This is a genomic window from Leifsonia tongyongensis, from assembly GCF_010686705.1.
Classification (GTDB): Bacteria; Actinomycetota; Actinomycetes; order Actinomycetales; family Microbacteriaceae; genus Diaminobutyricibacter; species Diaminobutyricibacter tongyongensis.
The window spans coordinates 1,419,019-1,534,361 of record NZ_JAAGWY010000001.1; the positions used below are offsets into that span (position 1 = coordinate 1,419,019).

The window sequence follows — 115,343 nt, forward strand, 5'->3', positions numbered from 1 at the left end:
TCGCAGAGGAGCGGCACTTCACCCGTGCCGCCGAACTTCTCCAGATCTCGCAGTCGGGACTGTCCGCATCCATTCGCTCGCTCGAACAGGAGCTGGGCACCTCCCTGTTCATCCGTAGCACTCGCCGCGTGGAGCTGACGACCGCCGGGCAGGCGCTCCTCGGCGACTCTGTTCGCACGCTCGCAAGTGCGGCGGCGGCCCGCAACGCCGTGGCCGCCGTGCGCGGACTGGTGCGCGGTCGGCTCACGATCGGCGCCGAGCCGTGCCTGGGCGCTGTCGACATCCCCGCTGAGCTGGCGTCGTTCCGCACAGCCAACCCGGGCGTCGAGGTGAGGCTGCGCTATTCGGGATCGGTGGACCTCGTCGAGAGCGTCGCCGGAGGCCGCGTGGATGTCGCCCTCGTCGTCGACACCGGCCACACGCCGCCGGGGGTCCAGCTGCGGCCCCTCAGCACCCAGGCGATGCTGGTGCTGTGCCATCCGGATCACCGCTTCGCCTCGCTGGAGGCTGTCGAACTCGACGAGCTCCGCGGTGAGTCGCTGATCGGGTTCCAGTACGGGTGGGGTGCACAGGTGCTCGCCCGCCGTGCCTTCGCCGCAGCGGGGTTCGACTACCGCGCCGCGCTGGAAGTCAACGACGTGCATCCGCTGCTCGACCTGGTCGGGTACAACCTGGGCGTCGCGATCGTTCCGGCCAGCTTTGCGAAGAAGCGGCCGGAGACGCTGAAGGCCATCCCGCTACGCGGGGACGTGCCCGCCTGGACCGTCGCGGTCGCGGTCGCGGACGAGCCCAGCCCGGCTGCGATCGCGTTCCTCCAGCAGCTCGACCCCGCCTGAGGCGCGTGGGCCGGCGGCGTGCCGCGCCAGCGTGCCCGCCGCCTCCGCGCCAGCGTGCCCGCCGCCCCCGCGCCAGCGTGCCCGCCGCCCGGCGCCCCCGCGCCAGCGTGCCCGCCGCCCGGCGCCAGCGTGCCCGCCGCCCCCGCGCCAGCGTGCCGCCGCCCCCGCGCCAGCGTGCCCGCCAGTTCGGTGATTCCCCTCCCGCTCGAGGTGGCGGGATCTACCCGAAGTGGCGGGCACGCGAACCGCGAGCCTGCAGCCGTCGACGCGTCAGGCGTCGAGCGCCGCGAACTCCTCCGGTGTGAGCTCGATGTCGACTGCCGTCACCGAGTCACGGATGCTCTCCGGACGCGACGCACCCGGGATCGGGATCACCCGCGGCGACTTCGCCAGGTGCCAGGCGAGCGCGATGACCTGCGGGCTGACGCCACGTGCATCCGCCACCTGCTGGAACGGTGCGAACCGGTCGCCCAGCTGGCCGGCCGAGCTAATGCCACCGAGCGGACTCCACGGCAGGAAGGCGATGCCGAGCTGGTCGCACAGTTCGAGTTCGGGCTCGCTGGAGCGGAACGCCGGCGAGAACTGGTTCTGCACAGACGCGAGCCGGCCGCCGAGGATCTCCTGGGCCTGCAGGATCTGCTCCGGGTTGGCGTTCGAGATCCCGGCCATGCGGATCACACCCTCGTCGAGCAGGTCGCGGATGGCACCGACCGAGTCGCCGTAGGGAACCGACTGGTCCGGGCGGTGGAACTGGTACAGTCCGATCGCGTCGCCGCCGAGACGTGCGAGGGACGCCTTCGCGGCCTCCTTCAGGTATTCGGGGCGCCCATCCACGTACCAGCTGCCGTCGCCGGGGCGAAGGTGGCCGCCCTTCGTGGCGACGAGCACCGCCGAGGTGTCGCCTCCCCAGCTCGCGATCGCACGGGCGATCAGGGATTCGTTGTGGCCGACCTCGTCGGCGTGGAGGTGGTAGGCGTCTGCCGTGTCGAAGAAGGTCACTCCGGAATCAAGAGCGGCGTGGATGGTCGCGATCGAGCGGGCCTCGTCGGGTCGCCCTTCGATCGACATCGGCATGCCGCCGAGTCCGATCGCGCTCACCTCGACGCTGCCGATCGTGCGGGTCTTCAACTGTGTTCCTGTGTTCGTCATGTCTCCACTCTCCGCTGACGCTGGTCAGATGTCCAACAGGAGATTTCCATCGGATTGTGCGCTCGCGCTTCTGAAACGCAGTGGGAGCCAACTACTCGACTCGACGGCCACGACTACTGAACTCGACGGCAACGACTACGCAATCGTGACGTGACAGCTGCGGCCGCGTCCCTTCGGAGCATCGACCTGGAATAGTCGCGACCATGTCATTTGCGCTGAGGAATCGTCTGCTCGTCGTAAGTGGGACGGTCGCATTTTTCTTGATGCTGCTGATCGTCCCGCCATTCTCTGTCGCGGCAATGATCCTGGGCGCAGCGGTGATGGTGTTCTCGGTTGGTCGGGATGACGTCGAAGGCAGTCCCGGCCAGCGGACGAACAGGATGTCGATGGCGTTGGGAGGGATCGCGTTCACCGGCGGCCAGGTCGCTGTGGCCATCAGCGTCTACGTGCCCACGTGATCGGGTCGACGCGGCCAGCCCCCACGACGAGGTCGGCACGCACGCGTGTCGGCTCGATGAGGAGCGCGTTCGCGCCGTCGACGTCGCGTGCCCAGGCGCGAGCGGCCGCGGGAGTGCGTCCGTGCCGCTCATGGCGCTCGACGAGCCTGCGCATCCGTTCGGGTTCGGATGCCGCGCAGAACCATGCCTCCGCGAGCAGTGGGCGGATGCGCGACCAGGGTTCCTCGTCGACGAGGAGGTAGTTGCCCTCGACGACCACGATGCGGGTGCCGGGCGCGATCGTCAGCGCCCCGGCGATGGGCTCGTCGACGGCACGGTCGAAGCTCGGCGCGTACACGGGATGGTCGCGCTCGGTGCGGATGCGTTCGAGCAGCGACACGAATCCCCACGCGTCGAAGGTGTCGATCGCACCCTTGCGCTCGTGTCTGCCCAGCCGGTCGAGCGTGGCGTTCGAGAGGTGGAAGCCATCCATCGGGAGGTATGCGGCTTCGATGCCACGCTCGCCGAGAGCACCGACGACGTCTTCGGCCAAAGTGGTCTTGCCTGAGCCCGGGCTCCCTGCGACACCGACGATCACCCGCTCATCCGGCCGAACCAGCGCGGCGGCTCGAGTCGTCAGCGACTCGAGCAGACCGGCGTCATACCGTCCGGCGGGCTCCCACGGACTCATGTCGTCAGGGAATCCCTGTCCGAGCTCAGACAGTCAGCGCGGTTTCGAGCGCAGCCTCGAGCTCGGCGTCGGTCGGCTCGACCAGGTGGCGTCCATCGGGAAAGACGATCACCGGGATGTTCGTGCGGCCGCTGATCGCATAGGCGCGGTCGGCTCCGCCGGGCACGGACTCCAGGTCGATGTAGTCGTACTCGGTGCCGAGTCGCTCGAAGACGGCCTTCGAGCGGCGGCAGTCGCGGCACCAGTCGCCGCCGAACATGGTCACGCGGTCGAAGGTTTCGGGGGAGGAAGTCATCCCCCAAGCCTAAGCAATACTCGCTGGGCATCCTCTGCACGCGCCCTGCCTGTCTGGTCGCGCGCGTGCGGCCACAGTCACTGATCTGGCCGAGAGTAACCGGCGGAACGATCACTCTCGGCTAGAACAGTGACACTCGGCGGAACTACAGCGTCAGCGTGTGCGAGCCCGCGGGGAGCGCCTCCTCGGTACCGTCGGCGTGCACGAACACGACCGGCACGGGCGACGACAGCGCGACCGCATCGCCATCCACGCTGACGTGCACGAAGCCGTGCGGCGTCGGCACCGCCCCCTCGGCGCGCCCGAGTGTTCCGAGCGCAGGCGCGACACGCACGGATGCGAAACCCGGCTCGGCCGGCGCGACACCCAGCACGTAGGCGACGAGGTCGCGCGTCGGCGCGCTGCTCCACCCGTGCACCGGGGTGCCCCATCCCCAGCACTCACCGAAGGTGTCGTACCCGTCGACGAGGAACTGCGACCAGCGCCGCATCAGGGTCACGAGGTCGCCGGCGCGGCCCCCGAGTGCCACTGCGTCGTGCACGACGTACGAGTAGAACGGTTCGGCGATGACGACTTCGCGGTCGGCATCCCAGTCGATGCGCTGCACCCCGCGCATCTGGTCGGCGATCTTCTGCTGGTCGTACGCTCCGTCGTCGCCGCCGATCCAGGAGCGGACGACGAGCGTCGACGGATCGGTTATCGCGTCGAGGATGCGGTCCCACCTCGACCGCGGCGCAAGCCCTGAGACGATCGCTGTCGCTCCAGCTGCCTGTGATGCCGGCGCCTGCGTCTCCCCTTCCGCGATGTGGTCGATGTAGGTGCCGCGCCGCTCATCCCAGAAGTCCTCGTAGCCGAGCGCGGCGGCAGCCGCGAGTCCGGCGGCCCACTGCGCTGCGCCCGGGTTGCCGGCGAACAGGCTGAGTTCCGCGAACTCGTTGAGCCCGCGCACCCACAGCGCTGTCAGCAGCGAGCTGCGCCCGGTGACGAACACGCTCGACCAGTCGACGAGGTTCCATTCGGGAACGTCGGCGAGGGTGCCGCGGTCGTCGACGTACGGCAGGTACCAGCGCAGGATCCCCTCGACCGTGGGCAGCAGCGCGCGGATCTCGTCGAGGTCCCCCAGGTAGCGGTACAGGTTGTGCACGCCGTGCACCCAGTGCAGCGACCAGTCCGGGATCGTGTACCCGCCCGACGACTCGATCTCGCCGACGACACTCATCGGCAGGATCCCGTCGTAGCGCGGCGAATTGCCGAGAGCGGTGTAGGCGCGGGCGAGCCGCCAGTCGGCGTTGGTCGTGAGATGCACGAGCTGGTGGACGACCCCGTCGCCGACCCAGGCGCGTTGTTCGCGGGTCGGGCAGTCGGTGAACGCATCCTGCGCATTGCACTGAACGGTGCGGATGCCCGCGCGGTAGAGTGCGTCGATCTCCGGGTCGTCCGACCGGAAGAACGCCTCACCGGTGTGCGGGTAGAGCCGCTCCTGCACCTCGAAGCTGTCGATCACCGTCGCTGCATCCCCGCCGCTGATGAGGAGGTGAACGAATCGCATCCCGTTGACTTCGACCGCGTCGAAGCGGTCGTCATGACCCCGGGCGATGTACCGGGCGCCGGTCCTCGGGATCGAGAAGCTCTCGGACTCGTCGGCCGAGTGCGGGCGCTCGCGGTACAGGATGTCGACGGTCGTGCCTTCGGCGGCCTGGAGGGCGAGGTGGACGGTTCCGACGACGACACGGCCGAAGTCGAGGCTGACGATGGTCGCCTCTCCGTATCCGGACGGCACGGCGACCGGGAATACTGCGACCGGATCGGAGGACACCGCATGCTCGTGGAGGGCTGCGCTCACCCGCGTAACCGGATGTTCCCCCGGCGCGCCGGCGAACGTCACCTTTCCGCTCACCCGCACTTCCGCCGGCGTGACTCGCTGGCCGCCGACCGGGGCCGTGCCACGCGGCAGAAGCGCGCCGTACGGGTCGGTGGGCGGCTGGGTGCGGCCGAAACCGCCGATGTGGAACGCGGGTCGGCGGTGGGCTGTGTCCCACGCACTGTCGTCGAAACCGGGGGATTCCCATCCGACCGGAAGCTCGCGGGCGTCGACGAGTTCGACGGGGACGCCTTCGAGGCCCTCGAGCGATGGGGACGTCCAGGCTGTCGAGCTGTGCGCCTTCCAGCTGTCGTCGGAGACCAGCCAGTCGTCGCCGATCCGGGCCTCGAACGCGAGTACAGCATCCAGCCCGAGCCCCCCATTGGCGACGGCGGGCTGCCAGAAGGCCGTCGGGTGCCCGTAATAGGTGACGAGTACCGCGATCGTGTTGGTTCCCTCGTGCAGCACCGCGGCAAGGTCGTATTCGTCATACCGCTTCTTGCGCGGCTGCGACCGCGCGGGGCCACGGCCGACCTCGACACCGTTGACGATGAGCACGTACCGCGAATCGGCGGTGAGGCGTGCGGGTACCGTCGCGGGCACGGCTTCGAGCGTAACCGTCGTGCGGAACATGGTCCGATGGAACGGAGCCGGGGTTTCGATCGCGCCGAGCGAGGTGGGCGAGCCGCCGGATGCAGGCTCGGAGCCGATCCAGTGCGCATGCCAGCCGATCCCGCTGAACGCGGTTGGGGGGGATGCGACGACGACGGTGCTGCTGGAGGTCATGGGTTTCTCCTTGGTGCTTATTCTCGGGTCACGAGTATTCGGGGGTCTTGGTGCCGTATCGCCAGGCGAGCTCGTTGTCGAGCACGAAGGTCGAGAGGGTGGCGTCGGGTGGGAGCACGTCGCCGGTGAAGGCTTCGAGGCTGTCGAGCAGGGCGTCCGCGGCCTCGACGGTGGGATGCGCGACGACGGTGGTCAGGAGGGCGTCGAAGCCGTCGGGCTTCGTCTCGAGCGCTGCCACCTGCTTCGCGAGGTATTTCGGCCCCGAGAAGAACGCGTGGTTGAGGGCGAGCAGGGCGCGACCGGCCGAGGTGGCGAAATGCACGGATGCGTGGCGCACCAGCATCAGGTCGCCGCTGCTCAGCGCACCCTTCAGGAAGTAATCCCCGTGCAGCCGGGCCTGCGCGACGAAGGATGCGACGCGCCCGGTCCAGGCGTTGTCGTCGACTTCTCCGACGCGGCGGATGCGCGCACCGAGGTCGTCGACCCGGCTGAATGCGATGCGGGAGATCGCGAACGAATCGCGCACGGGATCGTCGCCGCGCTCTGCGGCATCGTCGAGGTAGGAGAGCGTGGCGAGCTTGATGTCGTAGTAGCCGCCGTCGTAGCCGATGCCGTCGTGCTCCACGTACATGAGGCGCTGCTGTTCGAACGCGGCGTCCCAACGGGCTTCGGTCACGACGAGGTAGAGGTCCACATCAGAATCAGGCCTCTCGGTGCCCCGAGCGACCGAGCCGGTCACGACCACGGCGAGCACCTCGGGGTCGGCGGAGACCCGTGCGACGAAGCGCTCGATCGCGGCGTCGTGGTGCTTCACAAGGCCGGCTCCACTGTTGCTTTCACTGTTGCTTTCACGGTGGGCTCGGTGGTGGGCTCCGCTGTGGGCTCGTCGTCCGCGATTTCGCTCAACAGCGTGGACGCATCGAACTGCGACGAACTGCTCGCCCGGACGACCAGTTCGGGCTGGTACACGATCTGCTCGGTTGCGCGATCGGGGTCGTCTGCTTCTGCGAGGAGCAGGTTCACGGCGGACTCGCCGATGAGGCGGCTCGGCTGCCGCACAGAGGTGAGCGGAACGACGGATGCGCCGGCGAACTGGATGTCGTCGTAGCCGACGAGCGCGATCTCGTCGGGGATGGCGATGCCGCCCTGCATGAAGAGGCCCTGGAGCAGGCCGATGGCGAGGAGGTCGTTCGCGGCGAAGATCGCGTCCGGGCGAGCGGAACGCGGACGCCGGGCGATCGCGAGACCCGCGGCGAGACCATCCTGCACGGTCAGTGCGTCGAGGGTGATGACCTCGAGGGTCACCTCAGGATGCGGGGCGACGACCTGGCGGGCGCCGCGGAGTCGATCGCTCACCTGGCGGATCTGTTGCGGACCGCCGACGAAGGCGATCCGTCGTCGTCCGGATTCGATCAGGTGGGTCGCCGCCAGCGAGCCGCCCGCGACGTCGTCGACGGAGACGGAGCTGAAGGACAGGTCGGTGCTCACGCGGTCGACCAGGACGGCCGAGATGCCGCGGTCGCGCATCCGCCGAAGACGTGCCTCGATGCTCCCGACCGGGGTGATCAGGACGCCTCGAACACGGAGTTCCTCGAAGAGGTTGAGGTAGCCGTTCTCGCGTTCCTTCTTGCGGTCGCTGGTGCCGGCGATCACAGAGAAGCCCGCCTTCGCGGCGGCGTCCTCTGCGGCGGCGGTGACCTCGGTGAAGAACGGGTTGCTGCCACTGAGCGCGATCAGACCGACCGCGTGGCTCTGGCCGACGCGGAGCTGGCGGGCGGCCTCGTTGCGCACGTAGGAGAGCTTCTCCATGGCGGCCATGACCCGTTCGACGGTTTCGGGCGCGACGATCTCCGGCCGGTTGAGCACGTTCGATACGGTGCCGATCGAGACGTGCGCCAGGGCGGCGACATCTTTGACGCTAGACGAGACCATGGTGTCCTCTCCGCCTCACATACTAGACACGAACGCGATTGAATCGATATACCTTCACTGAAAGTATGTTGTGGCCGGCTGCAATTCACGCCGGTTCCGGTTGTAACGTCAACTGGCCCTTCCGTGGGGGTCCATGCGCCTCCCAGTTGGGTCAATGGCCGTGCGCAGGGCAGTCACATCCCCTGCATAGTTCCTTGAAATCTCGGGACATTGCGGCGATCGCGAGCTCAGCATCCGCGGAATCCGACACGCCCAACATGCCGATATTCCGGCCGATGCTGAATCGTTACAATCGGTCCTTGACGGTTCGCCTTTCTGCGCCTAGGTTCGAGTGAAGCGTTTCAATGCCGACCCGGATTCCCCCCGGAAGCAGCGGCGCCAATACAAGGAGGTATTCATGTTCTCTCGGAAGACGACGGTTCGCGCCGCCGCCATTCTCGGTGGGGCGGCCTTGATGGGCCTTACCCTCGTGGGGTGCTCGACCAGCGGCAGCTCTGGTGGCGCATCCACGATCCGGCTCATGGCGGGCGGTAACGACCCGGTGGCCACGAAGCTGGCCAACAGCTTCGCGACTGAATTCCACAAGGCGAACCCGTCGATCACCGTGAAGGTCGACACTCGCCCTGGTGGCACCGACGGCGACAACCTGATCAAGACCAAGCTGTCCACCGGAACGATGGACGACGTGTTCCTGTACAACTCGGGATCGCTGCTCCAGGCGCTCCATCCGGACAGCCAGCTCCAGCCCCTTACTGACGAGGCCTGGGTGAAGGACATCACACCAGACTTCAAGGCCGCGGTCAGCACCTCGAAGGGCACCTACGGCGCTCCGTGGGGTACGACGTTCGACGGCGGCGTCATGTACAACAAGAAGGTCTACGAGAAGCTCGGACTGAGCGTTCCCAAGACCTGGGACGAATTCATCAGCAACAGCGAGAAGATCAAGGCCGCGGGCATCACGCCGGTTCTCGTCTCCTACGGTGACACCTGGACGAGCCAGCTGTTCGTGCTCGCCGACTTCGCCAACGTCAGCGCACAGGACTCGAACTGGGCCGACCAGTACACCGCCAACAAGCGCAAGTACGTGAACCCGCCGGCGCTGGCAGGCTTCACGCACACGCAGGAGATCTTCGACAAGAAGCTGATGAACAAGGACTACGCGTCCTTGACCAACGTCAACGCCCTGAAGGAGCTCGCCACCGGCGCGGCCGCTCAGTACCCGATGATCACGGTGGTCATCGGCAACGTGGTGCAGTCGAACCCGGCGAACGTCAACGACATCGGCTACTTCGCGATGCCGACCGAGAGCGGTGACCCGCACGCCACAGTGTGGGAGGCCAATGGTGCGTACATCCCGAAGTCGACCACCGGTGACAAGCTGACCGCGGCGAAGAAGCTGATCGCCTTCATCAACTCGCCCGCCGGCTGCGACGCGCAGAACCAGGCAGGCACAGCTGCGGGTCCCTTCGCGATCAGTACCTGCAAGGTCCCGAGCGATGCTCCGGCTCTCGTGGCAGATGAGCTGAAGTATCAGAACGACAAGAAGACGGGCCTCGCGCTCGAATTCATCTCGCCGATCAAGGGCCCGAACCTCGAGAAGATCCTGATCCAGGTCGGCTCCGGTATCACCCAGGCCAAGCCCGGCGCGGCGTTGTATGACAACGACGTGAAGGCCCAGGCCCAGCAGCTCGGACTCAAGGGCTGGTAAGTCATACCCCGACGTAGCGCCTCCAGGCGTAGCGTCACCAGTGCGGGGCCGACGGCCTCCGGTCGCCGGCCCCGCATCACGTAACACAGCACCGAACTCGACGAGGAGTAAACCAATGTCGACTGCTACACCCGCGACCGCGATACAAGCGGACGACATCGTCACCGAAGGTCGTTTGCCGGCGAAGAAGGCGCGACCAGGGATCAGGTCGTACTACCCGACGTGGTTCTTCGTACCGGCCCTCGTTCTCTACGTGATCTTCTTCGCGGTGCCGACCTTCTCGTCCTTCTACTTCTCCCTGACTCGCTGGTCCCTCTTCGACTCGACGTTCATTGGGTTCGACAACTATGTCCAGTTCTTCAGCGACCCGCAGCTCTACACGAGCTTCATCCACACGCTGATCTACGCGGTGATCACGTCGGGTGCGAAGGTCATCCTCGGATTCGCCTTGGCCCTCCTGCTCACGGCTCCGATCCTCGGCCGTGGCTATCTCCGGGCGGTCGTGTTCTTCCCGGTGCTCCTCTCGACCATCGGCGTCGGGATCATGTGGAAGGCGCTTCTCGATCCGTTCCACGGCATGGTCAACGCGGTGCTCGGCTTCTTCGGGCTCCCGCAGCCCGGCTGGCTGACGGACCCCAACCTGGCCCTCTACAGCATCGCCGGCATCGACATCTGGAAGGGCGTCGGCATCGCGACGCTGATCTTCATGGCCGGTATCGTCGCCATCCCGCACGAGTACTTCGAAGCGGCCAGGATCGATGGAGCGGGCAGCTGGAAGATCCTGCGCCAGATCACGATCCCCCTCACCCGGGGTGCGACCGCGACGGTCATCATCCTCTCCCTGATCGGCGGCCTCCGGTCGTTCGACATCATCTGGGTCACCACCGGTGGCGGCCCGGGCTTCACCAGCGACGTGCTCGCCTCCGTGATCTACAAGCAGTACCAGGCCGGCTTCTTCGGTCTCTCCACTGCCGGAAACGTCGTGCTCTTCCTCCTGGTCACGGCGATCATGGTTCCGCTCTCGTACATCCTCAACAGAAAGCAGGTGGAACTGTGACCCGCGAACGCCGCCGCGCCTGGATCGTCGGCAGCATTGCGATCCTCGTCTCCGCAGTTGTCTTCCTCATCCCGTTCGCGTTCGTCCTCCTCCAGGCGGCGAAGTCGCCGTCGGAGGCATCGGATCTCGCGTTCTCCTGGCCGAAGCATTTTCAGTTCTTCCAGAACTTCATCGACACGCTCACTTCGAACGACGGAGTCGTCTGGCGAGCCATCATCAACAGCACCCTGCTCACGATCGGCTCAGTCCTCCTGATGGTCATCATCGGGGCGATGGCCGGTTACGTGCTCGCCCGCAAGCGCAGCAAGTGGGGCCCGGTTGTCAACTTCTTCGTGCTCGCCGGCCTGATCGTGCCGCCGGCCGTGGTTCCGACCATCTGGGTGCTCCAGGGCCTCAAGCTCTTCGGGACCATGCCCGGCATGATCCTCATCGAGACGACGTTCGGACTCTCGTTCACGATCCTGCTGTTCCGGGCCTTCGTCGGGAACATCCCGCGTGAGCTGGACGAGGCGGCGGTGCTCGACGGTGCCGGCCCGATCCGCCTGTTCGCCCGGGTCGTGCTGCCCCTGCTGCGCCCGGTGATCGTGACGGTGATCGTCGTGCAGGCCGTCTTCGTGTTCAACGACTTCGCCGGCCCGCTCTACTTCCTTCCCAACTCCGACCAGGTCACGGTGCAGCTCGCGCTGTTCACGTTCCAGGGTCAGAACCTGAGCTTTGTGAACCTGCTGTTCATGGCCATCTTCATCATCACCATCCCGCCGCTCATCGCCTACATCTTCTTCAACCGGCAGATCGTGGGCGGGATCACCAGCGGTGCGGTCAAGGGCTGACCCGCGCATCCGGAACTCTCGAAGCCCCCAACCTCCGACATACGAAACGGGTGGCCGCGCTCGCCGCGGCCGCTGACCGAGTACGACCGAAACACACTGGAGACACACGAATGAACTGGCAAGCCCGCATGATCGCCGCCGACGACGACTTCAACGGGGCACCGCTGCTGCGCAGCGAGTTCGCCCTCGAGGAGGGCCACGGCGCTGTCACGAGCGCGACCCTGAACCTCAGCGCCCAGGGCGTCGTGGAGGCCTGGCTGAACGGCAGCCGGGTCTCCGACGACCTGCTCACGCCCGGTTGGAGCAGCTACGAATGGCGCCTCCGGTACGCGACCTACGACGTCACCAAACTTCTCGACGCGACCAGCGTCCTCGGGCTCGCGCTCGGCAACGGCTGGTTCCGCGGCCGCCTCGGCTGGACGGGTCGCGGCTCGTTCTACGGCGACGAGCTCGGCGCCTTCGCGCAGCTCGAGGTCACGTTCGAAGACGGGTCGACCCAGGTCGTCGTGACCGACGAGAGCTGGGCAGCCGGACCGAGCCCGGTGCTCGCGAACGACCTGTACGACGGCGAGACGATCGACGCCCGCCGGCGTGACGACTCGTGGCTGCGTCCCGGGTTCGCATCCGACGCCTGGACCGGCGTGCATGCGCTCGACTTCGACACAGCGAAGCTGGCCCCCTATGTCGGCCCGCGCGTCTCCCGGTGGGCGGCGCTCCCGGTCCGCGAGATCACGACCTCGCCGTCGGGCAAGACGCTGATCGACTTCGGCCAGAATCTGGTCGGCTGGATTCGCGTCTCGGTGAAGGGGCCGGAGGGCAGCGAGGTCTCGATCAAGCACGCCGAGGTCCTCGAGCATGGCGAGCTGGGTACGCGCCCGCTGCGCTCCGCGCTGGCGACCGACCGCTACATCCTGAGCGGCGGTGACGATGTGTTCGAACCGACGTTCACGTTCCACGGGTTCCGCTATGCGGAGATCACCGGATGGCCGGGCGAGCTGAAGCCGGAAGACCTCACGGCGGTCGCGATCGGTTCGGAGCTCGAGCGAATCGGCACGTTCCGCACCTCCGACCCGCTGCTGAACCAGTTCCACGAGAACGTGGTGTGGGGAATGCGAGGCAACTTCGTCGACGTCCCGACCGACTGCCCCCAGCGTGACGAACGCCTCGGCTGGACCGGCGACATCGCGGCTTTCGCACCGACCGCCGCATTCCTCTACAACGTCGACTCGTTCCTGAGCGACTGGCTGCGCGACCTCGACCTGGAGCAGCAGCACCACGACGGGATCGTCGGGTTCGTGATCCCTGACGTGCTCAAGTACGTCGACCGCGATCGTCCGACCGAGTTCGGGCCGGCGGATTCGACCGCGATCTGGAGCGACGCGGCCGTCTGGGTGCCGTGGACTCTCTACCACGCCTACGGAGACACGGGTGTGCTGAACCAGCAGTTCGGCTCGATGGCCAGCCACGTTCGCCGGGTGAAGTCACTGCTCTCGCCCTCCGGAGTCTGGGACGGCAACTTCCAGTTCGGCGACTGGCTCGACCCGGATGCGCCGCCGGAGCATCCGGCCGAAGCGAAGGCCGACAAGGGTGTCGTGGCCACGGCGTGCGCCTACCACTCCGCGCGCATCGTCGCCGAGACCGCGGCACTGCTCGGCCGCAGCGCCGAGCAGGCAGAGTTCGAGCGGATCGCCGCCGACCTGTACGAGGCCTTCAACCGCGAGTACGTGACCGACGGCGTCGTGAAGAGCGACTGCACGACGGTTTACGCCCTCGCGATCGTGTTCGGCCTGCTCAGCGAGGCGGATGAGGTCATCGCCGGCAACCGCCTGGCCGAGCTCTCCGCGGCTGCCGGCTACCGCATCTCGACCGGATTCGCAGGCACTCCGTTCATCACGGATGCTCTGACGACGACCGGCCACCTGGACGACGCCTACAAGCTGCTCCTCGAGAAGGAGTGCCCGTCCTGGCTGTACCCGGTGACGATGGGTGCGACCACGGTGTGGGAGCGCTGGGACTCGATGCTCCCCGACGGCACGATCAACCCCGGCGAGATGACCTCGTTCAACCACTACGCCCTGGGCGCGGTGGCCGACTGGATGCACCGGGTGGTGGGCGGCATCGCGCCGCTCGCCCCTGGCTATTCCGAGGTGCTGATCGCTCCCCAGCCGGGCGGCGGCCTGACGGAGGCGGAGACGACACTCGAGATCCCGCAGGGTCGCATCGCCGTCTCGTGGAGCGTATCCGGCGACCGGTTCACGGTCGAAGCGGATGTTCCCGCCGGCGTCACCGGCGTGCTTCGCCTTCCGGGGCAGGACGACCGGGCCATCGGGGCCGGCCACGTGTCGGCCACGGCCTCCCTCCCGGCCCCGGTCGGAGCCACCCGCTAGCCATCGAGCCCGGTGCCCGATTCGCACGCAACAAGAAATGAATGATGACATGACTGACCTGACCGATATCTCATCCGCCCTCGCTGCGCAGGCGATCGAGCTCCCGTCGTGGGCGTTCGGCAACTCGGGTACCCGGTTCAAGGTCTTCGGGTCGCCGGGTACGCCGCGCGACCCGTTCGAGAAGATCTCGGATGCGGCCCAGGTGAACACCTACACCGGGCTCGCGCCGTCGGTCGCTCTGCACATCCCCTGGGACCTCGTCGATTCGTTCGCCGATCTCCGCAAGCATGCGGAGGACAACGGGGTGACGCTGGGCACGATCAACTCGAACACGTTCCAGGACGACGACTACAAGCTGGGTTCGGTCACGCACAGTGACCCGAAGATCCGGCAGAAGGCGATCGACCATCATTTCGCGTGCATCGACGTGATGAACGAGACCGGGTCGCGCGACCTGAAGATCTGGCTCGCTGACGGAACGAACTATCCGGGCCAGGACGACATCCGTGCCCGGCAGGATCGCCTCGCCGATTCGCTTGCGAAGATCTACGCGCGGATCGGCGCGGACCAGCGGCTCGTCCTGGAGTACAAGTTCTTCGAGCCGGCGTTCTATCACACGGATGTTCCGGACTGGGGGACCAGCTACGCGCACACGGTGGCGCTCGGCGACCGGGCGTTCGTCTGCCTCGACACCGGCCACCACGCGCCGGGGACGAACATCGAGTTCATCGTCGCGCAGCTGCTGCGGCTCGGGAAGCTCGGCTCGTTCGACTTCAACTCGCGGTTCTACGCCGACGACGACCTGATCGTGGGGGCGGCCGACCCGTTCCAGCTGTTCCGCATCATCTTCGAGGTCATCCGCGGTGGTGGGCTGAACAACCCGGAGGTCGCCTTCATGCTCGACCAGTGCCACAACATCGAGAAGAAGATCCCCGGCCAGATCCGCAGCGTGCTGAACGTGCAGGAGATGACGGCGCGGGCTCTGCTCGTCGACCGGAACGCCCTCGCCGCCGCCCAGGAGGCCGGTGACGTGCTCGGCGCCAACGGCATCCTGATGGACGCGTTCTACACGGATGTCCGCCCGGCGCTCGCCGAATGGCGGGAGTCGCGCGGCCTCGACGGCGACCCCATGACCGCGTATGCGCTCAGCGGCTACCAGGAGAAGATCGAAGCGGACCGCGTGGGCGGTACCCAGGCAGGGTGGGGTGCATGATGAGCACTCCATCTGAACTGATCGCCCGGTCGAACCGGCTCGGAGCCGACCCGCGCAACACCAACTACGCCGGCGGCAACACGTCCGCGAAGGGCACGGAGACCGACCCTGTCACGGGGGAGCCGGTCGAGCTGCTCTGGGTGAAGGGCTCCGGGGGAGACCTCGGAACCCTGACCGAGGCGGGGCTGGCCGTGCTGCGGCTCGACCGACTGCGTGCACTGGTCGATGTGTATCCGGGCGTCGACCGCGAAGACGAGATGGTGGCGGCGTTCGATTACACGCTGCATGGCAAGGGTGGTGCGGCGCCGTCGATCGACACGGCCATGCACGGACTGGTGGATGCGGCGCACGTCGACCACCTGCATCCGGATTCCGGCATCGCGATCGCGACCGCCGTCGACGGTGAAGCGCTGACCCCGGAGATCTTCGGCGACAAGGTGGTGTGGGTGCCGTGGCGTCGCCCCGGGTTCCAGCTCGGCCTCGACATCGCGGCGATCAAGCGGGACAACCCGGCGGCGATCGGTGCGATCCTCGGCGGCCACGGCATCACCGCGTGGGGAGACACGTCGGACGAGGCAGAAGCGAACTCGCTGTGGATCATCCGCACGGCCGAGGAATACATCGCCGAGCACGGGCGTACCCACCCGTTCGGTGAGGACCTCGCCGGCTACGGTCCGCTGCCCAGCGAGGAGCGCTACGCGAAGGCGGCAGCGCTCGCCCCGCACCTGCGGGCGATCGCGTCGACCGACCGCGCGCAGGTCGGCCATTTCACGGATGCCGAGGTCGTCACCGATTTCCTGGCCAGCTCCGAGCATCCGCGGCTCGCCGCCCTCGGCACGAGCTGCCCCGACCACTTCCTTCGCACCAAGGTGAAGCCGCTCGTCCTCGACCTGCCCGCGACGGCGACGGTCGAGGACTCCGTCGCGCGGCTCGAAGAGCTGCACGAAGCGTACCGGGCCGACTACACCTCCTATTACGAGCGCGGCGCGGCTGCCGCACGAGCGCGTGGCGAGGAGCCGCCGGCGATGCGCGGAGCGGACCCGGCGATCATCCTCATCCCCGGCGTCGGCATGTTCTCCTACGGGGCGAACAAGCAGACCGCCCGGGTGGCGGGCGAGTTCTACATCAACGCGATCAACGTGATGCGCGGTGCCGAGTCGATCTCGCACTATGCGCCGATCGACGAGGCGGAGAAGTTCCGCATCGAGTACTGGGCGCTCGAAGAGGCCAAGCTGCAGCGGATGCCCAAGCCGAAGGCGCTGCAGGGGCGGGTCGCGCTGGTGACCGGGGCGGCATCCGGAATCGGCAAGGCGATCGCGACGCGACTCGCCGCCGAGGGAGCGTGCGTCGTCATCGCCGACCTCGACCTGGATAAGGCGCAGGCGACCGCATCCGAACTCGGGTCGACGGATGTCGCGATCGGCGTGGAGGCGAACGTCACCGACGAGTCGGCGGTCCAGCAGGCGGTGGATGCGGCACTGCTCGCCTTCGGAGGCCTCGACCTGGTCGTGAACAACGCCGGGCTGTCGCTGTCGAAGTCGCTGCTGGAGACGACCGTCGCGGACTGGGACCTGCAGCACAACGTGATGGCCAAGGGCTCGTTCCTCGTGTCACGGGCTGCGGCGAAGGTGCTGATCGACCAGAAGCTCGGCGGCGACATCGTCTACATCTCGTCGAAGAACTCCGTCTTCGCGGGGCCGAACAACATCGCATACTCGGCGACCAAAGCCGACCAGGCGCACCAGGTGCGGTTGCTCGCGGCCGAACTCGGCGAGTACGGTGTGCGCGTGAACGGCATCAACCCCGACGGCGTCGTCCGCGGCTCCGGGATCTTCGCCGGCGGCTGGGGCGCCAAGCGCGCGGCCGTCTACGGGGTGCCCGAAGAGGAGCTCGGCAAGTACTACGCGCAGCGCACGCTGCTCAAGCGCGAGGTGCTGCCCGAGCATGTCGCCAACGCAGTGTTCGTGCTCTGCTCGTCCGACCTCGACCACACCACCGGCCTGCACATCCCCGTCGATGCGGGCGTAGCCGCCGCCTTCCTGCGATGAGTCGCCCCGCCGGCTGCCCCGCCACCCAGCCCCGCGCCGAGCGCTCTTCCGCCGAGTGTCACCGCGACGGCCGAGTGTCACTGCTGTGCCGGGGCATCTCGGCCGGAACGGTGACTCTCGGCGAGATGGGTCGCGCATGAGCGCCGGCGGCGCGGGCGCGGGGCAGGGCGCGGGCGCGGTCGCGGCGGTCGACCTGGGGGCGACCAGTGGGCGCGTGATGATCGGGCGGGTCGGGCCGAACACGCTCGAACTCGAGGAGGCGGCGCGCTTTCCGAACATCCCGGTGCGCTTGTGGGAGGGCGACCGCGCCGCCCTGCACTGGAACGTCGTCGAGCTGTACCGCAATGTCACCGAAGGACTCGGTGCCGCACTTCGTGCCGAGCCGGGCCTCGTCAGCGTCGGCGTCGATGCGTGGGCCGTCGACTACGGATTGCTGCGAAACGGCGTGCTCGGCACGATCCCGTACCACTACCGCGACGAGCGCGCGCTCGCGGGCACGGACCTCGTCCACGCGCGCGTCGGTGCGGCCGACCTCTATCGCCAGAACGGTCTGCAGTACCTGCCGTTCAACTCCCTCTACCAGCTCGCCGTCGACCGTTCCGCCGGGCGGCTCGACGACGCGGATGCCCTCCTGCTCATCCCCGACCTGTTCACCTACTGGCTGAGCGGCGAGCAGGTCGCCGAGCGCACCAACGCGTCGACCACCGGCCTCCTGACACCCGACGGCGGCTGGAACACCGGCCTGATCGACGCCCTCGAACTGCCGCGAAGCCTGTTCCGGCCCGTCGTCGAGCCGGGGACGATCGTCGGCCCGCTCGCGCCGAGCCTCCGGGCGGAGCTTCAGGTCAGTGGCTACGGGCCGCGCGTCACGACCGTCGGATCGCACGACACCGCATCCGCCGTCGTCGCCGTGCCCATGCACGCGGAGACGGCCGCCTACATCTCGTGCGGGACCTGGGGACTCGTCGGTGTCGAGCTCGAAAGCCCTGTGCTCACCGACGACGCGCGGGCGGCGAACTTCACCAACGAGGGCGGTGTGGATGGGCGGGTACGCTTCCTCCACAACGTCATGGGACTGTGGCTGCTGAGCGAATCGATCCGCACCTGGCAGTCCCAGGGCCTCGATGTCGAACTGGTCGACCTGCTCGATCGCGCCGAGGCACACGCCGACCGCGTGCCTGTCTTCGACGCGAACGATCCCCGGTTCCTCGCGCCGGGCGACGTGCCCGCCCGCATCGCCGACTGGTGCGCCGAGCGCGGTCTCGCCGCCCCGAGCAACCCGGTGGAGTATGTGCGAAGCATCGTCGAAAGCCTCGCGGATGCGTTCGCCTCCGCCGTCCGGACGGCCGCCGACCTTTCCGGGCGCAGCATCGACACCGTGCACATCGTCGGCGGCGGCGCGCGCAACCGGCTGCTCTGCCAGCTCACCGCCGACCGCAGCGGACTGCCCGTGCTGGCCGGCCCGGTCGAAGCCACCGCCATCGGCAACGTCCTCGTCCAGGCGCGGGCACAAGGCCTCGTCGACGGCGACCTGGAATCGTTGCGCGGCCTCGTCATCCGCGCCCACCACCCGCTGCGCTACGCGCCGCGCCCCGTCCGCACCCACTGACCCGCGTCAGCCCGTCCGCACGTGCCCCCGCCCCGCCGAGAATCACCCGGCGCGCCCAGATGACTCGGCACACCAGTGATTTTCGGCGAGAACGGCGACTCTCGGCGGGAAGCGGCGGGAAGGGGGCGGGAAGCCGCGGGAAGCGGCGGGCAAGGGCGCTCAGTCGAGGTGGAAGTACTCGGTGAGCTGCACCATCGTGCGGTCGGGCTCGACGTCGTCGGCGAAGAACTCGGCCATACCGGCCTGCCAGCGAGCGTTGACGGGTCGCGCCGCCATGGCGGCGACCGCGCGCTCGAAGTCGTCCGTTTCGAGGTAGCCGACGACCAGCGCATTCGGCCTGTCGACGAAGAGCGAATAGTTCGACCATCCGGTCTCGCGCAGCGCCTCGAGCATCTCGGGCCACACGGTCTCGTGCGCGGCGAGGTAGTCGCCGACGCGGCCGGGCTTGAGGCGCATGGTGAAGCACACGCGCCGGGATGCGCTTCCAGGCCTGCTCGTCACAGGGGTCTCCAGACTCCAGAGGGCGTTCAAATGAAACGTTCAAATATCAGGATCGGGAGCACTCTAAACCGACGCACGCACTCGGGTCAAGCTGGGAAATTGGCTCCGATCCGGTCGTCGTCGGTCAGCGGATGCGCGGAGCCAGCCGCCCGCTCGCCGGTACCCGATAACAAATTGAACGATTCATCAGGCAGACGTGCAAGAATCGCCGTACATCCACCTTCGATCTCGAGGAGAGCGACATGCCGTCGGTCAGCGTCCGAGACGTCGCCGCCCTTGCAGGAGTCTCCGTCGGGACCGTGTCGAACGTCCTGAATCGCCCTGACAAGGTGGCGGACGACACCGTCAGCCGCGTGCAGCTCGCGATCCAGAAGCTCGGTTTCGTGCGCAATGACGCCGCCCGTCAGCTCCGGGCCGGCCACAGCCGGGCGATCGGGCTGGTCATCCTCGACGTGGGCAACCCGTTCTTCACCGATCTGGCGCGTGGCGCGGAAGACCAGGCGTCCGCGGCCGGATATTCGATCATCCTCGGCAACAGCGACGAGAAAGCCGAACGCGAATCCGCCTACCTCGACCTCTTCGAAGAGCAGCGTGTTCGCGGGGTCCTGATCTCACCGTTCGGCGATATCGAGCCTCGACTCCGCCGGCTGAGGGACCGCGGTATCCGCGCCGTGCTCGTCGACCGGACCAGCGCCGACACCTCCTTCAGCTCCGTCTCCGTCGACGACGTCGCCGGCGGCGCGCTCGCCGTCGAGCACCTGATCGAGACGGGCCGGCGGCGCATCGCGTTCGTCGGGGGGCCGTTCGAGATCCGGCAGGTCGCCGACCGGCTCGAAGGGGCGCGGGCTGCCGTCGCGCGCCACGAAGGCGTCTCCCTCGAAGTGATCCCGGTGTCGGCGCTGAGTGTCGTCGAAGGCCGCCTTGCCGGGGAGTCGATCGTCGCACGTGCGCACGACGAGCGTCCCGACGCGCTGTTCGCGGCCAACGACCTCATCGCGACCGGGCTCCTCCAGGCGCTGTTCATGCGCGGGACCGTCCGCGTCCCTGACGAGGTCGCGCTCATCGGCTACGACGACATCGACTTCGCGAGTGCCGCCGTTGTGCCGTTCTCGTCCATTCGGCAGCCCAGCGCGCTCATCGGCGCGACCGCGGTGCAGTTGCTGCTCGACGAAGCCGGCGACGCCGAGCTCAAGCCGCGGCAGGTGGTGTACCAGCCCGAGCTGGTCGTGCGGGCGAGCACGCGAGCGTAAGCGCGTGCCGCTCCGCGCCCCGCGCGGCTCCGCTCCGCCGCCGCGCCGCGCGGCTCCGCTCCGCGCCCCGCGCGGCTCCGCTCCGCCGCCGCCGCTCCGCGCGCCGCGCAGCGCCGCGCCGCCGAGAGTGCCCGTTCCGGCCGAGAACGTCTGCTCTGCCGGGCACACTCGCCCGCAACGGGGACTCTCGGCGGCAGGGCACGTGGCCGCACGGCACTCGGCAGCGCAACACGCGGCGCCCGGGGCGCGCCCCGGGCAGCCGGCTCAGGCGCGTTGCGCCGCCGCCTCGCCTGCGCCGAGCGCCTCTTCCACGTCCTCGCGATCGCCGAGGACGAACTGCAGGCGCCACGAGCGGAACTCCACCCGCAGGTTGCGGTATTTGATCAGGTAGAACACGCCGACCAGTGCGGCCGCGAATCCGGATGCTGCAGCGACGCCGAGCGCCCAGCGCGGGCCGAACGCATCCGCCACCCACCCGACGACGGGTGCTCCGATCGGGGTTCCGCCCATGAAGATCGCCATGTAGATCGCCATCACCCGGCCGCGCAGTTTCGGTTCTGTCGTCATCTGCACGACGCCGTTCGCCGTCGTCATCAGGGTCTGCGATGCGATTCCCACTGCGACGAGCGCGACGGCGAAAAGCCAGTAGTTCGGCATCAGGGCGGCGATGGCGCAACCCGCGCCGAAGAACGCGGCCCCCGCGAAGAGCAGGGCGACGCGCGGCCGTTCCCGCCGCGCCGAGAGGAGAGCGCCGACGACCGACCCGATCGCCATGATCGACGACAGCAGCCCGAATTCGCCGGCCCCCTTGTGGAACACGCTCACTGACATCGTCGAGATGAAGATCGGGAAGTTGAGGCCGAACGTCCCGATCAGGAAGACCATGATGAGGATCACCTTGATATCGGGCCGCTTCCACACGTAGCGGAAGCCTTCGGCCAGCCCGCCCCTTGTCCGTCTCGCGCGTGGCGCCGGGTGCAGTTCGCGGATGCGCAGGAACTTCAGCGAGAGCAGCACCGCCCCGAACGTGGCTGCGTTGATGAGGAACACCCAGCCGGCGCCGACCGCGGCGACCATGAGCCCTGCGACCGCCGGCCCGATCATGCGGGCGACGTTGAACGAGGCCGAGTTGAGTGCGACGGCGTTCGACAGGTTGGGGCCTTCGACGAGTTCGGACACGAAGGTCTGGCGCGCGGGAGCGTCGAACGCGGCGACGCAGCCGAGCAGCAACGCGAAGACGTACACCTGCCAGAGCTGCACCTGGCCTGTGACGGTCAGGATGCCGAGCCCGAGCCCGAGCGCCCCCATGATCCCCTGCGTCGCCATCAGCAGCTTGCGGCGGTCGAGGTGATCCGCGGCGAACCCGGTGACGGGGAGCAGAAGCAGTTGCGGGCCGAACTGGAGTGCCATCACGAAGCCGACGGCGGTGGCGTTGTTGTGGGTGAGCTGGGTGAGGACGATCCAGTCCTGCGCGGTGCGCTGCATCCAGGTGCCGACGTTCGACACGAGCGCCCCTCCGGCCCAGATGCGATAGTTGATGCCGTTCAGCGAACGGAACATGGCACTCACGAGTCGGCGAGCTCCCGCATGATCGCGGCGGCGTCGGCCAGGGTGCGGCGCTGTTCCGGCGTGAGTGTGCGCAGCCGCTGGTAGAGCCAGGCGTCGCGTCGCCGCCGGGTCTCTGCGACCAGTTCGCGCCCCTTCTCTGTGGGCGTCACGACGACTTTGCGCCCGTCGGCGGGGTCGGCGACGCGGACGATGAATCCGGAGTCGGCCAGGCAGTTGACGGTGCGGTTCATGGATGGCGGCGTCACACGTTCGCGTTCGCTGAGTTCCCCGAGCGTGTGGGCGCCTTCACGCACCAGGAGGGCGAGTGCCGAGATCTGGGCGTCGCTCACCTCGTCGTCTGCTTTCTCTGCTCGCAGCCGGCGTCCGAGCCGGGCGACTCCGATGCGCAGGGCGGTGCTGAGGTCGTGGGTCGATACGCGCTTCGGCCGATCGGTAGCGATGGTGCTGACGGGGGTGCTGCTCATATTCGTTAGCCTAACAAATTAGTCTTGCTAAATAAACCGGTCGGGATGTCGCTCGCCGCGAACAGGCGCGATACGACAGAATGAGCGCGTGCCCACCTTCACCGACGAACACGGCATTGCCATCACGTATGACGTCTGGCCCGTGTCGAACCCCCGCGCCGTCGTCCAGATCGCCCACGGAGTGGGTGAACACGCCCAGCGTTACGCGCACGTGGCCGCACACCTCAACGGCGACGGGTTCGCCGTCTACACCGACGACCACCGCGGGCATGGCCGCACCGGCATGCAGCAGTGGGGTGGCGACAGCAGTCGTCTCGGGCGCCTCGGCCCGGGCGGTCTGCGCGCGGCCACCGCTGCCGTGCACCAGTTCAGCGGGATCATCCGCGCCGCGAACCCGGGGCTTCCGCTCGTCATCCTCGGGCACAGCTGGGGCTCGTTCATGGTGCAGCTGATCCTCAACAGGTTCGCCGCCGAATATGACCTCGCGGTGCTCTCGGGCAGCGCATACCGCATCCCCGGTTACCTCAACAGCGGCGACCTCAACAAGCGCTACGCGAACACCGGCACGACGGGGATGGAGTGGCTCAGCCGCGACCCCGCCGTCGCCCAGGCGTTCCTCGACGACCCGCTCACCACATCCGTCCCGCTCGCGAAGCTGTTCGGCCCAGCCGACACGCTGCGCCTCATCGGCCGGCCGGCACGCCACCTGGCCCGCGACTTGCCGCTGCTCCTCCAGGTGGGCGGCGGCGACCCTGTCGGCGGCGAGCGGAGCGTGCGGAGACTGGAGCGAGCGTACCGCGAGCGTTCCGGGCTGACGGATGTGACGACGATCGTCTATCCGGATGCGCGCCACGAGATCTACAACGAGACCAACCAGGCCGAGGTGATGGCCGACCTGACCGCTTGGCTGGATGCTCGCATCGCGCGACGCTGACCGCATCCGCTGTAGCTGCTGACGCCGCTGCGCGCCGTTCGTAATACAGGAGATCGTGTGACAGGTGTGGCTAGCGGGCCGGCACACGAAGAAGAAGCCCTGATGGGATGCGCGGCCCAGCCCCGAAGGCCCCGAAAACTCCTGAATTGCGAACCGCGAAGGTCCCAGCAGAGGGCGCCCGCAGTCGGCGCGTCGGCCGGGCATAGGCTTGAGCCATGCACGGTGAATACAAGGTCCCTGGCGGCAAGCTCGTCGTAGTCGACCTCGAGGTCGTCGGCGGCGCGATCGCCGAATTCCACCTCTCCGGGGACTTCTTCCTCGAACCCGACTCCGCTCTCGAAGCGATCGACCGGGCCGTGAACGGCCTCTCGGCTGAAGCGGATGCAGCCACGATCGCCGCCGCGGTCAAGAGCGCGCTGCCGCAGGACGCCATCCTGCTCGGGTTCTCGCCGGAGGCCGTGGCTGTCGCGATCCGCCGGTCGCTCGCCAAGGCGACCAGCTGGCGCGACTACGACTGGCAGCTCGTGCACTCGAAGGCGGTGCCGCCGGTGATGCAGATGGCACTGGATGAGGTGCTCGCGACCGCGGTCGGCGAAGGCCACCGCCAGCCCACCCTGCGCATCTGGGAATGGGATGAGCCCGCCGTCGTGATCGGCAGCTTCCAGTCGGTGAAGAACGAGGTCGATCCCGTCAACGCCGAGAAGTACGGCTTCGACGTCGTGCGCCGCATCTCGGGCGGCGGCGCCATGTTCATGGAGGCCGGGTCGGTCGTCACCTACTCGATCTATGCTCCCGCCGACCTGGTGCAGGGGATGAGCTTCGCCGACAGCTATGCGTTCCTCGACGAGTGGGCGATCGTCGCGCTCAAGTCTCTCGGCATCGACGCGTTCTACCAGCCGCTCAACGACATCACGAGCCCTCACGGGAAGATCGGCGGCGCCGCGCAGAAGCGTCTCGGGTCGGGCGCCGTGCTGCACCACGTCACGATGAGCTACGACATGGACGGCCAGAAGATGACCGAGGTGCTGCGCATCGGCCGCGAGAAGATCAGCGACAAGGGCATCGCCAGCGCGGCTAAGCGCGTCGATCCGCTCCGCAGCCAGACGGGGCTGAGCCGCGCCGAGATCATCGACCAGCTGAAGGCGACCTTCACCAACCTGTACGGGGCGACGCCGGGCGACATCACGCCGGAGGAGTACGCGGCCGCCGAGAAGCTCGTCGCCGAGAAGTTCGGCACCGACGCGTGGCTGTACCGGGTTCCGTAGCGGGTTCCCGGGCTGTGGGATTCAACCGGCCCGCGCATCCCGCATCCGCGCATCCTGCGCATCCCGCGAGTTCGGCGCATCCCGCCACATCGTCGTCACCGTGGCGTCGTCGATGACGGCCTGGAAGCGGCCGATGGGGCGGAATCCCGCGCGTTCGTAGCGGTGGTCGTTGGCCGGGTTCGTCGATTCGAGGTAGGCGGGGAGCCCGTCGGCGTCGAAGGCGGCCAGGTTGTCGGCTAGCAGCTGCTGCCCGATCCCTAAGCCGCGATGGTCCGGATGCGTCGCCAGCAGGCTCAGGTACATGTGCGGCGGGCCGTCGGGGTGGCTGGTCTCGAAGCGCTCCCACAGCACGTCGTAGGCGCGGGCGTGCTCGGGCGAGAGGTTCGCGGCGATGAGCTCGTCGACCTCCTGCTGCTGTTCGGCGGTGAGGTCGCCCGCACCCGGCGGGAGCCAGACCGCGACCGTCGATGCGTCGTCGGCCATGAACACGGTCGAATAGCGGACCGCTCCTTCGACGTAGAGCTGCCAGAACCGTCGGCAATGAGCGGTGCCGCCGTCGGCCCCCACGAGCGCCACGCCCCAGATCGGATCGTCGCGAAAGGCGAGCGTGATCGTCTCTGTGACAGCGTCGACGTCGACTGCGGTTGCAACCCGGAAGTCCATGCCGAAACTGTACGCGCCGCCGACCGTCGACCGGCGTTCCGTGACAGCACGGAGGTGACATTCATTCAGGTCACGTACCCTTGTGCCTGTGAACTGGTGGATCTTCGGCTCAATCGCGGCAGCGCTCGTGCTCGGCTTCATCGCGGTGCAGCTCGGCTGGGTCGACCTCTCGAACAAGTCGAAGAAGGCCGGCGGCTCGAGCTCGAGCATCGTCGGAATCGGTGACGAAGTCTTCGCGCCGACACGTCACGAGGCCCAGGTCGAACTGGATCGGCAGACGATGCTGCCGGCCCCGGCTCCCGTCGCCGGCGACGGCGACAAAGGGATCTTCGACGGCAAGATCCGCATCGACCTGCGCTGATCGTCGAAAACTGCGGGTGCCCATCCGGTCGACCCGCACTTTCTGCGTAATCGGCCCATCATCCCAGCGACTGAGCGGGTCAGCGACTCAGCAGGTCGCGGTACTCCGGATGCTCACGAAGCCAGTGACGCACGTACGGGCATGACGCGACCAGGCGGCGATCGCTGTGTTCGCGCACGTCGTCGAGCGCGTACTGCACGAGGATGCTCGCCAGGCCGCCTTCCCGGTGTTCCGGGTCGATCTCCGTGTGGTAGAAATCGATCTCGTCGCCCTGAATGTGGTATTCCGTGAACCCGGCCTGCTCGTCGTCCTTGAAGATGACGTAACGGTTGAGTTCCGGTTCATTCCTGACCGTGATGCCCATGGCACGAGCGTAGCGGGAGCGCTGCGAGAATGGGTCCATGCCCGCCGCCTGGACACCCGAGTCGTCGAGCAGAGTCGTACACGCCGACAACCTCGAGGTGCTGCGCGCCCTGGATGACGCATCCTTCACGCTCATCTACCTCGACCCTCCGTTCAACACCGGCCGCAAGCAGGCGAGGCAGACGACGACGTCGGTGCGCAGCGACGGCGGCGCCGGCTCCGTGACGGGCTTCAAGGGGCAGAGCTACGAGCGGATCAAAGGCGACCTGCTGCGCTACGACGATCGTTTCGACGACTACTGGGAGTTCCTCGAACCGCGGCTGATCGAAGCCTGGCGGCTGCTGGCCGACGACGGGACCCTCTACCTGCACCTCGACTACCGGGAGGCGCACTACGCGAAAGTGCTGCTCGACGCATTGTTCGGTCGGGAGTCGTTCCTCAACGAGATCATCTGGGCCTACGACTACGGTGCGAAGTCGAAGAACCGCTGGCCGACCAAACACGACACGATCCTCGTCTATGTGAAGGACCCGGCGCGCTACTACTTCGACTCGACCGCGGTCGACCGCGAACCGTACATGGCCCCCGGTCTCGTGACGGCGGCGAAGGCGGAGCTCGGCAAACTGCCGACGGATGTATGGTGGCACACGATCGTCTCGCCCACCGGCCGGGAGAAGACCGGCTACCCCACCCAGAAGCCGGAAGGCGTGCTGCGCCGGATCGTGCAGGCGTCCAGCCGCGAAGGCGACTGGGTGCTCGACTTCTTCGCCGGCAGCGGCACCACCGGGGCGGTGGCCGCCTCCCTCGGGCGCCGCTTCGTGCTCGTGGACCGGAACTCCGAGGCGATCGAGGTCATGCGCGAGCGTTTCGCCGCTGTTCCCGGTGTCGAGTTCGTGTGAGCCGGTGGGCAGCCCTCACCTGAGGTGGGCGTTCACCTGAGGTAGGTGGCGAAGAACGCCTCGATCCGCGACCACGCGTCGGCCGCCGCCTCCGGGTCCGGACCGATTCCGAGGATCGCGTGCATGATCGGCAGGAGGGCACGTGGACCTTCGTCCTCCTCATTCAGGAACGAATGCCCCGCCTGGGGATACTCCTTCACGTCGTGCGGGATCCGGTTGCGGGTGAGCAGGGCGTCGAGTTTCGCCGCAGCGCCCTTCAGTGATGAGTCTCGGCCACCGTAGCTCGCGACAATCGGGCAGGCGTCGGCGAGGACCGCATCCGCATCTTTCGGGAACCGCCCGTAATTGACCGACGAGACGTCGTAGCGGGTGCCGCTCGCCAGCGCGAGCGCGAAGCCACCGCCCATGCAGAACCCGATCACGCCGACCTTGTCCGTGGTGTCAGGGCGTGCCAGGAGCATCCGGCGCGCCGCCTCGATGTCCTGGAAGGCGCGGCCGCGTCCGGCCGACAGCGCACGGAAGGTCGCAATCAGGCAGGTGCGTGCGCTGCCCTCGGAGAAGAGGTCCGGCATGATCGCGAGGTAACCGGCCTGCGCCATCCGCTGCACCTGGCGCCGCATGTTCTCGTTGATGTCGTACGCCTCGTGAACGAGGACCACTCCCGGCCACGGCCCGTCGCCCTCAGGGACGGCCATGACACCGCGCAGGTTGGTGCTGGTTCCCTCGACATCCGACGGGATGTCGATGTCGACGACAGTCGGGACTGATGAGGTCATAGCTGATTCGACCACGAAAACGTGCAGCGGTGCATCCGTCGTCCAAACATTCACAGGGTTCATGTGAAAGGCTCATACATATGCGAATCGGTACGCAGCTGCGCGCTACTCCCTTTCTTCTGGGAGCCCTCGCGTCAGCTGCCGTCTTCGTCGCCGTGTACCTCGTGTTCGTGCGCAGCTACATGGGCCAGGTCGTCGACGAACGGGCGTTCGCCGGGGCGGATGTCTGGAAAGGCAGCCTTGTCGACTTCGCGCACAGCTTTCTGAACATCCTGCCGATCGCCGCCGTGGTCGTGGCCTCCATCATGGTCATCATCATCGTCGTCGTGCGCCGGAACTGGCTGGTGTTCGTGGTCGCCGTCGCTGCTGCCGTCCTCGCGAATCTGAGCACCCAGGTGCTCAAGTACGGCATCCTCAGTCGACCCGAGAAGGGCGTCGACGTGCTCAGCAATTCGCTGCCGTCCGGGCACACGACGGTGGCCGCATCCGCTGCGCTGGTCGTCTTCCTGGTGACGAGCCCGCGGTTCCGGCCGCTCGCGGCGGTCCTCGGGTCGACGTTCTCGATCGTTACAGGGGCATCTACGCTTGTCGAGCAGTGGCACCGGCCCAGCGACGTCGTCGCCGGCCTGCTCGTGGTCTCGTTCTGGGGTTGCCTGGCCGGATGCGCGCTCGCCTGGCTGCACGTCCGCACCGCCGAAATCCCGGTGCGCGCAAAACTCTGGCCGCTGTTCTGGGTCGCGGTGGGCCTGGCTGTGGTCGGCATCATCTCGCTGATCGTCACGTACATCTCCGCCCAGAGCGGAGGCAGCCACCTGTTCGTGGCGTACGTAGGCGGAGTCGCCGCGATGGGAGCGGTCGGCTTCGCGATCGCCGTCGCCGGCAACCGCCTCTTCGCCGCGCTTCCGTAGCGCGGCCCGGCGAGTGTCACCGGCGCAGCCGAGTGTCATGGGCAGAGAGGTGACACTCGGCGAGAAGGATGACTCTCGCGGAAGTTGCTGCCGAGTGACCGTTCCGGGCGAGTGCGACAGCTGCACCGAGCACACTCGCCCAGAACGGGCGTGCTCGCCCGGGCGGGCGGGCCGACCGCCCGGCCCGGCCCGGCGCGTGTCACCGGCGCAGCCGAGTGTCATGGGCATAGAGGTGACACTCGGCGAGAAGGACGACTCTCGCGGAAGTTGCTGCCGAGTGACCGTTCCAGGCGAGTGCGACAGCTGCAGCGAGCACACTCGCCCGGAACGGGCGCCCTCGGCCGGGCGCGTGTTACGTGCTCTGCCGCACGACCAGCTCGGTCGGGAGCATCGTGACACGGTCGACGGCCGTGCCCGACATGAGCTTCACGAGCACGCGCGCCATCGTCTCGCCGAGGCCGATCGACGGCTGGTGGACCGTCGTCAGCGGCGGCGTCGCCGTCAGGCCGAAGTAGTCGTCGTCGTAGCCCACGACCGCGATGTCTTCAGGGATGCTCAGCCCGGCCTCGTGGATCGACGCGTACGCCCCGGCCGCCATCTGGTCATTGGCGGCGAACAGCCCGTCGATCGGCGCGCCACGGTCGAGCAGGCGCTTCATGGCCTCGCGCCCGGACGTCGGCGAGAAGTCGCCGTATTCGATGAGCGACTGGTCGAGGCCGTGCGCCTCCATCGCCCGCCGCCATCCGGTGAGACGGTCGAGACCGGCCGGCATGTCCTGCGGCCCCGTGATGATGGCGATGTTGCGCCGCCCGCGGGCGATCAGGTGCTCGGTCGCCCCTGCCGCTCCAGCGACGTTGTCGACGTCGACGAAGTACGACCCCTGCTCCGCATCGCTGACCGGCCGGCCACCGAACACGACAGGGAGCGACTGCCCCAGGTGCGCATACGAGTGGTCGCCCGAGTGGTGCGAGACGATGAGCGCGCCGTCGACGTTGCCGCCCATCAGGTAACGGCGGGTCTTGTCGGCTTTGAACTCCGACGAGATGACCATGTTGAGGGTGTACTCGGTCTCGGCGAGCTGCAGCGCCGCGCCTTGCACGATGGATGCGAAGAACGGGTCGGCGAAGACCTTGGCCGTGGACTCGGGTACGACGAGGGCGACGACCTGGGTCCGTTTGCTCGCCAGGGATCGCGCAGCGCGGTTGGGAACGTAGTTGAGATCGGCGATGGCTTTCGTGACCGCTTCGGTGACCTCAGGTGTGACCTTGGTCGAACCGTTGACCACGCGGGACACGGTCGCGCGCGAAACCCCGGCCAGAGCCGCTACCGCCTCGAGCGTCGGCACTGCGTGGCTGTCGAGCTTCTCCGAGGTCATCTCGTGGTTCCTCCCGGTCCGGTTTCCATGTTAGGCGTCTGCTGGGAGGGCGCTCGCGAACCGCGCGGCCGCTGCGGTCGCCGCGTGCGCCCGCTCGATGATCGCTGCGTATTCGAGACCGCTGTCCTTCACGGTCCGCTCCTGGGTCTCGTAGTCGACGCGGATGATCCCGAAGCGCTTGTTGTAGCCCCACGCCCATTCGAAGTTGTCGAGGAGCGACCACACGAAGTATCCGCGCACATCCGCTCCCTCGGCGATCGCGTCGCCGACCGCCGCGATGTGAGCCCGAATGTACGACGCTCGCTCGGTGTCGTGAACCCGTCCGTCCGGCGAGAGCTCGTCGTCGTAGCACGCACCGTTCTCGGTGATGTACAGCGGCGGCAGGGTCGGGTAGTCCCGGCCGAGTCGCACGAGCAGACTGCGCAGGCCGTCCGGGTTGACCTCCCAGTCCATGGCGGTGCGGGGGAGCGGTCGCGGCGGAAAGCTGACGTGCTCGCTGCCGGGGAACGGTGAGCCTTTGGGCCGGTCGGTCGGCTGCAGGCCGCCGGGAGCATCCGGCTGGGGATGACCGCTGACGTTGTCGTCGTGGTAGTGGTTGACCCCGATGAAGTCGATGGGCTGCGCGATGAGCTCGAGGTCGCCGTCTTCGATGACCTCGGAGAGCCCGAGGCCCGCAACGTCGACGAGCAGGTCTTCCGGGTACCGGCCGAGCAGGACCGGCTCCACGAACATCCGGTTCCAGAGGGCGTCGATGCGCCGCGCCGCCTCGAGATCGACCGGGTCGGCGGGGTCGTTCGGCACCGCGTTGGTCAGGTTGAGGGTGATGCCGAACCGGAGGTCGGCCGCTTCCGCGTCGCCGGCGGCAGCACCCGAGCGCTCGCGCAGGCTCTGGATGGCGAGGCCGTGGGCGAGGTGCTGGTGATGCACGGCGGCGAGGGCTGCGCGTCCGTCGGTGCGGCCGGGCGCGTGCTCGCCGGCTCCGTACGCGATGAGGGATGAGCACAGCGGTTCGTTGAACGTCGTCCAGTGGGTGACCCGGTCGCCGAGCGCGTCGTAGACGGCCTCTGCGTAGTCACGGAACCGGTACGCCGTGTCGCGGTTCGCCCATCCGCCCCGCTCTTCGAGGGCTTGCGGCAGGTCCCAGTGGTAGAGCGTGAGCCAGGGGAGGATCCCCGCGTCGAGCAGTTCGTCGACGAGACGACTGTAGAAGTCGAGGCCAGCGGCGTTGACGTGACGATCGCCGGGCTTCACCCGCGCCCAGCTTGTGGAGAACCGGTACGAGTCGAGGCCGAGCCCTTTCATGAGGGCGACGTCTGCGGGCATCCGGTGGTAGTGGTCGACCGCGATTTCGGGCGTGTCGCCGTTCGCGACGGCTCCCGGCACGCGCGCGAAGTGGTCCCAGATCGAGTCCTCTTTGCCGTCTTCGTGGGCGGCGCCTTCGATCTGGGCGGCGGCGGTGGCCGACCCCCAGATGAAGCCGTCCGGCCACCGGTCGAGTGCGATGTCGGTCATGCCTAGCCTTTCACCGCGCCCGCCATGATGCCCGAGACGAGCTGTTTTCCGGCGAGGACGAAGAGGATGAGGAGGGGGATCGTGGCCATCACCGCTCCGGCGAGCACGATCGAGTAGTCGACGTATTTGGCGGATTGCAGCTGGCTCAGCGCGACCTGGAGGGTCGGGTTCTGCGGTACCACGAGCAGCGGCCAGAGGTAGTCCGTCCAGGCTGTCATGAAGGTGAACAGCCCGAGGATCGCCATCGCCGGCCGCGCTGCGGGTACGCCGACGTGCCAGAACGTGCTGATCATGTTCGCCCCGTCGACGCGAGCGGCTTCGATGAGCTCGTCGGGGATGACGTCGACGAGGTACTGCCGCATGAAGAAGACGCCGAACGCCGTGACCAGGGTCGGGATGATGACCGCGCCGAGTGTGCCCGTCCAGCCGAACTGCTTCATCACCATGAAGAGGGGGATGATGCCGAGCTGGGTCGGGACGGCGAGGGTCGCGATGACGAAGACGAGAAGCCCTTCGCGCCCGCGGAAGCGCAGCTTGGCGAAGGCGTAGCCCGCAAGCGTCGAGAAGAAGACGACGGACAGCGTGATCACCGACGAGACGATGATGCTGTTGCCGAGGGCGAGCCAGAAAGGAACGGTGTCGAGCACCTGGCCGACGTTCTGCCAGAACAGGCCCCCCGGCAGCAGCGGCGGCCACGTCGCGGTCAGCACGGTGCTGGGGCTGGATCCGGCGACGAACGACCACCAGAGCGGGTAGGCGCCGCCGATGAAGACGGCGAGCAGCAGCCCGTAGGTGAGGAAGCCGGGGCGGCGATCGATGCCGAGGGCTTTGCGCCGGGGCGGGCGCGTCTTGGCGGGCGCGGCCTGTGCAGCGCGCGTGGATGCGGTGCTCATACTCTTTCCTCCTCGGCTGCTGCAGCGAGTGCGCGTGCGCCTTCTGCTTTGTCCGCCTGGCGTTGCGCGAGTCGCCTCGCCGTCCGCTTCCGGGTGACGCGCGCCTCGGTCGAGGCGATGCGCCGCGAGATGAGGAAGTTGATCACGCCGAAGATCACGATGATGAGGAACAGCATCCAGGCGATGGCGGATGCGCGCCCGAAGTTGCCTCGGTTGAAGGCCATGTCCCACAGGTAGAGCACGGTGGTCTGGTACTGCCGTTGAGGTCCGCCAGGCACGGCACTCGACGGGTTGAACAGTTTCGGCTCGGTGAAGATCTGGAGGCCGCCGATGGTGGCGGTGATGATCACGAAGATCATGGTGGGGCGGATGCTCGGGAGCGTGATCGAGAAGAACCGGCGGAACGAGCCGGCGCCGTCGAGCGCTGCGGATTCGTGGAGGTCGCGCGGCACGGCCTGCATGGCCGCGAGCAGGATGAGGGCGTTGTAGCCGGTCCAGCGCCAGTTCACCATCGTGGCGATCGCGACGTGCGAGGGGAACGTCTCGGTCTTCCACATGACAGGGCTGAGGTGGAAGGACTGCAGGATGTTGTTGATGAGGCCGTACTTCTCGTCGAACGCGCTGGAGAAGATCAGGGTCACGGCCACCGGGGTGACGACGTAGGGGATGAGGACGCTCATGCGCCAGAAGGTCTTCGCGCGGATGTTCTGGTCGAGGATCGCGGCGATGGCGACGGCGGCGATCAGCTGCGGGATCGCCGACAGCAGGAAGATGCTGATCGTGTTGAAGAGCGAGTTCCAGAAGAACGGGTCGCCGAGCTCTTTGACGTAGTTGCCGAGGCCCACCCATTCGCCGGGGCCGGTGAGCAGGTTCCAGTTGTTCAGCGAGACGACGAACGTGTAGCCGAGGGGGAAGAGCCCGACGAGGCCGAACAGGATGAAGAACGGCGCGACGTAGACGTACGGCGATGCCTTGACATCGAAGCGGCTGAGCTTCTGGCGGAACGCGAGCGGGGCGCGAGGGGATCGCTTCGCGCGGGATGCCTGCGCGGCCGGTCGCTCCGGCGGCTCCGTGCCCTGCACGGACGGGGTGACTGCGGTGGTCATGCGTGATTCTCCCAAGGATCGAGGCCCCCCGGAATCGGGTCTCCGGGGGGCCTCAGTGGAGCGGGTGTGATTGCTTGTCGACCGACTACTTGTTGACGACCAGCTGGTTGAGCAGCTTCATCGCATCTGCCCAGGCCTGGTCGGCCGTCTTCTTCTTCGAGTCGATCTCCTGGACGGAGGGGCCGAAGACCTGCGACTGGATGACCGAGTCGTCCGGGCCCTTGTACTGTGCGACGACGCCCTTCGCGCGCTCAGCCAGGATCTGGCCGACCGGTGCGTTGTTGAAGAACTTCGTCAGGTCGCTCGCACCGGTCACGCCGGGGTCGGACTGCGCCGCGGTCACCGACGGGAAGGTGCCTGCCGCCTGGAAGGTGGCGACCTGCGACGTGGCGCTGGTCAGCCAGGCTGCGAGGGCGGCTGCTTCCTTCGGGTGCTTCGACTGCTTGGGAACGGTCAGGAACGACCCGCCCCAGTTCGCTGCGCCACCGGGGAAGACGTTGGCGAAGTCCCAGCCGGTCGAGGCGTCACCGCCGCCGGCCTTGACCTGTCCCTGGACCACACCGAGCATCCAGCCCGGGCAGACGAAGGCGGCGAAGGTTCCGTCGGTGAAGGCCTTGCCCTTGCCCCAGTCCCACTGGGTCTGGTTGGCGGAGAGGCCGGCCGCAGCTCCTGCGCCGAGCTTGCTCCACAGGGCCTGCAGGTCGGCGTTGTTCTCGACGTTCAGCTTGCCGTCCTTGGTGTAGTAGCCCTCGGGCTGCTGGTTCACCATGGCGTTCCAGATGAAGCCGGACTGGTCGTAGAACGCCTTACCGGTCGCCTTGTGATACTGCTCGCCGACCGAGAAGAATTTGTCCCAGGTCGCGCTGTCGCCGCCGAAGAGGGTGGCGACGGCGTCGCGATCGCTCGGCAGGCCGGCCGCTTTGAAGAGCTTGCTGTTGTAGCAGAGCCCTTCCGGTCCGATGTCGGTGCCGTAGCCGATGATGCGGCCGTTCTTGTCGGTCGCCTGCTTCAGCTTCCAGTCGACCCAGCGGCTCTTGATGTCGTTGGCGCCGTAGGACTTCAGGTCGTTGAACTGGTCGGAGACCTGCATGACCTTGGAGAGCCAGCCTTCTTCGACGGCCTGGACGTCGGGGAGGCCGCTGCCGGCCGCTTCCTTCGTCTGCCAGTCGGTCAGGGCGTTGTCACCGGTGTCGATGTTGGTCGCCTTGACCTTGATGTTCGGGTGCTCCTTTTCGTACTGTGCGTACAGCTTGTCGAAGCCCATGGTGCCGAACGTGGTGACGGTCAGTGTGATCGGGTTCGTACTGCTGCCGCTGTCCCCGCTGCTGGATGAGCATCCGGCTGCGAGGAGAGCGAAGGATGCTGCGCCGGCGACGGCTGCAACGACCTTGGTGCGTCGTGAAAGTTTCACGGTCACTCCCTTGTGCGTGTGTGTGTGCGTGTGGTCAGGTGGTGAGCCGCTGAGAGCGCTCTCACCGAGATGCGTGAGAGCGCTCTCACGACTTGTGACACAACGTAGGCAAGGTGGTGGAGCGCTGTCAAGATGAATTTCGCTCACGCTTGCGTTCGGCGGATGTTTCGCAACATCGCGAGCTGTGAGAGCGCTCTCATGGATCCGCGGAAATTCAACGGAAAACCCCGGCCACACGACTCCTGGTGGGGAGTTGCAGCCGGGGCCGTCGTTACCGAATCGTGACCTATTCGGTGGCGGGAGTCGCCTTCGGGCGCTGCGCTCGAAGCGACGCGGTGTCCGCTCCTGGCTCGATCAGAGCACCGAAATCGTCGGCGGCGCGATGGGCGATGATGCCGGTGTCGTACTCCTCCGAGTCGATGTCATCCGACGCCGCACCGAGCACGCGGGCGACGACCGGAACCTTCTCCTCCTCGTCGTCCTCCATCGCCGCGATCCGCTCGGCCTCCTCCTTGTTGTCCGCAGCCTCCTGCAGCGCCGACTTGGAGCGCAGCGGGGGGGTCTTGAAGAACAGGGAGAGAACGAACGCGATGAGCACGACGAAGAGGGCGACCCAGTAGACCGTGACAGCTGAAGCGCTGAACCCTTGCAGGAACGGCTTGGCCAGACGCGGGTCGGCGCCGTTCAGGAACGACGTGTCGTCAAGCGCGCCGCCACCAGCGGCGTTCGCGGAGCTGGCGCTGCCCGAGGGGTTGGCCTTGATCTGGGCGATGACCTGGTCGACGACTGCCGCTCGTGTCTGGTCGTTGGACAGGTCGGTGCCGGGCGGTATGTTCGCCGTGATCTGAGCGACCTGCTTGTCGTAGACGAGCGCCATGATCTGCTTGTTCTCCGGCGCGTTGGCCACAGCAGGATCGAGCGCGGCGTTGAGCGCGGCAGACAGGGTCGCGTCATCCTTGAACGCCGTCGTGAGGTTCGTCGGGAATAGCGCGAACAGCAACGACAGCAGCACGGCCGTGCCGAGCGTTCCACCGATCTGACGGAAGAACGTCGACGCGCTCGTGGCCACACCCATGTCGCGCAGGCCGACCGAGTTCTGGCTGGCGATCGTCAGCGTCTGCATGAGCTGGCCGAGTCCGAGGCCGATCAGCAGCATGGCCCCGGCGATGAACCAGTACCCGGTGTCGTACTTGAGGAACGTCAGGTAGAAGAACCCGCCGGCGAGGAACGCGGTGCCCAGGATGGGGAACATGCGGTACCGCCCCGTTCGCGCGATGATCTGGCCGCTGGCGATCGAGGAGACCATGAGGCCGAGGATCATCGGCAGCAGCTGCAGGCCGCTCTCCGTGGGCGTGGAGCCGAGCACCAGCTGGAGGTACAGGGGCAGGGTCAGCATCGCGCCGAACATCCCGAAACCGACGAACACACCGATGATGGTCGCCATGGAGAAGGTGGGGGAACGGAAGAGCTTCAGCGGGATGAGCGCGTCGTCCTTCATCGCCATCTCGATGAGGATGAAGGCCAGGATGCCGACGGCGCCGATCACGTAGCAGGCGATCGCACCCGGGCTGTTCCAGCCCCAGGTGCGCCCCTCTTCTGCGACGAGCAGCAGGGGAACCAGGGCCACGATGACGGCAGTCGCGCCCCACCAGTCGATCCGCACGGAGTAGCGCTCGTGTTTCGGCAGGTGCAGGTATCGCAGCACGATCAACAGGGCGGCGATGCCGATCGGAACGTTGATGAGGAACACCCAGCGCCATCCGGCGATCCACAGGATCTGGTCCGCGCCGGCGAAGAGGCCGCCGACCAGCGGGCCGACCAGGCTCGAGATGCCGAAGACGGCGAGGAAGTAGCCCTGGTATTTCGCTCTCTCACGCGGGGCGAGCATGTCGCCCATGATGGCGAGAGGCATCGACATCAGACCACCGGCGCCGAGCCCCTGGATGGCCCGGAAGAACGCGAGCTCGACCATGGAGGTCGAGAAGCTGGCGAGGATCGATCCGATGATGAACACGACGATCGCGAAGATGAAGAGCGGGCGGCGTCCGTAGATGTCGGACAGCTTCCCGTAGATCGGGGTCGAAATGGTCGAGACGATGAGGTAGGCCGTGGTCACCCACGCCTGCTGGCTGAGACCGTGCAGGTCGTCGCCGATGGTGCGGATCGCGGTCCCGACGACGGTCTGGTCGAGGGCCGAGAGGAACATGCCCGCCATGAGGCCGAAGATCACGAAGAGGATCTGCTTGTGGGACATGATCCCCTGCGATGGGGCCGCTGGGGCGGCCGGAGTTGCTTGCGACATGTGTCCTCGAGTCAATGCTGGGAGGGGACGCCCGATCCACGGGCATCACACCGGTGTGGGCTCAGAAAATAGAAAATTGCGGAGACTGCAAAGTTACACCTCATGACGCCGACGCGCCAACCCCTCTCAGGTGACGCCGATGAATCTCGCGTACCGTTGAAGGACGGACGTCTCTCCCACCACAAGGTTTTTTCATGCGCTCTGGTCTGCCCCGTTCCACCCGTAGCCGATTTCTCGCCCTCGCCGGCGCCGTTGCCGCGACCGCTCTCCTGCTCACCGGATGCGCGGGCTCGAACGCCCCCGCCGCGGGAGGCAACCCCCCGGCGCCTGCCGCGGCATCCGCGCCCACCGCCATCACATCGGTCTCGCCGGCCACCGGGTCGGTCTCGGGCACCAACACGGTAACGCTGGCCGGAACCTCGCTGGCGAACGTGAAGTCGGTGACGATCGGCGGCCAGGCCGCCACGATCAGCTCGACCGGTTCCGACAAACTCGCCGTGGTCGTGCCGCAGGCCGCGTCGTTCCAGCCCAACAAGGTCGACATCGTCGTGCTGGGCGCCGGCGGCAAGCCGCTCGCAACCCTCGCCGGTGGCTACCAGTACCAGGTCATCACCCCAGTGGACAAGCAGCTCAACTACGCGATGCAGCACTGGAACAACTACAACACCGCCCAATACGGCGACCTCAACCCGGTCGGTGGCGACTGCGCAAACTTCGTCAGCCAGACCCTGATCGCACGCGGCTGGACCCAGAACGACGACTGGTACAACCGCGACGCCGCGGCGAGCTGGAGCCCCTCCTGGGGATACGTGCCCGCCATGGACAACTATTTCAGCAGCACGCCGAGCCTCGGCCTGCACGAATATCCGTTCGATGATCGCGACAAGATCAAGGTCGGCGACATCGTGATGTTCGACTGGAACGACAACGACTCTCTCGACCACGTGCAGATCGTCTCCCAGGTGATCCACCAGAACGGCAAGATCCTGATCAAGATGGTCGGCCACAACACCGACTCCGACTACCGCGACCTCGACACGGCGATCACGGTCGACCACCCGGGCGCCGTCGGCCACTTCTGGAGCTTCACCGCCTGATCCGGTGCGGACCGCGCGCGCCGGAGGCGTCTGTGAGGATTATTGGAGCCTGTCCCTCTAGTCTCATCACGTGACTTTCCGATCCACCCGCGCCGGCCTCGTGGCGGCCGTCCTGATCCTGGGACTGGCCGGCTGTTCGACCGGTGCCCAGCCGGGGGCAGAGCCGCCCCGCGCATCCGAGACCACGCCGTCGCCACTGTCGACCTCGACCGCCTCGGCGACGCCCGGACCTGCCCTGGGTGGCGCGTCGGCGTCGGACGGGCCTGTGCCGAGCACGGTGCCGTCGTCCGGTTCGACGGTCGGCCCGAGCGAGCCGCGCGAGGCACCGACGCCAGCAGCTCCGCCGGCTTTCGACAAGACGGCACGATCGGTCGACGACCCGGCGAGCATCTGGGTGGTGGTCAACAAGCCGCGAGCACTGAACCCGATCACGTTCGTTCCGACCGACCTGGTGTACCCCTCGGTCCGCTATGTGAACCGGCAGCCCATGCGGCGCGAAGCGGCCGACGCGCTCGTCGCGATGCTGGCGGCAGCGCGAGCGCAGTCCGGTCTCGAGTTCGCCGTGCAGAGCGCCTACCGCTCATTCCAGACCCAGACCGCCGTCTACAACGATGATGTCGCGCGCAACGGCCGCGCCTACGCGGACACTGATACCGCTCGGCCCGGCCACAGCGAACACCAGACGGGGCTGGCGATCGACCTCAGCGCTTCCCCGGCGAATTGCTCGCTGGCCGCCTGCCTCGGCTCGACACCCCACGGCCAATGGCTTGCGGCCAACGCCTGGCGGTTCGGTTTCCTCCTGCGCTACCCGGCAGACAAGGTCCCGGTCACCGGGTTCACGTATGAGCCGTGGCACTTCCGCTATATCGGCACCGAGCTCGCCGCCGAGCTCCACCGCTCCGGCGTCAAGACCCTCGAGGAGTTCTTCGGCCTGCCCGGCGGCACCGTCTACCACTGACTTCCGATCGTCCGCTGACTTCCGATCGTCCGCGCCAGGAATTCAGGAATTCGTGTGACAGAAGTGGCGGATGCGGCTGAATTTCCTGAGCGCCGTCGTTCGTAAAACAGGAGTTCGTGCGACGGATGGGGCGGATGTGGCCTGTCGGGCCCCCATCCGCTCGACTTTCGTCACTCCCGTCACACGATGTCCTGTTTTACGAACGCCGGACGGGTGTGACCGACTTCCGCGGCGGCCCCGCGCCGACCCGAGACCTTTTGGCAACGAAAGGGGACATGGCCTACCGCGAGAGCCGAGGCAAGGCGCTTACGCGGACCGCCGGCTCAGGCGCCGTCCAGCGCCCCGTCCACGATCGACTTCGCGTCGGATTGCACGCGCTTCAAGTGGTCCGCGCCCTCGAACGACTCCGCGTAGATCTTGTAGACGTTCTCCGTGCCGCTCGGGCGGGCCGCGAACCACGCGTTCGCGGTCTCCACTTTGACCCCGCCCAGCGCCGCGTCGTTGCCCGGCGCGCGGCTGAGCTTCGCCACGATCACCTCGCCCGCGAGCTCGGTCGCGCCGATCGCGTCGCCGTCGAGCTTGCCGAGTGCCGTCTTCTGTGCGGGGCTGGCCGGAGCATCCACCCGCTCGTAGACCGGGCTGCCGAAACGCTGGGTCAGCTCGCGGTAGTGCTGGCTGGGAGTCTTGCCGGTGGTCGCGAGGATCTCGCTGGCCAGCAGCGCGAGCAGGATGCCGTCTTTGTCGGTCGTCCAGACCGTTCCGTCGAAGCGCAGGAAGCTAGCGCCCGCGCTCTCCTCGCCGCCGAACCCGACGGAGCCGTCGATGAGACCGGGCACGAACCATTTGAACCCGACGGGCACCTCCCAGAGACGGCGGTCGAGGGATTCCGCGACGCGGTCGATGATCGACGACGAGACGAGGGTCTTGCCGACCGCCGCATCCGGCCGCCAGCCGCTCCGCGTGCGGAACAGGTAGTCGATCGCCACCGCGAGGTAGTGGTTCGGGTTCATGAGGCCGCCGTCGGGGGTGACGATGCCGTGACGGTCCGCATCCGCGTCGTTGCCGGTGAGGATGTCGAAGTCGTCTTTGTGCGTGAGGACCGACGCCATCGCCGACGGGCTCGACGGGTCCATGCGGATCTTGCCATCCCAGTCGAGGGTCATGAACGACCAGGTCGGGTCGACGTTCGGGTTGACGACCGTGAGGTCGAGCCCGTACCGCTCGCCGATCGCGGCCCAGTAGTTGACGCTGGCGCCGCCGAGAGGGTCGGCGCCGATGCGGATCCCGCTGACCGCGATCGCCTTGACGTCGATGATGTTCTCGAGGTCGTCGACGTAGGTGCCGCGGAAGTCGTAGGTCTCCACCCCGCTCGGCTCGCTCATCCGCACCCCGCGCATCTCGTCGGCGATGAGGTCGTTGGCGCGGGCGGCGATCCAGCTGGTCGCATCCGTGTCGGCAGGTCCGCCGTGCGGTGGGTTGTACTTGAAGCCGCCGTCGGCGGGCGGATTGTGGCTGGGGGTGACGACGATGCCGTCGGCACGGTCGGGGTGGCCGGCGTTGTTGTAGCGGAGGATCGCGTGCGAGAGCGCAGGGGTCGGGACCCAGTCGCCGAAGGCGTCGACGAGGACGCGCACTTCGTTGGCGACGAGCACCTCGAGGGCTGTCGTCATCGCGGGTCCGCTGAGCTCATGGGTGTCGGCGCCGAGGAACAGCGGCCCGTCGATCCCCTGGCCGGCGCGGTATTCGCAGATCGCCTGGGTGGTGGCGGCGATGTGGTTCTCGTTGAACGCGGTGTTGAGCGAGCTGCCGCGATGGCCGGAGGTACCGAAGACCACGCGCTGCTCCGGGATGCTCACATCGGGTTTGAGGTCGTAGTAGGCCGCCCGCAACGCGTCGATGTCGACGAGGTCGGATTCCTGGGCTGGTGTTCCTGCTCGATCGTTCATCCCCACAGTCAACCACCTTGGATAGGCTGTGGGCCATGCCCGAGACCGCCGATCAGCCGCCCATCGCGCCGGACCACGCCGGGGACCACGCGCCGGCCCACACCCCGCAGGACCACGCCGAGGTGTACAGCTTCCTCGGCCCGTCGGGCACGTTCACCGAGGCCGCGCTCGCGCAGGTTCCGCAGGCGAAAGGCAAGCACTGGCGTTCCGTGAACAACGTGGGAGAGGCACTCGGCGACGTCGTCGCGGGGCGCAGTGTCGCCGCGATGATCGCGATCGAGAACTCGATCGAGGGCGGCGTCTCGGTCGCACAGGATGCCCTGGCCACCATCCCCGATCTCCGCATCGTCGGCGAATACCTCGTGCCGGTCAACTTCGTGCTGGTCGCGCGGCCGGGCACGCGGTTGTCGGATGTGAAGGTCATCAACGCGCATCCGGTCGCCTACGCGCAGTGCCACCTCTGGCTCGACGCGAACCTGCCCGCGCATGGCCACCTTCCGTCGTCGAGCAACGTCGCGGCAGCGGCATCCCTGCTCGACGGAAGCCCGGCCGACGCCGCCATCGCGCCACCCGGAATCATCGATCACCACGACCTCGAGGTGCTAGCGGAGAACATCGGCGACAACCCCAACGCTGTCACGCGTTTCGTGCTGGTCAGCCGCGGCACGGCCATCCCCGCCCCGACCGGTGCCGACAAGACCAGCATCATCGCCGAACTGCCCGACGACCGGCCGGGAAGCCTCCTCGACCTGCTCGAGCAGTTCTCGACCCGCGGGGTGAACCTCAGCCTCATCGAGTCGCGGCCGATCGGCGATTCGCTCGGCCGCTACCGGTTCGTCATCGACGCCGACGGCCACATCTCCGACGAACGGGTGGCGGATGCGCTCCTCGGCCTCCGCCGGTTCAGCCCGGCCGTCATCTTCCTGGGTTCGTACCCGCGTGCCGACGGCCGCCACGTCGACTACGACCACCGCTATCGCGACGAGGTGTTCACCGAAGCGAGGGAATGGCTGAAAGGTCTCACCGCACCACCCGGCGAGTAGTCTGGCCTCGAGCGAGGAGGCTTCGTGGGGAACGACATCGACCCGAGATTCGACCCGGCGTTCCAGCGGGGGTACAAGCCCAAGCCGGGGGAGAGGCCGCGCACGCGCGTCCGGCCGCCGCAGCAGGTGACGAGTCCGCCCGGCACGAGCGCACCGACCCGCCCCGTTTCGTCCGCCTCAGACGAGGTTCCCTGGGCCGACGACGAACCCGAACCGGAGGTCGTGCCGGCCGCGCATGTGGTCGAGGTCGTGTCGGGCGGGGTCGTCGAGGAGGTCTACACCGACGAGGGGGTGCCGCTGCTCGCCGGGGTGGAGACCGCACCGCGCCGCAACCGGTACTTCCTCGCGCTCTGGGTGATGGGGGTCGGTTTCGTGGCTCTCGGCATCCTGCTGTACGTCATGTCGGTGGCGACGTCGTACACGACCACCAACACCAACGGGTCGGATGTGGTCCAACTCGTCTTCAGTCAGCTCGGCTGGATGCTCGCGGCGCCCCTGATCACGGTGGGGCTGCTCACCCTGGTGGTGCTGGTGCTCATCCAGGCACTCCGGCCGCGGGTGCGCCGGGACTGACGCGGCTCGCGCCGCGGGTGCCCTTGCGCGGCACCCGCACGACCAGCGCCTGCCGGCCGACGGTGAAATCGACGCCGAGCACCTCGCCGAACTCGTCGCCGTCGAGCTCGAAGGGCTCCGGCTCGTCGACCGAGAGCCGCACCGACCCGCTGCGGAAATACGTGAGTTCGGTGCGCCCGCCTCGCCGGTCGGCGGAGCGGATGATGCTGCGGCCGAGCGAACTGCGGCGCAGCACGCGGTTCTCCCAGGTGACACGGCTCCAGATGAACAGCCAGCCGAGCCAGGTCTTCGGCTGCATCACCGCGATGTCCAGCTCGCCGTCGTCGAGGATGGCGTCGGGGATGAGCTCGATGGCTCCCGGAAGGCTGCCGCAGTTCGCGACCAGGATGGTGCTCACGAGAGCGCTGCCCTCCTCGTTGCCGTCGAGCGAGTAGCCGACCCGCACCTTCGTGGTCTTCGGGAGTGCGCGGAACCCCCCATCCACGTAAGCAAGCCAGCCGAAATGCCGTTTGAGCGTCGAGTTCGTGTTGGCGATCAACGCGGCGTCGATGCCGAGTCCGGCCATGACGAGGAACGCGTGCTGGGTGTCGCCACCGCCGGGGCGGGTCAGGGAGGCGAGGCCGATGTCGATCGCGCGGTCGTCCCCCGCGAAAGCGATCGTGCAGGCCTCGTCGAGGTCGGTCAGCGGCAGGTTGAGATTGCGCGCCAGCAGGTTGCCGGTGCCCGACGGAAGGATGCCGAGCGAGGCATCCGAACCGTTCAGCGCCTCCGCCACGGCGCGAACAGTACCGTCGCCGCCCGCAGCGACGACGAGGGTCGCGCCCTGCCTCAGCGCTTCGCGCGTCTGCGACTGTCCGAGCTCGTGTTCGGTGGTCTCGAACCAGAGCGGCTCGCGCCACCCGGCATGCGTCGCAGCAGTGCGTACCGCTGCCTTGACCCGGTGGACATCCACCTTGACCGGGTTGTAGACCACCGCAGCCTGGTCGGATTCCTCCGAGCCCGGATCTTCCATGAGGCCACGGTACTCGTAACCCGGCGGCACCCGGCGCGCTCGGCCCCAGAACTAGACTGGCTCCCGTGATCGATCCTGTGCTGCTCCGCGAAAATCCCGACCTGGTCAAACGCTCGCAAGAGGCGCGGGGCGAATCCGTCGCACTCGTCGACGCAGCACTTCTCGCCGACGTCGAACGTCGTTCGGCGATCGCCGCGTTCGAAGAGCTCCGTGCGGAACAGAACCTCTTCGGCAAGAAGGTGGCCGCCGCCCCGAAGGACGAGAAGAAGGCACTCGTCGCGCAGGCGCAGGACCTCGCGGCGCGCGTGAAGGCGGCTCAGCAGGATGCGAACGAGGCCGAAGACGCGTTCGGTGTCGCCATCCGCGCACTCGGCAACCCGATCATCGACGGCGTGCCCGCCGGCGGGGAAGAAGACTTCATCACGCTCCGCACGGTCGGCGCGAAGCCGACGTTCGACTTCGAGCCGCGCGACCACCTCGAGCTCGGCGAACTGCTCGGCGGCATCGACATGGCGCGCGGGGCCAAAGTGTCGGGCGCGCGCTTCTACTACCTGAAGGGTGTCGTCGCCCGCCTCGAGATCGCGCTCATGAACATGGCGCTCGACCGGGCGCTCGCCGCCGGCTTCACACCGCTGATCACGCCGACCCTCGTCAAACCAGAGATCATGCAGGGCACCGGCTTCCTCGGCGCCCACGCCGACGAGATCTACTACCTGCCGGCCGACGACCTGTACCTCACCGGAACGAGCGAGGTCGCGCTCGCCGGCTACCACGCCGATGAGATCCTCGACCTGGCCGGGGGCCCCATCCGCTATGCCGGCTGGTCGACCTGCTACCGGCGCGAGGCGGGCTCGGGCGGCAAGGACACCCGCGGCATCATCCGGGTGCACCAGTTCAACAAGCTGGAGATGTTCGTGTACACGCTCCCCGAAGACGCCGAGGCCGAGCACACCCGCCTGGTCGGCTGGCAGGAGGACATGCTGCAGGCCCTGGGCCTCAGCTACCGGGTGATCGACGTGGCGGCCGGCGACCTCGGCTCGAGCGCCGCCCGCAAGTACGACGTCGAAGCCTGGGTGCCCACCCAGGACGCCTATCGCGAACTCACGTCCACCTCGAACTGCACGACGTTCCAGGCGCGACGCCTCGACATCCGCTACCGCACCGAGAGCGGCAAGACCACGCCTGTCGCGACCTTGAACGGCACGCTCGCGACCACGCGATGGATCGTGGCCATCCTCGAAACGCACCAGCGCGCTGACGGATCGGTCGTCGTGCCCGAGGCGCTGCGGCCCTACCTCGGCGGCCTCGACGTGCTCGAGCCGGTCGGCTAGATGGTGGCCGACGAACGTCTCCTGATCGCGCTCGACGTCGACGGAACACTGATCCACGAGGACGAGACAGTCGGTCGCGCCGTCGCCGACGCGGTGGCCCGGGTCCGGGAGGCGGGCCACGAGGTGATGCTCGCGACCGGTCGCAGCTGGGAGACCGCAGCACCCATCCACGAACGGTTCGGTCTCGACTCGGAGTTCGTCGTGTGCGCGAACGGGGCGCTGACGATGCAGCGCGACCCCGAGGCGCCCCTCGGCTACCGGCGCGAGTTCGTCGAAGTCTTCGACCCGTCCGACGTGCTCGAGATGATCCGGCCGCACCTGCCCAGCGGGAGCTTCATGGTCGAGGACCCGACCGGTTTCCGCCGGTACACCGCCGGCATGAGCGAGTGGGAGCTGGCCAACGGCGAAGAGGTGCCGTTCGAGGAGTTGTCCGCGCATCCTGCGACACGTGTCGTCGTCATCTCGCCGCAGCACGACGAGGAGGAGTTCCTCTCCATCGTCGAGCGGATGGGCCTCCACAAGGTCAGCTATTCGATCGGCTGGACGGCGTGGCTCGACATCGCACCGGATGGGGTCAACAAGGCGACCGCGCTCGAACGCGTGCGCGAGCGGCTCGGCATCGATCGTGCCAACCTCGTGGCGGTCGGTGATGGGCGCAACGACCTCGACATGCTGCGCTGGGCGGGCGCTGAAGGGCGCAGTTTCGCGATGGGACAGGCTCCGGATGACGTGAAAGCTGCTGCCACGGACGTCACCGGACCGGTGGTCGACGACGGGCTCGCCCAGGCGCTCGACGGACTCTGAAGGCCCTCGCGAAGCCCTCCTCAGGCCCCTGTGTTTTCCGTCCAGAGCTTTGCCAGACTGGTTTGGGATACTGAAAGGCCTGTGCCTTGAGCTGAAAGGGAGTGAATGAGCGACCTGCGACCCCGCACCAACCGGAGATACTCCGCCAGTGGTGACGCCTCGACGATCGCCCGTCACGGCCAGCTCAAGCGACGCAACCCGTTCACCGCGCTGGCGAAGATCCTCGCCGCCGTGCTCGGTGTCGCGCTCGTCAGCGGCGTCTCCGTCGCTGCGATCGCTGCCTGGGATGTGAGCAGCAGCGTCCACAAATCGGTGACGCTCGTCGACGCCAAGGGCAAGGCCATCGTTCCGCAGGTCGGCGCCATCGACGGCGCCTTCAATGTGCTCCTCGCCGGCAGCGACAGTGGCGACGGCAACGCTGCCTACGGCACGCGCGGTGAGAACCTCAACGACGTGACGATGCTCCTGCACGTCTCCGCGGATCACAAGAACGCGACCGTCATCAGCTTCCCCCGCGACATGTTCGTCGCCATCCCCTCGTGCCCCGACCCCAAGGGCGGGTCGTTCGACGCGATGAGCTACCAGAAGATCAACAACACGCTCACCTACGGCGGCCTGGCCTGCACCGTGCTCACGGTCGAGAAGCTCACCGGGCTCACGATTCCGTACGCCGGCGTCATCCAGTTCGACGGGGTCATCGAGATGTCGAACGCCGTCGGCGGCGTCCCCGTCTGCGTCGCGGGCGACATCACCGACCCGTACACCGGCCTCAACGTGAAGGCCGGGCAGAACACCCTGCAGGGCGCCCAGGCGCTCGCCTTCCTGCGCACCCGCCACGGCGTCGGCGACGGCTCCGACCTCGGCCGCATCAGCAACCAGCAGGTCTTCCTCTCCTCGCTCGTGCGCACCATCAAGAGCGCCGACACCCTGGGCAACCCGGTCAAGGTCTACGCGCTCGCCAAGGCTGCCGCGAGCAACATGAGTCTCTCCGAGAGCCTCAACAACCCCACGACGATCGCCTCGATGGCCATCGCGATGAAGGGCATCGACCTGAACAAGGTCGTCTTCGTCCAGTACCCGAACCACTACGTCGACGGCGGTGTCGCGCCGACCGTCGACGCGGCAGACCAGCTCATGACAGCGCTGCAGGCCGACAAGCCGGTCGTCGTCACCGGCGACACCGGTGTCGGGTCGGTCACCGATCCGAACGCGCCCGGTGCGTCGACGGCTCCGTCGACCACGGCTCCGTCGACGACGGCTCCCTTGACGACCGCTCCGTCGAGCGGTGGTTCGGGCAGCGGCTCCGGTTCGGGTTCGGGCAGTGGTTCGGGCTCGAGCGTGGACCTCCCGAGCGACGTGCACGGCCAGACCGCCGGCCAGTACACCTGCTCGAAGCCCTTCTCCGGCTGAGCCGTTCCGCACTCCGCACCCTTTTTCGCCGAGCACAGGGTTGTTCCCGCTATTCCATGCGCATAACGTGAATAACCCTGTGCTCGGCACACTCGGTTTGGGGTAGAGCGACGAGGTGCCTCTCGCCTATACAGTGTGCGCGGGGCTCAGTCCGTCCCTCCGGCGTGCTGAAGGGTCACCAATGCGCAAGTTCTCGAGCCTCGTCGCAGCGGCCGTTTCATTCGGATTGCTTGCAGGCGCCCTGGCTGGTCCTGCGGCCGCCGAGGCCGTGACGGCACCTCTCACGGGTGCAGTCACGTTCTCCGTGGAAGCCGGGGCTCCCTGGGTGCCCGCGGCCGTCGGGGAGGTCTCAGTCTCGTACGAGTTCTCGACCGATGGGACGACCTGGGAGCCGCCGACGCCCGGCACGACCAACACCGTCGCGGGGACCATGAGCTTCCCGGCGCTCGTGTACGGCCACTATCGATTCACGTTCGCCGACGTCACCAACACCAATCTGGGCTCCGTGGTCAAATCCATCGACATCGTCAGCCCGAACCCCTACACCCGCGTGGATGTGGTACTCCCCGGCAAATCGACCATTTCCGGGACAGTCATGGTCAACGGAGACGACAATGTGCATCCTCGCCTCGCGACTGCGGGGGAAGTGCACGTCTACCTGTTTCCGCTGCAGGATGGACAGCCCGTGAGCCCCGGCAGAGGGCAGGCGCTGGATGTGACGACCGACGGAAACGGGGCGTTCAGTATTCCTGGCGTCGACACCGCCGATTTCGCCTTCACCCTTGAACTCGTCTATGAGGGCGCCAGCAGCGCGTACCCGCCGCTGTGGTGGGGTGGCGGCAGCACGTCGGCGGGCGCGAAACCGATCGCCGCCGCCGGCGCCCCCGTTCCACCACTCACCGCAACCATGCAGCGGGTGAATGAGGTTGCAGGAACGGTTGTCGACACGGCGTCGCATCCTGTAGCAAGTCTGGCGGTCTGCGTTGTCGCTCAAACGACTCCCAGCCCCTTCGCCTGCGGGTCTTCGCCCAACTTCGTCGGCACCTTCACCAAGGCGAGTACGTACACGGACTCCGCCGGTCACTTCTCGGTCATGGGTCTGGCTGACGGAACCTACGCGGTCGCATACGGTCCGACGTACGCTTGGGGGTTTCCCTACGCGGCCGAGTCCCTTTATGGGCGCAACACGTACCTCCCGCCGAATCTGATCACGGTGTCGGGCGGCAAGCTCGTGGACGCCGGGTTGACGATGCTCAAGACCGACACCGTCGATGCAACGCTCAAGATCGCCGGCTGGAACCGGCTCGAGCAGGCCGATAACGGCAATGGTTCGGTTCACCTTCAGCAGCTCGACCCGTCGTCTAACGCGTGGATCGAGACAGGCCGGTGGTACTACGTCGAATTGGGGGGTGGAACCGCGTCGCTTTACTCGTTGCTACCGGGAACGTACCGCCTCGACTTCGTCTACGAGGGCTTCGACGGTTCCGTCGTTCACAAGCTGTCGGCCCCGGTGACCTTCACGGCGGAGGGCCAGACGATTCCCCTCTCCATGACGCTTGTGGCACCGATCCGGTCGGGCGCGGCAGTGAAGTCACCGACTTCTGCGACCGTCTACCTGGTCGACGCGTCGAACCTCATCCCGGTCGATTCGATGAGCACACTCACCGATCTCGGCTTCAGCACGACCACCATGGTTCTACCGCAGTCCCGGCTCGACGCCTACTCCACAACGCACTCCCACCTCAGCGATGCGGTCACGTGTCGTGGCGGCACCTATCTTGGCGCGCAAGGCCGGCTTCACAAGCTCACGGCGACGGCAGCTGCCGCGCTCGCTCATACCTCTCACGGCACGACACCCCTCGACGACCTGACGTGCGCCCGACTCACTATCGGAACGACTGCGCCGGACCCGGTTCTCCTGCAGGCGACTGGCAGTTCGAGCGTATATATGATCGCCTCCGATGGCACGAAGCGCCCATTCGTCTCGATGGCGGATCTCGCGGCCGTGACGGCGCCGAAGACGCCGCAGATCCTCGGGGTCTCGTCGTACTATCTCAACCAGTTCCGCACGGGGGGAGCGGCGTTTCCCCCGGCCAGGCTAGTGAAGTCGTCTGCATCGTCGACCATCTTCGTGACGGACGGTTCGCGCCTCGTACCGTTGACCTCCTTCGGCACGGCGTCGGATGCAGGAATCAGCACGTCATACGAAGCGGTCGCTCCGACGATGCTCGCGGGTTACACGATCGTCACGAGTCCACTTCGTAACGTCGTGAACTGCGACGGTGCGACCTACCTGGCCGGAGCCGGTCGACTGAACCCGGTTGCCGCTGCCCTGGTCTCGGCGCTGCCCTCCACCGCTCTCGGGGCGTCGACCTGTAGCCGGCTTCCCCGCTCGACTGCAATGATCGGTCACGCTCTCTTCGTGAAGTCGGCGAACGATTCGACCATCTACTACCTGAATGCGGCCGGCCAGAAGCAGCGGGTGTTCTCGATGGCGACGGTGGCGAAATTGAGCGCTCCGGATCCGGCGCGTTACGTGACAGTCAATGACCAGTTCCTGGGGTCCATGCCGTTGGGGACCGACCTCCTGACGCCGGGGCTGCTGGTCAAGTCGCCGACCTCGACGAGCATCTACGTCGCGGACGGGTCGGGTGGTCTGGTGCCGCTTCGTTCGTTCACGACGGCAACGGACCTGGGCCTGTCGGCCCATTACGTGACCACGACGGCCGCGACGATGAGCACGCTGAAGGTCTCGGCGGTGCCGCTCAACAACCTGGTGACGTGTTCAGGCGCCAGCTGGATCGGCGGTGCGGGCAAGCTCTGGTCGATCGACCCGTCTGTGACCGGCTCGCTGCCGGTGTCGGCGTTGCCGGCAAGCCTGTTCGCCGTGCTGCCGAAGAGTGCGGTCGCGCTCGGCACTGCGGTGTTCATCACGAGCGCCACCTCGGCCACCGTCTACACGCTGGAGTCCGGGGTCAAGCATCCGGTGTCCGCCTGGGCGACCCTTGTGCGGCTCGCGGCAGGTAAGCCGGTGACCGTGCTGTCGCTCGACGCCGACTTCGTGTCGCGCATCCCGACGGGGACTGTGCGCAGGTAGCTCCGGGAGTGCGTCGGCGCTGACCTTCGATAGACTCGGGCGAGCCGGTTCCGCACCGGCACGGGAGGGCTGTCCGAGCGGCCGATGGAGCCAGTCTTGAAAACTGGTGGGCAGAAATGTCTCGTGGGTTCGAATCCCACGCCCTCCGCCCTATGAAATACCTGATCAGGCGTGCATTTCGCAACGACAATTGCTAGCGACGGTCGGAGCGGTGCTTCCCTTCGCGGTTCGGACCGCATGCGTGTTCCATTGGAAGCCGCGCGAGCCTGGCTTGTACGCAACAACGCAGTGATCATGAGCGTCGTGCTCCTGCTGATCGGCGCCGCACGGATCGGCGGAGGAATCGGGGAGCTCTGACTAGTCACTGCCCGGACCGAATTCTGACACCTTGAAGCAAGGTATGTGTTCCGGGTTCACTGCTTCGCTAAGGCAGTCTGAGGGGGACGCGATCCCCGCTCTGCCCGGTCATACTCTGACCTCGCTGATGGACACTACGTGTTCGCTTTGACGACCGCGTCGTCGATGGAGGAGGCGAGACGGCGTTGTTCTTTGCGGATCCAGCTGCCGCCCTCGTAGTTTGCCATGAAGGCTTCAGCGAATTCTGCGGGGTCCTCGCCGACGATCTCGCGGATCGGCAACGAGTCGGCTGCACTCCGCTCCATCAGGTCGGCGAGGTCGTCGAGCATCGCCATCAGGGACTGGCTGTCATCGCTCGGCCCGAGATACATGACGTACCTCTGAAGCGCCTCGGTGGCCTGGCGGTAGCCCTCGGGCAGCTGCTTCACACGCTCCTTGTATTGGAGGTAGCGTTTCTTGCCGCTGAAATCACCGACAACCTTGTCTATCCATATCATTAGGTTCCCTTCTACCTGAGTTGCACACGGGCCGGGGTGACCCCCGTGACCTCTCGCGTTCAGCTTGTGGGTCGCGGCGGCCCTTCACGCCCGGCCCACGGGTCGTATTCCGCGATCAGCCGGCCCTGTTCGGGCCGGTCGGACTCGGGCACGTGCTGGAGGTTGACCCGCACGCGATACCACTGCGAACTCGAGCCGCGCATCCCGTCGACGAGTTCATCGGCGGGAGACAGTCGGGCTGCGGCGACCGGATGCGCGGACTTCCAGTGTTCCAGCGCCTCGAGCGCCTCGGGTTTCGTCTTGGTGCGCGCGACTTCGATGAGAGGCATCTGCGAGACGCGACGACCCGCGCCATCCCCAGCACGGGGCGGCTTCTCGGCCGGACCGAGCTTTTCGGCGAGGGCGAGGAGCGCGTCGAGCGAGCCCGCGGCGTCGTCGATGCCCTCGTGCGGGTCCCCACGCTCGGAGAACCGGCGAAGAACAGTCGGAACGGTGAACTCCTCCGCGCGACACGACCGCACTTCGCTCCACTCGAGCGGTGTCGAGACGCGAGCGTCGGGCAGAGGCCGGATCGAGTACGCCGACGCCACCGTGCGGTCCTTCGCGTTCTGGTTGAAGTCGACAAAGACACTCTCGCCGCGCTCCTCCTTCCACCAACGCGCCGTTGCCAGCCCGGGGGCACGGCTCTCGACCTCCCTGGCCAGCGTCTCGGCTGCGAGCCGAACCTCGCTGAACGCCCACAGAGGTGCGATGCGGACCAGGATGTGAAGCCCCCGAGAACCACTCGTCTTAGGCCAGCCGACGAGGCCGTGGTCTTCGAGCACCTCCCGGGCCACGAAGGAGACGTCCACGATCCGGGACCAGTCCACGCCCGGCATCGGGTCGAGGTCGACGCGGAGCTCGTCGGGGTGGTCGAGGTCTTCGGCCCGGACGGCATGCGGGTTGAGGTCCAGGCAGCCGAGGTTCGACACCCAGGCGAGCCCGGCGGCATTTCGTATGACCGCCTCCTCAGCGGACGTCCCGCTTGCGTAGTGCAACGTCGCGGTGTCGATGTAGTCCGGATGGGCGTCCGGAACGCGTTTTTGGAAGAACGGCTCCTGCGACAGCCCCTTGACGAAGCGTTTCAGCACCATAGGGCGGCCGCCCGCGCCCCGCAGCGCACCGTCGGCGACGGCGAGGTAGTAGCGCGCGAGATCGAGCTTGGTCAGCCCGGGGCCCGGGAACACGACCTTGTCCGGACTCGAGATGCGCACCTGGTGCCCGTCGGCCTCGAGGAAAGTCTCCGACTTCGATGAGGGGCTCATAGTCTGACGCTAGTCGCGACCGGTCCCTCCAGCCAGAGCCCTTGCCTCCATGCCGCAGCTGCCCACTGCAGGCAGAACGCGTCACACGTTTCTAGGACCGCGCGATTTGCCAACATTTTGTCCACACTTGAATAAGCGGGAGTGTTATCAGCGTGATCATGGAGGCATCAAGATGCGCGGAATTCCGCGGATTTCGCCTCTGAGGTACTACCCGTCGGACGCTGAACTAGAGCACACGGCTCATAATCGGTCTGCCGGACTCACGTCCTGCTGCTACTACGGAATTCATGGATCTCGCCAGCGGGGTCTCATTCGAGCCTCGCGGTATGTGGTGGGGAGTAGAGGCCCTCGCTGTGCGTGCCGGCGGCATCGGCATCCACTGCGATGATCCGGTTCTTGGCGTCCACATGCACAACTGTGGGCTCGAAGCCGTCCAGCTCCTCGCTCGCGAGCTGGGCGTACGAGATGATGATCACTAAGTCGCCAATATGGGCCAGGTGCGCGGCCGCTCCGTTCACGCCGACGACGCCTGATCCTCGTTCACCGGCAATCAGGTACGTCTCGAAACGGTTGCCGTTCGCGATGTTGACAACGCTGACCTGCTCACCCGGTAACAGGTCAGCGGCATCCATCAGATCGAGATCGACCGTCAGTGAACCGACATAATGGAGCGACGCATCGGTCACTGTCGCGCGATGGATCTTCGACTTGAACATCGTTCGAAGCATCGGACTGGCTCTCCTTCTTCGTCTCTGGCGCTGGCTCAACCATCATCCTTCACTGACGTGTCACATCCAGGCCAGCGGAGCCGGCATCGAACCAGGTCATGCGTTATGACTCGCGAGTTGCAACGTCCAGGACGGTCTTTCCGGAGTTCTTCGTCTGACCCCTGCTGCCGTATGCGGCGCGTCCCTCAGCCAACGGGTAGACCTGTGCCACCGCGACTTCGAGGTCTCCCGCCGCCAGCTCGGCCCCCAGGCGGTTGAGGGCGTCGGTGCGAGCTTCGACGAGGAAGAAGTTTGCGTCGACTCCGTACTTCTGGGCGAGGTCGGCGTCGGGAGCTTCCTGGAGCGTGATGACCCGACCGCCAGGTCGAACCGCGCGGTACAGCCAGTCGGGTGTGCCGGCCCCGACGGCGTCGATCGAAGCGTCGAAGCTCCCCGCTGCGATTTCTGCGGGTTCGTCGGCGACGAGAACCTCGTCCGCTCCGAGTCGCTTCGCGTGCTCGACAGAGGCCGATGAGCGGACGGTGACGGTGACTGACAGGCCCATGCGGTGGGCGAACTGGGTGAGGAAGGAGGCTACCGCCCCAGTACCACCGCGCACCAGCAGCCGCTGCCCGGATGTGAGCCCCAGAGCCTCCTCCAGAGCTTCCATTGCGGTGAGTGCCGGTAGCACCGCTGCGGCGGCCACCACGTCGGAGACACCAGCTGGTTTCAAGGCGAGGCTGGCCGAGGGCACCAGGACATACTCCGCAGCTGCGCCGTCGCGGTTGAACGGGACGAGGCCGAAGACCTCGTCCCCGACTGTGATCCCCTCAACCGCGGGGCCCACCGCTTCGACGACGCCGGAGAACTCATGTGAAGGGATTATCGGGGTGCGGTCAACGCCATTGGCCTCCCACGTCTCGTCCCAGGTCAGCTCATCGAAGGTGATGGCCGCCGCGTTCACCCGAACGCAGACTTCCGAGCCGCTTGGAGCCTTCGGAGCGGGAGCGTCTTCGTACACCAACTGCTCGGCGCCACCCCGAGCATGGGCACGCAAGGCCTTCATCAGTCCTGCGGGCGCGTTTGACTCGGCGGTGTTCATCGGAGCCTTCTCTCTTTGTGTCTCTGGGTGGGCATGATTAACCACCTGATTCTGGCCATGGATTGGATTGCAACGCCTGCCGCGAGGATTGAGATGAAAGCAAGGTAGACGTAGGAGCAACTCGAGCAGAGTTCACGATTGTCGATCAATTTTGGAAGGTTAGCGAAGCCACACATAACGATCACCCCGCATTTATCCCGCACATTGAAGCAAACCCAGCGTGATTCTAATCAGGCCCGGACACCCGATAACCCCCGAAAATCAAGGGAATCGCGCCCACTCCGACCCAAGCAGATCTATCGGAACCTAATCGTGGTGTCGCGGGTTCAAGTCCCGCCCCGCTACTGAAGGCCCCGAGATCTCGCCATCTCGGTCTTTTTCATGCGCTCAGGTCGGTGGGTTTGGGACACGTCGGGGGCATCCGTCTGTCTCTTAGCAGAGATCAGCCGTCGAGACCGATGCGGATTCCTGAGAAGAGCGGGTTCACCTTCGCGTCGCGCGTGCCGAGCGGTGCGAGGTGGAACGCCTTCTCGATGGTGGCGACGATCGAGGTGGTGTCGTACGAGGTGTGGTCGACGCCCGACCCCTCGAACTTCTTGCTCACGAGCAGGGCGGGGATGCGGGTGCCCGGACCCCACTTGTCGACGACGGGAGGCGCGACATGGTCGGACTGGCCGCCGAACTCGTCGTATGTGACGACGACCAGCGTGTCCTTGCCGTCAGGGCCGTCCGTGATCGTCTTCAGCAGGTCGACGAGGTGGTCGCTGCCGTCCGGCTCGCTCGCGTAGCCGGGGTGCTCGTTCTCGTCGCCATAGGGCTTCACGAAGCTGACCGTCGGGAGGGTCCCGTCGTTGGCAGCGGCGATGAACTTCGTCTCGTCCTGCAGGTGTGCGCGACCGGGCTGGCCGGGAGCGTACGCGGCGAAATAGTTGAACGGCTGGTGGTGATACTGGAAGTTGACGCCCGGGTGCCCGGCGACCGCGTCATCCCAGCCGCCCGAGTACCAGTTCCACGAGATGCCCGCAGCCGTCATCCGGTCGCCGATGTTCGGATACTTCGTGTCGTCGATCAGCGGCAGCTGCGCACCCGAGGCATGCGGCGGAGACGCCGGCTGGATCGTGTTGACTGCGAAGTTGCCGCATGCGGCGGCGTAGTCGTTCCCCCCGCCGGGGCACGCCATCGTCCACTGCGTGTCCTTCACGGTGCCCGTCGGCGTGTACTGCGGGTAGGTGTTCGGCATCCCGTTCGCATCCACGATCGAGTTGTTCACCGTCGCCGTTGTGTCCAGCGGTGTCCGCGCGGCGATCAGCCACTGATGGTTCAGGAACGAACCGCCGAAGGCGCCCTGGAAGAAGTCGTCCGCGAGCACGTAGTTCGGCGCGCCGTCGCTGTGCAGGTACTGGTAGATCGGCAGCCGCGCTGTGTCGTACTGGCCCTGGGTCAGGCCGACCGCATCCGAACCCGTCGTGTAGCGGTCCATCTTGCCGCCGTCGATCTGGTATTGCTCCTGGTAGAAGCGGTGCACGAGATCGCGGGTGCACCCACCGGACGCCCCGGTGCCGTTCAGCCACCCGTTCGGCTTGAATGGGGTGCCCTGGACCGCTGGCGGGCAGGTCGTGTCGGTCGGCGCGATGTAGTCGTCGATCGTGAACGTGTGGTTGGCGAAGTGGCTCACGATGTTGTGCGTGGTGTCCGTGCACGACGCCGACAGCGGCGGCGACGCGAGGTTCACATCGACCTGAGGCAGACAGTCGTACGTCGTACCGTTCTGCGCGACCTGAGCGACGCTCTGGCTGCCGTTCACGGCCTGGCCGTTCACCGACCCCCACCCCCCGTACAGGTTGTCGAAGGAGTGGTTCTCCTCGTAGATCACCACGAGGTGCTTGAACCCGCCCGGGATGGTCGACGGATGACCGTTTCCGGACGATCCGGCGCCGGCATCCCCCACGGCCGCCGCCGCGGGCATGACAGTGCCGGCGAGCGCAACCGCGGCGATCGTGGCGAGGATGGTGAATCGCTTGGACATGGCACTACCTCCAGATCGGGTGGGCGTCTGGGCGAGACCTTCACGCTACTGCGCCTGAAGGTGCCGCCACAATGACCGAAAGGTGATTGCGAGTGTGAAGAACCACGGAATTCCGCGGAATCTCCGGACGACCCAGCAGCCGATGAGGGCTGAACGAGAGCACACACTGGATAGTGGCGACTTCGGCAGGAGGCCGTCAATAGCAAGGACACACGCGGAGTGACCTCCGCGGTCCATTGATGGTGAGGCGGAAGAGACAGGCCCAAAGCTTGGTATGCAACTACTGGGTGCGGGTTGACGCCATCCCCGCCTCGCTTCCATCGGGCCCGCTGCTCATCGGCAGCTTCCATCTCGGGAACGATTCGGAGCGCAGTCAGGTTGTCTAGCACCGCGCCATAGAGCTCCTTCGCTTCTAAAGGGGACGCGGAGGTCCAAGATCACGTTGGCGAGGTAGCTCGAATTGTCCTACGGCGAGGACGAGTGTTGAGCCTAGCTGTCCGGGATGGGCGTCGACCGGTGCGCATGACGGGTGCCTGTTACTTTGTAACAACGAGTCCACTGGTGCTTTGGAGGCTGGCAAGATGACCGGTGCCCATGCGATCGTGATCGGCGAAGCCCTTGTCGACGTTATCCGGGACGCCGCAGGCGGCATACGGCGTCATGCCGGCGGCAGTCCGATGAACGTTGCGGTCGGGCTGGGTCGTCTCGGCATCGACACGACTCTTGTGACCCAACTCGGAGACGACGACAACGGTCGGATGATCGTTGAGCACCTCCGCGATTCGGCCGTCACCATCGAGGACGGCTCGATAACGGTCGATCCGACCTCGACCGCTACTGCAAACCTCGATGCGTCAGGAGCGGCAACCTACGATTTCGACCTGCGCTGGGGCATCGAAGTCCCCGTCGTCGGCGGGGCCGATCTCATCCACACGGGATCGATCGGTTCCATCCTGGAGCCTGGTGCGGAATCCGTTCGCTCAGTGTTCGCCTCGGCGGATCCATCCGTGCTCTTGAGCTTCGACCCGAACATCCGGCCCGCGATCATGGGAGACCATGACGAGGTCACGCGCCTCGTCGAGGACCTCGCCGCCCGATGTCATGTGGTGAAGATGAGCGACGAGGACGCCGCGTGGCTCTACCCGCAGCGAAGCCTCGACGACATCGCCGACCAATACATCGCCGGCGGTACAACGCTGTTCGCTGTGACCCGCGGTCGGGACGGCTGCTTGATCCGCACCGATGCCGTGGAGGTGGTCCTGCCGGCACCTGCGGTCGCCGTCGTCGACACGGTAGGTGCAGGCGACGCCTTCATGTCCGGGCTCCTGTACGCGATTCTCGGCTCCGGGCTGACAGGTTCCGTCTTGACGGGCCGGCTCGATCGTGCGGGTGTCGAGCACGTCGCTGGGATTGCCCTGCGGTCGGCTGCGATCACGGTTGCGCGCGCCGGTGCGAACCCTCCACGCGCGGGAGAGCTGCCCGTCGAACCCGTCCGGTCCCGGGACTGAGGCGTCCGACGCACCCGAGCGCTAGGGTTCTCGGCGTGGGGTGGTGGGTGAGATTCCGTAAACGACGAAGGCCCGAGTTCAGACGCTTCGACGCGTCCAGCCTCGACTCGCCGAAACCGACCTCGCTCGAGCATGCGCTCGAGGAGGGGCTGATGATCGCCGAATATGCGACCAGGCTGGCTTTGCGGAACGCCATCACGATCCGTGCGCTTCGACACGGGGATCCGTTCCAGGCCCGACATTTCCTGCCGGAGGCCGGTGATGTCCTTCGCGGATTGGCGGCCGAGTCTTCTCGTGCTGCGGCCCGGGTCGCCGGCGACCGCGAGTGGGCATCGCATTTGGACGGGCCGTCGGAACACGTTCACGACTACCGCCCCGTCGACGACCTGAACCTCCGACGGCGGGAAGGGCTCTCGCGTGCTCTCGCAAGTGCCCTCCTCGAACGTGCGGACGACGAGTCCTTCCTCCTCGAACTCATCGAGCGTGCGCGGGAAGACGCCTGGTTCGACATCGCTCGTTCGATCGAAGAACGTCTCGTCGCGCGTGAGGCGTCAATAGAGACGGACCCGACTGAACGTCTGCTGCGTATCCAGGAATTTGTCGAGATCGACCTGCAGGCGCTCATCGACGCGACCGGCGCCGACCCTGAGTGAGTGTCGGTCTAGAAGGTGCTGTATCCGCCGTCGACGGTCAGCACCGAGCCGGTCATGAAGCTTGATGCGTCGCTGGCGAGGAATACAACGGCCGGCCCGAGCTCGTCGGGTTCGCCGGCGCGCTGCTGTGGTGTGTCCTCGATCCAGTACCGCTGAAAGCGGGGCTCGTGTATGGGGGACATGTCGGTATGCATGTATCCGGGGGCGAGGGCATTCACTCGGACGTTGTGTGGCGCCCACTCGGCGGCGAGACTGCGCGTGAGGTGGTGCACTGCGGCCTTGGACGCGTTGTATGCCGGCTGCCATTGCGGCCGGTTGACGATGGATGCGGACATCGAGCCGATATTGACGATCGTCCCGCCGCCGGATTCGATCATGTGCCGCCCGAACACCTGGCTGGCGATCCAGACGCCGTCGAGGTTGACATCCATCACCTGACGCCACTCCTCATCGGTCACCTCGAGGGCGGGTTTGTGGATGCAGGCCCCGGCGTTATTGACCAGGATGTCGACGCGGCCGAAGCGTTGGATGGCGTTGCGCGCGATCCGCTCGACGTCGGCGCGGGAGGTCACGTCGGCGAGCACAGCGAGGCATTCTGTCCCGATCGCCTCGAGTTCTTGCTTCACGAGGGCAGCGGCCTCGGCGTTCCGTCCGACGATGACGATGTTCGCACCGGCCTCGGCGAGGGCGCGGGCGAAGGCGCGACCGAGGCCGCGCGTGGATCCCGTGACGACGGCGGTGCGTCCGTGGAGGTCGAAGCGATCGAGTACTGGCATTCGTGTTCCCTCTGTTTCGCGATTCGGTCAGGCTATTCGGTGGGCGCGATCTCCCCGGAACCCCGTTCGATCAGCGTGGTGGGGACGACGACGATTTCGACAGGGACGTCCTCTCCGTCGAGCCGCGCGAAGATCCGTTCCGCGGCGAGGTGGCCGATGCGGTCGGGGTCCTGGGCGATGACCGTGATGCCGGGGTCGAGGAGATCGCCGAACTCGACGTCGTCGAATCCGACCAGCGCCACGGATGATTGGAGGTTGCGATCGCGCAGCCCGCGGATGGCACCCATGGTGATGAGGTTCTGGGCACTGAAAATAGCTGTCGGGCGCGAATCGCCTGCGAGGATATCCGCGACGGCCGCGTGCGCCGCGTGCTCGTCGTGCAGGTCCTCGATAACCCACGCTTCCCCGGTCGGAATCCCTGCCCGGCCCAGCTCCTCGAGAAAGCCGCGGCGACGTTCGACCGCCGTCTGGATCTCGTGCCTATCGCCCAAGAATGCGATTCGACGATGCCCGCGCTCGAGTAGGTGCCGGGTCGCGAGCGCGGCGCCCTCGGCGTTATTGCTGACGATCGCATCGGCATCGATACCCGAAGGTTCCCGGTCGATGAACACGATAGGGGTGCCACGCTCCTGCTCGGGAAGAAGGTAGCCCTGGCTCTTGCTCACGGCCGTGAGGATGAGCCCGTCGACGCGGCGTTTGAGGAAGGCGGTGACCGCAAGGCGTTCTCTCGCAGGGTCGTCGTCAAGGCTCGACGCGAAGACGGCGACTCCACGGGCCGTGGCCGCATCTTCGATGGCGCGGTGAACGGCACCCGAGAACGGGTTTGCAACACTGCCGACCAGCAGCCCCAGCGTTTGAGTCCTGCGGTCGCTTCGACGCAGATTGCCGGCGTGGATGTCGGGTTGGTAGTTCAGCCGGTCGGCGGCCGACTGGACGCGCTCGATCGTGGCAGACGAGACGTTCGGTTCCCTGTTGATGACACGGGACACGGTCTTGATGCCGACGCCCGCAAGCGCGGCCACGTCTTTCATGGTGGGGCGACGGCCCCTGACCGGTACCGATTCACTTGACAACGATGTCACGATTTGATCTCCAAGGATGCGATTGCCCTTGACTATATAGCATTTCTGTTCTAGAACTAGCTATGACATCGTTGTCAGGGGATCTGACATCCCCCCAACCAGAGGAAGTTCAATGTTGAATCGCAGCACCTCGCGCACCATGCGCCTCAGCGCCGCCGGCTCGATCGCGGCAATCGCAGCACTCGCGTTCACAGGCTGTTCCGGATCCGGATCCGGCTCCGACAAGGTCGGTGTCGCACTCATCGTGAAGACCACGACGAACCCCTACTTCGTGGCGATGGAGGACGCAGCGAAGGCCGACGCGGCCAAAGCCGGCGTCAACCTCACCCTCGCGGCAGGCAAACAGGACGGCGACGTAGGAACCCAGGTCCAGGCCATCGAAGCCTCCATCGCCCGTGGCGACAAGGGCATCCTGATCACACCGAACGGGCCCGGCGTGCAGAACGAAATCGACAAAGCCCGCAAGGCCGGCCTCTTCGTGATCGCTCTTGACACGGTTCCCACGCCGCCGTCGTCCGTCGACATTACGTTCGCCACAGACAACTTCACGGCCGGCGAGGACATCGGCAAGTGGGCCGCGGCGCAGCTCGACGGCAAGTCCGCCGACATCGCCATGCTCGACCTGTTCAACACCCAGGTCGTATCAGTCGACCTCAACCGCGACCAGGGCTTCCTGAAGGGCATGGGAATCACGGTCCCCGACTCGAAGAAGAACGGCAGCGAGGCGAAGAGCGGCAACTACACGGGCGGCAAAGGCGGAAGCTACACGATCGCCGGCCACCAGCCGACGAACGGTGACGCGGCCGACGGCCGCACTGCGATGGAGACAATCCTCGCCAAAGACCCGAACGTGAACGTGGTCTACACGATCAACGAGCCTGCGGCGTATGGTGCGTACCAAGCGCTCAAGGCTGCGGGCAAGGACAAGTCGACCATCCTCGTATCGATCGATGGCGGCTGCACCGGGGTCGGCCAGGTCAAGTCCGGCATCATCGGTGCAACCAGCCAGCAGTATCCGTCGAAGATGGCGGCGCTTGGAATGGAGGCGATCGTCAAGCTCGCAAAGACTGGTGCTAAGCCGAAGACGTCCGCCGGCCTCGACTTCTACAACACGGGGTCCCGCCTGGTCACCCAGACGCCGGTCTCCGGCGTGACGAGCATCACTCCCGACCAGGCCACGAAGATCTGCTGGGGCAAGTAACAGCCCTCACCGGGCCGGCCTCGACCAGCATGCGGGCCGGCCCGGTTCCACAAAGACTCAGCCAGAAGTCCCTCAGACCGCAACGCAGAACAGAGAAGTTCAGGAGAAGAAATCGTGAGCCAACCGGCGACCCAAGCCAGCCCACCGACATCCGAGCTCGATCTTGCGCAGGAATTCCTTCACCGGACTACGCCGCTTTCCCGACTCCGTAGCCTGCTGCATCGTTATCCAGCGCTCAGTCCGGCGATCGTGCTGGTGATCTCGATCATCGTCTTCGGCGTGATCAACCCGCGGTTCCTCAACCCGGCCAACCTGTCCCTGATCACCCAGCAGGTCGCGGTCGTCGGCACGATCGGCATCGCCCAGACACTGATCATCCTCACTGGAGGAATCGATCTCTCCGTGGGCGCTGCGGCCACTCTCGCAGGACTGGTTATCGCCCAGACGGCGTCGACCAACCACGTACCTGCTGTGCTGAGTCTGCTGCTGGGGCTCGTCGTGGGAATAGCCACTGGATTCCTCAACGGCATCCTGGTCACGCGGCTGAAGCTGCCGCCGTTCATCGTCACGCTGGGTACCCTCAGCATCTTCACCGCCATCCTGCTCCTGTACTCGAACAGTGCGTCGGTCCAGGGACAAGATCTGCCGCCCCTCATCACGTCGCTCGGAAACACGTTCAACGTCTTCGGTGTGCAGATCACCTACGGTGTCGTCGTGATGATCGTGCTCTACGCGATCGTCGCATCGATCCTCGCTCGCACCTCGTGGGGTCGCCACGTTTACGCAGTCGGCGACGACCCCGAGGCGGCGCGCCTCGCAGGCATCCGGGTATCGCGTGTCCTGCTCAGCGTGTATCTGGCGGCCGGCGCGATCCTCGCTATCGGCGCTTGGGTGCTGATCGGTCGCGTCAACGGCATCGGTCCCAACGACGGCACCTCCATCAACCTCGAGTCGATCACAGCCGTCGTGATCGGCGGCACGAGCCTGTTCGGCGGTCGTGGCACCGTCTGGGGCACCCTGCTCGGAGCGCTCATCGTCGGGGTGTTCGAAGAAGGCCTGGCTGTCGCCGGTCTCGATGTGCTGTATCAGGTGCTCGCCGTGGGCATCCTCGTCATCGTCGCCGTCGCCGTCGACCAGTGGATTCGAAAGGTACGAAAGTGACCCTCACAACGGACAACCCGGCATCGAAGCCGGTCGAAACACGCACGCCGGTGCTCCAGGCGCGCCGTCTCGTCAAAACCTTCGGCCAGGTGGTCGGCCTCGACGGGGTGAGTCTCGAACTCTACCCAGGCGAGGTACTCGCCATCATCGGCGACAACGGAGCCGGCAAATCGACTCTCATCAAGTGTTTGACAGGGGCGGAGATCCCTGACGAGGGGGAGATCTTCCTCGACGGGCAGCCCGTGCACTTCAAGCGGCCGCAGGATGCGCGCTCGGCCGGGATCGAGACGGTCTACCAGAACCTCGCTGTCTCGCCCGCGCTCGATGTCGCTTCCAACCTCTTCCTCGGGCGCGAAGAGCGCCGCAAGGGCATCCTCGGTTCCGTCTTTCGCATGATGGACACGAAGGGTATGCGAAAGAAGGCCAAGGCCGAACTCGCCGCCCTCGGTATCACCACCCTGCAGGACGTCACCGTTCCCGTCGAGAACCTGTCCGGCGGCCAGCGCCAAGCCGTCGCGGTAGCCCGCGCTGCGGCGTTCGGCTCCAAGGTGGTCGTGCTCGATGAACCGACGGCCGCGCTGGGTGTGCGGGAATCGAACCAAGTGCTCGAGCTGATCAAGAATCTCCGCGATCGTGGCATCCCCGTCATCCTCATCAGCCACAACATGCCGCACGTGTTCGAAGTGGCCGACCGTATCCACATCCAACGGCTCGGAAAGCGGGCCGCGACGATCACGCCCGCGAGTCATTCGATGACCGAGGCTGTGGCGATCATGACGGGTGCCAAGCGAATCGGCAACTCCGACGAGTGAGCGAAGAACGCATTCTCTACGCGAGATTCACGGCCAAGCCAGGTCGCGAAGACGAAGTCGCGAGACTCTTGACTGACCTTGTCGAGAGTGTGCGCGCCGAGCCGGGAAACACCAGGTTCGACGCGCACCGTATGACAGCGGACCATCGGGCGTTCTTCGTCTACGAGGCCTATCGGGACGCGGCAGCATTCGAGAAGCACATCACGGCTGACTACGGGCTGGCCTTCAACGCGGCGCTCGCCGACATGATCGAAGAGGACGGCTCGCAGCTGACCTGGCTCGACCGAATCTGAATCCTCTCCGGAGCTAACATTCGCCACTGTTTTCCGCCTTCACTCGTGAAATGACAACGAACTGACAACCAACGGTGCGGATACGAACCTCATTGTCCGCCGTCTTGGTCATCGAAGCTAGGCGCTTCGTCCAGCCCCAGAAGCGCTAGCTGAGGCAAAATACGGCCAAGCGTGGGCGCGACAAGCATCCGGACGAACTTGCGGGTCGGCGAGCGTCGTACAAATGTCCAGGTGTTCGAGTTAAACGGTCCTAGAGTCGTGCCGTTCGGGCCTTTACTCTCCTTGGAGGCGGACCAACCCCCGCACACATCAAGCCCGGAGACAGAGTGATCACAGGCCTCATTCCCCCCACAATTCTCGCGCGCGGGAATCTCACTGCGATGCTCAGATCGAGCGGGGCTGGGATTCATCTGGTAGTTGAGAGCGATGCTGCGGAGATTCTGCGGGTCCGGTTGGGCGTGACCATCGGAAACATGGACCTATCTGTCGATAGCGTCCCTGTCCGTTCATCGGTGTCGACCGTCACAGAGAAGTTGTATCCGGTGTCAGGGAAGACCACGACAGCGAGCAGCCATGAGATGGACGAGCTTACTGCGACTTTCGTCCACCAGACCGGCCTGGAATGGCAGGTACTGCTCCGCGTGGCCGACGACGGCGTTGCAGTACGGTACGCGATTCCTGATCTCCAAGGCGTCGGATCCTTCGACATCGATACGACGACTCTCGATTTGTCGGCCTTCGACCGCGGTTGGCTGCTCGACTACCAGACCTGGTACGAGACGCCTCGGTTCGGTCGGGATTGCTCCGAACTTGATGACGGCGACTATGGCCTCCCAATTCTGCTGCGAGACGGCGGGGACACCTACGTGCTGGTGACTGAGTCGGACATCGACGGTAGTTTCAGCGGTGCCCATGCCGTCATCGACGCGAGCGCCCAGACCCTTCGCTTCCAGCAGGCCGACACGGCGGTCGAGATCGTCCGGGGAAACGTCACGCCGTGGCGCGTGTTCATCGTCGGCGACCTGGCGACAATCGTGGAGAGCCAGCTCGTCGACGAGCTCGCTCCGCCGACACATCCAATGATGCGGGACGCGTCCTGGGTGCGGCCGGGTCGTGCCGCATGGTCGTGGTGGTCGGATTTCTACTCCAGTGCGCAGCTCCACCGGCAGAAGCACTTCGTCGACGTCGCAGCTGAACTGGGGTGGGAGCATCTGCTCATCGACTGCGGGTGGGAAGAGACCTGGGTGCCCGAGATCGTCGCGTACGCCAGCCGGTTCGGTATCCAGGTGCATCTTTGGACCATCTGGCACGACATCAACGGTTCGGAGAAGCTCCAGAAGCTGGCGCTCTGGCGGTCGTGGGGAGTCGCCGGCATCAAGGTCGACTTCATGGAATCGGAATCGAAAGACCGGTACCGCTGGTATGACTCCGTCCTCCAAGAGACTGCGCGTCTCGGGCTGATGGTGAACTTCCACGGGTCGGTCATTCCGCGTGGCTGGGCGCGGACGTGGCCGCAGGTGATCGGGTACGAGGCCATCCGTGGCTCCGAATACTACGTCTTCTACAACGACCTCCCGCTCACTGCGGAACACAACGTAATTCAGCCGTTTACCCGCAACATCGTGGGGGCGATGGACTACACACCGATAGCCCTCACCGCGCCGGGCCGGACAACAAGCGACGGCCACGAACTCGGCATGAGCGTCGCCTTCGAATGCGGAATAACCCACTTCGCAGACAGCGTCGACGCCTACCAGGCGCGTCCGCTCGTCGCGCGGCTGCTAAGCGAACTGCCGGCGTCCTGGGACGAAACGAAGATGCTCACCGGCACTCCTGACACCGAGGCGGTGCTGGCCAGACGATCGGGAGACCGCTGGTTCATCGGCGCCGTCGCGAGCGGTCCGGCTCGCATAATCGATGTACCGCTCAAGCGGCTCGGCCTCGGCACCTGGCAATCCTGGATCGTCACCGACGATGCAGAATCTGGAAGTCTCGCGGCATCACAGTCAGTCGTACATGGCGTCCTGAAGGTAGAGGTCGCGGTCGACGGTGGGTTCGCTGCGATACTCGCCCCGGAAGGCGCCGCTCTCTTCAGGTCGACACCGATATCCGCCGAAGCAGCACCGGCTGTGGAACCGAAGCTGGCGCTGCTCGACTTTTCCGGGGAAGCCTCCCTAACGGTCTCACCCGACGCCGCGCTCCGGGTGCCGCCCGGATGGCACGCGGCCGACAATGGGGCCGGGTCGTGGACGGTGACCGCACCCGAGACGCTGCGCGAGGGAGCGCTCGGTGTCGTGACCGTCGAACGCTCGGGACACAGAGGGGTTGCCGTCGTCAACCACGCACGACTCATCAAACCGGTCATCGCGACCGTGACCCCTCTGTCCACACTGCCGATGCTCGCCTTCATGAATGAAAGCGGTCCCGTTGAACGCAACCAGAGCAACGGCGGCGGGAACCCGAACGACGGTCAACGAATGAACATCGCCGGCGTTGAATACGAGACCGGCTTCGGTGTCTCAACTCCCTCGTCGTTCGACGTTCACATCGGCCCTCACGCGGACCGGCTCGTCGGTCATGTGGGCATCGACGCAGAGACCCCACACACCTCGGCCCGCGCCCTGATCCTCGGCGACGGCCGATTGCTGTTCAGCACCGAACTCGTCCACGGTTCCGCCGCGGACGCATATGACATCGACGTGCAGGGGGTGACGATCCTGACTCTCCGTACCGAGCAGCGTTCGCCCGTCGCCGCGCATGTCGACTGGGCGGCGATCCATCTGACCACCAACCAATCCAACGCAATCACATCACGAGCCGATCGCTGACGATCGGCACACGAAAGGAAACCCATGAAGAAGAGATGGCTCATCGCCCCGGCGATCGTCGCAGCAGCAGCGCTGTTGACGGCCTGCACGAGCGGTTCAACTCCCAGCAGCAACGAGAAGGTCACCATCACCTATGGCGTATGGGCGGGTACTCAGACCCCAGCGATGAAACAGATCGCAGCGGCCTTCACCAAGGAAAACCCGAACATCACCGTCAAAGTGGAAGAGCGCCCGTGGCCCGAGTACTGGTCCACCCTGCAGACCGGCGCGGCCGGGGGAACAGCGCCGGACGCATTCTGGATGCTCGCCCAGAATATCCGGCCGTACGCAGCCGGCGGACAGCTGCTCGACATCTCCGACGAGATCAAGAAGGAGAACGTCGACCTGAGCAAGTACCCGAAAGCGGTGCTGGACCTGTACAACCAGGGTGACGGCAAGATCTACGGACTCCCGAAAGACTTCGACACCAATGCGGTCTGGTTCAACAAGGCGATCTTCGACAAAGCCGGTGTCGCCTACCCGAAGGCTGATTGGACCTGGGATGACTTCCGGGCGACCGCCAAGAAGCTCACCAACGCGGCCGCGGGCGTCTGGGGCGTTGCTGCACCCATCGACTACCAGGGCGGCTACTACAACACCATCTTCCAAGCTGGCGGCCAGGTGATCTCCAAGGACGGCAAGACGGCCGAGATCGACTCGCCAGAAGCACAGGCCGGCATCAAGTTCTGGACCGACCTGCAGGCCGACAAGTCATCCCCGACACTCAAGCAGCTTTCCGACACCGAGGCGGAGACCATGTTCGAGCAGGGGAAGATCGGGATGTACATGTCCGGGGCGTACTGGGCGCTGCAGCTCTACAACAACAAAGCCATCGCGTCGAACGTGGATATCGCCCCGATGCCGACGGGAAAGAAGCAGGCGACTGTGACCAGCGGGATCGAGAACGTCGGTTACGCTGGCACCAAGCACCCGGACGCCGTGAAGAAGTTCCTCATTTTCGCCAGCGGCAAGGAAGCGGCCGACATCCAGGCGAAGACCGGCGCGGTTCTCCCCGCGTACGAAGGCGGCGAGGCCGAGTGGATGGCGGCAATGCCCAACTTCAAGAACCTGCAGGTCTTCATCGACGCGAAGAAATACTCCGTACCGCTCCCCGTGCAGGGCAACGCCGCCGAATGGCAGGGCGACCAGACCAAATATCTGACCGGGGCTTGGAACGGGACAACCAGCGTGGCTGATGCGACGAAGCAGTACGCCGACGCGATCGACAAGGTGTTGGCCCAGAAATAATGTCCACCACTCTCAACAAACCGGGGCGGCTGGCGCCCAGTCGCCCCGGTCCGACCCGAGTCACAGTGCCGCAACAGCGACGGCGTCAGCGAATCGACTGGTGGGCGTACGCGATGATCGCCCCCGCTCTGCTCGGCCTTGGTGTGCTCTACCTTTGGCCTTTCGTCTCCACGTTTGTAAAGAGCTTCATGAACGTTCCGGTGTTCGGTGCCGGGACATTTACCGGGCTCGACAACTACAGCCAGCTGCTCAACGACGGAGACTTCTGGCTGGCTCTCCGCAATTCGGTCCTCTATACAGGCCTCGTCCTGCTCGGCATCCCCATTGCGATCGTCCTCGCGGCCCTGATCGAGCAGGTCGCTCGGGGGCGCGCCGCCTATCGCGTGCTACTCTTCCTCCCCGTCGTGACACTTCCCGTTGCTGTCGGGATGGTCTGGCGATTCATACTCAACGGTGACTTCGGCATCCTCAACTACCTGCTGTCACTCGTCGGCATTCCAGGCCAATACTGGGTAGCGGATGCGAGTTTCACGATTTACGCATTTGCTGTGGTCGGAGTCTGGATGGGGCTCGGCATCAACCTGATCATCCTCGGGGCCGGGCTTCAATCCATCCCGGTCGATCTCTACGAAGCGTCGGCACTAGACGGCGCAACCCGTATCCGCCAATTCTTCTCCATAACGCTGCCACTGCTCAGCCCGAGCGTGTTCTTCGTCACGGTGCTTACCACGATCTCGGCCCTGCAGATGTTCGACTTGGTGTTCGTCATGCTTGGCGGGGTGAACAACACCGCTATCGACGGCTCGAAGACCATCGTGTACCTGTTTTACGAGGCGGCCTTCGTGCAGTTCAGGCAGGGCTACGGCGCAGCCACCGCGATCGTGTTGCTGACCCTCATCATGATCGCGACAGCAGTCCAGTTCCGTCTGCAGAAAAGGTGGGTCAACTATGACTGAACTCCTGACCAGGTCACGACGGGCGACCGGTCGTTCGGCATCGAGCCGGGGCCAATGGCGTATCCATCTCATCTTGATCGTCGCGGTTGTGATCATGATTGTGCCGTTCGTCTGGCAAATTCTCACGTCTTTCAAGACGTCGGGCGAAGTCTCATCGCTGCCTCCGACACTGTTTCCGAAGACTCCCTCGCTCGCCGGCTTCCAGACCTTCTTCGCTTCCGTACCGTTCTGGCTCCAGTTCAGTGTCTCGGCGATGTCACTGGTTTTGCGAGTCGCCGGTCAGGTTCTCGTCGCCGCGCTCGCCGGGTACGCTTTCGCGCGGCTGACATTTCCGGGGAGAAACATCATTTTCGCGTTGTTCCTGCTCATGCTGATGGTGCCCAGCCAGCTATTTCTTCTCGGTCAGTTCGATGTGATGAAGGGGCTCGGCCTGCTGAACACGATCCCTGCACTCGCCATCCCCGGGATCTTTAGCGCTTTCGGCACATTTCTGATGCGGCAGGCCTTCGTCACGATGCCGAAGGAGTACGAGGAGGCTGCTCGTCTCGACGGCGCCGGAACGCTCCGGGTGTTCTGGAGCGTCATGCTGCCGATGGCACGCCCAATGCTCGCAGCCCTTGCCGTGCTCACCTCGCTGTACTCGTGGAACGATCTGCTGTGGCCGCTGATCGTGACGCCCGCAGGTGACAACCGGCCGCTGACCGTCGGGCTCGCGAGCATGCAAGGGCAGTTCGGCACCAACTATCCGGCACTGATGGCGGGAGCACTGGTATGTACACTCCCGCTCGTCATCGTCTTTATCGTTCTGCAGCGCCAATTCTTCGCAGGCATCGCCAGCAGCGGACTTAAAGGCTAGGGTCCGGTATCACATCGAAACCCAAGACTGCGACGATTGTGGACGATTCTCTGATTTCATAGGATTCGGTCATGTTTGTACCGGGCGGGTCCCCAGGCCAGCGGATTAGTGTTCTTCCTGCGCCGACAGTGTCCCGGGCCCTCGCAGGGGGCATCACGTCGAAGCTGCTTGCACCAGTCGTCGGCTATTTCCCTCACACGGCAGGTCATTACAAAAACAGGCCAGAGGGAGCCAAACAAGTCATCATTATTCTTTGCACTAGCGGCGTCGGATGGCTAGAAGTAGCGGGAGTGACCAGGCCGATCACTGCGGGAACGGCGGTGGTGATTCCAGCCAAGACGGGGCACAGCTATTGGGCGGACCATACAGACCCCTGGACGATTTGGTGGATGCATGTTATCGGGACCGACGTCGAAGATCTTGTCGATCAGATCGTCGGGTCAAGCGACGATCTGATTCAATCTGTCGGAGACATGTACACGGCGGTCAGTTTGGTAGAGCAAGCTCTGTCACATCTGGAGCGAGACGAAACTTTCGCGAGTATCGTCGGCGCCACAGGGGCAGCGTGGAACCTACTTGCGCATCTCGCCTCCGACCGACTTCATGGACATCCGCTGACAAGAGACCGGGTCCAAATAGTGCAAGCATTTCTGCGACAACACCTGGACTCTCAGTCGACCGTCAAAGACCTAGCGAAACTCGCGAACCTGAGCACCTCCCACTTCTCGGTGGTTTTCAAGGCGGCAACGGGGATGGGCGTAGTTGAATATCTGAAGCGATTGAGGAACGCGCGGGCACGGGAGCTATTGATCTCATCAAACCTGTCGATCTCTGAGATCTCGCTTGTGGTGGGGTACAACGACCCCTTCTATTTCTCGCGGCAGTTTCGAGCGATCAACGGAACGAGTCCGAATCAGTTCCGCACTACGGCGCGCAAGGACTCCGTCTAGTCAGAATTGTCCGGCTCGGGCAGCTTCGTGTTCTGCGTCGGCGAGGTGCGCCGACAGAAACCGTCCGGCTCTGTCCAGCGCCGCGGCCCCTTCGTCGAGGATCGCGGAATAGCCTTGGAAGACGTGGGGTACCCCAGCAGTGATCTCGAGAGTGACCTCGACGTCGGCTGCGGCGGCCTGGCCGGCGAGACGGACGGCGTCGTCGAGGAGGAGCTCGTTCGTTCCGGCCTGGATGATCAAGGGAGGGAGACCAGCAAGGTCGGCGAAGATCGGGCTCATGAGAGGAAGCGCAGCGTCCTGGCCCGCCGTGTAGTCGTTGATCCGTTCCCGCAGGAGTTCTCGGGTGAACAGCGGATCAGCCTCGCGCCGCGTTTCCATGCTCGCCCCGGACAGCGTGAGGTCGGTCATCGGTGACATGACGAAGGCCGCGGCGGGCAACGGCAGTCCGCGATCGCGAGCATTGATCAGCGTGGCAACGGCAAGGCCGCCGCCCGCCGACTCGCCTGCGAAGACGACGTCCGAGGCCTCGACACCACTCTGCAGGAGGCCCTCGTAGGCCGCGATCGCGTCGTCTACGGCTGCCGGATACGGATGCTCCGGTGCGAGGCGATAGTCAACGGAAATGACCTTGGCCTGCACTCGCCGCCCGACCTGCGCGGCCAGGTCAGCGGCAAGGAAGGCGTCCCCAATGACGTACACGCCACCGTGGAAGTACAGAACTACGTGGTGCGGTTCGATTCCTGCGATCGTGATCTCGGCCGTCGGGATGCCGCCCAGTGTCCCCGGAGTCACGGTCAGATCGGTCGGTAGCGGCTGTGCCGACAGCGCCGCTCGGAGCATTTGCCGCTGCTGCTGCGCCGTACTGCCGATGGGGAAGGCCGATTGACGCAGGATTGCATCCACCATGTCCTTCTGTTCGGTGCTCATGGATGCACCTGCAGACCGATCCCATGGTTGAGTCGCATCGACTCCATGAGCCAGAACGCGACGTCTGGGGTGAACACATCGGCTGCTGCGAGCACGCCCGTGTACTTCTCGACGACGGGCGCGGCCGTCGCCTCACCCACCGCGTTCAGGTAGGCCTTCACCGCCCCCCACATGTTTCCGACCGCACCGTACTTCTGGAAGTAGGGCGTCGGATCCACGGTGGCGAGGGCAGTCTTCGCGCTGGCCTCGAGGTCTGCCATGTACTGCTGGTGCACGACGACGTCGTCGCGCGTGCCAAGCCGGCCGAGGTGGCCGCTGATGAGCGTCTTCCACGGATAGGTCAATGCCGTCGCCGGCATCGCCAAGTAGCCGGGGATGTCGTCGGAGAGGTTGACGACGTAGACCGGAACCCAGCCCACATTCACGATGTCCACCATCATCAGGGCGTCGTGGTCGGGGAAGTGGATGATGCTGTTGTCAGGCGTGTGGTTGGAACCGTGCCACGCGAGGTCGATTCGTTCGCCGCCGATCTCCAAGGTCCGGCGATCGCTGAACGTCTCTTCGGGCGCCGGCCGCGACGGGTCGTCGTCGCGGAGAAGAAGTCGGCGTGTCTCCTCGTGACCGATCCGCACCACGTCCTTGCCGAAGAGCGAGGACGCGCCGGCGTGGTCGGCGTGATGGTGGGTGTGGACGAGGTAGGTCACCTTGCTGCTCACGCCGTTCGCGTTCGCGATCTCGTCGATGGCTCGTTGGAGATTGTGGCCGATGCTCGGCGGAGCGTCGAAGAGAACGACCCCGTCTTGGGTCGTCAGGAAAGCGGCCTGGTAGACGCCATCGGTGACCCAGTAAAGGTTCCGCTCGACGCGCCCGACGTAGTAACCCTGCTCGTTGGGGGCCGGACCGAAAGCGGATGGCGGGATCGGGGCGTAATCGGGCAGCGGTGCCTCCGTCGTCGTGGAGTCGGTGGCGTTCATGCTTAGTCTCCTTGGGATATGGGCAGGCCGAGTTGGTCAGCAAGGCAACCTTGATCCAGGGTTGGGCCGCGCCGCATCCCCGGATTCCCTAGTGCGCGACCCTGCCGCGGGCCATACAGACTGCCTTCCCGTCGTTCGTCAGCCGACCCTATGCTGATCTCGTGACTCTGCTGGGGCGAAGCCGGGAGCGCGAAGCGCTCGACCGCCTCGTCCGGGCGGCTCGCTCCGGACGAGGTGGCGTACTCGTCGTGCATGGTGTGCCCGGGGTCGGGAAGACCGCATTGCTGGACGACACGGCGAGCAATGCGCAAGAGTTTCTCGTCTTGCGAACGGCTGGAGCGGAGGCAGAACAGGAGTTTCCCTACGCAGCACTCCATCGGTTCTGTGGGCCTGCCTTGGATCGAATCGACCAGCTGCCCGCGCCGCAGCGCGACGCCTTGGCAGTCGCGTTCGGACTGGCAGCAGGACCGGCCCCCAACCAGTTCGTGGTTGCTCTCGCGGTCCTCGGATTGCTGTCGTCGCTCGCGACCGAGCAGCCGGTGCTCGGGCTGATCGATGACGCCCACTGGCTGGACCGGGGTTCGTCGCTCGCCCTCGCCTTTGTCGCGCGCCGTCTCGTGGCCGAACGAATCGGGATCGTCTTTGCGACACGCGACGTCGGCGCGGCCCTCGTGCGCTTGCCGGTATTGCAGGTCGAGGCCCTCGGCCACCGGGATGCGAGGACGCTCCTCGAGGCCGCCTTGCTCTTCCCGTTGGACGAGCAGGTGATCGAGCGTCTGATCGCCGAGGCTGACGGCAACCCTCTGGCGCTCATCGAGTTGCCGCGCGACCGGACGACGGCCGAGCTCGCGGGTGGGTTCGGCTTGCCTGCGACTGCGACCGTCGATGCCCGGATGGAGCAGAGCTTCAGACGTCGAGTTGCTGCGCTGCCGCGTGAGGTTCGCACGCTGATCCTGATCGCGGCGAGCGATCCAACCGGAGATCCCTTGCTGGTCTGGCGTGCCGCGGCCGCCATGGGTGTTTCTCAGTCGGCCGCTGTGGAAGCGGAGTCGACAGGTCTGATCGTCTTGCACCCGCAGGTTGCTTTCCGACATCCCCTCGTTCGCTCGTCGGTGTACCGAGCGGCGGGTCAGGATGAGCGGACGGACGTCCATCGGGCTCTCGCAGTCGCGACCGATGCCCACGTCGATCCCGATCGGCGCGCGTGGCATCTTGGCCAGACGGTGATCGTGCCCGACGAGGAGATCGCTGCCGATCTTGAGCAGATGGCTGCCCGGGCGCAGGCGCGGGGAGGATTGGCTGCCGGCGCTGCATTCCTCAAGCGGTCTGCAGAACTGACGGTCAGTCCTGCGCTGCGTGCCGGCAGAGCCCTGGTGGCCGCCGGCGCGAAGTATGAAGCGGCCGCCATCGATGATGCTGTCGTCTTGCTCGACATGGCAGAGGGAGGGCCGCTCGACGACTTCCAGCTGGCCCAGGCTGAGGTCCTTCGAGCCCGCATAGCCTTCGTCACCAACCGGGGGAGCGATGCGCCCCGGCTGCTCTTGGCTGCGGCGCGCAGGCTGGAGCCACTCGACGTTGCACTGTCTCGGGAGACGTACCTCGATGCCTTGGGGTCAGCCATGTTCAGTGGTCGGCTGTCGATCACCCCCAATCCTCGAGAGGTTGCGCGAGCGGCCCTGGCTGCCCCGAAAGTGCCCCACCCGCGGCCCGTCGACCTGCTTCTGGACGGCCTCGCTGCTCGCGTCGCTGACGGCCCAGCGACGGGAACTGCACGATTGCGGGAGGCGCTCCAGGTCTACGCGCGCCACGACTCGACTGCGGTCGAAGGTCCCCGTTGGCGCTGGCTGGCGGGCCGGCTCGCTGGCTTCGTGTGGGACTACTCGACGTGGGACACTCTCACAGCCGAACACGTGCGGGCCGCCCGCGACGTGGGGATGCTCGCCGAACTGCCGCTCGCATTGGTCAGCAGGGTCGGCGTCCACCTCCTGGCAGGCGAGATGGCGACTGCCGCCGCGCTCGTCGAGGAAGCCGAGATGCTGGCGGCCGCGACCAGCAATGCTGCTCCTCCTGCATACGGCGCGATCTCCTTGGCAGCCTTCAGAGGCAATGAGGACGAGCTGGCCGGGCTGGCCGCAGCTGCTGGCAGGGACTTCCGCGCCCGAGGCGAAAGTATGGGCCTCACCGCGTTGAGCTGGGCGGCGGCAGCCCTGTGCAACGCGCTCGGTCGCTACGACGATGCGTTCGAGGCTGCGGTGGAGGCTACGAACGACGCGGGCGAGACCTGGTATGCCGCGCTTGCCGTCGTGGAGCTGATCGAAGCCGCGTCGCGGACAGGTCGACGGGAACGGGCAGCGCAAGCGGTGGATTCGCTGAGCGAGTCCACCCGAGCCAGCGACACGCCGTGGGCACGGGGGATCGAGGCGCGATCGCGTGCACTCCTCGCAGATGGCGAAGCCGTCGAGACTCTCTATCGTGAGGCGATCGAGTGGTTCGAGCCGACAGCCCTCCGAGTCGACCTGGCCCGAACCCACCTTCTCTACGGCGAGTGGCTCCGACGCGAGGGGCGCCGTGTCGACGCTCGCTCCGAACTGCGCACAGCCCACGAACTCTTCAGCGAGTTCGAGATGGAGGGCTTTGCCGAGCGGACGCGCGTCGAACTGGAGGCGACCGGCGAACATGTTCGCGGGCGGCCTTTCCACCCAGACGACAAGTTGACGTCGCAGGAATCCCACGTAGCCAGGCTTGCAGCCGAGGGGCACACCAACCGACAGATTGCCGAGTATCTGTTCATCAGCCAGAAGACCGTCGAGTACCACCTGAAAAAGGCCTATCGGAAGCTTGACGTCACGTCTCGCACGCAGCTCGCGCGCCGTTTGGCACAGGTAGCACGCCCGCTGCCGGGAGGAACACGATGACTACCACCACGCGCGACAGTCTGTTAAGTGAGGCCGACCTCGAGCGTCGAGCTGCCCTTCGGCGCATGAAGACGCTCGCGACGGCCCTCCTGATTCTCTCGGCGGTCGTCTTCGCGATCGCTTTCGCATTCGAGGACCGGTATGCGTGGCTGGCCTTCGTGCGGGCGGCGGCGGAGGGGGCGATGGTGGGAGCGCTAGCGGACTGGTTCGCGGTGACCGCGCTGTTCCGGCATCCGCTCGGTCTGCCCATTCCTCATACGGCGATCATCCCCAACCGCAAAGACGAGATCGGGGCGAGCCTCGGCGAGTTCGTCGAACAGAACTTCCTCTCCGACGAGGTGGTGCGCAGCAAGCTGGCCACCTTCAGTGTGGCCGACCGGCTGGGTGCGTGGCTCGCTGATCCGGTGAATGCGAAGCGAGCGAGCGCCGAAGGTGCGGTGATGGCGCAGGGCGTGCTGCGCTTGCTCGGCGATGGCGACGTCGAGAGTCTCATCGAAAAGCTCGCCCGGGAGTATCTGTTCGACCCGGAGTGGGCTCCCACGCTCGGTCGGGTGGGGTCGGAGCTCGTCGAAGCCGATCAGCAGCGAGCGGTCGTCGACGCTCTTGTCGATGCGGCGGAGACCTGGCTCACCGAACATCCGGATGCGCTCGGCGAGATCGTCTCCACCCGGCTGCCGCGCTGGGTTCCCGGGTTCATCGGGGGCCTCGCCGACGAGCGCGCCCATCGAGAGGTGATCGGCCTGCTGCACGCGGTGCGCTACGACCCCGAGCATCCCCTGCGGGTGGCGATCGACGGCTACCTCGTCGATCTCACCGATCGGCTGCAGCACGACGCTGCGATGGCCGAACGGGTCGAGCAGATCAAGGCCGAGTTCCTGCAGAGTCCCCGGCTGCGTTCCTTCGCCGCCCGGCTGTGGAACGCGGTGCAGACGACGCTCGCCGAGTCGCTGGCCGACCCCGCGAGCGAGTTGCGGTCGGCAGCGACGTCCGCGCTGGTCGATATCGGCGTGCGGCTCTCGAGTGATCGGGTGCTCTCGGCCAAGATCGACGCGTGGATCGCCGACGCCGCGGGCTATGCGGTGCAGAAGTACCGTCGCGATCTCGCCTCGGTGATCAGTGACACGGTCCAGCGCTGGGACGCTCGCGAGACCACGCAGAAAATCGAGCTGCAGGTCGGCCGCGATCTGCAGTTCATCCGCATCAACGGCACGGTGGTCGGGGCGATCGCCGGCGTCGTGATCTTCGCGATCGCCACGGGCGTGCGCGCCGTATTCGCCTGAACCACGGGTTCTTAGTTCGGCTTCACGACGAGAGCGAGTGTTTGCAGTCGCAATACGCACACACCAGATGCCCGTTCGTGTACTCCCACAGGTGAGGGTGGGGTGAGGCGAAGAAACCACACAGGTCTGCGGTGACGGTGCGGTTCGGGACGGCGATGGTGGTGTCCGTGGTCGGCATTTCGGTTCGGCTTTCGGCGGCTCGTGTGCGGCGCGGTTGGCGTCTCTCATGTGACTGCGTTGGATCACAATCAGTATCCAGCGCCGGATCACGCCTCGAAATACCTAGAACTGGTGCCGCCCCATCTGGGGTCACCCGCTCCGTGCTCAAATGAGCGGTCTACCCCCGTAGGAGTTTTCTGTACGTTCATTCAGAGTACAGAGTCCGGTTTCAGCTGATCCCTAGGTTGACCGAGGGCTCTTCCGCCCCTCCATCTCTCGAGGAGAACAATGTCAACCAGATTCGGCAGGCTCACGCGCGCCGCGATCGCCGCGATCGCAGGTGCCGGGCTCGCAGCCGGCGCCCTCGTCGCGACGCCCGCGTTCGCCAGCACAGACGGCACCGGTGTCGTTATCAACGAGGCCTATCTCTCCGGCGGCAGCGCCGGAGCGGCCTACACCAACAAGTTCGTCGAGCTCTACAACCCGGGCGCACAGGCTGTCAGCCTGACCGGCTGGAGCGTGCAGTACCGTCCCGCCACCGGGACAGGGGCCGCCACGGGCGTCGTGCCTCTGAGTGGGACGATCGGCGCGAAGAGCTACTTCCTCGTCGGCGGCGGCTCCAACGGCACCAACGGCGTCGCCCTCCCCACACCCGACGTCGCGAGCAACCTGAACCCGAGCGGTACGACCGGGACGCTCATCCTGGCCAAGACGGCGACGGCGCTCACCCTTCCGGCCGGCTCAGTACTTGATAACCCGAATGTCGCCGACCTGCTCGGCTACGGCACATCGAACACGTTCGAGAGGGTCAAGGCGGTTGCGCCGACCGGCAACACCGACGTCAAGTCGTTCGTGCGCAGCACGTTCACCGACACCGACGACAACAGCGCCGACTTCGGCCTCTCGGCGACCATCACGCCGCAGAATACGTCCAGTGTCACCGACCCAGGAACCGGTGGCGACCCCGGACCGCCCGCAACCGTCAGCATCGCCGACATCCAGGGGACCGGCGACGTCAGCCCCAAGGCGGGCTCGACGGTATCCACCGTCGGTGTCGTGACGGCGCAGTACGCGACCGGCGGCTTCAACGGCTTCTACCTGCAGACCCCCGGCACCGGTGGCGCTCTCGACTTGGCCAGCCACACCGCATCCGACGCGGTCTTCGTCTTCGGGTCCGCCTTCGCAGGAACCGTAGCTCCTGGCGACTACGTGCAGGTGACCGGCGCCGTCAGTGAGTTCAACGGGCTCACCGAGATCACCGCTAGCGCGGTTGCGAAGCTCGACGCCTCGACCGTGGCCGCTCCGGCGCCGGCAACCGTCGGACTCCCCGGCACCGCGGCGCAGCGCGAAAGCCTCGAGGGGATGTTGATCGCTCCGCAGGGCGCGTTCACCGTCACCGACGTCTACTCGGCCAACCAGTACGGCGAGATCGCACTCGCGGCGGGCGACAAGCCGCTCGTGCAGGCAACAGAGACCGCGCGCCCCGGCACCCCGGAGTACACCGCGGCGCTCGCAGCCAACGCAGCCAGGGCCGTCACCCTCGACGACGGCGCCTCGACCAACTTCCTCAGCGCTGCCAACAAGTCGAAGCCGCTGCCGTACCTGTCGCTGACCGCTCCGGTCCGCGTCGGTGAGGCTGTGACGTTCACCAAGCCGGTCGTCCTCGACTACCGCAACAGCGCCTGGAAGTTCCAGCCGACTGCCGAGCTGACCCCTGCGAACGCACCGGTCGTGCAGCCGGTGACCTTCTCGAACACGCGCACCACTGCACCCGCGAACGTGGGCGGCGACCTCCGACTGGCCACGTTCAACGTGCTCAACTATTTCCCCACGACCGGCGACCAGCTGAGCGGATGCACGTTCTACACCGACCGCGACGGAAACAACATCACGATCAACACGGGCTGCGACGCACGCGGTGCGGCCGACGCGACCAGTCTCACGCGGCAGCAGGACAAGATCGTCGCGGCGATCAACGGCCTCACCGCCGACGTGGTCTCACTCGAAGAGATCGAGAACTCGGCACGGTTCGGACTGAACCGCGATGACGCGCTCTCGACGTTGGTCGCAGCGCTCAACACCGCCGCAGGCAGCGAGGTGTGGGCATACGTCAAGTCGCCCTCGGCCCTGCCGGCCAGCGAGGACGTCATCCGCACCGCCTTCATCTACAAGAAGGCGAACGCGGAGCCCGTCGGCGAGTCCCGCATCCTCGACGATGTCGCGTTCAGCAACGCCCGGCAGCCGCTCGCGCAGGCCTTCAAGAAGGTCGGCACGAAGGACACGTCGGCGTTCATCGCGATCGTCAACCACTTCAAGTCCAAGGGCTCCGGCACGGGAGCAGACGCCGACCAGGGTGACGGCCAGGGCGCATCGAACGCGTCACGGGTCAACCAGGCGCATGCGCTGGTGGCCTTCGCCGACGAGCGCAAAGCGACCCTCGGCCTCGACAAGGTCCTCCTGATCGGCGACTTCAACGCCTACCTCAACGAGGACCCCATCAAGGTACTCACCGACGCGGGGTACATCGACCAGGTCACGACCCGCACCGACAAGTACACGTACTCGTTCGGCGGCACGGTCGGTTCGCTCGACCACGTACTCGCCTCGCCGGCTGCCGACAAAGCCATCTCCGGCGCCGACGTGTGGAACATCAACTCGGTCGAATCGGTCGCACTGGAGTACAGCCGGTACAACTACAACGTCACCAACCTCTACGCTGCAGACCCCTACCGGTCGAGCGACCACGACCCGATCGTGGTGGGCCTCGGTCTCAAGGCGGCTCCGGTGACGCTGAACCTGCTGAACATCAACGACTTCCACGGCCGGATCGACAGCAACACCGTGAAGTTCGCCGGCACCATCGAGAAGCTGCGAGCGGCGGCGCGTGACGCGAACACGCTGTTCCTCTCCGACGGGGACAACATCGGCGCCTCCCTGTTCGCGTCGGCTTCGGCCGGGGACATCCCGACGCTCGACGTGCTCAACGCGCTCGACCTGAAGACGAGCGCCGTGGGCAACCACGAGTTCGACAAGGGCTTCTCCGACCTGACCGGTCGCGTGAAGGATGCGTCCGCATTCAGCTACCTCGGCGCCAACGTCTACAAGAAGGGCACGACGGACCCGGCACTTCCCGAGTACGCCGAGTTCACGGTCGACGGCCTCCGGGTCGGCGTGATCGGTGCGGTGACCCAGGAGACCCCGACCCTCGTCTCGCCGGGCGGCATTTCGACGCTCGACTTCGGCGACCCGGTCGCAGCGGTGAACCGCGTCGCGGCGCAGCTCACCGACGGCGACCCGTCGAACGGTGAAGCGGATGTGCTGGTGGCGGAATACCACGAGGGCGCCGGCTTCGGCACGCCCGACGGTGCGACCCTCGAGAAGGAGGTCGCCGCCGGCGGCGCCTTCGCCGACATCGTCACCAAGACGAGCGCGAAGGTCGCGGCCATCTTCACCGGTCACACGCACAAGCAGTACGCGTGGGAGGGCCCGGTCCCCGGTGCCGACGGGGCGACCCGTCCCATCGTCCAGACCGGCAGCTACGGTGAGAACATCGGACAGGTCACGCTGACGGTGGACCCGGAGACCGACGTGGTCACCGCCCACACCGCCCGCAATGTGGCCCGCACGACGGACGCCGACGCATCCCTCGTCGCCGCCTACCCTCGAGTCGCGACGGTGAAGACCATCGTCGACAAGGCGCTCGCCGATTCAGCGGTCATCGGCAACCAGAAGGTCGGCTCGGTGACGAAGGACATCACCACCGCGTACATCAACGGTGCCCGTGACGACCGGATGAGCGAGTCGACCCTGGGCAACCTGGTAGCCGACTCGCTGCTGACCACGCTTTCGCCCGCCGACCTCGGCGGCGCCGAGATCGGTGTGGTGAATCCGGGCGGGCTGCGGGCCGAGTTGCTGTATGGCGCCGACGGAAGCATCACCTACGCGCAGGCGAATGCGGTGCTGCCGTTCGTGAACAACCTCTGGACGACGACCCTCACCGGCGCCCAGTTCAAACAGGCGCTCGAGCAGCAGTGGCAGCGGAACGCCGACGGCACCATGCCGAGCCGGCCGTTCCTGAACCTCGGCCTGTCGAAGAACGTCAGCTACACGTTCGACGCCTCACGTGCCGAGGGCGACCGCATCACCAGCATCATCGTCAACGGTCAGCCGATCGACCCTGCGAAACCGTACCGGATCGGGTCCTTCTCGTTCCTCGTGCAGGGCGGGGACAACTTCCGCGCCTTCGCCGCAGGCACGAACACGAAGGACTCGGGCCTGATCGACCGTGACGCGTGGATCGCCTACCTGCAGAACAACAGCCCGGTCTCGCCGAGCTTCGCCAAGCGCGGCGTCAGCGTCAGCGGGGTGCCGACCGGCGTCCTGCAGCGCGGCGACCACGTGTCCTTCACGGTGTCGAAGCTCAACCTGACCTCTCTCGGCAGCCCGGCGAACACCTCGCTGCAGCTGACGTGGGCGGGCAGCTCGGCCGCTCTCGGCAACGTGGCGGTGGATGCGACCGGCACTGCGACCGTGTCGTTCACGGTTCCGGCGGATGCGGCCGGCGCGAGCACGCTGGTGCTGACCGCTCCGGATTCGGGCACGACGGTCCGTGTGGCGCTCACGGTGGCAGACCTGCCGGCGAACCCGAAGCCTTCGGGTGACCCGAAGGCGGCCAAGCAGTCAGCGCTGACGAAGGCGCTCGGGGATCTGGTGACCGTCGACAAGGGCACCTACCGCCCCGGTGACGACATCAGGATCACGGTCGGAGCGTCGCACGCCGGCGACTGGGTCTCCGTCTGGGCCTACTCGCCGGCGAAGGAGATCGGCGGGGGCTGGCTGCAGGTGCCGGATGACGGCATCCTGAAGCTGAAGCTGCCGTCCACGATGGGCAACGGCAGCACCACCGTGTCGGTGCAGAACGCGGCCGATCAGGTGCTGGGCTGGACGACCTTCAAGGTCAAGTCGAAGTAGCGGTAGAAGCGGCCGTCGGGCGCAGGACTCCTGCACCCGGCGGCCGCTCTGCATTGGAGTGACACGGGCCAGGGTGCGACCTGCCCGAGGGGCGTACGCTCAACAATCAGTGAAGCCCTGACGGAAAGGACGAAGCGATGACGGATGCACGAACCGGCGGCCCAACCCCTCCGGGCTGGCTCCCCGACCCCACCGGGGCCGCACAACTCCGCTGGTGGAACGGCCACGACTGGACCGACGACTACGCGCCGGTGCCGCAGGCCGCGCAAGGCGCTCCCGTTCCGGGTGAGCGGCCACGACTGCCCGACACCACACCCGTCTACAACGTGTGGATCTGGCTCGTCGTTGCGGTGCCGTTCCTCTCCATCCCGCTGATCTTCCTGTTCTCGCCCGGTGTCTTCGAGTTCAATCCGACCGGGTCACGAGCCGAGATCGCGCACGCCACCGCATCCATCCTCGTCGTCTCGCTGACCGTCGGCGCGCTCAGCTGGGTGCTGTGGGCACTCACCGTGCTGTTCGCCTACCTCGACTGGCGGGAACTCAAGCGGTCCGGAGTCGAGCGGCCGTTCCACTGGGCCTGGGCGTTCCTGTACGCGGTGGTGTATGTGATCGGCCGCAGCGTGATCGTGCACAGGGTCGCGAGGCCGAGGGGCCTGGCGCCGATCTGGTGGCTCATCGGTGTGACGGTCGTGTCGCTGGTGATCGCGATCATCTGGAGCATCGGGTTCATCTCGTCGATCCTGGAGTACTACTACAACTCCGGGTACACGGGGGCGCTGGCGATCTGAGCGGCGGGCGGTCCCGGGCGGCTGGGAGAACCCTGTCTGGCGCGGGGCGCGGCGTCCGTTATGATTGCTGTCGTGCGTCCGCAAGCGGCCGCGCTGGAGACGTCGCATAGTTCGGCCTAGTGCACCACCCTGCTAAGGTGGAGTGCCCTTTACAGGGCACCGTGGGTTCAAATCCCACCGTCTCCGCTCTATAAAAAATGCTGATCAGAGCCTATTTCCGAGACTGGCAACCGTGTCTTAATGCATGATTTGGCCTCGAAATGGCCACTTTCAATAAATACGACCCCCTTTCAGTTGTGGTCACGATGAACGCTTTGCGCGGCGGGGCCGATCGTGCCGGTTCGCAATTCAGCTTCGACTACTCCTGCGTCGGTTCTTGCCTACTTGAATGCCCGACGGCAGGATTCAAGTAAAATCACGATTACTTGAATTACACTCTTGTAAGTTCAAGTTTCTTTAGGAGTGGCATGGACATCGAGCGTTTTGGTCGCAGTCCGATTGGTGATTTGACCCCGATCAGTGGCACGGACCGTATCTCCGGACGTTCTTTCACTCATTTCGCATTCGTCGCGCATCCCCTGCGTGACGAACCAGAACTGAGCAACGAGACCTGGCGAGCTGTGTCGAAAGCGAACCATGCGTTGGGGCGCCTCCAGCAAGGCTCCACGATTGTGAAGAATCCAAGCATTCTTCGACAGCCGACACTACGACGAGAGGCGCAGAGCACGTCAGCATTAGAGGGGACATTCGCTCCACTCGAAGAGGTACTCGCCGCCAACGTCATCGATCAGCCCAACCGTTCTTCGGCGCTTCGAGAGGTATTGAATTACGTCCGCGCGGCGGAGGTGGCATTCGACTCACTTGCCGAAGGGCGCCCAATCACGGTTGGACTCATCGAGCAGCTTCACGCTGATCTCGTTGCCGGCACAGTCGCTGACACCGCCGATGCAGGCAAGACCAGGTCAATTCAAGTGGCCATCGGAACTCAGGGCGGCGGGGTCGCGCAGGCACGATTCATCCCGATGCCGCCCGGTGCAACGCTTAGGGCTGCGTTTGGGGATCTCGTCGAGTGGGTTCGAGCAAGCGCGGACAATGCCACACTTCGCGATCCGCTCGTTGCAGCAGCGATGGCCCATTACCAATTCGAGACGATTCACCCGTTCAACGACGGAAATGGTCGGCTCGGTCGGCTCTTGATTGTTCTGCAGCTTTTGCAGGACCACGCACTCTCCGAACCCTTACTCAGCGTTTCTCCCTGGTTCGAGGCGCGACGCGACCAATATCAGGACGCCCTAGCGGAAGTCAGTATTTCAGGTAACTGGAACGGCTGGGTGACCTTTTTCGCGCAAGGGCTCGAAGCGTCGGCAATCGATACAGCACAGCGCCTCGAATCACTCCTCGCGGTACAGGCGCGTTACCACGAGATATTGCGGGACGCCAAAGCGCGGGGGATTGTTCGCGACATCGTTGATCATCTCATCGGGTCGCCGTTCGTAAACGTGCGAAACCTCGCTGACATTACGGGTGCGACTTATCAAGCAGCCAGTACCGCCGCGAACAAACTTGTAGAACTTGGCATCCTTGAAGAGACCCACAGCCAGAATGTGCGAGTCTTCCGCGCCAACGAAGTGCTTGCGGCAATTGTCGCGTAGCTTTCGACAGCCGTGCGGTTCGACGGCGGTTCAGCGCCCTATTGGGGGTCTGTTGCGAACCGCACGCCGTCTGGTTAACTCTCCGACGGAAGCGCCGCGACGATGCGACATTGACGCTTCGCGAATCGTCGTTTGTGGTTGGCCATATCGCTCACGGCCGAATAGCGTCGAAAGCCTTCGCCCCAGCATTTCAAACAGACTCGATGAGGAGCGGCACGTGGTAGCTGTGGAGTTCGAGGAGCGGCTTTCCGCACTTACGGCGAAGATCAAGACGCAGCGTGACTCAATCAAGACCGAAGAAGCCACGAAGAACGCGTTCGTAATGCCCTTCATCTCGACGATCCTGGGCTACGACGTCTTCAATCCCCTCGAAGTTGTCCCTGAATTTATCGCCGATGTTGGTGTGAAGAAGGGCGAGAAGATCGACTACGCCATCATGCGCGATGGCGAGGTCCAAATTCTCATTGAGTGCAAGTCCAGTACCGGGCCGCTTCGAATCGAGAATGCGTCCCAGCTGTACCGATATTTCTCGGTGACGAAAGCGCGTATCGCGGTCTTGACGAACGGTGAGATTTACCAGTTCTTCACAGACCTCGACGCACCTAACGTTATGGACAATCGCCCCTTCCTCGTTTTGGACATGGCGAACATAGACGAATCCCTGATACCTGAGCTGATCAAGCTGAGCAAGGAAGTGTTTGACCTCGACTCGATCATCAGCGCGGCCGAAGAGCTGAAGTATGTGGGTGCGCTCAAGCGCTTGATCGCGAACGAGTTCAAGGACCCCGACGAAGAGTGGGTGCGCTTCCTCGCGACACGCGTGTACGAGGGCTCGTACACGCAGAGGGTGAAGGTGCAATTCAACAAGCTTGTCCCACGGGCCAGCGCGCAGTTCCTCAACGACCAGGTCAATGATCGGCTCAAGACAGCACTCGTTTCCCCGTCGTTTAGCGCTGACTACTCTCCCGTCGAAGCGCTTGGTAACGGCGCTATAGCGCACGCGGAGGAACTTGAGAGTGGCATCGTTACCACCCCCGATGAGCTTGAGGGATTCAACATTGTCAAGGCAATTGCCTGTAGCGAGGTGAAGCCGGAGCGAATTGTCGCGCGCGATCAGCAGTCATACTTCGCCATTCTTCTTGACGACAACAACCGCAAGACCATTGCCCGACTTCACTTCAATCAGAAGAAGCAGAAGTACATCGGCTTGCTTGACGCGAACAAGGTCGAGACGCGGCACCCAATCGCCTCTCTCGATGACATTTATGAGTTCGCCGACACGATCCGAGAAGTTGTCCGTCGGCTACGGGAGTCGGCTTCGGCCGCGTAGCGACGCTGTTTCAACCCTCCTTAACGTTCGGCACGACCCATCTTCAGTTGAGGTCACGACAAGCGGGTCTGCGCCACCGTTGATGACACGGACCTGTCGGTCGATATTCCGGCCCGAAGCAATTAATGTCGACCCAGCCTGCAATTGGTTCTTCTCGTAAATCACGCATCACAGGCGCGAAGAAGTACTCAGCGCGACCGCACTTTGACCACAATTCGAAAAGAACGTAGGCCGTTCTGGTCACCGCGGGCTGCCCTAACGCCGCGAAATCTCGGTAGTTTTCGTCGCACGCCGCGATATCACCACGGCGCGGATAGGCTTCAAATCCCACCGTCTCCGCAAAACGTTTGTTATCTGTTTTGTGCTTGACTCGCTCTCCTTCGGGAGGGCGTTTTCGTTGTTCTGGGGCACACAGGAATTCAGGACATTGTGTGACGGATGAGGTTACCAGGGGACCCCGGACGAAGAAACGCCTGGTCGGGTTTCGTGCTTCTGCATCTCGACGCCCGGCATTTCCCGAATTCCTGACGTAGGCATGAGCCGGGACTTCCATTCTGGGGAGTACAGGTCGGCTGACGCCGTCGGCGCCGTTTGCAGCATCTTAGGTTGAAAAGCAACCAAAGTATGCTTAGAATAGACATGACGTCGGGGCCTTGCGCCCGTTCCTCACCGTGATGCTGCGGCGAGGGCACAACCAGTCGCGTCGACTGCCCGATCGTTCGGGCTTCGCGTATGACTCTCTCGCATCTCCGGTTCCGTCTCCTCGTCGTCTCCCTCCTCGCCGTGTCGTTTCTCGGCGCCCTCGACAACACCGTCGTCAGCACGGCGATCGCCACGGTCGCTGGTCAGCTCGGTGCACTCGAGCACATGAGCTGGATCGTCGTCGGCTACACGCTGGCGAGCACGGTGCTGCTGCCGATCCTGGGCAAACTGGGCGACCGGGTCGGTCCACGCGCGATCTTCCTCACCTCGGTGACCATGTTCATCCTCACGTCGGTCGCGTGCGGGTTCGCCAACAGCTTCGCCTGGCTCATCGTCGCCCGAGTGATCCAGGGAATGAGCTCGGCGGGCCTCCAGCTGATGTCGCAGACGATCATCGCCGAAGTCACCTCGCCGCGGGAACGACCGAAATACATGGCGATCATCGGGGCCGCGTTCCCCGTTGCGATTCTCATCGGCCCGGTGCTGGGCGGCCTGATCACGGATTACTGGGGCTGGCCGTGGGTCTTCTGGATCAACGCCCCCGTCGGCGCAGTCGCTCTGCTGCTCGCGATCGTGGCCGTTCCGCACATCCAGCCCGGCAAGGCGGCCCGCTTCGACATCGCAGGTTCGATCGCGCTTACGATCGGACTCGTCTCGCTCGTGCTCGCCGTCTCCTGGCTCGGCGACGACTCCCAGGTCGCACCCATGACGGCGGCATTCGCGCTCGCCGCGATCGCATTCGCCGTCTTCGTCGTCATCGAACTGCGCGTCGCTGAGCCCCTCGTTCCTCTTCGATGGTTCGCTGACCGCACCATCGCCGCGGGCACAGTGATCTCGGCGATCGTCGGTATCGGACTCTTCTCGATCACCGCCTTCCTGCCTACGTATTTCCAGATGGCCTACCGCACGTCGGCGACCGTCTCCGGGCTGGTGCCCATTGCGACGGTGTTCGGGATGCTCGTCAGCAACCTGACGACCGGATGGCTCGCAAGCCGCACCGGGCATTACCGGATCTACCCGCTGATCGGCACGACGCTCGGAACGGCCGGGCTGGCCACAATGGCATTTCTGCCGCTGGGCGCGCCGCTCTGGGTGCCGATGCTGGCGATGGCCGTCGTCGGTCTCGGGACCGGTGCGTTCATGAGCCTCATCGTCGCGGTCGTGCAGAGCGCGGTCCCGCGATCCGAGACGGGCACCATCACGGCGAGCGTCAACCTGGTGCGCCAGGTGGGAGCCACGGTCGGAACGGCCATCGTGGGGAGCTTCATCGGCGTGAGCGTGGTCGCGCTGCTGCCGAAGACGCTCAACGCGGCGACCCTCACCCCCGCGACCGTCCGCACGCTCGATGCGGCGACCCAGCTGGAGGTCGCTCAGGTCTACCGGGATGTGTTCGTACCCGTCTACATCGCGCTCGCCGTGACCTACGCGGTGGGCATCATCGCGTCGGTACTGCTGCCGGACGGCCGCCTGTCCGACGAGCACGGACCAGTCCGAACATCCGACACCGAATCCATCACCGTCTGAATCGCAGGAGAGCACCATGTCCACGTCCCCCACCATCGCCATCGTCGGCAGCGGTCCGATCGGATCCGCCTACGCGCGGCTGCTGCTCGAATCGCTTCCCACCGCCCGGGTGGTCATGCTCGAGGCCGGACCGCAGCTGACCGCGATCGCCGGCGAGAGCGTGCGCAACATCCCCGACCCGGAAGAGAAGGAACGCGCTCGCGAGCTCTCGCAGGGCCCGCAGGCGGGCTCCTTCCGCGAGTCGCTCGGCATCCCGTCGTCGACCGTCGTGGAGGGGATGTTCACCGCCCGCGGCGGTACGCACCTCCTCGATTTCGGTGGAAAGGGGTCCGCGCACGCGACGTCCTTCCCCGCGGCCGCAGCGTCGACGAACGTCGGCGGCATGGGAGCGCACTGGACCTGCGCGACGCCGAGCCCGTCCTTCAGCGAGCGTGTGGCATTCATCTGCGACGCGGAGTGGGACGACCTCATGGCCGAGGCGTCGCGGCTGCTGCACGTGCAGAACGCAGCATTCGCAGACTCGGCGGTCGGCGATGCCATCCGCTCGCTGCTGGCCGAGGAGTTCGGAGACGAACTGCCCGACGGCTACGGCCCGAGCACGCTGCCGGTCTCCGGCGACCCGCAACCGGACGGCTCGATGCGCTGGGCGGGCGCGGATGTTGTCCTCGGCCCCCTGATCGATCCGGAGAGCCCGCTCTCCGAGCGATTCGAACTCCGCGAGCTGTCCCTCGTGCGCCGGGTCAACCACGCCGGCGACCGGGTCACCGGCCTCACCGTCGAAGACCTTCGGAGCCATGAGATCTATACGATCGACGCCGACCTCGTGGTGGTCGCGGGTGACGCCTTCCGTTCGCCGCAGCTGCTGTGGGCATCCGGAATCCGCCCCCGGGCGCTCGGGCACTACCTGACCGAGCATCCGGTCGTCATCTCGACGGTGGCGCTCGATGAGGACAGCATGCGCCGGTTCGCGACGGAGGAGCAGCTCGATGAGGAGCTCGAGCGCCGCTCGGCCAACCCGGCCGATCCCGTTGCCGCCGTGAACCGCATCCCGTTCTCCGAACCGGACCACCCGTTCTCGCTCCAGGTGATGTACGCCGAGAACCCGCCCTTCCAGCTCGACCCGGAACACCCTGCGGCCGGCAACCGCTGGGGCTACGTGAATATGGGCTACGGGATGCGCAAGCGCCCGCGTTACGAGGATGCGCTGACCTTCGACGACGGTGAGCCCGACTATCGCGGCTTCCCCAACATGACGATCGAGTACGCGCTGACGGAGAGCGAGCAGGCGGAGATCGCGAACGCGACGGAGCACCTGCGCCGGGCGGGCGCCGCGCTCGGCACCTTCGTCGCAGAGCCCCGCCTGCTGCCGAACGGATCGAGCCTGCATTACCAGGGCACGATGCGGATGGGGGATGCGGACGACGGCACGTCCGTCGCCGACCCGTTCTCGCGGGTGTGGGGCTACGAGAACCTTGTGGTAGGCGGCAATGCGCTCATCCCTACCGCGACGACGATGAACCCCACGCTCATGAGCGTCGCCATCGCCGTGCGCGGCGCGCGCAAGGCCGCCGAACAGCTCTCGGCGTTGCAGGTCGCCGAAGCCTCGAACTGACGCCTGAAACGGAAGACGAAGGACAGAGATGCTCCAAGAACAATTGATTCAAACCGGCGGCTTTCGCAATGTCGGACCGACGGATGCGCGCACCGGGTTCCAGCTGCGCATCCGGAGCCCCTACTACCGCGGCCTCTGGGCCGACCTCATCGAGCGGCCGACGGTCATCGTCGACGACGAGGAGTTCGACGGGCGGGACATCCGCTGGAGCCTGCCCGACGGCGACTACACGTTCGCCGAGTTGCAGGAATCGACGGATGCCCGCTGGCCGATGGGCACGGCGGCGATGCTGACCGTGCCGCGCGATGGAGGGCTGAGGCGGGGCATCCACGATGTGACGCTCGTTCTCCGGCTGCGGATGTCGTACATCCCCGAAGAGTTGCAACCATCGATCTGGACCGCGACACGGAAGTCGGTGATCGTCAAATGAGTACGGACGACCTGCCCTTCGGCCTCGGCGTATCTCTCTACAGCTACACCGACGACCTCGGCGTCACGATGACGGTCGAGGACTGCATCGAGGATGTCGCCGATCTCGACGCGACAGGGCTCGAGATCCTCGGCGAAGCGCACATCGAGGACTACCCGCATCCGTCGACGGCCTGGATCGACGCCTGGTTCGCGCGCAACGAACGCCTGGGCCTGACGCCCACCCTGTACGGCTCGTGGCTGGACACGCGGCGCTTCCCGGGGCGCGGCATGACCGTCGCCGAAGGATCGGAGCAGCTCGCACTCGACCTGCGGCTCGCCGGGCAGCTGGGCTTCTCGTTCGTGCGACCCAAGATCGGCGTGATCTCCGAGGACCTGCGCGTCGACCCCATCTGGCAGGAGGCGGTGGAGCGCAACCTTCAGCTGGCAGCCGACCTCGACATCGTGATCTGCCCCGAGATCCACTGGCCGACGGTGATCAAGTCCCCCGTGGTCGAAGAGTACCTGGAGTTCAAGGAGCGTACCGGTTCCGCGCACTTCGGGCTGCTCATCGACACTGGGGTGTTCGAGCTGAAGCCGTATCCGCGCCGCGGGGGCAGCGCGTCGTTCCGGATGGGGGATGGAAGCGCCAGGCCACCGGTCGTGCCGTTCGTGCCCGCATCCGACCTCGCCGACGTGATGGCGCACACCGTCTATTTCCAGGCGAAGTTCTACGAGGTCGACGACGACCTGGTCGACCACTACATCCCGTGGCGGGAGATCATCGAGATCGTCGTCGACTCCGGCTACACCGGCTGGCTCTCGAGCGAGTATGAAGGACACCACGAGCCGTACCGTGCGTCCGACCAGCTGCGCCGCCAGCACGCCCTCATCCGCGAGATCGCGGCAGAACACGCGAACCGCTACACCACTGAAAGGAGCTGATCATGCCCAACGGCCTCATCGATGACGCGAGCCTGCGCATCCACCCGGACGGTCTCGCACTGGCACTCACGATTCCGTGGTACCGGAGCCTGTGGCTGTCGTCGGTCACCACGTTCCGGCTGACGATCGACGGGGTGGAGGTGCCGGAGGCCGACCTCGCGTTCGAGCTCGACGGCGTGCGACACCGCATCGCCGACCTGCCGCAGCAGAGCGATGTGCTCTGGTACCTGCAGTCGCATCCGCTCCTCGTGGTGCGCCGCGACCCCGCGATCGAGCTCGGCGAGACGCACGAGATCGAACTGCACGGCGAACTGCGGCTGCCGTACATGCAGATCGCGCCGGGTCAGGACGGCGGCCCGGGCCTCTACGTGCCGAACATCGTGCACCAGAAGCTGACGCTCACGGCGACCGACCGGGACGCCGCGCCCCCCGCGCTCGAAACCGGCGTTGCGGCCCCGCCGGCGGCGACCGCGGAGGATCCGTTCAAGCTGGGGCTCACGTTGTACTCGGCGAGTGCGGAGTTCCGTGCCGGATGGTTCGACTTCGACGGCCTGCTCGACCGGGTCGCAGAACTGGGGATCGGTCCCGGCATCGAGATCGTCGCATCCCAGGTGCTGCCGACCTACCCGGTCGTGTCCGACGAGTTCGTCTCGATCTGGCGTGCGGCGTTCGACCGCCACGGCTTCGACGCGAGCTCGTTCGGCGCGAACCTCGACATGGGGCTGCGCCGCGACCGCGACATGACGCCGGACGAGGAGTTCGAATTCAGCGAAGTGCTGTTCCGGGGTGCGAAGAAGCTGGGGTTCCCGCTGGTGCGCATCCAGTCGGCGAAGCCGGAGCTGCTGCGCCGCCTGCTGCCGGTCGCCGAAGACCTGGAGCTCAAGCTCGCGTACGAGATCCACGCGCCGATGGGGCCGAATTCGCCCGAGATCATGAAGGTGCGCGATGTCTACGCCGAGCTCGACTCGCCGCTGCTCGGCTTCGTCGCCGACTTCTCGGCGACCATGCACAGCATGTCACCGACACTGCTGCGTGCGGTGCGCAGGGCGGGGCTCGACGAGGATGCGGTGCAGCGGATGCAGGACATCTGGGCGACGGATGCCCCCATGCGCGCACGCCAGGAGGAGTTCATCGGCTACCTGAACAGCCGCGGCTTCGACCCGGGTCGCCTCGGGTCGTTCGCCCACCTCGCGTTCAACATGCACGGACATGTGGACCCGCACGACTGGACGGACATCATGCCGCAGATCCTGCACGTGCACGCCAAGTTCTATGACATCGACGAGAGCGGGCAGGAGCCGGCCATCGACTACCCGGAGCTCGTACGCATCTTCGTCGAGGGCGGCTACCGCGGGTACTGGTCGAGCGAGTGGGAGGGTCACGCGTTCGCCGAGCTCGGCGAGGTCGACCCGCTCCTGCTGGTGCGCAAGCAGCACGACCTCATCCGGGCGAGCATGCGTGCCCTGCAGTCGGCGGGGGCCGCAGGATGACGGAGGCGGAGCCCGACATCCGCACCCTGCCGCTGCCCGAGGCGATTCAGAGACTGCGGGAGCACGGCGAGCCGATCGATCCGCGGCCGGACATCGACACGGAATCCCTGAAGCGCCGGTTCCCGCACCTCGCGCAGGTGACGACGCACGACCTCACGATCGACGCGCCGCACGGTCGGCAGCCCGCACGGGTGTACCGCGACGCGACGGTCCTGCCGACGGGTCGCGCCCTCGTCTGGGTGCACGGCGGTGCGTTCATCGGCGGCCACCTGGACATGCCCGAGTCGAACTGGGTCGCGCTCGAGCTCGCGGCACGCGGCATTCCGGTCCTCGCCGTCGACTATGTGAAATGTCTCGGCGATGTGCACTTCCCGGCGCCCTCCGACGACGTGCTCGCCGCGTGGCGTTTCGCGCGGTCGCAAGCTGCCGAGCTGCTCGAGATCGCGCCCGGCGGGCTTCTGCTCGGCGGAGCCAGCGCCGGTGGAAATCTGGCCGCAGGAGCTGTCGCACGACTCAGGGATGCCGGGGAGCCCGTGCCGGCCGGCCTGGTGCTGGTCTATCCCGCGCTGCATCCGGATGGCGCGCACCCGGGCTCGCCCGCCGATCCTGCGTCGTCGTTCGCGCAGCTCTCGCTCAACTTCGCGGGCGGTCCGGAAGCGCTCCACGATCCGCACGCGTTTCCGGGGCTCGGCAACGCATCCGGATTCCCTGCGACGCTCGTGGTCGTCTGCGAACTCGACCGGCTGCGGCCCTCGGGTGAAACCTTCGCGAGCCGGCTCGCCGGGGCCGGAGGCGACACGACGCTCTACGTCGAGGTCGGCGCGGACCACGCCCACATCAACGAGCCCTCAGACCCGGGCGCGCCCCGGACCGTCGCGGTCATCGCGGAGTGGATCGCGCGCCTGCAGCTGCGCTGAGCTCGTCGGTCGGCTCAGGCGTGCGTGCCGGCGGCGACGATGCGGCCGGCCTCCTCGAACAGGGAGCGCATCCACGAGTGTTCGGGGTCGTGCGTGTGCACGGGATGCCACCACAGCGCGTTGACGATCGGCGTCGGCGCGAAGGGGAGACCGACCACGCGCACGTTGCCCGCGCGCATGGCGATCGGTACGAGTGCCGAGTGGATGATGCCGACGCGTCGGGTGCCCGAGATGAAGTGCGGGATCGCCAGGAAGCTCTCGACCACGACCTCGACGTTGGGTTCGATCCCGAGCTGCTGGACCTGCCGTTCTGCTGACGTGAACGCCGACCGCGACTGGTAGTTCATGACCCACGGGAGGCTGGACAGCTCCTCCCGCGACAGCGAATCGCCCACGGACTCGTTCGTGTCCGCGACGATCGCCACCCAATCGTCCTTCCACAGGTCGAGGTAGGGCAGCTCTGTGAGAAAACCGTGCGGGATGATCATCCCGTCGACCGACCGCAAGCGATTCGTCGCATCCTCGACCACCAGCGGGTTGTGCAGCATGAACCGGAAGTGCACGCCGGGGGCACGCTCCGCCGCCAGCTCGGACACGACGCGTCCGATGGTGGTGAAAGCGTAGTCCGAGCCGAAGATCGAGAACTCGCGTACGGATTCGGTCGGCTCCCACGACGCCTGGCTCTCGAAGACGCGTCGTGCGGCCTCGAGAGCTATGGTCGTGTGATCGGCCAGGCGCAGGGCCAGGGGTGTCAACTCGTAGGTGTTGCCGCGGCGCGCGAGGATCGGGTCGCCGAAATGGATCCGAAGGCGCGCGAGGGATGCACTGAGCGCGGGCTGGCTCAGGCGAAGCTGCTCGGCCGCCCGGGTGACGCTTCGCTCCGTGAGGAGGGCATCCAGCGCGACCAGCAGGTTGAGGTCCAGACGCGACAACAACGGGTAATCGGTCACGAGGCTCACTATATTCGCCGAACCGTGAGGGCGTATCGATCGAGCTTATGTGCGAGATAAGCAGAAGCATCTTTGTTATCGGCGTTAGTGCTGAAAGACTCAATCTGCCCATAAGAGGACCGACGTCCCTAGCCGCCGCCCTCATCGACAATGAAGTCCCAGAAGAGGTCTTTCCATGAAGCAATCACACCGGAGCCGTCGGACTCGGCTTGCATGGCTCGCAATTCCCGCAGCAGCCGGACTCCTCCTGGCGGGATGTTCCAACTCGGGAACCTCGTCAGCAAAGGAACCGCAGACGATCACCTTCGCCTTCGGGGCGACGAACGACCAGGACAAGGCGGCTTACACCAACCTCACCCAGGCGTTCGAGAAGGAGAACAAGGGCGTGACGGTCACGCCCTTGAACCTCCCCACCCAGAGCTACCCCACGGCCCTCGCCACCCGCGTGCAGGGCGGCAACGCGCCCGACACGTTCTACGCAGAAGGCGGCACCGGACAGGTCGACTCCATCATCCCGTTCGCGAAGGCCGGGCAGCTGCTCGAGCTCACCGACCGGGCGATCAAGTCGGCACTCCCGTCGGACCAGAAGCAACTGTGGACCTACAACGGCAAGATCTACGGTGTGCCGCTGGGAACCCAGTCGAACGGTGTCATCTACAACGACGAGCTGGCCAAGTCCATCGGGGTGAACATCACCGCCTCCACGAGCCTCGACGACATCATCGCGCAGTGCTCGGCGGCTCGTGCCAAGGGCAAGACCATCTACGGCCTGGCCGGGTCCACCTACCAGAACAACGGCATCCTCGCCATCGCGCTGGCGACGTCGACCGTCTACGGTCCGAACAAGAACTGGAACGCCGATCGTGCGAAGAACAAGGTGACCTTCACCGGCACGAAGGGCTGGACGACGGCCCTCGAGTCCATCAAGAAGATGTACGACGCAGGATGCTTCCAGGACGGCGCGACCAGCGCCGGATTCGACGCACTGACCAATGGCGCGTCCTCTGGGAAGATCCTCGGGTTCTTCGCTCCGAGCGGGGCTGCCCAGCAGATCATGGTGGCAGCAGGCGGCCACGTGAAGCTCATCGCGCTGCCGGTCGCGGCGCCGAGTGGAACGAAGACCTACCTGTCGCTGAGTGCCGACCAGAGCGTCGCGGCGAGCGCCAAGACGAAGAGCCCGAAGCTCGCAGAGAGCTTCCTGAAGTACATCGTCTCGGATGCAGGCCAGCAGACGTACTCGGCCGCGACCGGCACGATTCCTGTGAACGTCGGGAGGTCTTCGACGCTTCTCCCGCAGTATGAGGGCATCAAAGACATGATCAGCTCGAACGACACCCGCGGATACGCGCCGACCGACTGGCCGAACGCGAAGATCTACACCGACCTCGGTAACGGAGTTCAGGGCATCCTGACCGGTCAGATGACCGTCAAGCAGGTCCTCGAGCAGATGGACACCGACTGGGGTTGATCCGGTGACGCGGTGGTCGGCTCGCACGGGCCGGCCACCGTTCTCCGGCTGAAAGGAATGAATCGATGACGATGCAGACCGAGGTGGTCCCGACGACAGCGGACAGCGGGGCGACACAGACCCCGCAGCGCGACCGGAAGCCCTACCATGTGAGGCTCGGCAGCTGGTGGTGGGCGCTTCCCGCCCTGGTGCTGATGGTGATCGTGATCTATGTGACCACGATCGCGGGAGGGTTCTTCGCCTTCACCAACTGGTCGGGTCTCGGATCGTTCGACTTCGTCGGCATCCAGAACTTCGTCAAGATCTTCAAAACCCCCGAACTCGTCGGTTCGCTGTGGAACACGCTGTTCCTCGCCTTCGGATTCCTGATCTTCACCAACGTCTTCGGACTGCTCTTCGCGCTAGCGCTGAACCGCGGTCTCAAGTCCCGCTACGTTCTGCGCACGCTGGTGTTCATGCCCGTCGTGATCGCACCCATCGCGGTCTCGTACATCTGGAAGTTCATCTTCGACTACAACGGGCCGCTCAACCAGCTGATGACCGGCATCGGCCTGCCGAAGCAGAACTGGCTGGCCAGCCCGACGCTCGCCATCTGGTGCGTGCTGATCGTCATGGTCTGGCAGAACATCGGGTTCGTCATGGTCATCTACCTGGCCGGCCTGGCGACCGTGCCCGTCGAGCTGGAGGAGGCCGCCGCGATCGACGGTGCCAACCCGTTCCGCCGGTTCCGTTTCGTCGTGCTCCCGCTCATCCGGCCCTCGGTGGCGATCGCGACGACGCTGACCTTGATCCAGGGTCTGCGCGTCTTCGACCAGGTCGTGGCGCTCACCGGCGGAGGACCTGCCGGCGCGACGCAGACACTGGCGCTCGAGGTCTACCAGACGGCGTTCACCTACCAGGAGTTCGGATTCGGGGCGGCACTCGCACTCGTGCTCAGCCTCCTCATCCTGATCTTCTCCATCGCACAACAGTGGGCGACCCGCGAGCGCTCGAACCAGGAGGCGTGAACCGTGTTCCGCTACACCAAGAAGACCCTCACGATCGAGATCATCACGATCCTCGCTGCCGTCATCCTGCTGTTGCCGTTCTGGATCCTGCTGATGGGCTCGCTCAAGACCCTGCCGGAGATCCTGAGCTCCGCGGCGATCGCCCCACCGACGCATCCCACGATCGACGCCTTCGTCGAGCTGCTCTCACCCGCGTCGTCATCGTCGGGGAACATCTGGGCGGGCCTCGCCTCCAGTGTCATCATCACCGCGGGCAGCATCTTCCTGCTCGTCGCGCTCGGCTCGCTCGCGGCGTACGGCATCGCCCGCTCGACCAGCCGGTGGAGCCGCCGTTCGTACTATCTCTTCCTCGTAGCGATCATCCTGCCCACCCAGCTCGGCACGCTGCCGCTGTACATCGGCGCGCGAACCGTCGGACTCGTGGGCAACCCGCTCGGCATGGTGCTGATCTACACCGGCATGCTGCTGCCGCTGTCCGTGTTCCTGTACGCGAACTTCTTCCGCAACCTCAGCCAGGAGTATGAGGAGGCCGCCATCATCGACGGCGCGAACCGCTACCAGGTGTTCTCGCGGATCGTCCTGCCGCTCATGTCGCCCGCGACCGGCACGGTCGCCATCCTCGCCGGCCTGATCGTCTGGAACGACTTCTTCACCGCGCTGATCTTCTTGAACGGCACGGCGTACCAGACGCTGCCGGTCGTCATGTACAGCTACGTCGGGTCGCTCGTCTCGCAGTGGAACCTGATCTTCGCGGTCGTCATCGTCTCGATGATCCCGATTCTCGCATTCTACGCGTTCGCTCAGAAGAAGTTCATCCAGGGCTACGCGGGCGGGCTCAAGGGCTGACCATGATCGCCACAGAGCGGTCCGGTCCTGACCTCGGGGACGGGACCTACCGCAACCCGGTGCTGCCCGGGGACCGTCCGGACCCGTCCGTGCTCCGCGTCGGCGACGAGTTTTTCCTGACGCACTCGTCGTTCGACGCGTCGCCGGGCCTGACGATCTGGCGCTCGCCGGACCTCGTCAACTGGACGTTCGTGACCTGTGCGCTCGAGAATCCGCTGACCACGGTGTTCGCCCCGGACCTCGTGGAGCACGGCGGGCGGTACTACCTCTATATACCGTTCATCCCGAGCGCCTGGTCCGACGCCATTCATGAACCCGAGATCTGGGTCATCCACGCCGACCGGCCGGAGGGACCGTGGAGCGAGCCGGTCTTCACGGGCATCTCTGGCGCGATCGACCCGGGCCACGTTCTCGGAGAGGACGGCGAACGCTACCTGTTTGTCAACGGCATCCGTCGTTGCCGGCTGAGCCCGGACGGACTGCGCGCCGTCACGCCGCTCGAGCAGGTCTACGACGGATGGCGCTATCCGGACGAATGGGTCACCGAGGGCTACTCGCTCGAGGGTCCGAAATTCTTCCGACGCGGCGAGTTGTTTTATCTCGTGAGCGCGGTGGGCGGCACCGGGGGACCGCCGACGGGACACATGGTGATCGTTGCCCGGTCGCGTTCCGTGCATGGACCGTGGGAGAACGCACCGGGCAACCCGGTCGCGCGCACCTGGTCGGCTGAGGAGGCCTGGTGGTCGCGCGGCCACGCGACGATCCTGGATGCGCCGGACGGGACGTGGTGGATGGTGTCGCACGGCTACGCCAACGGCTACCGCACGCTCGGTCGCCAGGCGCTGCTCGAGCCGATCGAATGGACCGACGACGGCTGGCCCGTCGCGGCGGCCGCGGATGTGGGTGCGCCATTGGGCAAACCCGTCGCGGATGCGCATCCGGTCGCCGTCCCGGCTCCATCCGACGACTTCGAGTCGCCGGCGTGGGGGGAGCGCTGGGTCTTCGACAACCCCGGAGCCGACGAACGGGAACGCGTGCGGTTCGCGGATGGTCTCGCTGTGCGCGGAAAGGGAACGTCGCCCGCCGACTCGTCGCCCCTGACCACCTCGTCGATGGACTGCGCCTACGAGATCGCAGTGGAGCTGGAGGTCGGCGATGGCGCGACGGGCGGCCTGCTGCTCTACTTCAACGACCGGCTGTTCTACGGCATGGACTGGGATGGCGACCGTATGCAGAGCTACGCCGGTGGCGTCCGCACTCACTGGCGTGAGCCGGCCGAGCCCGGGACCACCATCGAGCTCCGACTCCGGAACGACCAGCACATCGTGACCGGCTGGCATCGTCGCCCGGGAGAGCCGTGGCAACGGCACGGCATCCGCTACGACACGTCGGGCGCACACTCGGCGACGATGAACGATCTGAAGAGCCTGCGGCCGGCCCTGTTCTCGGCCGGCGACGGCGAAGTCGTGTTCCGCCGGTTCCGCTACCGCCCACTGGTTGGGAAGAACCGATGAGCGCCCGAATCGAGTCGCTCCTCGCGCGCATGACCTGGGAGCAGAAGCTCATGCAGCTCCAGATCCTGTGGCGACCCGATACTGCGGAGCGGGGGGAGCTCATCCGTCGCGGCATGGGCTCGACGTTCTGGCCGCAGAGCGCGACCAAGACGAACGAGATGCAACGTATCGCCGTCGACGAGACCCCCCTCGGGATTCCCCTGCTCGTCGCCCTGGACGTGTTACACGGACAGTTCACGATCTTTCCGACGCCGCTGGCCCAGGCCGCCTCCTTCGATCCCGAGGTCGCGGCCTGCGATGCGCGCGTCTCGGCCGCCGAGGCCCGTTCGAACGGTGTGAACTGGACGTTCTCGCCCATGGTCGACGTCGTTCGCGATGCGCGCTGGGGTCGAGTGGTCGAGAGCTTCGGTGAGGACGTGTATCTCGCGTCGACGTTCACCGTGGCGAAAGTCGCGGCGTACCAGGACGAGGCCGGGGCAAGCTCCGACGGCATCGCTGCCTGCCTCAAGCACTTCGTCGCGTACGGTGCCGCCGAGGCCGGTCGCGATTACAACACAACCGATCTCTCCGATCGGACGCTGCGCGAGACTTACCTCGAGACCTTCCGCGTCGGAGTGGCCCAGGGCGCGGCCTCAGTCATGGCTTCGTTCAACTCGCTGAACGGGCATCCGATGCACGCCAACCGGGCGCTTCTGACCGGTGTGCTGAAAGACGAGTGGGGCTTCAACGGCGTGGTCGTCGGCGACGCCGACGGCGTTGCATCCCTCGTCGAGCACGGAGTAGCGATCGATGAGCGTGCCGCGATCGCCGCAGCGTTCGACGCCGGAATCGACGTGGTCATGGGCGGCTCCCCGTTGGTCGGCGCCGACGGCGTCCCGGTAATCGCGCCGGAGGATGTGTCGGCCGCGCGCGTCGACGATGCCGTGCGTCGTGTCCTCAGACTCAAGGAGCGGCTCGGGTTGTTCGAGCAGCCCTACGTCGACTCGTCCTTCGCCGCAGCGGGCTCGAGCGATCGGCACCGCGCGTTCGCGCGCCTGGCCGCCGAACGTTGCGCGGTGCTGCTGACCAATAATGGCGCGCTGCCGTTGCCCGCCTCCGGCCGCATCCTTCTCGCCGGCCCGTACGCGCGCAGCCTCGATCACCTCGGGGCGTGGGTGCAGCATTTCGCGACTCCGGTGGGCGAGACGCTCGCCGACGCCCTGCGTACCGAACTTCCGGATGTGCTCTGGGACGTCGCGGACGGTACCGACTTCTTCGAGACGACGGATGCGGCCCTCGCCGAGATGGTCGAACGAGCCTCCGCCGCCGACCTCGTCGTCGTCGCTGTCGGCGAGCCCAGCCGCATTTCGGGCGAGGCCAGCTCCCGCGCCGACATCTCGCTTCCTGGGGCACAGCGCCGTCTCATCCACGCGCTGGCCGACGCCGGCGCACGCATCGTCGTGGTGCTCGCGACGGGACGCGCTCTCGTCGTCGAGGATTGGGTCGAGCGCGTCGATGCCCTGCTCTGCGTGTGGCACCTGGGCGTCGAGGCGCCCGCTGCGATCGCCGCTACTCTCTCGGGCCGGGTGAACCCCGGAGGCCGGGTCCCGATGACTTTTCCCCGGGCGGTCGGACAGGTACCGATCCACTACGACCACGAGCGGACTGCACGGCCGCCGCGGACCGGCGGCGCGTTGCTTCCCGAGACGATCGCAGGGTTCACGGGACCGAACAACACCGACGACTACTACACCTCGAAGTATCTCGACCTGCCCCTCGGACCGCGGTTCGATTTCGGTCACGGACTCAGCTACACGACGTTCGAGCTCGACCAGCTCACTGTAACCCGCGAGACGATCACGGCGCGCGACCTTCCGAATGGAGTCGAGGTATTCGTGAGGGCCCGAAACACCGGCGACCGGGACGGCGACGTCGTCATCATGCTCTTCGTGACCGACGAGGTCGCCTCGCTCACGCAGCCGTTGCGCCGACTGCGAGGATTCCGCCGCGTGGCGCTTGCCGCGGGCGAGTCCACCCGTGTCGCCTTCCCGCTCGGCGCGGACGATCTGGCGTTCTGGGGCGACGGCGCTGAACGCATCCTCGAGCCGGGGGATTTCACGATCACGCTCGGCGATGGAACATCAGAGCTCCGAACCCGCTTGCGCCTGGAGGAATCATGACATTTCAACGACTGCGCGACGTGGTCGACGGCACGGTTCCGAACGCGATCATGCCGCTGTTCTGGCAGAAGGGCGGCCCGGTGGAGGTCGTGCGCGAGGAGATGGAGCGGATCGGCGACGCCGGCATCGGCGCTGTCATCCTCGAAGCGCGGCCGCACCCGGACTTCCTCGGCGACGGCTGGTGGCGCGATGTCGACGCGGTGCTCGAGATCGCCCGCCGGCGCGACATGAAGGTGTGGTTCTTCGATGACGACACATTCCCGACCGGGCATGCAGGCGGTGCGGTCGAGGCCGCGCCCCCCGAGCTGCGGCGGCAGTTCCTCACGGAGCGGCACACGGACGTGGTCGGGCCCGCGCGTGGGGCATCGGTCATCGTCGAGCGCCGGAAATTCTGGGGGCCCGAAGCGGCGCAGGAGCCCGGCCGTCTCATCCACGTCTTCGCGTATCCGCGCGCGGAATGCTCCGAGGAGCTGACCGGCGACCCCGTCGACCTCACCGACCACATCATGGACGGGGTGCTCTACTGGGACGTCCCGGCCGGCTGGTGGCGCGTCTTCTTCGTGTCGGTGACGAGCGGTGGCGGCAGCGAACCGCACGCGCACCACATCGACTACCTCAACGCGGACTCGACCCAGCTGCTCCTCGACACGGTCTACGAGCGCATCCATGAGCGGTACGCCGACGAGTTCGGCACGATCATCGCGGGCTTCTTCAGTGACGAGCCGGGCCTGTACAACGACCCGGACACCTTCGAATTCGGCTCCCAGCTCGGCAAGGCCGTGCCCCTGCCGTGGAACGATCAGATCGCAGACCGCCTGGCAGAACGCCTCGGGATGGACGCCGCATCGCTCCTGCCCCAGCTGTGGTGGGCCGCCGGCGGCCGTGAGCGCGAGGTCCGCTACCTGTACATGGATGTCGTGACCGCGTTGTACTCGGAGAACTTCAGCCGGCGACTCGGCGACTGGTGCCGTGCACACGACGTCGAGTACATCGGGCACGTGATCGAGGACAACGGCGCGCACGCTCACCTGGGTCCGGGCACTGGGCACTACTTCCGGGCGATGGCTGGGCAGGACATGGCGGGCGTCGACATTATCGGCGGCCAAGTGATCCCGGGATTCTCGCGCGGGCCCTTCGGCAACGTCTCGGGCGCGGCAGACGGTGAGTTCTTCCATTTCGGGCTCGCGAAGCTCGCCTCGTCGGCCGCACACCTCGATCCGCTGAAGCAGGGTCGTGCGATGTGCGAGACGATCGGGGCGTACGGCTGGTACGCGGGTCTCCGGCTGTTCACCTGGCTGACCAATCATCTGCTCGTGCGGGGTGTGACGCACGTCGTTCCGCACGCGTTCTCGCCGGCGCCGTTCCCCGACCTCGACTGCCCGCCGCACTTCTTCGCGCATGGGCAGAACCCCCAGTACTGCCACCAGCACCTGCTGAGCGCCTACACGAACCGGCTCAGTCACCTGCTGCAGGGCGGCGGGCACGTCGCACCCTTCGCCGTCCTCTACCACGCGGATGCGGAATGGCTCGGTGACGCGATGCCGAGCGAGCGACCGCTGCGCCTGCTGATGGAGGCGCAGCTGGATGCCGACATCGTGCCCGCTGACGCGCTCGCGGGTGCCGCGATCGCCGGCGCCGCGCTCGCCGTGGGGGCGGAGACGTACGACGCCCTGATCGTTCCGGGAAGCGCCTTCCTGCCCGAGCACGTCGCCCGCGAGCTGCTGCGTCTCGACGACGCGGGGGTTCCCGTGGTCTTCGTCGGCAGGGTGCCGGAGGTCGCGGGTGTCGACACGAGCGCACTCCAGGAACGGTTCCGGCCGGTGCCGCAGCGCGGGCTCGTCGAAGCCGTCGCGGGCATGACCGACCGCGCTGTGCGCATCCGCCGCCCATCGCCGTCCCTGCGCGCGCTTCGCGTCGATCACGGTGAAGCGGATGTCGTGATGCTGGTGAACGAGTCGGTCTCCGAGTCCGTGCGCACGTCGGTGACGATCCCGCGTGCCGGGGCAGTGGTCTCCCTCGATGCCTTCACCGGGGCATTGACGGCGGTGCCCAGCGAGCGGGGACGGAGCCGCACGACCGTCGAGATCGATCTGGTCCCGGGCGGCGCGACGGTGCTCGTCGTCGGTCCGCCGTCGGCGTGGCACGGAATCCCCGTCGCGCCGGCGTCGGTTTCCGGGGAGAGCGTCGAACTCGCACCGAGCTGGTCGGTCGCCACCGCGACCGCGAGTGAGTACCCCGCGTTCACGGCCTGGGGCGAGCTCGACGAGCTGCGCCCGCTGAACGAGCCCGAGCTGCTGCCGCAGTTCAGCGGAACGGTGCGGTACACCGCGACCTTCGACGCCGAGAGCGACGAGACACCACAGATCATCGATCTGGGCGACGTGTTCGAGCTCGCGACGGTGCGCCTCAACGGCGTCGACCTCGGTACGAGGATCGCGCCGCCGTACCGCTTCGCCGTTCCGGGCGGGCTTCTCGCATCGAGCAACACCCTCGAGATCGACGTGACCAACACGCTCGCGAAGGCGCAACCGGACTTCTTCTCCGCGTGGGCCCAGCAGGACCCGACCGGCCTGCTCGGCCCGGTCACCATCGCGGCCGTCCACGAGCGGAGATCAGCGTGACCGACAACAGGGCAGCGTTCGAGAGGTTCTGCGACCTCTTCTACACGCAGAAGCGGGTGGCGGATGCGTTCGCCTCTCTCGTCTCCGACGACTACCGGCAGCACAACCCGTCGATCCCCGACGGGCCGGCGGCCGCAGTCGAGGCGCTCACGCCGAAATTCGACGGCAGTCCGGATGCGCGGTTCGAGCTCCAGCGCATCCTCGTCGACGGCGACCTGGCGATGGTGCATGTGAAGGCTTCCCGACCCGGCGCGCCCGACGCCGCGGTCGCGGACATCTACCGATTCGAGAGCGGCCGGATCGTCGAGCACTGGGACGTGCTTCAGCAGGTTCCCATGCATGCCGCCCACGACCATCCGATGTTCTGAATAGGAGTACACATGTACGAGCTCGCACCCAACATCGAGCTGCTCTTCACTGAGGCCGGCGACTACCAGGACCGCGTTCGCGCGGCCGCTGCGGCGGGCTTCACCGCTGTCGAGATGTGGGGCCCCACGGGGGCGGACGCGCCGGCGACGCCGAAGGACCTCCCCGCGCTCAAGGCCGCGCTCGAGGAGACCGGCACGAAGCTCACGGCGCAGCTCTCGGAGCCGCGCACGCAGTTCATGATCCCGCCGTGGGACCACTCGGAGTTCTACCGCAAGCTCGACGAGGGCGTCGCCATCGCGCAGGACCTCGGCTGCCCGCGCATCGTCGTCGGCAGCGGCACGGGCTTCGGCGGCTGGAAGCGCCAGGTGCAGCTCGACAAGCTGATCGAGATCTACCAGAAGGCGATCGCGCAGATCGACGGCTCGGGCATCACGCTCGCCCTGGAGCCGGTCAACATCCGCGTCGACCACCCGGGCTCGCTGCTCGACCGCACCACGGAGGCCGTCTACGTGGCGCGCGGCGTCGACTCCGCGTACTTCGGCGTGCTCTATGACATCTACCACTCCGCCGTCGAGGGCGAGGACATGGCGGCGGAGCTCGAGAACGCGGGCGACCTGATCGCTTACGTGCAGCTCGCCGACGCCCCCGGGCGCGGCGAACCCGGCTCCGGTGGGCTCGACTGGGCGGCGACATTCGGAACCCTGCGAGCGAGCGGATACGACGGTCCGATCGGGCTCGAGTACTACCCCACCCAGGAGTCCGTCGCATCCGTCGCTCTGATCCGCGAACTGGCAGCGACGGCATGAGCAGGTATCCGGACGACGCCGACGTCGTGATCGTGGGAAGCGGTCCGACGGGTGCCGCCTACGCCCGCATCCTCTCGGAGGAGGCGCCCGATACGCGGATCGCCATGTTCGAGGTCGGGCCGACTGTGTCGATTCCGCCGGGCGCGCACGTGAAGAACATCGAGGATGCAGCCGTGCGCGCCGAGGCGCAGGAGCTTTCGGAGGGCCCCGGCGCCGGCGCCGCGACGGTGAGCTCGCCGGGAGCCGTGACCGCGGGACTCCGCCGTGCCCGGCCGGGCACATATCTGCTCGAGTCCGGCTTCCAGGAGCCGGGCGAGGACGGCATGCCCGTCGTCGCGTTCTCCAGCAACGTCGGAGGCATGGGCGCGCACTGGACTGCCGCGTGCCCTCGGCCCGGAGACAGTGAACGCATCCCGTTCCTTCCCGATCTCGATGAGCTGCTCGACGAGGGCGACCGCCTGCTCGGAGTCACCACCGACGCGTTCGACGGCGCACCGTTCACCGCCCTGGTGCGCGATCGGCTCGCGGCCGCGGTCGACGACGATCGGCCGGCTGCGCAGCGTGTGCAGCGGATGCCGCTCGCCGTGCACCGCCGCGAGGACGGCCGGCTCGTCTGGTCGGGATCCGATGTGGTCTTCGGTGATGTGACGCGCGCCAACCCGAACTTCACCCTGCACGACGAGTCGCTCGTCACCCGTGTGCTGCTCGAAAGCGGACGGGCGAGCGGCGTCGAGGTGCGCGACCGCCGAACGGGCGAGCAGCACATGGTGCGGGCGCGATTCGTCGTGGTCGCCGCCGACGCCCTGCGCACGCCGCAGGTGCTGTTTGCATCCGGTATCCGTCCACCGGCACTCGGGCGGATGCTCAACGACCAGTCGCAGGTCGTGTACGCCACGCGCATCCGAGACGCGGCCGAAGTCACCGCCGGGGTGCACGGCGAACTCGGCGCCGACCAGGTGGTCGACGGGGCGATCAGCGAGCGGAGCGGCGTCACCTGGGTGCCCTTCACCGACGACCTGCCGTTCCACGGTCAGGTCATGCAGCTGGATGCCTCACCGGTGCCGCTCGCCGACGACGACCCTGTGGTGCCCGGTTCCATCGTGGGGCTCGGGCTGTTCTGTGCGAAGGACCTGCAGTGGGACGACCGCGTCGAGTTCAGCGACGACGAGCGGGACTGGTACGGGATGCCCGCCATGCGCATCCACTACCGGCTCACCGACCGGGACCACGCCGTGATCGAACGCGCCGAGGTCCGGATCGTCGAGCTCGCAAAGGTGGTGGGGGAGCCGATCGGCGACCGCCCGTTCACGATGCCGCTCGGCGCGTCGCTGCACTATCAGGGCTCCGTGCGGATGGGCGAGACAGATGACGGCCGCAGCGTGTGCAGCCCCGACAGCGAGGTCTGGGCCGCGCCCGGGGTCTTCGTCGCCGGCAACGGGCTCATCCCGACGGCCACTGCGTGCAACCCGACCGTCACGTCCGTGGCGCTCGCCGTCAGGGGAGCTCGCCGGCTCGTTCGTTCGTTGGCGGAGCAGGAATCTCTTGCTTATGTCGAATTCGAACATTACACTGCAGAAACAAGGAATAAGTCAAGGAGGACTCCGTGATCCCCGATCGCATCATCGAGCAGGGAACGCTCACCACCGATGGACGACGTGCCGCGGTCGAAGTGCGCATCCCCTGGTACCGGGCGCTGCCCGCGTCCTGCATCGCGGGCGCGACGCTCACGGTCGACGGCGTCGCCGCCCCCGCGGAATCGCTGCGCTGGCGACTCAACGGACGTGAGCGCACGTTCGCCGACATGCGCGACGACACGGCCGAGTGGTGGTTCCCGCTCGACTCCGCCGTGCTCTCCGGCGACCTTCCGGTCCCGGCTGACGACGCTGAGCATGATGTCGCCGTCGACCTGACCCTCTACATCCCCTACATCGTCATCGGCGATGACGAGGTGCTCCACATCGAGGAGCACGACAGCAAGACCATGAAGGCGGTCACGGCATGAGCGCGAGCATCCCGAACCCGGGCTCCCCGATCCAGGGTGTGACGCTGTACAGCTTCACGCGCGCGTTCCACGGGCGCGAATACGACCTCGAGGGCCTCATCCGCAAAGTCGCGGCCGACGGATACGGACCCGGGCTCGAAGTCATCGGCTTCTCCAGCTTCCGGGGCTTCCCGGTGATCGAAGACTCCTTCGCCGGCTGGTTCCGCGACCTCGTCTCCGAAGTTGGACTGGTGCAGACGTCCCTCGCCATCAATGCCGACATCGGCATACATCGCGACCGGATGCTCAACCAGGACGAACTCATCGAATACATGCGCCTGCAGATCGAGGCCGCAGCGAAGCTCGGCTTCCCGATCGCCCGGGTGCAGATCTCGATCACCCCCGACTCGATGGCAGCGCTCGCGCCCATTGCCGAACGCTACGGCGTCACGCTCGCGCTCGAGGTGCACGCCGACCAGTACGCATCGCATCCGCGCATCCTCGCCCTGCGCGACCGGTACGAAGAGGTCGGCTCGCCCTTCCTCGGGTTCACCGCCGACTGGGGAGCCACGACGGTCGGCTTCGCGCCGTCGCTGTTGGAGGCGTACCGCCGCCGCGGCGCAACCGACGAACTGCTCGGCAAAGTCGTCGAGCTGTGGAACGAGTTCTACCAGGCCGGCCCACCCGCCGACCAGGCCGATCACGGGCAGCGCTTCGGCCGGTTCATCGGTCTCGCCGCGCAGAACGGCCGGCCCGACCTCGGCATCGACTTCGCGATCAACGGCACCGGCCTGTTCGGGCCGGCCCGCGTCGACGACTGGCTCGAGATCATGCCGTGGATCAAGCATGTGCACGGCAAGTTCTTCGGCATCGACGAGCAGCACGAGGAGCCTTCGGTTCCCGTTCGCGACCTCGTCGCACTGCTGGTGCGCAACGGCTACAACGGGGCGATCTCCAGTGAATACGAGGGATGGCACTGGAACTACTGGCAGTCGCCGTTCGAGATCATCCGCGACGAGCAGGCGGTACAGCGCTCGGCCGCACAGGATGCGGGCAGCCGCATGGTGACGGATGCCGTCGAGGCACGTGCGCAGCTCGCGCAATGGCTGCCGACCACTGAAGGAGTAAAGGCATGAGCAACGGAATCGCCGGGACCGGCATCAAGCTCGGAACGACCCTCTATTCGATGACGAGCGAATTCGCTGCCGGCATCTACACACCGGAGACGCTCATCGCGGTCGTCGCTGAGAACGGGATCGGGCCGGGCGTCGAGTTCAACATCGCACAGCTCCTGCGGACCTACCCGGATGTCGATGCCGAGTTCGTGAGGCTCTGGTTCGACTCGCTCGAGAAATACGAGCTCGAACCGAGCGCGGTCGGCACCAACCTCGATATGGGCCGTCGCAAGGACCGCGATATGACGCCCGACGAGGAGCACGATTTCCTCGCCCGCCAGTTGAAGACGGCGCACACGCTCGGGTTCAAGCGGGTCGTCATCCGGTCCGCCGGCCGGGAGCTGCTGCGCAGTCTCCTGCCGCTCGCCGAGAAATACGACCAGCGGCTCGGCTACGAGATCCACGCACCCCAGGGGCCGAACGACCCGACGGTGGTCGGCATCCGCGAGCTGTACGACGAGCTCGGCAGCGACCGACTCGGCTTCACCGCCGACTTCTCGTCGACCATGCACAGCCTGTCGCCGACCCTGCTCTCGCAGCTGACCAAGATGGGTCTCGACGAGAAGCACATCCCGGTGATGAACGAGATCTGGCACGAGCCGACCCCCATGCACGTACGCAACCAGAAGTTCGAGGACTACCTGAGGGGAGAGGGCGTCGACCCGACCGGCTTCGGTCCGTTCACGCGGTTGGCGTTCAACATGCACGGGCTGGTGCCGCCGGAGGAATGGCTGGACATCATGCCGCAGATCTTCCATGTGCACTCGAAGTTCTACGACATCGGCGCCGATGGCGAAGAACCGGCCATGGACATTCCCCGCATCGTGCGGCAGTTCGTGAAGGGCGGCTACACCGGCTATCTCTCCAGCGAGTGGGAGGGCCACGCTTTCTCCGACCTCGGCGAATCCGACCCGATCGACCTGGTCAAGAAGCAGCACGCGCTCATCCGCCGCACCATCGAAGAAGCCGTAGCCGGCGTCCCGGCCTGACGCAGGAGACCGAATAATGTCAGACACCGTGACCGACGCATCCGTCACCGACGCATCCGTCAAGGAACTCGTCGCCGAGGTCGCGCGCCTGCGCGACGAGGTCGCCGCAGCCGCGAAGCTCGCCCGCCGCGCTGCGGACCGGGACGAGGTCGAGAATCTCTTCAACCGCTATATGTATCTGCACAACGCGTTCCAGGACGAGCAGATCATCCCGCTCTGGGTGAAGCGCGGAACGGACGGCATTCGCGCCCGCTACACGAACGCAGGCCAGTACACCGACTACGACAGCGTCATCCGCTATCACCAGGGGCGCCCTGCCCCCGCGGGCAAGCTCATCCTCCACGCGACGACGACACCGGTGGTCGAGGTCGCGGCGGACGGCGAGACTGCGAAGGGCGTGTGGCTCATGGCGGGCACCGAGTCCGGGCTGACCGACCCGGCCGTCGCCGAGGCGTTCCCCGACATGTACTCGCCGGATGAGGTGCTCGGCAAGAAGGTCTGGGCGCACTGGGTCTGGTGCAAGTACGCGATCGACTTCCTGCGCCAGGACGGCGAATGGAAGATCTGGAAGTTCCGCTGCTACGAGCTCGCCCGGGCACCGTTCGAAGAGAACTGGGTCAGCTTCGGCGAGAAGAACCAGGGTGCGTTCGACCTCGACCTCATGTACTTCGGCGACGACGGCAAGCCCGTCTTCATGCCGAAGGCCGACGAGCCGGTGCCGAGCGAGAACCACCCGTACAGCCCGACCACGGTGCAGAAGCTCGAGCCCGAGCCCCCGCAGCCGTTCGAGACCTTCGTCGACACCTTCAAGTAGGGATGGATCATGGCAACGCACAACTCACTCTTCGCTGACAGCGACGTCCGCCGCACTGCCGACGGGATCGCCGTCTCGGTCCAGCTTCCCTGGTACCGCAGCCTGTGGCTCTCAGCCGTCGACGACGTCGCGGCGACCGTCAACGGCGTCGCGGTTCCGAAGGAGGACCTGCGGTTCGAACTGAACGGCCGCAGCTACCGGATCGAAGAACTGCCCGAGCAGTTCGACACGCTCTGGTTCGTCGCGGACCGGCCCGACGTGGTCATCCCGCTCGACCACGCTCCCGCGGCCGGCGAGGAGCTCACCGTCGAGGTGGCCCTCACGATGCGCCTGCTCTACATGCAGATCATGCCGGGCGTCGACGGCGGCCCGGGCCGCTATGTGACCAACCGTGTGCCCGTCGAGCGTGAGGTGGTGCTGGCGTGACGCATGGTCGTGCCGAGGGCCGCCCGCTTCGGGTGGCCATGATCGGTTACGGGTTCATGGGGGCCGCGCACTCGGTGGGCTGGCGCCAGGCGCCGGCGGTCTTCGACCTGCCCCTCGGGGTCGAGATGGCGGTCGTCGTCGGCCGGAACGCGGATGCGGTCGCCCAGGCTGCCGCCCACTGGGGCTGGACGGAGTCGGCGACCGACTGGCGTTCGGTGATCGCGCGCGACGACATCGACATCGTCGACATCGTGACGCCGGGCGATTCGCACGCCGAGATCGCGATCGCCGCCCTGGATGCGGGCAAGCACGTGCTCTGCGAGAAACCGCTCGCCAACTCGGTCGCCGAGGCGGAGGCGATGCTCGCCGCTGCGACGCGAGCATCCGAGCGCGGGGTGAAGGCCATGGTCGGGTTCACCTACCGACGGGTTCCCGCAGTGACGTTCCTTCGGGACCTCATCGCGCAAGGCGTAGTGGGCACGGTGCAGCAGGTGCGCGCCGCCTATCGGCAGGACTGGCTGGTCGACCCGCAGATGCCGCTCGCGTGGCGGCTGCAGAAGGAGCACGCCGGCTCGGGCGCGCTCGGCGACATCGGCGCTCACATCATCGACATGACCCAGTTCGTGACGGGCCAGCAGGTCGAGGCCGTGTCCGGCACCGTCGAGACGATCGTGAAGCAGCGGCCCCTTCTCGGCTCGGGGTCGGGCCTCGCCGGCGTCGCCGCCGAGGGCTACGGCGACGTGACCGTCGACGACGCTGCGATTTTCACGGGCCGGTTGACGGGAGGAGCGCTCGTCTCGTTCGAGGCGACGCGGTTCGCAACCGGACGGAAGAACGCGCTGACCATCGAAGTCTCGGGAGACCAGGGCGCGCTCGCGTTCGACCTGGAAGACCTCAACAGCCTGCAGTTCTACGACCGGCGGGAGCCGGCGGACCGGCAGGGATTCACGAAGATCCTGGTGACCGAGGCCCAGCATCCGTATGTCGGCGCATGGTGGCCCGCCGGCCACATGCTCGGCTACGAACACGGGTTCGTGCACCAGGTGGTCGACTTCGTCGGCACCCTCGTCGACGGTACGGATCCGCATCCAAATTTCGCCGAAGGACTGAGCGTTCAACGGGTGCTGGCCGCGGTCGAGGAGAGCGCCGCACAGAATTCTGCATGGGTGCCCACGGGCGCCCGTGCGCATGAATAAGTCGTCTTGAGAGGGAGAATCCGATGACACGTCCGATCACTCTGTTCACCGGCCAGTGGGCCGACCTGCCGCTCGAAGAAGTGGCCCGGCTCGCAGGCGAGTGGGGCTACGACGGACTCGAGATCGCCTGTTGGGGCGACCATCTCGAGGTCTCGCGGTGGGACGACGAGGCCTACGTGCAGTCGCGCCGCGACATCCTGGAGCGCAACGGCCTGAAGGTGTGGACGATCTCCAACCATCTCGCGGGCCAGGCGGTCTGCGACGACCCGATCGACGAGCGGCACCGTGACATCCTCAACGACCGTGTCTGGGGCGACGGCGAGCCCGAGGGCGTCCGGCGGCGGGCCGCAGAGGAGCTGAAGCTGACGGCGCGGATGGCCGCGAAGCTCGGCGTGAAGACGGTGACCGGGTTCACCGGATCGTCGATCTGGAAGGCCGTCGCGATGTTCCCGCCGGCTTCCGACGAGTGGATCGCCGCGGGCTACCAGGACTTCGCCAACCGGTGGCATCCCATCCTCGACGTCTTCGAAGAGGTCGGCGTGCGGTTCGCTCTCGAAGTGCATCCGTCGGAGATCGCGTACGACTACTGGACCGCGAAGGCGACCCTCGACGCGATCGGCCACCGGCCGAGCTTCGGGATCAACTTCGACCCGTCGCACTTCATGTGGCAGCAGCTGGACCCGGTGGCGTTCGTGCTCGACTTCGCCGACCACATCTTCCACGTGCACGTCAAGGAGTCGATCACGAACCTCGACGGACGCAACGGCGTGCTCGGCTCCCACCTGCCGTGGGCCAACCCGCGGCGCGGCTGGACGTTCGTGTCGACAGCGCACGGGCAGGTGCCGTGGGAACCGCTGTTCCGCGCACTCAACGCGATCGGCTACACCGGGCCGACGTCGGTGGAGTGGGAGGACGCGGGCATGGACCGCCTGCAGGGGGCGCCCGAGGCGATCGCGTTCGTGCGCAAGCTCAACGCGATCACGCCGCCCGCGGCCGCCTTCGACGCCGCGTTCTCGACGTCACGCGACGGCGCCGGCGCCTCGTGACCGGTCTGCTTCCGGTCCTCATCCTGTCGGGACACATGACCCGGGAGCACGACAACGAGTCCCGCAGCTTCCGACAGCACAACCAGTGGCTGACCACGCTGCTCGAGGACACCGGGCGCTTCCGCGTGCGGGTCATCGAGGACCCCCGCGGTCTCGGAGCGGAGATCATCGACAAGTACGACGTCGTGATCGTCGTGTTCGAAGGACGCGACGGGTACCACGAGAAGGCCGTCGGCTTCGGCGCCGAGACCGACGCGGCGCTCCTCCGGCTCGTCCACGACGACGGCAAGGGGATCGTCTGGTTCCACGGCTCCGCCGCCCAGGAGGACGACTGGGGCTACCCCGAGGCGTACAACGTCATGCGGGGCGCGAAGCTGAGCGTACCGACTGGTCTCCGCCCGCGACCCTGGGGCGAGGCGCAGCTGCACACCGTGGAGCCGCGTCACGAGATCACCGAGGGCATCAGCCAAACCTGGACGGTGACCGGCGACGACATCCTCACCGGTGTGCAGCTCTACGACGGATCCGAGGTGCTGCTCACAGTCTTCGACGACCTCGAGTCCTATGAGAACGCGCCGATGTGGCCGATGTCGCATTATCCGGTGGCGATCCCACCCGAGGGCATCGCCGGTCTGCCGGGGATGAACACGCACCAGCCGATCGCCTGGATCAACGAGTACGGCGCGGGGCGCTCCTTCACGATCACGATCGGGCACGACATCGACACCTTCCGGCGCATCGAGTTCATCAAGATGTTCCCGCGCGGCGTCGAGTGGGCGGCGACCGGGAAGGTCTCGTTGAATGGGCCCGACCGCAGAGGCGAACGGCGCTTCTTGCCGTGGCCCTATTACAACCGAGAGGGCTGATATGAACAGCGAAACCCGAGCTCCCAAATGGAGTTACATGGACCACTGGCGAGCAAACGGGCCACGCGGCCCCTACGACCAGTGGCACTCACGACTGGCTATGACGCGCTTCCTGCGCCAGGTGGCGGCCGTGGGGTTCGATGCGATCGACACGTTCGACTTCCGCATCTGGCAGATCCTCGAGCAGTACGGTTCGGTCGCCAACTATCAGGAGTTCGTGCAGGAGCAGGGCCTCGAGCGGATCGTGAACACCTTCCACGGCGTCTACTACGACCCCGAGCGGTACGCACCCGAAGTGCCTGCCACCCACGACACGATCCTCGAAGACTTCAAGGTCACGATGGACCGCTGGTCGGGCATCCAGCTCGACAACATCATCGTGATGCCGGGCTCGCGGTTCTTCGACGAGCAGGGCGTGACCAATGACGGCCTGAAGCACGCGGCCGACATCTGGGGCAAGGTCGGGCAGCTCACCCGCGAGTACGGCGTGAACCTGACCTGCCACCACGAGTTCTACGGCGGCATCCGCACGCGTGAGCAGATCGACACGTTCTACGGCTACGCCGACCCGGAATACGTCAAGTTCTTTGTCGACACCGCGCAGCACTGCATCGCCGACGTCGATCCCGTCGATGTCTACGAGGCGCACCACGAGCGGGTGTCGGGCTTCCACTTCAAGGACACGCGCACAAAGGACGTCAACAACGACTACCGCCTGTGGCCGGACGCCGAGCTGTCGGCGGTCACCACCGAGAAGTGGTTCTACGAGATGGGCACCGATGAGGGCCTGGTCGACTTCGAGGCCATGATGCGGTCGGTCCGCGACCACGGCTACACCGGCTGGATCAGCGTGGAGCACGACAAAGCCGACAAGATCGGCGGCGACTATTCGGAGAGCACCGCGATCGCCCGGTGGTACGCGAAGAACGTGCTCGACGAGATCTATCAGGAAGTGCAGGCATGACCGAGATCCGGTGGGCGTACGCCCTCAACCAGTGGGACACCAACATCGATGCGTTCGTTCGCAAGCGCGACCACGAGCGCGCCTTCAAGACGATCTCCATCAGCGGGTTCTCAGCGATCGAGCTGACGGCTGAGAGCTTCGGTCCGTGGGAGCCCCTCGGCACCCCGCAGCAGATCGCCGACCTGTACGGCTCGCTCGACGGCTTCCGTCAGGTGCTGGCCGGATGCGCGCTCGACGCGGTCTCGAGTTACGTGTACGACCCCTTCATCGGCTTCGACGTGGAGATGGGCCGCGGCTCAGAGCCGCTCGATGCCGCGAGCATCCCGGCCATCACCAGGACGGCCGTCTGGTTCGCGGATGCGCTCGCCGCCCTGGGTGGGAGCGTGCTCGTCGTGCGCCCGGTCGGGTCAGCCTGGCAGACCGGGCCGCTGAGCAACGAGCAGATCGCCTCGCTCGCGGACTGCTGGAACCAGGTCGCCGCTGCCGTCCGCGCATCCGGAATCTCGCTTGCGCTCCACTTCGACTTTCTCTCCG

At 66.2% G+C, this 115,343-nt stretch carries 95 protein-coding genes and 2 tRNA genes (2 of these 97 only partly in view); 67 read left to right on the forward strand and 30 right to left on the reverse strand.

Features of this window, described 5'->3' with window-relative positions; translation table 11 throughout:
• Positions 1-836 carry the 3' portion of a LysR family transcriptional regulator gene (locus G3T36_RS06875; protein ID WP_163288786.1) on the forward strand. Its footprint begins 34 nt before the window's first position, so only the last 836 of its 870 coding nucleotides appear in the window; its start codon lies beyond the left edge, outside the window; its stop codon occupies positions 834-836.
• A gap of 270 nt (positions 837-1,106) precedes the next feature.
• On the opposite strand, the gene G3T36_RS06880 is transcribed toward G3T36_RS06875, so the two are convergent.
• The gene (locus tag G3T36_RS06880) at positions 1,107-1,964 is read right to left on the reverse strand and encodes an aldo/keto reductase (RefSeq protein WP_163289130.1); all 858 of its coding nucleotides are present in this window, start codon (positions 1,962-1,964) and stop codon (positions 1,107-1,109) included.
• A 284-nt stretch (positions 1,965-2,248) separates the two neighbouring features.
• Here G3T36_RS06880 and G3T36_RS06885 point away from each other — a divergent pair, with 284 nt between their 5' ends.
• Entirely contained in the window at positions 2,249-2,443 is a 195-nt protein-coding gene (locus G3T36_RS06885) for a hypothetical protein (RefSeq protein ID WP_163288787.1), read from the forward strand.
• On the opposite strand, the gene G3T36_RS06890 is transcribed toward G3T36_RS06885, so the two are convergent.
• The 5 genes from G3T36_RS06890 to G3T36_RS06910 all read right to left on the reverse strand — a co-directional run bounded on the left by G3T36_RS06890 (position 2,421) and on the right by G3T36_RS06910 (position 7,987).
• Positions 2,421-3,113 (reverse strand): nucleoside/nucleotide kinase family protein, encoded by a 693-nt coding sequence (locus G3T36_RS06890; protein ID WP_163288788.1) that lies wholly within the window; start codon positions 3,111-3,113, stop codon positions 2,421-2,423. The two genes, G3T36_RS06885 and G3T36_RS06890, sit on opposite strands and share 23 nt — an antisense overlap.
• A 25-nt stretch (positions 3,114-3,138) precedes the next feature.
• The gene (locus tag G3T36_RS06895) at positions 3,139-3,408 is read right to left on the reverse strand and encodes a glutaredoxin family protein (RefSeq protein WP_163288789.1); all 270 of its coding nucleotides are present in this window, start codon (positions 3,406-3,408) and stop codon (positions 3,139-3,141) included.
• Positions 3,409-3,553: 145 nt separating this feature from the next.
• Positions 3,554-6,055, reverse strand: coding sequence for an alpha-L-rhamnosidase-related protein (locus tag G3T36_RS06900; protein WP_163288790.1), 2,502 nt, complete (start codon positions 6,053-6,055; stop codon positions 3,554-3,556).
• Positions 6,056-6,083: 28 nt separating this feature from the next.
• Entirely contained in the window at positions 6,084-6,869 is a 786-nt protein-coding gene (locus G3T36_RS06905; protein WP_163288791.1) for a nucleotidyltransferase domain-containing protein, read from the reverse strand.
• Positions 6,866-7,987, reverse strand: coding sequence for a LacI family DNA-binding transcriptional regulator (locus tag G3T36_RS06910; RefSeq protein WP_163288792.1), 1,122 nt, complete (start codon positions 7,985-7,987; stop codon positions 6,866-6,868). The genes G3T36_RS06905 and G3T36_RS06910 overlap by 4 nt, the downstream gene beginning before the upstream one ends.
• A gap of 397 nt (positions 7,988-8,384) precedes the next feature.
• On the opposite strand from G3T36_RS06910, the gene G3T36_RS06915 reads away from it, so the two are divergent.
• From G3T36_RS06915 to G3T36_RS06945, 7 genes are all read left to right on the forward strand, one after another.
• Entirely contained in the window at positions 8,385-9,695 is a 1,311-nt protein-coding gene (locus G3T36_RS06915; protein WP_163288793.1) for an ABC transporter substrate-binding protein, read from the forward strand.
• A 115-nt stretch (positions 9,696-9,810) separates the two neighbouring features.
• Complete coding sequence (locus tag G3T36_RS06920; RefSeq protein WP_163288794.1) at positions 9,811-10,752, forward strand: carbohydrate ABC transporter permease; 942 nt, start codon at positions 9,811-9,813, stop codon at positions 10,750-10,752.
• On the forward strand, positions 10,749-11,582 hold the full coding sequence (locus G3T36_RS06925; RefSeq protein ID WP_163288795.1) for an ABC transporter permease subunit: 834 nt from the start codon (positions 10,749-10,751) through the stop codon (positions 11,580-11,582). Before G3T36_RS06920 ends, G3T36_RS06925 begins: the two co-directional genes overlap by 4 nt.
• Before the next feature lie 110 nt (positions 11,583-11,692).
• Positions 11,693-13,969, forward strand: coding sequence for an alpha-L-rhamnosidase (locus G3T36_RS06930; protein ID WP_240148260.1), 2,277 nt, complete (start codon positions 11,693-11,695; stop codon positions 13,967-13,969).
• A 49-nt stretch (positions 13,970-14,018) separates the two neighbouring features.
• On the forward strand, positions 14,019-15,182 hold the full coding sequence (gene rhaI / locus G3T36_RS06935) for an L-rhamnose isomerase (protein WP_163288796.1): 1,164 nt from the start codon (positions 14,019-14,021) through the stop codon (positions 15,180-15,182).
• Positions 15,182-17,230 (forward strand): bifunctional aldolase/short-chain dehydrogenase, encoded by a 2,049-nt coding sequence (locus G3T36_RS06940; protein ID WP_163288797.1) that lies wholly within the window; start codon positions 15,182-15,184, stop codon positions 17,228-17,230. The genes rhaI and G3T36_RS06940 overlap by 1 nt, the downstream gene beginning before the upstream one ends.
• Positions 17,231-17,366: 136 nt before the next feature.
• The gene (locus G3T36_RS06945) at positions 17,367-18,839 is read left to right on the forward strand and encodes a rhamnulokinase (RefSeq protein ID WP_163288798.1); all 1,473 of its coding nucleotides are present in this window, start codon (positions 17,367-17,369) and stop codon (positions 18,837-18,839) included.
• 159 nt (positions 18,840-18,998) lie between these two features.
• Here G3T36_RS06945 and G3T36_RS06950 read toward each other — a convergent pair whose 3' ends face one another.
• A complete protein-coding gene (locus G3T36_RS06950; RefSeq protein ID WP_338031491.1) occupies positions 18,999-19,340 on the reverse strand; it encodes an L-rhamnose mutarotase in 342 nt (113 codons plus the stop codon).
• Between the two features lie 242 nt (positions 19,341-19,582).
• Between G3T36_RS06950 and G3T36_RS06955 the strand changes: the two genes are divergently transcribed.
• Positions 19,583-20,590 (forward strand): LacI family DNA-binding transcriptional regulator, encoded by a 1,008-nt coding sequence (locus G3T36_RS06955; protein ID WP_163288799.1) that lies wholly within the window; start codon positions 19,583-19,585, stop codon positions 20,588-20,590.
• A 264-nt stretch (positions 20,591-20,854) separates the two neighbouring features.
• Here G3T36_RS06955 and G3T36_RS06960 read toward each other — a convergent pair whose 3' ends face one another.
• Positions 20,855-22,150 carry an MFS transporter gene (locus G3T36_RS06960; RefSeq protein WP_163289133.1) on the reverse strand — a complete coding sequence of 432 codons (1,296 nt, stop codon included), beginning with the start codon at positions 22,148-22,150 and terminating at the stop codon, positions 20,855-20,857.
• Between the two features lie 5 nt (positions 22,151-22,155).
• Positions 22,156-22,623: a MarR family winged helix-turn-helix transcriptional regulator gene (locus G3T36_RS06965; protein WP_163288800.1), complete on the reverse strand. Its 468-nt coding sequence runs from the start codon at positions 22,621-22,623 to the stop codon at positions 22,156-22,158.
• A gap of 88 nt (positions 22,624-22,711) precedes the next feature.
• On the opposite strand from G3T36_RS06965, the gene G3T36_RS06970 reads away from it, so the two are divergent.
• Together G3T36_RS06970 and lplAB are read left to right on the forward strand one after the other, a co-directional pair.
• Positions 22,712-23,557 (forward strand): alpha/beta fold hydrolase, encoded by an 846-nt coding sequence (locus G3T36_RS06970; RefSeq protein WP_163288801.1) that lies wholly within the window; start codon positions 22,712-22,714, stop codon positions 23,555-23,557.
• Between the two features lie 215 nt (positions 23,558-23,772).
• Positions 23,773-24,822: a lipoate-protein ligase LplAB gene (lplAB, locus tag G3T36_RS06975; protein ID WP_163288802.1), complete on the forward strand. Its 1,050-nt coding sequence runs from the start codon at positions 23,773-23,775 to the stop codon at positions 24,820-24,822.
• 21 nt (positions 24,823-24,843) lie between these two features.
• On the opposite strand, the gene G3T36_RS06980 is transcribed toward lplAB, so the two are convergent.
• On the reverse strand, positions 24,844-25,485 hold the full coding sequence (locus G3T36_RS06980; protein ID WP_163288803.1) for a GNAT family N-acetyltransferase: 642 nt from the start codon (positions 25,483-25,485) through the stop codon (positions 24,844-24,846).
• Positions 25,486-25,573: 88 nt separating this feature from the next.
• On the opposite strand from G3T36_RS06980, the gene G3T36_RS06985 reads away from it, so the two are divergent.
• A complete protein-coding gene (locus G3T36_RS06985; protein ID WP_163288804.1) occupies positions 25,574-25,846 on the forward strand; it encodes a hypothetical protein in 273 nt (90 codons plus the stop codon).
• 79 nt (positions 25,847-25,925) lie between these two features.
• Here G3T36_RS06985 and G3T36_RS06990 read toward each other — a convergent pair whose 3' ends face one another.
• Complete coding sequence (locus G3T36_RS06990; RefSeq protein ID WP_163288805.1) at positions 25,926-26,249, reverse strand: GNAT family N-acetyltransferase; 324 nt, start codon at positions 26,247-26,249, stop codon at positions 25,926-25,928.
• Here G3T36_RS06990 and G3T36_RS06995 point away from each other — a divergent pair.
• Positions 26,248-27,108: a DNA-methyltransferase gene (locus G3T36_RS06995; RefSeq protein WP_163288806.1), complete on the forward strand. Its 861-nt coding sequence runs from the start codon at positions 26,248-26,250 to the stop codon at positions 27,106-27,108. The genes G3T36_RS06990 and G3T36_RS06995 overlap by 2 nt on opposite strands.
• A gap of 32 nt (positions 27,109-27,140) precedes the next feature.
• On the opposite strand, the gene G3T36_RS07000 is transcribed toward G3T36_RS06995, so the two are convergent.
• The gene (locus tag G3T36_RS07000) at positions 27,141-27,884 is read right to left on the reverse strand and encodes a dienelactone hydrolase family protein (protein WP_163288807.1); all 744 of its coding nucleotides are present in this window, start codon (positions 27,882-27,884) and stop codon (positions 27,141-27,143) included.
• 80 nt (positions 27,885-27,964) lie between these two features.
• On the opposite strand from G3T36_RS07000, the gene G3T36_RS07005 reads away from it, so the two are divergent.
• Positions 27,965-28,792: a phosphatase PAP2 family protein gene (locus G3T36_RS07005; protein WP_193570878.1), complete on the forward strand. Its 828-nt coding sequence runs from the start codon at positions 27,965-27,967 to the stop codon at positions 28,790-28,792.
• Between the two features lie 352 nt (positions 28,793-29,144).
• Here the strand turns inward: G3T36_RS07005 and G3T36_RS07010 are convergent, their stop codons facing one another.
• From G3T36_RS07010 to G3T36_RS07035, 6 genes are all read right to left on the reverse strand, one after another.
• Positions 29,145-30,167 carry a LacI family DNA-binding transcriptional regulator gene (locus G3T36_RS07010; protein ID WP_163288808.1) on the reverse strand — a complete coding sequence of 341 codons (1,023 nt, stop codon included), beginning with the start codon at positions 30,165-30,167 and terminating at the stop codon, positions 29,145-29,147.
• A gap of 30 nt (positions 30,168-30,197) precedes the next feature.
• A complete protein-coding gene (locus G3T36_RS07015) occupies positions 30,198-31,679 on the reverse strand; it encodes a GH1 family beta-glucosidase (RefSeq protein WP_163288809.1) in 1,482 nt (493 codons plus the stop codon).
• Positions 31,680-31,681: 2 nt separating this feature from the next.
• A complete protein-coding gene (locus tag G3T36_RS07020) occupies positions 31,682-32,572 on the reverse strand; it encodes a carbohydrate ABC transporter permease (protein WP_163288810.1) in 891 nt (296 codons plus the stop codon).
• Positions 32,569-33,678: a carbohydrate ABC transporter permease gene (locus G3T36_RS07025; RefSeq protein ID WP_163288811.1), complete on the reverse strand. Its 1,110-nt coding sequence runs from the start codon at positions 33,676-33,678 to the stop codon at positions 32,569-32,571. The genes G3T36_RS07020 and G3T36_RS07025 overlap by 4 nt, the downstream gene beginning before the upstream one ends.
• Positions 33,679-33,763: 85 nt before the next feature.
• Positions 33,764-35,089 carry an extracellular solute-binding protein gene (locus G3T36_RS07030; RefSeq protein ID WP_163288812.1) on the reverse strand — a complete coding sequence of 442 codons (1,326 nt, stop codon included), beginning with the start codon at positions 35,087-35,089 and terminating at the stop codon, positions 33,764-33,766.
• A 286-nt stretch (positions 35,090-35,375) separates the two neighbouring features.
• Positions 35,376-37,391 (reverse strand): MDR family MFS transporter, encoded by a 2,016-nt coding sequence (locus G3T36_RS07035; RefSeq protein WP_163288813.1) that lies wholly within the window; start codon positions 37,389-37,391, stop codon positions 35,376-35,378.
• A gap of 194 nt (positions 37,392-37,585) precedes the next feature.
• On the opposite strand from G3T36_RS07035, the gene G3T36_RS07040 reads away from it, so the two are divergent.
• Positions 37,586-38,488, forward strand: a complete 903-nt coding sequence (locus tag G3T36_RS07040; RefSeq protein WP_163288814.1) for an amidase domain-containing protein — start codon at positions 37,586-37,588, stop codon at positions 38,486-38,488.
• Between the two features lie 70 nt (positions 38,489-38,558).
• On the forward strand, positions 38,559-39,446 hold the full coding sequence (locus tag G3T36_RS07045; protein ID WP_338031492.1) for a M15 family metallopeptidase: 888 nt from the start codon (positions 38,559-38,561) through the stop codon (positions 39,444-39,446).
• 323 nt (positions 39,447-39,769) lie between these two features.
• Here the strand turns inward: G3T36_RS07045 and pgm are convergent, their stop codons facing one another.
• Positions 39,770-41,392 carry a phosphoglucomutase (alpha-D-glucose-1,6-bisphosphate-dependent) gene (pgm, locus tag G3T36_RS07050; protein ID WP_163288815.1) on the reverse strand — a complete coding sequence of 541 codons (1,623 nt, stop codon included), beginning with the start codon at positions 41,390-41,392 and terminating at the stop codon, positions 39,770-39,772.
• Between the two features lie 35 nt (positions 41,393-41,427).
• Between pgm and pheA the strand changes: the two genes are divergently transcribed.
• Positions 41,428-42,435 (forward strand): prephenate dehydratase, encoded by a 1,008-nt coding sequence (pheA, locus tag G3T36_RS07055; protein WP_163288816.1) that lies wholly within the window; start codon positions 41,428-41,430, stop codon positions 42,433-42,435.
• A gap of 24 nt (positions 42,436-42,459) precedes the next feature.
• Positions 42,460-43,008 (forward strand): hypothetical protein, encoded by a 549-nt coding sequence (locus G3T36_RS07060; protein ID WP_163288817.1) that lies wholly within the window; start codon positions 42,460-42,462, stop codon positions 43,006-43,008.
• Here the strand turns inward: G3T36_RS07060 and G3T36_RS07065 are convergent.
• Positions 42,971-44,020 (reverse strand): diacylglycerol/lipid kinase family protein, encoded by a 1,050-nt coding sequence (locus tag G3T36_RS07065; protein WP_163288818.1) that lies wholly within the window; start codon positions 44,018-44,020, stop codon positions 42,971-42,973. The two genes, G3T36_RS07060 and G3T36_RS07065, sit on opposite strands and share 38 nt — an antisense overlap.
• 65 nt (positions 44,021-44,085) lie before the next feature.
• On the opposite strand from G3T36_RS07065, the gene serS reads away from it, so the two are divergent.
• The 5 genes from serS to G3T36_RS07090 all read left to right on the forward strand — a co-directional run bounded on the left by serS (position 44,086) and on the right by G3T36_RS07090 (position 50,810).
• Complete coding sequence (serS, locus tag G3T36_RS07070; protein WP_163288819.1) at positions 44,086-45,351, forward strand: serine--tRNA ligase; 1,266 nt, start codon at positions 44,086-44,088, stop codon at positions 45,349-45,351.
• Positions 45,352-46,155: an HAD family hydrolase gene (locus G3T36_RS07075; RefSeq protein WP_163288820.1), complete on the forward strand. Its 804-nt coding sequence runs from the start codon at positions 45,352-45,354 to the stop codon at positions 46,153-46,155.
• Between the two features lie 105 nt (positions 46,156-46,260).
• On the forward strand, positions 46,261-47,565 hold the full coding sequence (locus G3T36_RS07080; protein WP_163288821.1) for an LCP family protein: 1,305 nt from the start codon (positions 46,261-46,263) through the stop codon (positions 47,563-47,565).
• Positions 47,566-47,746: 181 nt separating this feature from the next.
• Complete coding sequence (locus G3T36_RS07085; RefSeq protein WP_163288822.1) at positions 47,747-50,662, forward strand: hypothetical protein; 2,916 nt, start codon at positions 47,747-47,749, stop codon at positions 50,660-50,662.
• Between the two features lie 63 nt (positions 50,663-50,725).
• A tRNA-Ser gene (locus G3T36_RS07090) sits at positions 50,726-50,810 on the forward strand.
• 343 nt (positions 50,811-51,153) lie between these two features.
• On the opposite strand, the gene G3T36_RS07095 is transcribed toward G3T36_RS07090, so the two are convergent.
• From G3T36_RS07095 to G3T36_RS07115, 5 genes are all read right to left on the reverse strand, one after another.
• On the reverse strand, positions 51,154-51,516 hold the full coding sequence (locus G3T36_RS07095) for a DUF1048 domain-containing protein (RefSeq protein WP_163288823.1): 363 nt from the start codon (positions 51,514-51,516) through the stop codon (positions 51,154-51,156).
• A 59-nt stretch (positions 51,517-51,575) separates the two neighbouring features.
• The gene (locus G3T36_RS07100; protein ID WP_163288824.1) at positions 51,576-52,820 is read right to left on the reverse strand and encodes a DNA polymerase domain-containing protein; all 1,245 of its coding nucleotides are present in this window, start codon (positions 52,818-52,820) and stop codon (positions 51,576-51,578) included.
• Between the two features lie 308 nt (positions 52,821-53,128).
• Complete coding sequence (panD, locus tag G3T36_RS07105) at positions 53,129-53,548, reverse strand: aspartate 1-decarboxylase (protein WP_163289136.1); 420 nt, start codon at positions 53,546-53,548, stop codon at positions 53,129-53,131.
• Between the two features lie 103 nt (positions 53,549-53,651).
• A complete protein-coding gene (locus G3T36_RS07110) occupies positions 53,652-54,629 on the reverse strand; it encodes an NADP-dependent oxidoreductase (RefSeq protein WP_205245018.1) in 978 nt (325 codons plus the stop codon).
• A 442-nt stretch (positions 54,630-55,071) separates the two neighbouring features.
• Positions 55,072-56,655, reverse strand: a complete 1,584-nt coding sequence (locus G3T36_RS07115) for an alkaline phosphatase family protein (RefSeq protein ID WP_205245019.1) — start codon at positions 56,653-56,655, stop codon at positions 55,072-55,074.
• 581 nt (positions 56,656-57,236) lie between these two features.
• Here G3T36_RS07115 and G3T36_RS07120 point away from each other — a divergent pair.
• The gene (locus tag G3T36_RS07120; protein ID WP_163288825.1) at positions 57,237-58,163 is read left to right on the forward strand and encodes a carbohydrate kinase family protein; all 927 of its coding nucleotides are present in this window, start codon (positions 57,237-57,239) and stop codon (positions 58,161-58,163) included.
• Between the two features lie 47 nt (positions 58,164-58,210).
• Positions 58,211-58,816, forward strand: a complete 606-nt coding sequence (locus G3T36_RS07125; protein WP_163288826.1) for a hypothetical protein — start codon at positions 58,211-58,213, stop codon at positions 58,814-58,816.
• 8 nt (positions 58,817-58,824) lie between these two features.
• Here the strand turns inward: G3T36_RS07125 and G3T36_RS07130 are convergent, their stop codons facing one another.
• Together G3T36_RS07130 and G3T36_RS07135 are read right to left on the reverse strand one after the other, a co-directional pair.
• Positions 58,825-59,592 carry an SDR family NAD(P)-dependent oxidoreductase gene (locus G3T36_RS07130; RefSeq protein ID WP_163288827.1) on the reverse strand — a complete coding sequence of 256 codons (768 nt, stop codon included), beginning with the start codon at positions 59,590-59,592 and terminating at the stop codon, positions 58,825-58,827.
• A gap of 32 nt (positions 59,593-59,624) precedes the next feature.
• A complete protein-coding gene (locus tag G3T36_RS07135) occupies positions 59,625-60,623 on the reverse strand; it encodes a LacI family DNA-binding transcriptional regulator (protein ID WP_163288828.1) in 999 nt (332 codons plus the stop codon).
• Between the two features lie 163 nt (positions 60,624-60,786).
• On the opposite strand from G3T36_RS07135, the gene G3T36_RS07140 reads away from it, so the two are divergent.
• The 9 genes from G3T36_RS07140 to G3T36_RS07180 all read left to right on the forward strand — a co-directional run bounded on the left by G3T36_RS07140 (position 60,787) and on the right by G3T36_RS07180 (position 71,018).
• On the forward strand, positions 60,787-61,875 hold the full coding sequence (locus tag G3T36_RS07140) for a substrate-binding domain-containing protein (protein WP_163288829.1): 1,089 nt from the start codon (positions 60,787-60,789) through the stop codon (positions 61,873-61,875).
• 114 nt (positions 61,876-61,989) lie between these two features.
• Positions 61,990-63,036, forward strand: a complete 1,047-nt coding sequence (locus G3T36_RS19790) for an ABC transporter permease subunit (RefSeq protein ID WP_163288830.1) — start codon at positions 61,990-61,992, stop codon at positions 63,034-63,036.
• Entirely contained in the window at positions 63,033-63,848 is an 816-nt protein-coding gene (locus G3T36_RS07150; protein ID WP_163288831.1) for an ATP-binding cassette domain-containing protein, read from the forward strand. The genes G3T36_RS19790 and G3T36_RS07150 overlap by 4 nt, the downstream gene beginning before the upstream one ends.
• Positions 63,845-64,141 carry an antibiotic biosynthesis monooxygenase gene (locus tag G3T36_RS07155; RefSeq protein WP_163288832.1) on the forward strand — a complete coding sequence of 99 codons (297 nt, stop codon included), beginning with the start codon at positions 63,845-63,847 and terminating at the stop codon, positions 64,139-64,141. The genes G3T36_RS07150 and G3T36_RS07155 overlap by 4 nt, the downstream gene beginning before the upstream one ends.
• Positions 64,142-64,521: 380 nt before the next feature.
• Positions 64,522-66,969: a glycoside hydrolase family 97 catalytic domain-containing protein gene (locus G3T36_RS07160; protein WP_275689967.1), complete on the forward strand. Its 2,448-nt coding sequence runs from the start codon at positions 64,522-64,524 to the stop codon at positions 66,967-66,969.
• A gap of 24 nt (positions 66,970-66,993) precedes the next feature.
• A complete protein-coding gene (locus tag G3T36_RS07165; protein WP_163288834.1) occupies positions 66,994-68,256 on the forward strand; it encodes an ABC transporter substrate-binding protein in 1,263 nt (420 codons plus the stop codon).
• Between the two features lie 113 nt (positions 68,257-68,369).
• A complete protein-coding gene (locus G3T36_RS07170; protein ID WP_205245020.1) occupies positions 68,370-69,212 on the forward strand; it encodes a carbohydrate ABC transporter permease in 843 nt (280 codons plus the stop codon).
• A complete protein-coding gene (locus G3T36_RS07175) occupies positions 69,205-70,068 on the forward strand; it encodes a carbohydrate ABC transporter permease (protein ID WP_163288836.1) in 864 nt (287 codons plus the stop codon). The genes G3T36_RS07170 and G3T36_RS07175 overlap by 8 nt, the downstream gene beginning before the upstream one ends.
• Before the next feature lie 71 nt (positions 70,069-70,139).
• Complete coding sequence (locus tag G3T36_RS07180) at positions 70,140-71,018, forward strand: AraC family transcriptional regulator (RefSeq protein ID WP_163288837.1); 879 nt, start codon at positions 70,140-70,142, stop codon at positions 71,016-71,018.
• Here G3T36_RS07180 and G3T36_RS07185 read toward each other — a convergent pair whose 3' ends face one another.
• A complete protein-coding gene (locus G3T36_RS07185) occupies positions 71,019-71,945 on the reverse strand; it encodes an alpha/beta hydrolase (protein ID WP_163288838.1) in 927 nt (308 codons plus the stop codon). It abuts the gene before it with no gap.
• Complete coding sequence (locus G3T36_RS07190) at positions 71,942-72,919, reverse strand: MBL fold metallo-hydrolase (RefSeq protein ID WP_163288839.1); 978 nt, start codon at positions 72,917-72,919, stop codon at positions 71,942-71,944. Before G3T36_RS07190 ends, G3T36_RS07185 begins: the two co-directional genes overlap by 4 nt.
• A gap of 161 nt (positions 72,920-73,080) precedes the next feature.
• Between G3T36_RS07190 and G3T36_RS07195 the strand changes: the two genes are divergently transcribed.
• The 13 genes from G3T36_RS07195 (at position 73,081) to G3T36_RS07250 (ending at position 93,612) form a co-directional block, all read left to right on the forward strand.
• Positions 73,081-75,834, forward strand: coding sequence for an AAA family ATPase (locus G3T36_RS07195; protein WP_205245021.1), 2,754 nt, complete (start codon positions 73,081-73,083; stop codon positions 75,832-75,834).
• Positions 75,831-77,114 carry a DUF445 domain-containing protein gene (locus tag G3T36_RS07200; RefSeq protein WP_163288840.1) on the forward strand — a complete coding sequence of 428 codons (1,284 nt, stop codon included), beginning with the start codon at positions 75,831-75,833 and terminating at the stop codon, positions 77,112-77,114. Before G3T36_RS07195 ends, G3T36_RS07200 begins: the two co-directional genes overlap by 4 nt.
• Positions 77,115-77,561: 447 nt before the next feature.
• Positions 77,562-82,244 carry an ExeM/NucH family extracellular endonuclease gene (locus G3T36_RS07205; RefSeq protein WP_163288841.1) on the forward strand — a complete coding sequence of 1,561 codons (4,683 nt, stop codon included), beginning with the start codon at positions 77,562-77,564 and terminating at the stop codon, positions 82,242-82,244.
• A gap of 137 nt (positions 82,245-82,381) precedes the next feature.
• Positions 82,382-83,032, forward strand: a complete 651-nt coding sequence (locus G3T36_RS07210; RefSeq protein WP_163288842.1) for a DUF2510 domain-containing protein — start codon at positions 82,382-82,384, stop codon at positions 83,030-83,032.
• A gap of 95 nt (positions 83,033-83,127) precedes the next feature.
• A tRNA-Ser gene (locus tag G3T36_RS07215) sits at positions 83,128-83,218 on the forward strand.
• Between the two features lie 281 nt (positions 83,219-83,499).
• Positions 83,500-84,684 carry a Fic family protein gene (locus tag G3T36_RS07220; RefSeq protein ID WP_163288843.1) on the forward strand — a complete coding sequence of 395 codons (1,185 nt, stop codon included), beginning with the start codon at positions 83,500-83,502 and terminating at the stop codon, positions 84,682-84,684.
• Positions 84,685-84,910: 226 nt separating this feature from the next.
• On the forward strand, positions 84,911-86,014 hold the full coding sequence (locus G3T36_RS07225; protein WP_163289140.1) for a type I restriction enzyme HsdR N-terminal domain-containing protein: 1,104 nt from the start codon (positions 84,911-84,913) through the stop codon (positions 86,012-86,014).
• A gap of 732 nt (positions 86,015-86,746) precedes the next feature.
• Positions 86,747-88,240, forward strand: coding sequence for an MDR family MFS transporter (locus tag G3T36_RS07230; RefSeq protein ID WP_163288844.1), 1,494 nt, complete (start codon positions 86,747-86,749; stop codon positions 88,238-88,240).
• A 16-nt stretch (positions 88,241-88,256) separates the two neighbouring features.
• Positions 88,257-89,852 (forward strand): GMC oxidoreductase, encoded by a 1,596-nt coding sequence (locus G3T36_RS07235; protein WP_163288845.1) that lies wholly within the window; start codon positions 88,257-88,259, stop codon positions 89,850-89,852.
• A gap of 28 nt (positions 89,853-89,880) precedes the next feature.
• Positions 89,881-90,282 (forward strand): C-glycoside deglycosidase beta subunit domain-containing protein, encoded by a 402-nt coding sequence (locus tag G3T36_RS19795; RefSeq protein ID WP_240148262.1) that lies wholly within the window; start codon positions 89,881-89,883, stop codon positions 90,280-90,282.
• Complete coding sequence (locus G3T36_RS07240; protein WP_240148263.1) at positions 90,279-91,205, forward strand: sugar phosphate isomerase/epimerase family protein; 927 nt, start codon at positions 90,279-90,281, stop codon at positions 91,203-91,205. The genes G3T36_RS19795 and G3T36_RS07240 overlap by 4 nt, the downstream gene beginning before the upstream one ends.
• 2 nt (positions 91,206-91,207) lie before the next feature.
• Positions 91,208-92,695 (forward strand): C-glycoside deglycosidase beta subunit domain-containing protein, encoded by a 1,488-nt coding sequence (locus tag G3T36_RS07245; protein WP_163288846.1) that lies wholly within the window; start codon positions 91,208-91,210, stop codon positions 92,693-92,695.
• On the forward strand, positions 92,692-93,612 hold the full coding sequence (locus tag G3T36_RS07250) for an alpha/beta hydrolase (protein WP_163288847.1): 921 nt from the start codon (positions 92,692-92,694) through the stop codon (positions 93,610-93,612). The genes G3T36_RS07245 and G3T36_RS07250 overlap by 4 nt, the downstream gene beginning before the upstream one ends.
• 14 nt (positions 93,613-93,626) lie before the next feature.
• Here G3T36_RS07250 and G3T36_RS07255 read toward each other — a convergent pair whose 3' ends face one another.
• Positions 93,627-94,562, reverse strand: a complete 936-nt coding sequence (locus G3T36_RS07255; RefSeq protein ID WP_163288848.1) for a LysR family transcriptional regulator — start codon at positions 94,560-94,562, stop codon at positions 93,627-93,629.
• 175 nt (positions 94,563-94,737) lie between these two features.
• Here G3T36_RS07255 and G3T36_RS07260 point away from each other — a divergent pair, with 175 nt between their 5' ends.
• The 19 genes from G3T36_RS07260 to G3T36_RS07350 form a co-directional block, all read left to right on the forward strand.
• Positions 94,738-96,030 (forward strand): ABC transporter substrate-binding protein, encoded by a 1,293-nt coding sequence (locus tag G3T36_RS07260; protein WP_163288849.1) that lies wholly within the window; start codon positions 94,738-94,740, stop codon positions 96,028-96,030.
• A gap of 65 nt (positions 96,031-96,095) precedes the next feature.
• On the forward strand, positions 96,096-97,037 hold the full coding sequence (locus G3T36_RS07265; RefSeq protein ID WP_163288850.1) for a carbohydrate ABC transporter permease: 942 nt from the start codon (positions 96,096-96,098) through the stop codon (positions 97,035-97,037).
• 3 nt (positions 97,038-97,040) lie between these two features.
• Positions 97,041-97,883: an ABC transporter permease subunit gene (locus G3T36_RS07270; RefSeq protein ID WP_163288851.1), complete on the forward strand. Its 843-nt coding sequence runs from the start codon at positions 97,041-97,043 to the stop codon at positions 97,881-97,883.
• A gap of 2 nt (positions 97,884-97,885) precedes the next feature.
• Entirely contained in the window at positions 97,886-99,397 is a 1,512-nt protein-coding gene (locus G3T36_RS07275) for a family 43 glycosylhydrolase (RefSeq protein ID WP_163288852.1), read from the forward strand.
• The gene (locus tag G3T36_RS07280; protein ID WP_163288853.1) at positions 99,394-101,556 is read left to right on the forward strand and encodes a glycoside hydrolase family 3 N-terminal domain-containing protein; all 2,163 of its coding nucleotides are present in this window, start codon (positions 99,394-99,396) and stop codon (positions 101,554-101,556) included. Before G3T36_RS07275 ends, G3T36_RS07280 begins: the two co-directional genes overlap by 4 nt.
• Entirely contained in the window at positions 101,553-104,177 is a 2,625-nt protein-coding gene (locus tag G3T36_RS07285; protein WP_163288854.1) for a glycosyl transferase family 2, read from the forward strand. The genes G3T36_RS07280 and G3T36_RS07285 overlap by 4 nt, the downstream gene beginning before the upstream one ends.
• Positions 104,174-104,545, forward strand: coding sequence for a nuclear transport factor 2 family protein (locus G3T36_RS07290; RefSeq protein WP_163288855.1), 372 nt, complete (start codon positions 104,174-104,176; stop codon positions 104,543-104,545). Before G3T36_RS07285 ends, G3T36_RS07290 begins: the two co-directional genes overlap by 4 nt.
• 12 nt (positions 104,546-104,557) lie before the next feature.
• On the forward strand, positions 104,558-105,352 hold the full coding sequence (locus G3T36_RS07295) for a TIM barrel protein (RefSeq protein ID WP_163288856.1): 795 nt from the start codon (positions 104,558-104,560) through the stop codon (positions 105,350-105,352).
• Positions 105,349-106,959, forward strand: a complete 1,611-nt coding sequence (locus G3T36_RS07300) for a GMC oxidoreductase (protein ID WP_163288857.1) — start codon at positions 105,349-105,351, stop codon at positions 106,957-106,959. Before G3T36_RS07295 ends, G3T36_RS07300 begins: the two co-directional genes overlap by 4 nt.
• Entirely contained in the window at positions 106,956-107,354 is a 399-nt protein-coding gene (locus tag G3T36_RS07305; RefSeq protein WP_163288858.1) for a C-glycoside deglycosidase beta subunit domain-containing protein, read from the forward strand. The genes G3T36_RS07300 and G3T36_RS07305 overlap by 4 nt, the downstream gene beginning before the upstream one ends.
• Positions 107,351-108,469: a sugar phosphate isomerase/epimerase family protein gene (locus G3T36_RS07310; protein WP_193570879.1), complete on the forward strand. Its 1,119-nt coding sequence runs from the start codon at positions 107,351-107,353 to the stop codon at positions 108,467-108,469. The genes G3T36_RS07305 and G3T36_RS07310 overlap by 4 nt, the downstream gene beginning before the upstream one ends.
• The gene (locus G3T36_RS07315) at positions 108,466-109,497 is read left to right on the forward strand and encodes a sugar phosphate isomerase/epimerase family protein (RefSeq protein ID WP_163288859.1); all 1,032 of its coding nucleotides are present in this window, start codon (positions 108,466-108,468) and stop codon (positions 109,495-109,497) included. Before G3T36_RS07310 ends, G3T36_RS07315 begins: the two co-directional genes overlap by 4 nt.
• 16 nt (positions 109,498-109,513) lie before the next feature.
• Entirely contained in the window at positions 109,514-110,311 is a 798-nt protein-coding gene (locus tag G3T36_RS07320; RefSeq protein WP_163288860.1) for a nuclear transport factor 2 family protein, read from the forward strand.
• Between the two features lie 9 nt (positions 110,312-110,320).
• Positions 110,321-110,737, forward strand: coding sequence for a C-glycoside deglycosidase beta subunit domain-containing protein (locus G3T36_RS07325; protein WP_163288861.1), 417 nt, complete (start codon positions 110,321-110,323; stop codon positions 110,735-110,737).
• A 38-nt stretch (positions 110,738-110,775) separates the two neighbouring features.
• Positions 110,776-111,933: a Gfo/Idh/MocA family protein gene (locus G3T36_RS07330; RefSeq protein WP_163289142.1), complete on the forward strand. Its 1,158-nt coding sequence runs from the start codon at positions 110,776-110,778 to the stop codon at positions 111,931-111,933.
• Positions 111,934-111,956: 23 nt separating this feature from the next.
• Entirely contained in the window at positions 111,957-112,979 is a 1,023-nt protein-coding gene (locus tag G3T36_RS07335; protein WP_163288862.1) for a sugar phosphate isomerase/epimerase family protein, read from the forward strand.
• Positions 112,976-113,845 (forward strand): ThuA domain-containing protein, encoded by an 870-nt coding sequence (locus G3T36_RS07340; protein WP_163288863.1) that lies wholly within the window; start codon positions 112,976-112,978, stop codon positions 113,843-113,845. The genes G3T36_RS07335 and G3T36_RS07340 overlap by 4 nt, the downstream gene beginning before the upstream one ends.
• 100 nt (positions 113,846-113,945) lie before the next feature.
• Positions 113,946-114,809 carry a sugar phosphate isomerase/epimerase family protein gene (locus tag G3T36_RS07345; RefSeq protein ID WP_240148264.1) on the forward strand — a complete coding sequence of 288 codons (864 nt, stop codon included), beginning with the start codon at positions 113,946-113,948 and terminating at the stop codon, positions 114,807-114,809.
• Positions 114,806-115,343: the 5' portion of a sugar phosphate isomerase/epimerase family protein gene (locus G3T36_RS07350; protein ID WP_163288865.1), read on the forward strand. The gene runs 476 nt beyond the window's last position; 538 of the gene's 1,014 nt are visible here — the first part of the coding sequence; its start codon is at positions 114,806-114,808; its stop codon lies off the right edge, out of view. Before G3T36_RS07345 ends, G3T36_RS07350 begins: the two co-directional genes overlap by 4 nt.

What these genes read in the sequence shown, in the direction of transcription:
- G3T36_RS07175 (WP_163288836.1), top strand. Translation starts at nt 69,205, where the DNA reads ATGACTGAACTCCTGACCAGGTCACGACGGGCGACCGGTCGTTCGGCA.
- G3T36_RS07345 (WP_240148264.1), top strand. Translation starts at nt 113,946, where the DNA reads ATGACGCGCTTCCTGCGCCAGGTGGCGGCCGTGGGGTTCGATGCGATC.
- G3T36_RS07230 (WP_163288844.1), top strand. Translation starts at nt 86,747, where the DNA reads ATGACTCTCTCGCATCTCCGGTTCCGTCTCCTCGTCGTCTCCCTCCTC.
- G3T36_RS07320 (WP_163288860.1), top strand. Translation starts at nt 109,514, where the DNA reads ATGTCAGACACCGTGACCGACGCATCCGTCACCGACGCATCCGTCAAG.
- G3T36_RS07210 (WP_163288842.1), top strand. Translation starts at nt 82,382, where the DNA reads ATGACGGATGCACGAACCGGCGGCCCAACCCCTCCGGGCTGGCTCCCC.
- G3T36_RS07240 (WP_240148263.1), top strand. Translation starts at nt 90,279, where the DNA reads ATGAGTACGGACGACCTGCCCTTCGGCCTCGGCGTATCTCTCTACAGC.
- G3T36_RS07080 (WP_163288821.1), top strand. Translation starts at nt 46,261, where the DNA reads ATGAGCGACCTGCGACCCCGCACCAACCGGAGATACTCCGCCAGTGGT.
- G3T36_RS06930 (WP_240148260.1), top strand. Translation starts at nt 11,693, where the DNA reads ATGAACTGGCAAGCCCGCATGATCGCCGCCGACGACGACTTCAACGGG.
- G3T36_RS07200 (WP_163288840.1), top strand. Translation starts at nt 75,831, where the DNA reads ATGACTACCACCACGCGCGACAGTCTGTTAAGTGAGGCCGACCTCGAG.
- G3T36_RS07335 (WP_163288862.1), top strand. Translation starts at nt 111,957, where the DNA reads ATGACACGTCCGATCACTCTGTTCACCGGCCAGTGGGCCGACCTGCCG.
- G3T36_RS07325 (WP_163288861.1), top strand. Translation starts at nt 110,321, where the DNA reads ATGGCAACGCACAACTCACTCTTCGCTGACAGCGACGTCCGCCGCACT.
- lplAB (WP_163288802.1), top strand. Translation starts at nt 23,773, where the DNA reads ATGCACGGTGAATACAAGGTCCCTGGCGGCAAGCTCGTCGTAGTCGAC.
- G3T36_RS07260 (WP_163288849.1), top strand. Translation starts at nt 94,738, where the DNA reads ATGAAGCAATCACACCGGAGCCGTCGGACTCGGCTTGCATGGCTCGCA.
- G3T36_RS07300 (WP_163288857.1), top strand. Translation starts at nt 105,349, where the DNA reads ATGAGCAGGTATCCGGACGACGCCGACGTCGTGATCGTGGGAAGCGGT.
- G3T36_RS06965 (WP_163288800.1), bottom strand. Translation starts at nt 22,623, where the DNA reads ATGAGCAGCACCCCCGTCAGCACCATCGCTACCGATCGGCCGAAGCGC.
- G3T36_RS19795 (WP_240148262.1), top strand. Translation starts at nt 89,881, where the DNA reads ATGCTCCAAGAACAATTGATTCAAACCGGCGGCTTTCGCAATGTCGGA.
- G3T36_RS07190 (WP_163288839.1), bottom strand. Translation starts at nt 72,919, where the DNA reads ATGAACGCCACCGACTCCACGACGACGGAGGCACCGCTGCCCGATTAC.
- G3T36_RS07035 (WP_163288813.1), bottom strand. Translation starts at nt 37,391, where the DNA reads ATGTCGCAAGCAACTCCGGCCGCCCCAGCGGCCCCATCGCAGGGGATC.
- G3T36_RS07250 (WP_163288847.1), top strand. Translation starts at nt 92,692, where the DNA reads ATGACGGAGGCGGAGCCCGACATCCGCACCCTGCCGCTGCCCGAGGCG.
- G3T36_RS07140 (WP_163288829.1), top strand. Translation starts at nt 60,787, where the DNA reads ATGTTGAATCGCAGCACCTCGCGCACCATGCGCCTCAGCGCCGCCGGC.
- G3T36_RS07315 (WP_163288859.1), top strand. Translation starts at nt 108,466, where the DNA reads ATGAGCAACGGAATCGCCGGGACCGGCATCAAGCTCGGAACGACCCTC.
- G3T36_RS07220 (WP_163288843.1), top strand. Translation starts at nt 83,500, where the DNA reads ATGGACATCGAGCGTTTTGGTCGCAGTCCGATTGGTGATTTGACCCCG.
- G3T36_RS06960 (WP_163289133.1), bottom strand. Translation starts at nt 22,150, where the DNA reads ATGTTCCGTTCGCTGAACGGCATCAACTATCGCATCTGGGCCGGAGGG.
- G3T36_RS07000 (WP_163288807.1), bottom strand. Translation starts at nt 27,884, where the DNA reads ATGACCTCATCAGTCCCGACTGTCGTCGACATCGACATCCCGTCGGAT.
- G3T36_RS07135 (WP_163288828.1), bottom strand. Translation starts at nt 60,623, where the DNA reads ATGAAAGACGTGGCCGCGCTTGCGGGCGTCGGCATCAAGACCGTGTCC.
- G3T36_RS07295 (WP_163288856.1), top strand. Translation starts at nt 104,558, where the DNA reads ATGTACGAGCTCGCACCCAACATCGAGCTGCTCTTCACTGAGGCCGGC.
- G3T36_RS06945 (WP_163288798.1), top strand. Translation starts at nt 17,367, where the DNA reads ATGAGCGCCGGCGGCGCGGGCGCGGGGCAGGGCGCGGGCGCGGTCGCG.
- G3T36_RS06915 (WP_163288793.1), top strand. Translation starts at nt 8,385, where the DNA reads ATGTTCTCTCGGAAGACGACGGTTCGCGCCGCCGCCATTCTCGGTGGG.
- G3T36_RS06955 (WP_163288799.1), top strand. Translation starts at nt 19,583, where the DNA reads ATGCCGTCGGTCAGCGTCCGAGACGTCGCCGCCCTTGCAGGAGTCTCC.
- G3T36_RS07020 (WP_163288810.1), bottom strand. Translation starts at nt 32,572, where the DNA reads ATGAGCACCGCATCCACGCGCGCTGCACAGGCCGCGCCCGCCAAGACG.
- G3T36_RS07280 (WP_163288853.1), top strand. Translation starts at nt 99,394, where the DNA reads ATGAGCGCCCGAATCGAGTCGCTCCTCGCGCGCATGACCTGGGAGCAG.
- G3T36_RS07185 (WP_163288838.1), bottom strand. Translation starts at nt 71,945, where the DNA reads ATGAGCACCGAACAGAAGGACATGGTGGATGCAATCCTGCGTCAATCG.
- G3T36_RS07275 (WP_163288852.1), top strand. Translation starts at nt 97,886, where the DNA reads ATGATCGCCACAGAGCGGTCCGGTCCTGACCTCGGGGACGGGACCTAC.
- G3T36_RS07085 (WP_163288822.1), top strand. Translation starts at nt 47,747, where the DNA reads ATGCGCAAGTTCTCGAGCCTCGTCGCAGCGGCCGTTTCATTCGGATTG.
- G3T36_RS06990 (WP_163288805.1), bottom strand. Translation starts at nt 26,249, where the DNA reads ATGGACCCATTCTCGCAGCGCTCCCGCTACGCTCGTGCCATGGGCATC.
- G3T36_RS07205 (WP_163288841.1), top strand. Translation starts at nt 77,562, where the DNA reads ATGTCAACCAGATTCGGCAGGCTCACGCGCGCCGCGATCGCCGCGATC.
- G3T36_RS07165 (WP_163288834.1), top strand. Translation starts at nt 66,994, where the DNA reads ATGAAGAAGAGATGGCTCATCGCCCCGGCGATCGTCGCAGCAGCAGCG.
- panD (WP_163289136.1), bottom strand. Translation starts at nt 53,548, where the DNA reads ATGCTTCGAACGATGTTCAAGTCGAAGATCCATCGCGCGACAGTGACC.
- G3T36_RS07100 (WP_163288824.1), bottom strand. Translation starts at nt 52,820, where the DNA reads ATGAGCCCCTCATCGAAGTCGGAGACTTTCCTCGAGGCCGACGGGCAC.
- G3T36_RS07075 (WP_163288820.1), top strand. Translation starts at nt 45,352, where the DNA reads ATGGTGGCCGACGAACGTCTCCTGATCGCGCTCGACGTCGACGGAACA.
- G3T36_RS06920 (WP_163288794.1), top strand. Translation starts at nt 9,811, where the DNA reads ATGTCGACTGCTACACCCGCGACCGCGATACAAGCGGACGACATCGTC.
- G3T36_RS07120 (WP_163288825.1), top strand. Translation starts at nt 57,237, where the DNA reads ATGACCGGTGCCCATGCGATCGTGATCGGCGAAGCCCTTGTCGACGTT.
- rhaI (WP_163288796.1), top strand. Translation starts at nt 14,019, where the DNA reads ATGACTGACCTGACCGATATCTCATCCGCCCTCGCTGCGCAGGCGATC.
- G3T36_RS07010 (WP_163288808.1), bottom strand. Translation starts at nt 30,167, where the DNA reads ATGACCTCGGAGAAGCTCGACAGCCACGCAGTGCCGACGCTCGAGGCG.
- G3T36_RS07065 (WP_163288818.1), bottom strand. Translation starts at nt 44,020, where the DNA reads ATGGAAGATCCGGGCTCGGAGGAATCCGACCAGGCTGCGGTGGTCTAC.
- G3T36_RS07040 (WP_163288814.1), top strand. Translation starts at nt 37,586, where the DNA reads ATGCGCTCTGGTCTGCCCCGTTCCACCCGTAGCCGATTTCTCGCCCTC.
- G3T36_RS06910 (WP_163288792.1), bottom strand. Translation starts at nt 7,987, where the DNA reads ATGGTCTCGTCTAGCGTCAAAGATGTCGCCGCCCTGGCGCACGTCTCG.
- G3T36_RS06890 (WP_163288788.1), bottom strand. Translation starts at nt 3,113, where the DNA reads ATGAGTCCGTGGGAGCCCGCCGGACGGTATGACGCCGGTCTGCTCGAG.
- G3T36_RS07015 (WP_163288809.1), bottom strand. Translation starts at nt 31,679, where the DNA reads ATGACCGACATCGCACTCGACCGGTGGCCGGACGGCTTCATCTGGGGG.
- G3T36_RS07110 (WP_205245018.1), bottom strand. Translation starts at nt 54,629, where the DNA reads ATGAACACCGCCGAGTCAAACGCGCCCGCAGGACTGATGAAGGCCTTG.
- G3T36_RS07115 (WP_205245019.1), bottom strand. Translation starts at nt 56,655, where the DNA reads ATGTCCAAGCGATTCACCATCCTCGCCACGATCGCCGCGGTTGCGCTC.
- G3T36_RS06940 (WP_163288797.1), top strand. Translation starts at nt 15,182, where the DNA reads ATGAGCACTCCATCTGAACTGATCGCCCGGTCGAACCGGCTCGGAGCC.
- G3T36_RS07025 (WP_163288811.1), bottom strand. Translation starts at nt 33,678, where the DNA reads ATGACCACCGCAGTCACCCCGTCCGTGCAGGGCACGGAGCCGCCGGAG.
- G3T36_RS07160 (WP_275689967.1), top strand. Translation starts at nt 64,522, where the DNA reads ATGCTCAGATCGAGCGGGGCTGGGATTCATCTGGTAGTTGAGAGCGAT.
- G3T36_RS07245 (WP_163288846.1), top strand. Translation starts at nt 91,208, where the DNA reads ATGCCCAACGGCCTCATCGATGACGCGAGCCTGCGCATCCACCCGGAC.
- G3T36_RS07265 (WP_163288850.1), top strand. Translation starts at nt 96,096, where the DNA reads ATGACGATGCAGACCGAGGTGGTCCCGACGACAGCGGACAGCGGGGCG.
- G3T36_RS07330 (WP_163289142.1), top strand. Translation starts at nt 110,776, where the DNA reads ATGATCGGTTACGGGTTCATGGGGGCCGCGCACTCGGTGGGCTGGCGC.
- G3T36_RS06895 (WP_163288789.1), bottom strand. Translation starts at nt 3,408, where the DNA reads ATGACTTCCTCCCCCGAAACCTTCGACCGCGTGACCATGTTCGGCGGC.
- pgm (WP_163288815.1), bottom strand. Translation starts at nt 41,392, where the DNA reads ATGAACGATCGAGCAGGAACACCAGCCCAGGAATCCGACCTCGTCGAC.
- G3T36_RS06995 (WP_163288806.1), top strand. Translation starts at nt 26,248, where the DNA reads ATGCCCGCCGCCTGGACACCCGAGTCGTCGAGCAGAGTCGTACACGCC.
- G3T36_RS07170 (WP_205245020.1), top strand. Translation starts at nt 68,370, where the DNA reads ATGATCGCCCCCGCTCTGCTCGGCCTTGGTGTGCTCTACCTTTGGCCT.
- G3T36_RS07130 (WP_163288827.1), bottom strand. Translation starts at nt 59,592, where the DNA reads ATGCCAGTACTCGATCGCTTCGACCTCCACGGACGCACCGCCGTCGTC.
- pheA (WP_163288816.1), top strand. Translation starts at nt 41,428, where the DNA reads ATGCCCGAGACCGCCGATCAGCCGCCCATCGCGCCGGACCACGCCGGG.
- G3T36_RS07310 (WP_193570879.1), top strand. Translation starts at nt 107,351, where the DNA reads ATGAGCGCGAGCATCCCGAACCCGGGCTCCCCGATCCAGGGTGTGACG.
- G3T36_RS06885 (WP_163288787.1), top strand. Translation starts at nt 2,249, where the DNA reads ATGCTGCTGATCGTCCCGCCATTCTCTGTCGCGGCAATGATCCTGGGC.
- G3T36_RS07180 (WP_163288837.1), top strand. Translation starts at nt 70,140, where the DNA reads ATGTTTGTACCGGGCGGGTCCCCAGGCCAGCGGATTAGTGTTCTTCCT.
- G3T36_RS06980 (WP_163288803.1), bottom strand. Translation starts at nt 25,485, where the DNA reads ATGGACTTCCGGGTTGCAACCGCAGTCGACGTCGACGCTGTCACAGAG.
- G3T36_RS07235 (WP_163288845.1), top strand. Translation starts at nt 88,257, where the DNA reads ATGTCCACGTCCCCCACCATCGCCATCGTCGGCAGCGGTCCGATCGGA.
- G3T36_RS07005 (WP_193570878.1), top strand. Translation starts at nt 27,965, where the DNA reads ATGCGAATCGGTACGCAGCTGCGCGCTACTCCCTTTCTTCTGGGAGCC.
- G3T36_RS06900 (WP_163288790.1), bottom strand. Translation starts at nt 6,055, where the DNA reads ATGACCTCCAGCAGCACCGTCGTCGTCGCATCCCCCCCAACCGCGTTC.
- G3T36_RS07285 (WP_163288854.1), top strand. Translation starts at nt 101,553, where the DNA reads ATGACATTTCAACGACTGCGCGACGTGGTCGACGGCACGGTTCCGAAC.
- G3T36_RS07095 (WP_163288823.1), bottom strand. Translation starts at nt 51,516, where the DNA reads ATGATATGGATAGACAAGGTTGTCGGTGATTTCAGCGGCAAGAAACGC.